General features: G+C 70.4%; 100 protein-coding genes and 6 pseudogenes (2 of these 106 cut by a window edge). 47 read left to right on the top strand and 59 right to left on the bottom strand.

The genetic code is table 11. The features are described from left to right. From ABD352_RS11195 to ABD352_RS11185, 3 genes are all read left to right on the top strand, one after another. Positions 1 to 372 carry the 3' portion of a TetR/AcrR family transcriptional regulator gene (locus ABD352_RS11195; protein WP_344612214.1) on the top strand. It extends 213 nt beyond the left edge of the window, so 372 of the gene's 585 nt are visible here — the last part of the coding sequence; the start codon falls outside the window, past its left edge; its stop codon occupies positions 370 to 372. An 82-nt stretch (positions 373 to 454) separates the two neighbouring features. After that, a complete protein-coding gene (locus tag ABD352_RS11190; RefSeq protein ID WP_344612213.1) occupies positions 455 to 1,753 on the top strand; it encodes a carbohydrate binding domain-containing protein in 1,299 nt (432 codons plus the stop codon). A gap of 167 nt (positions 1,754 to 1,920) precedes the next feature. Further along, the gene (locus ABD352_RS11185; RefSeq protein ID WP_344612212.1) at positions 1,921 to 2,712 is read left to right on the top strand and encodes an alpha/beta fold hydrolase; all 792 of its coding nucleotides are present in this window, start codon (positions 1,921 to 1,923) and stop codon (positions 2,710 to 2,712) included. Here the strand turns inward: ABD352_RS11185 and ABD352_RS11180 are convergent. From ABD352_RS11180 to ABD352_RS11165, 4 genes are all read right to left on the bottom strand, one after another. Further along, positions 2,676 to 4,766, bottom strand: a complete 2,091-nt coding sequence (locus tag ABD352_RS11180) for an iron ABC transporter permease (protein ID WP_344612211.1) — start codon at positions 4,764 to 4,766, stop codon at positions 2,676 to 2,678. The genes ABD352_RS11185 and ABD352_RS11180 overlap by 37 nt on opposite strands. After that, the gene (locus ABD352_RS11175) at positions 4,763 to 5,827 is read right to left on the bottom strand and encodes an iron-siderophore ABC transporter substrate-binding protein (protein WP_344612210.1); all 1,065 of its coding nucleotides are present in this window, start codon (positions 5,825 to 5,827) and stop codon (positions 4,763 to 4,765) included. The genes ABD352_RS11180 and ABD352_RS11175 overlap by 4 nt, the downstream gene beginning before the upstream one ends. Beyond that, a complete protein-coding gene (locus ABD352_RS11170) occupies positions 5,824 to 6,744 on the bottom strand; it encodes an ABC transporter ATP-binding protein (protein WP_344612209.1) in 921 nt (306 codons plus the stop codon). Before ABD352_RS11170 ends, ABD352_RS11175 begins: the two co-directional genes overlap by 4 nt. 141 nt (positions 6,745 to 6,885) lie before the next feature. Then, entirely contained in the window at positions 6,886 to 7,767 is an 882-nt protein-coding gene (locus tag ABD352_RS11165) for a helix-turn-helix domain-containing protein (protein WP_344612208.1), read from the bottom strand. 110 nt (positions 7,768 to 7,877) lie between these two features. On the opposite strand from ABD352_RS11165, the gene ABD352_RS11160 reads away from it, so the two are divergent. The 4 genes from ABD352_RS11160 to ABD352_RS11145 all read left to right on the top strand — a co-directional run bounded on the left by ABD352_RS11160 (position 7,878) and on the right by ABD352_RS11145 (position 10,916). After that, positions 7,878 to 8,636: an IclR family transcriptional regulator gene (locus ABD352_RS11160; protein WP_344612207.1), complete on the top strand. Its 759-nt coding sequence runs from the start codon at positions 7,878 to 7,880 to the stop codon at positions 8,634 to 8,636. Between the two features lie 197 nt (positions 8,637 to 8,833). Continuing rightward, positions 8,834 to 9,517: an MOSC domain-containing protein gene (locus ABD352_RS11155; protein ID WP_344612206.1), complete on the top strand. Its 684-nt coding sequence runs from the start codon at positions 8,834 to 8,836 to the stop codon at positions 9,515 to 9,517. Continuing rightward, positions 9,514 to 9,717 carry a ferredoxin gene (locus ABD352_RS11150; RefSeq protein WP_344612205.1) on the top strand — a complete coding sequence of 68 codons (204 nt, stop codon included), beginning with the start codon at positions 9,514 to 9,516 and terminating at the stop codon, positions 9,715 to 9,717. The genes ABD352_RS11155 and ABD352_RS11150 overlap by 4 nt, the downstream gene beginning before the upstream one ends. After that, positions 9,714 to 10,916 (top strand): NAD(P)/FAD-dependent oxidoreductase, encoded by a 1,203-nt coding sequence (locus ABD352_RS11145; RefSeq protein ID WP_344612204.1) that lies wholly within the window; start codon positions 9,714 to 9,716, stop codon positions 10,914 to 10,916. Before ABD352_RS11150 ends, ABD352_RS11145 begins: the two co-directional genes overlap by 4 nt. Positions 10,917 to 10,983: 67 nt before the next feature. Here ABD352_RS11145 and ABD352_RS11140 read toward each other — a convergent pair whose 3' ends face one another. The 6 genes from ABD352_RS11140 to ABD352_RS11115 form a co-directional block, all read right to left on the bottom strand. Then, positions 10,984 to 12,000 (bottom strand): nucleoside hydrolase, encoded by a 1,017-nt coding sequence (locus ABD352_RS11140; RefSeq protein WP_344612203.1) that lies wholly within the window; start codon positions 11,998 to 12,000, stop codon positions 10,984 to 10,986. Next, positions 12,000 to 12,854 carry a carbohydrate ABC transporter permease gene (locus ABD352_RS11135; protein WP_344612202.1) on the bottom strand — a complete coding sequence of 285 codons (855 nt, stop codon included), beginning with the start codon at positions 12,852 to 12,854 and terminating at the stop codon, positions 12,000 to 12,002. The genes ABD352_RS11140 and ABD352_RS11135 overlap by 1 nt, the downstream gene beginning before the upstream one ends. Before the next feature lie 3 nt (positions 12,855 to 12,857). Next, positions 12,858 to 13,661 (bottom strand): carbohydrate ABC transporter permease, encoded by an 804-nt coding sequence (locus tag ABD352_RS11130; RefSeq protein WP_344612201.1) that lies wholly within the window; start codon positions 13,659 to 13,661, stop codon positions 12,858 to 12,860. Positions 13,662 to 13,860: 199 nt separating this feature from the next. Continuing rightward, positions 13,861 to 16,236 (bottom strand): extracellular solute-binding protein, encoded by a 2,376-nt coding sequence (locus ABD352_RS11125; protein ID WP_344612200.1) that lies wholly within the window; start codon positions 16,234 to 16,236, stop codon positions 13,861 to 13,863. Next, positions 16,233 to 17,204: a ribokinase gene (locus tag ABD352_RS11120; RefSeq protein WP_344612199.1), complete on the bottom strand. Its 972-nt coding sequence runs from the start codon at positions 17,202 to 17,204 to the stop codon at positions 16,233 to 16,235. The genes ABD352_RS11125 and ABD352_RS11120 overlap by 4 nt, the downstream gene beginning before the upstream one ends. A 123-nt stretch (positions 17,205 to 17,327) precedes the next feature. Next, positions 17,328 to 17,852 (bottom strand): LOG family protein, encoded by a 525-nt coding sequence (locus tag ABD352_RS11115; protein ID WP_344612198.1) that lies wholly within the window; start codon positions 17,850 to 17,852, stop codon positions 17,328 to 17,330. Between the two features lie 128 nt (positions 17,853 to 17,980). On the opposite strand from ABD352_RS11115, the gene ABD352_RS11110 reads away from it, so the two are divergent. Genes ABD352_RS11110 through ABD352_RS11090 form a run of 5 tightly spaced genes read left to right on the top strand, consistent with a single transcriptional unit; the run spans position 17,981 to position 22,740 of the window. After that, positions 17,981 to 18,907, top strand: coding sequence for a nitronate monooxygenase (locus ABD352_RS11110; RefSeq protein ID WP_344612197.1), 927 nt, complete (start codon positions 17,981 to 17,983; stop codon positions 18,905 to 18,907). A gap of 33 nt (positions 18,908 to 18,940) precedes the next feature. Further along, entirely contained in the window at positions 18,941 to 19,360 is a 420-nt protein-coding gene (locus ABD352_RS11105; RefSeq protein WP_344612196.1) for a Fe(II)-2OG oxygenase family protein, read from the top strand. A 26-nt stretch (positions 19,361 to 19,386) separates the two neighbouring features. Continuing rightward, positions 19,387 to 20,649, top strand: coding sequence for a Zn-dependent hydrolase (locus ABD352_RS11100; RefSeq protein WP_344612195.1), 1,263 nt, complete (start codon positions 19,387 to 19,389; stop codon positions 20,647 to 20,649). After that, positions 20,646 to 21,500, top strand: a complete 855-nt coding sequence (locus ABD352_RS11095; protein ID WP_344612194.1) for an iron-sulfur cluster-binding protein — start codon at positions 20,646 to 20,648, stop codon at positions 21,498 to 21,500. The genes ABD352_RS11100 and ABD352_RS11095 overlap by 4 nt, the downstream gene beginning before the upstream one ends. Next, positions 21,487 to 22,740 carry a dihydroorotase gene (locus ABD352_RS11090; protein ID WP_344612193.1) on the top strand — a complete coding sequence of 418 codons (1,254 nt, stop codon included), beginning with the start codon at positions 21,487 to 21,489 and terminating at the stop codon, positions 22,738 to 22,740. The genes ABD352_RS11095 and ABD352_RS11090 overlap by 14 nt, the downstream gene beginning before the upstream one ends. A gap of 10 nt (positions 22,741 to 22,750) precedes the next feature. On the opposite strand, the gene ABD352_RS11085 is transcribed toward ABD352_RS11090, so the two are convergent. From ABD352_RS11085 to ABD352_RS11075, 3 genes are read right to left on the bottom strand one after another with little or no spacing between them, the layout of a single operon-like run. After that, positions 22,751 to 23,794, bottom strand: coding sequence for a phosphotransferase family protein (locus tag ABD352_RS11085; protein WP_344612192.1), 1,044 nt, complete (start codon positions 23,792 to 23,794; stop codon positions 22,751 to 22,753). Beyond that, the gene (locus ABD352_RS11080) at positions 23,787 to 24,974 is read right to left on the bottom strand and encodes an acyl-CoA dehydrogenase family protein (RefSeq protein WP_344612191.1); all 1,188 of its coding nucleotides are present in this window, start codon (positions 24,972 to 24,974) and stop codon (positions 23,787 to 23,789) included. The genes ABD352_RS11085 and ABD352_RS11080 overlap by 8 nt, the downstream gene beginning before the upstream one ends. 13 nt (positions 24,975 to 24,987) lie before the next feature. Next, positions 24,988 to 25,728, bottom strand: coding sequence for an SDR family NAD(P)-dependent oxidoreductase (locus ABD352_RS11075; RefSeq protein WP_344612190.1), 741 nt, complete (start codon positions 25,726 to 25,728; stop codon positions 24,988 to 24,990). A 61-nt stretch (positions 25,729 to 25,789) separates the two neighbouring features. Between ABD352_RS11075 and ABD352_RS11070 the strand changes: the two genes are divergently transcribed. Further along, positions 25,790 to 26,383 (top strand): TetR/AcrR family transcriptional regulator, encoded by a 594-nt coding sequence (locus ABD352_RS11070; RefSeq protein ID WP_344612189.1) that lies wholly within the window; start codon positions 25,790 to 25,792, stop codon positions 26,381 to 26,383. 83 nt (positions 26,384 to 26,466) lie between these two features. Here the strand turns inward: ABD352_RS11070 and ABD352_RS11065 are convergent, their stop codons facing one another. From ABD352_RS11065 to ABD352_RS11055, 3 genes are all read right to left on the bottom strand, one after another. After that, positions 26,467 to 27,069, bottom strand: a complete 603-nt coding sequence (locus ABD352_RS11065) for a GNAT family N-acetyltransferase (RefSeq protein ID WP_344612188.1) — start codon at positions 27,067 to 27,069, stop codon at positions 26,467 to 26,469. Positions 27,070 to 27,261: 192 nt separating this feature from the next. Beyond that, positions 27,262 to 27,621: a hypothetical protein gene (locus ABD352_RS11060; RefSeq protein ID WP_344612187.1), complete on the bottom strand. Its 360-nt coding sequence runs from the start codon at positions 27,619 to 27,621 to the stop codon at positions 27,262 to 27,264. A 70-nt stretch (positions 27,622 to 27,691) separates the two neighbouring features. After that, entirely contained in the window at positions 27,692 to 29,080 is a 1,389-nt protein-coding gene (locus ABD352_RS11055; protein WP_344612186.1) for an aminotransferase class I/II-fold pyridoxal phosphate-dependent enzyme, read from the bottom strand. A 234-nt stretch (positions 29,081 to 29,314) separates the two neighbouring features. On the opposite strand from ABD352_RS11055, the gene ABD352_RS11050 reads away from it, so the two are divergent. From ABD352_RS11050 to ABD352_RS11020, 7 genes are all read left to right on the top strand, one after another. Continuing rightward, entirely contained in the window at positions 29,315 to 30,985 is a 1,671-nt protein-coding gene (locus ABD352_RS11050) for an ABC transporter family substrate-binding protein (protein WP_344612185.1), read from the top strand. Between the two features lie 23 nt (positions 30,986 to 31,008). After that, a complete protein-coding gene (locus ABD352_RS11045) occupies positions 31,009 to 32,493 on the top strand; it encodes an ABC transporter substrate-binding protein (RefSeq protein ID WP_344612184.1) in 1,485 nt (494 codons plus the stop codon). 51 nt (positions 32,494 to 32,544) lie between these two features. Next, positions 32,545 to 33,531, top strand: a complete 987-nt coding sequence (locus ABD352_RS11040; protein ID WP_344612183.1) for an ABC transporter permease — start codon at positions 32,545 to 32,547, stop codon at positions 33,529 to 33,531. Then, positions 33,518 to 35,266, top strand: coding sequence for a dipeptide/oligopeptide/nickel ABC transporter permease/ATP-binding protein (locus ABD352_RS11035; RefSeq protein ID WP_344612182.1), 1,749 nt, complete (start codon positions 33,518 to 33,520; stop codon positions 35,264 to 35,266). The genes ABD352_RS11040 and ABD352_RS11035 overlap by 14 nt, the downstream gene beginning before the upstream one ends. Then, positions 35,263 to 36,132 (top strand): ATP-binding cassette domain-containing protein, encoded by an 870-nt coding sequence (locus ABD352_RS11030; RefSeq protein ID WP_344612181.1) that lies wholly within the window; start codon positions 35,263 to 35,265, stop codon positions 36,130 to 36,132. Before ABD352_RS11035 ends, ABD352_RS11030 begins: the two co-directional genes overlap by 4 nt. Before the next feature lie 73 nt (positions 36,133 to 36,205). After that, positions 36,206 to 37,687 carry an ABC transporter substrate-binding protein gene (locus ABD352_RS11025; RefSeq protein ID WP_344612180.1) on the top strand — a complete coding sequence of 494 codons (1,482 nt, stop codon included), beginning with the start codon at positions 36,206 to 36,208 and terminating at the stop codon, positions 37,685 to 37,687. Positions 37,688 to 37,859: 172 nt separating this feature from the next. Beyond that, positions 37,860 to 38,351, top strand: a complete 492-nt coding sequence (locus ABD352_RS11020; protein WP_344612179.1) for a hypothetical protein — start codon at positions 37,860 to 37,862, stop codon at positions 38,349 to 38,351. Between the two features lie 132 nt (positions 38,352 to 38,483). On the opposite strand, the gene ABD352_RS11015 is transcribed toward ABD352_RS11020, so the two are convergent. From ABD352_RS11015 to ABD352_RS10995, 5 genes are all read right to left on the bottom strand, one after another. Then, entirely contained in the window at positions 38,484 to 38,795 is a 312-nt protein-coding gene (locus ABD352_RS11015) for a group I truncated hemoglobin (protein WP_344612178.1), read from the bottom strand. Beyond that, on the bottom strand, positions 38,773 to 41,943 hold the full coding sequence (locus tag ABD352_RS11010; RefSeq protein WP_344612177.1) for a tetratricopeptide repeat protein: 3,171 nt from the start codon (positions 41,941 to 41,943) through the stop codon (positions 38,773 to 38,775). Before ABD352_RS11010 ends, ABD352_RS11015 begins: the two co-directional genes overlap by 23 nt. 286 nt (positions 41,944 to 42,229) lie before the next feature. Next, positions 42,230 to 42,739 carry an SHOCT domain-containing protein gene (locus tag ABD352_RS11005; RefSeq protein WP_344612176.1) on the bottom strand — a complete coding sequence of 170 codons (510 nt, stop codon included), beginning with the start codon at positions 42,737 to 42,739 and terminating at the stop codon, positions 42,230 to 42,232. Positions 42,740 to 42,866: 127 nt separating this feature from the next. Next, entirely contained in the window at positions 42,867 to 43,502 is a 636-nt protein-coding gene (locus tag ABD352_RS11000; RefSeq protein ID WP_344612175.1) for a LuxR C-terminal-related transcriptional regulator, read from the bottom strand. Continuing rightward, entirely contained in the window at positions 43,454 to 44,761 is a 1,308-nt protein-coding gene (locus tag ABD352_RS10995) for a sensor histidine kinase (protein ID WP_344612174.1), read from the bottom strand. The genes ABD352_RS11000 and ABD352_RS10995 overlap by 49 nt, the downstream gene beginning before the upstream one ends. Before the next feature lie 109 nt (positions 44,762 to 44,870). Here ABD352_RS10995 and ABD352_RS10990 point away from each other — a divergent pair, with 109 nt between their 5' ends. After that, the gene (locus tag ABD352_RS10990; protein WP_344612173.1) at positions 44,871 to 45,902 is read left to right on the top strand and encodes a fatty acid desaturase family protein; all 1,032 of its coding nucleotides are present in this window, start codon (positions 44,871 to 44,873) and stop codon (positions 45,900 to 45,902) included. 47 nt (positions 45,903 to 45,949) lie between these two features. On the opposite strand, the gene ABD352_RS10985 is transcribed toward ABD352_RS10990, so the two are convergent. The 7 genes from ABD352_RS10985 to ABD352_RS10955 form a co-directional block, all read right to left on the bottom strand. Then, positions 45,950 to 46,642 (bottom strand): hypothetical protein, encoded by a 693-nt coding sequence (locus tag ABD352_RS10985; protein ID WP_344612172.1) that lies wholly within the window; start codon positions 46,640 to 46,642, stop codon positions 45,950 to 45,952. Positions 46,643 to 46,662: 20 nt separating this feature from the next. Next, on the bottom strand, positions 46,663 to 48,027 hold the full coding sequence (locus tag ABD352_RS10980; protein ID WP_344612171.1) for an MFS transporter: 1,365 nt from the start codon (positions 48,025 to 48,027) through the stop codon (positions 46,663 to 46,665). Positions 48,028 to 48,035: 8 nt separating this feature from the next. Continuing rightward, positions 48,036 to 49,451: an FAD-dependent oxidoreductase gene (locus ABD352_RS10975; protein WP_344612170.1), complete on the bottom strand. Its 1,416-nt coding sequence runs from the start codon at positions 49,449 to 49,451 to the stop codon at positions 48,036 to 48,038. 90 nt (positions 49,452 to 49,541) lie between these two features. Next, positions 49,542 to 50,024: a GNAT family N-acetyltransferase gene (locus ABD352_RS10970; RefSeq protein ID WP_425553526.1), complete on the bottom strand. Its 483-nt coding sequence runs from the start codon at positions 50,022 to 50,024 to the stop codon at positions 49,542 to 49,544. A gap of 20 nt (positions 50,025 to 50,044) precedes the next feature. After that, positions 50,045 to 50,377, bottom strand: coding sequence for an ArsR/SmtB family transcription factor (locus ABD352_RS10965; protein ID WP_344612168.1), 333 nt, complete (start codon positions 50,375 to 50,377; stop codon positions 50,045 to 50,047). A gap of 27 nt (positions 50,378 to 50,404) precedes the next feature. Further along, positions 50,405 to 51,658, bottom strand: a complete 1,254-nt coding sequence (locus tag ABD352_RS10960) for a M28 family metallopeptidase (protein ID WP_344612167.1) — start codon at positions 51,656 to 51,658, stop codon at positions 50,405 to 50,407. After that, positions 51,655 to 51,909, bottom strand: coding sequence for a hypothetical protein (locus ABD352_RS10955; RefSeq protein WP_344612166.1), 255 nt, complete (start codon positions 51,907 to 51,909; stop codon positions 51,655 to 51,657). The genes ABD352_RS10960 and ABD352_RS10955 overlap by 4 nt, the downstream gene beginning before the upstream one ends. A 315-nt stretch (positions 51,910 to 52,224) precedes the next feature. Between ABD352_RS10955 and ABD352_RS10950 the strand changes: the two genes are divergently transcribed. The 6 genes from ABD352_RS10950 to ABD352_RS10925 all read left to right on the top strand — a co-directional run bounded on the left by ABD352_RS10950 (position 52,225) and on the right by ABD352_RS10925 (position 55,764). Then, on the top strand, positions 52,225 to 52,599 hold the full coding sequence (locus ABD352_RS10950; RefSeq protein WP_344612165.1) for an ArsR/SmtB family transcription factor: 375 nt from the start codon (positions 52,225 to 52,227) through the stop codon (positions 52,597 to 52,599). A gap of 232 nt (positions 52,600 to 52,831) precedes the next feature. Further along, entirely contained in the window at positions 52,832 to 53,533 is a 702-nt protein-coding gene (locus tag ABD352_RS10945) for an arsenate reductase/protein-tyrosine-phosphatase family protein (protein ID WP_344612164.1), read from the top strand. A 16-nt stretch (positions 53,534 to 53,549) separates the two neighbouring features. Further along, positions 53,550 to 54,212 carry an arsenate reductase ArsC gene (locus tag ABD352_RS10940; RefSeq protein WP_344612163.1) on the top strand — a complete coding sequence of 221 codons (663 nt, stop codon included), beginning with the start codon at positions 53,550 to 53,552 and terminating at the stop codon, positions 54,210 to 54,212. Positions 54,213 to 54,246: 34 nt separating this feature from the next. Then, positions 54,247 to 54,987, top strand: a complete 741-nt coding sequence (locus ABD352_RS10935; RefSeq protein ID WP_344612162.1) for an MIP/aquaporin family protein — start codon at positions 54,247 to 54,249, stop codon at positions 54,985 to 54,987. Then, positions 54,987 to 55,397, top strand: a complete 411-nt coding sequence (locus ABD352_RS10930) for an arsenate reductase ArsC (RefSeq protein WP_344612161.1) — start codon at positions 54,987 to 54,989, stop codon at positions 55,395 to 55,397. The genes ABD352_RS10935 and ABD352_RS10930 overlap by 1 nt, the downstream gene beginning before the upstream one ends. 52 nt (positions 55,398 to 55,449) lie before the next feature. Then, positions 55,450 to 55,764, top strand: coding sequence for a hypothetical protein (locus ABD352_RS10925; protein WP_344612401.1), 315 nt, complete (start codon positions 55,450 to 55,452; stop codon positions 55,762 to 55,764). A 404-nt stretch (positions 55,765 to 56,168) separates the two neighbouring features. Here the strand turns inward: ABD352_RS10925 and ABD352_RS10920 are convergent, their stop codons facing one another. Further along, a complete protein-coding gene (locus ABD352_RS10920; protein WP_344612160.1) occupies positions 56,169 to 57,302 on the bottom strand; it encodes an FAD-dependent oxidoreductase in 1,134 nt (377 codons plus the stop codon). Positions 57,303 to 57,384: 82 nt separating this feature from the next. Between ABD352_RS10920 and ABD352_RS10915 the strand changes: the two genes are divergently transcribed. Next, complete coding sequence (locus ABD352_RS10915) at positions 57,385 to 58,050, top strand: TetR/AcrR family transcriptional regulator (RefSeq protein ID WP_344612159.1); 666 nt, start codon at positions 57,385 to 57,387, stop codon at positions 58,048 to 58,050. 527 nt (positions 58,051 to 58,577) lie between these two features. On the opposite strand, the gene ABD352_RS10910 is transcribed toward ABD352_RS10915, so the two are convergent. The 4 genes from ABD352_RS10910 to ABD352_RS10900 form a co-directional block, all read right to left on the bottom strand. Next, positions 58,578 to 58,991, bottom strand: a complete 414-nt coding sequence (locus ABD352_RS10910) for an SHOCT domain-containing protein (RefSeq protein WP_344612158.1) — start codon at positions 58,989 to 58,991, stop codon at positions 58,578 to 58,580. Between the two features lie 244 nt (positions 58,992 to 59,235). Beyond that, a complete protein-coding gene (locus tag ABD352_RS10905; protein WP_344612157.1) occupies positions 59,236 to 59,928 on the bottom strand; it encodes a ZIP family metal transporter in 693 nt (230 codons plus the stop codon). Positions 59,929 to 60,035: 107 nt separating this feature from the next. Beyond that, positions 60,036 to 60,128 (bottom strand): DUF7144 family membrane protein, encoded by a 93-nt coding sequence (locus tag ABD352_RS57590; protein WP_425553522.1) that lies wholly within the window; start codon positions 60,126 to 60,128, stop codon positions 60,036 to 60,038. Between the two features lie 188 nt (positions 60,129 to 60,316). Then, positions 60,317 to 60,823, bottom strand: a complete 507-nt coding sequence (locus tag ABD352_RS10900; protein ID WP_344612156.1) for a DUF1269 domain-containing protein — start codon at positions 60,821 to 60,823, stop codon at positions 60,317 to 60,319. A 379-nt stretch (positions 60,824 to 61,202) separates the two neighbouring features. On the opposite strand from ABD352_RS10900, the gene ABD352_RS10895 reads away from it, so the two are divergent. Together ABD352_RS10895 and ABD352_RS10890 are read left to right on the top strand one after the other, a co-directional pair. Next, positions 61,203 to 61,817: an HdeD family acid-resistance protein gene (locus ABD352_RS10895; protein ID WP_344612155.1), complete on the top strand. Its 615-nt coding sequence runs from the start codon at positions 61,203 to 61,205 to the stop codon at positions 61,815 to 61,817. Positions 61,818 to 62,088: 271 nt separating this feature from the next. Further along, positions 62,089 to 64,512, top strand: coding sequence for a phosphoketolase family protein (locus ABD352_RS10890; protein ID WP_344612154.1), 2,424 nt, complete (start codon positions 62,089 to 62,091; stop codon positions 64,510 to 64,512). A gap of 60 nt (positions 64,513 to 64,572) precedes the next feature. Here ABD352_RS10890 and ABD352_RS10885 read toward each other — a convergent pair whose 3' ends face one another. Next, complete coding sequence (locus ABD352_RS10885) at positions 64,573 to 64,782, bottom strand: cation-transporting P-type ATPase (protein WP_344612153.1); 210 nt, start codon at positions 64,780 to 64,782, stop codon at positions 64,573 to 64,575. A 99-nt stretch (positions 64,783 to 64,881) separates the two neighbouring features. On the opposite strand from ABD352_RS10885, the gene ABD352_RS10880 reads away from it, so the two are divergent. Then, complete coding sequence (locus ABD352_RS10880; RefSeq protein WP_344612152.1) at positions 64,882 to 68,136, top strand: HAD family hydrolase; 3,255 nt, start codon at positions 64,882 to 64,884, stop codon at positions 68,134 to 68,136. A gap of 117 nt (positions 68,137 to 68,253) precedes the next feature. On the opposite strand, the gene ABD352_RS10875 is transcribed toward ABD352_RS10880, so the two are convergent. Next, positions 68,254 to 68,685 (bottom strand): DUF7144 family membrane protein, encoded by a 432-nt coding sequence (locus tag ABD352_RS10875; RefSeq protein WP_425553521.1) that lies wholly within the window; start codon positions 68,683 to 68,685, stop codon positions 68,254 to 68,256. Positions 68,686 to 68,899: 214 nt separating this feature from the next. After that, entirely contained in the window at positions 68,900 to 70,228 is a 1,329-nt protein-coding gene (locus tag ABD352_RS10870) for an MFS transporter (protein WP_344612150.1), read from the bottom strand. Positions 70,229 to 70,685: 457 nt separating this feature from the next. Here ABD352_RS10870 and ABD352_RS10865 point away from each other — a divergent pair, with 457 nt between their 5' ends. The 6 genes from ABD352_RS10865 to ABD352_RS10840 all read left to right on the top strand — a co-directional run bounded on the left by ABD352_RS10865 (position 70,686) and on the right by ABD352_RS10840 (position 74,750). Beyond that, the gene (locus ABD352_RS10865) at positions 70,686 to 71,966 is read left to right on the top strand and encodes a diacylglycerol/lipid kinase family protein (RefSeq protein WP_344612149.1); all 1,281 of its coding nucleotides are present in this window, start codon (positions 70,686 to 70,688) and stop codon (positions 71,964 to 71,966) included. Further along, positions 71,963 to 72,769 (top strand): metallophosphoesterase family protein, encoded by an 807-nt coding sequence (locus ABD352_RS10860; RefSeq protein ID WP_344612148.1) that lies wholly within the window; start codon positions 71,963 to 71,965, stop codon positions 72,767 to 72,769. Before ABD352_RS10865 ends, ABD352_RS10860 begins: the two co-directional genes overlap by 4 nt. 143 nt (positions 72,770 to 72,912) lie before the next feature. After that, positions 72,913 to 73,113 carry a hypothetical protein gene (locus ABD352_RS10855; RefSeq protein ID WP_344612147.1) on the top strand — a complete coding sequence of 67 codons (201 nt, stop codon included), beginning with the start codon at positions 72,913 to 72,915 and terminating at the stop codon, positions 73,111 to 73,113. After that, the gene (locus tag ABD352_RS10850; protein ID WP_344612146.1) at positions 73,097 to 73,696 is read left to right on the top strand and encodes a cation transporting ATPase C-terminal domain-containing protein; all 600 of its coding nucleotides are present in this window, start codon (positions 73,097 to 73,099) and stop codon (positions 73,694 to 73,696) included. The genes ABD352_RS10855 and ABD352_RS10850 overlap by 17 nt, the downstream gene beginning before the upstream one ends. Positions 73,697 to 73,707: 11 nt before the next feature. Further along, complete coding sequence (locus tag ABD352_RS10845) at positions 73,708 to 74,022, top strand: hypothetical protein (protein ID WP_344612145.1); 315 nt, start codon at positions 73,708 to 73,710, stop codon at positions 74,020 to 74,022. Between the two features lie 5 nt (positions 74,023 to 74,027). Beyond that, positions 74,028 to 74,750, top strand: a complete 723-nt coding sequence (locus tag ABD352_RS10840) for a VIT1/CCC1 transporter family protein (protein WP_344612144.1) — start codon at positions 74,028 to 74,030, stop codon at positions 74,748 to 74,750. Positions 74,751 to 74,926: 176 nt separating this feature from the next. Here ABD352_RS10840 and ABD352_RS10835 read toward each other — a convergent pair whose 3' ends face one another. The 8 genes and pseudogenes from ABD352_RS10835 to ABD352_RS10800 form a co-directional block, all read right to left on the bottom strand. Next, positions 74,927 to 75,259, bottom strand: coding sequence for a hypothetical protein (locus ABD352_RS10835; RefSeq protein ID WP_344612143.1), 333 nt, complete (start codon positions 75,257 to 75,259; stop codon positions 74,927 to 74,929). A gap of 10 nt (positions 75,260 to 75,269) precedes the next feature. Then, positions 75,270 to 79,100 carry a tetratricopeptide repeat protein gene (locus ABD352_RS10830; RefSeq protein ID WP_344612142.1) on the bottom strand — a complete coding sequence of 1,277 codons (3,831 nt, stop codon included), beginning with the start codon at positions 79,098 to 79,100 and terminating at the stop codon, positions 75,270 to 75,272. A 4-nt stretch (positions 79,101 to 79,104) separates the two neighbouring features. After that, entirely contained in the window at positions 79,105 to 79,545 is a 441-nt protein-coding gene (locus ABD352_RS10825; protein WP_344612141.1) for a hypothetical protein, read from the bottom strand. Positions 79,546 to 79,799: 254 nt separating this feature from the next. Then, positions 79,800 to 80,372, bottom strand: a complete 573-nt coding sequence (locus tag ABD352_RS10820) for a replication-relaxation family protein (RefSeq protein WP_344612400.1) — start codon at positions 80,370 to 80,372, stop codon at positions 79,800 to 79,802. 35 nt (positions 80,373 to 80,407) lie between these two features. Then, positions 80,408 to 80,965 (bottom strand): annotated as a pseudogene (locus ABD352_RS57585) (replication-relaxation family protein); the annotation flags it as partial. A 52-nt stretch (positions 80,966 to 81,017) separates the two neighbouring features. Next, a pseudogene (locus tag ABD352_RS57580) lies at positions 81,018 to 81,746 on the bottom strand (GP88 family protein). Positions 81,747 to 81,829: 83 nt separating this feature from the next. After that, entirely contained in the window at positions 81,830 to 82,006 is a 177-nt protein-coding gene (locus ABD352_RS10805; protein ID WP_344612138.1) for a hypothetical protein, read from the bottom strand. Between the two features lie 357 nt (positions 82,007 to 82,363). Then, positions 82,364 to 84,466 carry a helicase HerA domain-containing protein gene (locus ABD352_RS10800; protein WP_425553525.1) on the bottom strand — a complete coding sequence of 701 codons (2,103 nt, stop codon included), beginning with the start codon at positions 84,464 to 84,466 and terminating at the stop codon, positions 82,364 to 82,366. Between ABD352_RS10800 and ABD352_RS10795 the strand changes: the two genes are divergently transcribed. Continuing rightward, entirely contained in the window at positions 84,465 to 84,650 is a 186-nt protein-coding gene (locus ABD352_RS10795; protein WP_344612136.1) for a hypothetical protein, read from the top strand. The genes ABD352_RS10800 and ABD352_RS10795 overlap by 2 nt on opposite strands. Here the strand turns inward: ABD352_RS10795 and ABD352_RS57575 are convergent. Both ABD352_RS57575 and ABD352_RS10790 read right to left on the bottom strand, forming a co-directional pair. Continuing rightward, positions 84,629 to 85,342 carry an IS3 family transposase gene (locus tag ABD352_RS57575; protein ID WP_425553520.1) on the bottom strand — a complete coding sequence of 238 codons (714 nt, stop codon included), beginning with the start codon at positions 85,340 to 85,342 and terminating at the stop codon, positions 84,629 to 84,631. The two genes, ABD352_RS10795 and ABD352_RS57575, sit on opposite strands and share 22 nt — an antisense overlap. 501 nt (positions 85,343 to 85,843) lie before the next feature. Further along, positions 85,844 to 87,164: pseudogene (locus ABD352_RS10790) on the bottom strand (IS4 family transposase); the annotation flags it as partial. Between the two features lie 330 nt (positions 87,165 to 87,494). On the opposite strand from ABD352_RS10790, the gene ABD352_RS10785 reads away from it, so the two are divergent. Continuing rightward, positions 87,495 to 89,855 carry a TOTE conflict system archaeo-eukaryotic primase domain-containing protein gene (locus ABD352_RS10785; protein WP_344612135.1) on the top strand — a complete coding sequence of 787 codons (2,361 nt, stop codon included), beginning with the start codon at positions 87,495 to 87,497 and terminating at the stop codon, positions 89,853 to 89,855. A 38-nt stretch (positions 89,856 to 89,893) separates the two neighbouring features. Then, positions 89,894 to 90,226, top strand: a complete 333-nt coding sequence (locus ABD352_RS10780; RefSeq protein ID WP_344612134.1) for a Uma2 family endonuclease — start codon at positions 89,894 to 89,896, stop codon at positions 90,224 to 90,226. A gap of 51 nt (positions 90,227 to 90,277) precedes the next feature. Here ABD352_RS10780 and ABD352_RS10775 read toward each other — a convergent pair whose 3' ends face one another. From ABD352_RS10775 to ABD352_RS10745, 7 genes and pseudogenes are all read right to left on the bottom strand, one after another. After that, a complete protein-coding gene (locus ABD352_RS10775; RefSeq protein WP_344612133.1) occupies positions 90,278 to 91,585 on the bottom strand; it encodes a helicase-associated domain-containing protein in 1,308 nt (435 codons plus the stop codon). Continuing rightward, entirely contained in the window at positions 91,578 to 92,723 is a 1,146-nt protein-coding gene (locus ABD352_RS10770; RefSeq protein WP_344612132.1) for a hypothetical protein, read from the bottom strand. The genes ABD352_RS10775 and ABD352_RS10770 overlap by 8 nt, the downstream gene beginning before the upstream one ends. A gap of 5 nt (positions 92,724 to 92,728) precedes the next feature. Then, on the bottom strand, positions 92,729 to 93,040 hold the full coding sequence (locus ABD352_RS10765) for a hypothetical protein (RefSeq protein WP_344612131.1): 312 nt from the start codon (positions 93,038 to 93,040) through the stop codon (positions 92,729 to 92,731). Between the two features lie 262 nt (positions 93,041 to 93,302). Continuing rightward, complete coding sequence (locus tag ABD352_RS10760; protein WP_344612130.1) at positions 93,303 to 93,875, bottom strand: hypothetical protein; 573 nt, start codon at positions 93,873 to 93,875, stop codon at positions 93,303 to 93,305. 45 nt (positions 93,876 to 93,920) lie between these two features. Next, positions 93,921 to 94,445 (bottom strand): DEAD/DEAH box helicase family protein, encoded by a 525-nt coding sequence (locus tag ABD352_RS10755; protein ID WP_344612129.1) that lies wholly within the window; start codon positions 94,443 to 94,445, stop codon positions 93,921 to 93,923. A 10-nt stretch (positions 94,446 to 94,455) separates the two neighbouring features. Further along, a pseudogene (locus ABD352_RS10750) lies at positions 94,456 to 95,094 on the bottom strand (transposase family protein). Beyond that, positions 95,084 to 96,076 (bottom strand): annotated as a pseudogene (locus tag ABD352_RS10745) (ISAs1 family transposase); the annotation flags it as partial. The pseudogenes ABD352_RS10745 and ABD352_RS10750, both read right to left, overlap by 11 nt. 1,546 nt (positions 96,077 to 97,622) lie before the next feature. Here ABD352_RS10745 and ABD352_RS10740 point away from each other — a divergent pair. Next, entirely contained in the window at positions 97,623 to 98,042 is a 420-nt protein-coding gene (locus ABD352_RS10740; RefSeq protein WP_344612128.1) for a hypothetical protein, read from the top strand. Here the strand turns inward: ABD352_RS10740 and ABD352_RS10735 are convergent. Then, positions 98,017 to 102,507, bottom strand: a complete 4,491-nt coding sequence (locus tag ABD352_RS10735; RefSeq protein ID WP_344612127.1) for a hypothetical protein — start codon at positions 102,505 to 102,507, stop codon at positions 98,017 to 98,019. The two genes, ABD352_RS10740 and ABD352_RS10735, sit on opposite strands and share 26 nt — an antisense overlap. Positions 102,508 to 102,697: 190 nt before the next feature. On the opposite strand from ABD352_RS10735, the gene ABD352_RS10730 reads away from it, so the two are divergent. From ABD352_RS10730 to ABD352_RS10710, 5 genes are all read left to right on the top strand, one after another. Beyond that, on the top strand, positions 102,698 to 102,910 hold the full coding sequence (locus ABD352_RS10730; RefSeq protein WP_344612126.1) for a hypothetical protein: 213 nt from the start codon (positions 102,698 to 102,700) through the stop codon (positions 102,908 to 102,910). Positions 102,911 to 103,034: 124 nt separating this feature from the next. Continuing rightward, entirely contained in the window at positions 103,035 to 103,265 is a 231-nt protein-coding gene (locus tag ABD352_RS10725) for a hypothetical protein (protein ID WP_344612125.1), read from the top strand. A gap of 121 nt (positions 103,266 to 103,386) precedes the next feature. After that, entirely contained in the window at positions 103,387 to 103,644 is a 258-nt protein-coding gene (locus ABD352_RS10720; protein ID WP_344612124.1) for a hypothetical protein, read from the top strand. Positions 103,645 to 104,400: 756 nt separating this feature from the next. Continuing rightward, the gene (locus ABD352_RS10715; protein ID WP_344612123.1) at positions 104,401 to 106,668 is read left to right on the top strand and encodes a hypothetical protein; all 2,268 of its coding nucleotides are present in this window, start codon (positions 104,401 to 104,403) and stop codon (positions 106,666 to 106,668) included. Further along, positions 106,665 to 108,662 (top strand): SNF2-related protein, encoded by a 1,998-nt coding sequence (locus tag ABD352_RS10710; protein WP_344612122.1) that lies wholly within the window; start codon positions 106,665 to 106,667, stop codon positions 108,660 to 108,662. The genes ABD352_RS10715 and ABD352_RS10710 overlap by 4 nt, the downstream gene beginning before the upstream one ends. A 340-nt stretch (positions 108,663 to 109,002) precedes the next feature. Here ABD352_RS10710 and ABD352_RS10705 read toward each other — a convergent pair whose 3' ends face one another. Further along, positions 109,003 to 111,474 carry a GIY-YIG nuclease family protein gene (locus ABD352_RS10705; protein ID WP_344612121.1) on the bottom strand — a complete coding sequence of 824 codons (2,472 nt, stop codon included), beginning with the start codon at positions 111,472 to 111,474 and terminating at the stop codon, positions 109,003 to 109,005. A gap of 371 nt (positions 111,475 to 111,845) precedes the next feature. On the opposite strand from ABD352_RS10705, the pseudogene ABD352_RS10700 reads away from it, so the two are divergent. Further along, positions 111,846 to 112,320 (top strand): annotated as a pseudogene (locus ABD352_RS10700) (transposase); the annotation flags it as partial. Positions 112,321 to 112,689: 369 nt separating this feature from the next. On the opposite strand, the gene ABD352_RS10695 reads toward ABD352_RS10700, so the two are convergent. The 4 genes from ABD352_RS10695 to ABD352_RS10680 form a co-directional block, all read right to left on the bottom strand. Then, entirely contained in the window at positions 112,690 to 113,139 is a 450-nt protein-coding gene (locus ABD352_RS10695) for a hypothetical protein (protein WP_344612120.1), read from the bottom strand. A gap of 121 nt (positions 113,140 to 113,260) precedes the next feature. After that, entirely contained in the window at positions 113,261 to 113,788 is a 528-nt protein-coding gene (locus ABD352_RS10690) for a hypothetical protein (RefSeq protein WP_344612119.1), read from the bottom strand. A gap of 187 nt (positions 113,789 to 113,975) precedes the next feature. Beyond that, positions 113,976 to 114,527, bottom strand: a complete 552-nt coding sequence (locus ABD352_RS10685; RefSeq protein WP_344612118.1) for a hypothetical protein — start codon at positions 114,525 to 114,527, stop codon at positions 113,976 to 113,978. A gap of 122 nt (positions 114,528 to 114,649) precedes the next feature. After that, positions 114,650 to 115,034, bottom strand: the 3' end of a protein-coding gene (locus ABD352_RS10680) for a tyrosine-type recombinase/integrase (protein WP_344612117.1). Its footprint extends 656 nt past the window's final position; 385 of the gene's 1,041 nt are visible here — the last part of the coding sequence; its start codon lies beyond the right edge, outside the window; the stop codon is at positions 114,650 to 114,652.

Below are 115,034 nucleotides of genomic sequence, written 5' to 3'. Positions count from 1 at the left end.
GACGCGCGTGCCGCCAGCCGGCACGACGACGCCTGGGCCGGCGTCGAGCTGCTGCTGCGGGCGCTGCTCACCCGGCAGCTGGCCGAGCCGACCTTCGCCGAGGTCATCTCCACCGGGCCGGACCTGGACGCCGGTCCGGGCACCACCGCTCACCGCGACGAGTTCGGGCGGCTGGCCCGGACCGTGCTCGGGCGCGCCAGGCGCGGCGGGGAGCTGCGACCCGGTCTCACCGACGAGGACCTGCACCACCTGGTCTGCGGCATCGTCTTCGCGCTGCGCATCGGCGACGAGCCGGGCGGGCGGGTCGATCGGTACCTGCGGGTGCTCCTCGACGGCATCCGCGCCACGACGCCGGCGCGGCCCGGCCGGTAGCCGCAGCCCTCTGCGGCCAATAGCCTTCAGAAACAGTTAACAAACCTTGACATTCGGGGGAGGAAGCCACTTTCATCAATGCATGCGTAGGTGGAGAGGTCTGGCGATCGGCGCCGCGTGCGTGACGGCCGCCGTGGCGGCGATTTCCGCGGTGGTGCTGCCGGCCAGCGCCGCCACGAACCCGATCGGTGATCCGGGGTTCGAGTCCGGGCTGTCCGGGTGGTCGTGCGGCGGCACGACGAGCGCCGCGACGGGCACCGTCCATTCGGGGACGTACGCGCTGAAGGCGACGCCCAGCGCCAGTGACACGGCCCAGTGCACCCAGTCCGTACCGGTCTCGCCGAACACGACGTACACGCTGACGGCGTGGGTGAACGGCAGCTACGTGTACGTCGGGGCCTCCGGCGCGAGCATCTGGACCCCGTCCACCGGTGGGGCGTTCCAGCAGCTCACGACGTCGTTCACGACTTCATCCACGACCACGAGCGTGACGGTGTTCGTGCACGGGTGGTACGGGCAGCCGACGTACTACGCCGACGACTTCGTCCTGACGGCCGGCTCGGGCGGCGGCGGCACGACGGCGCCGCCCACTCCCACGACGCCGCCGCCGACCTCCGCTCCGGCCAGCCCGACGCCGACCGGCAGCCCGACGCCGACGAAGAGCCCGTCGCCGACGAAGAGCCCGACGCCGTCGCCGACCGGTGGCACGGGCCCCGGTGCGAGCCTCGCGGCCTGCTCGTTCTGGTCAACCGTCACCCCGCCGGCCCGGGTCATCGGGCCGAGCCACAACTCGACGAGCCAGGGGCCGCTGATCAGCCTGAGCGGCCGGCTTCCCGCACCGTCCACGGTGACCGGTGCGCTCAGCGGCTCGAGCGTGACGATCACGTTCAGCCGGGTGACGGGCGCCGCGGCGTACCGGGTGTGGCGCAACAGCCAGTCGGTCGGCTGGGTCGACGACTGGGGCCAGGCCACGCTGTCCGTGACCGACACCGCGCCGTGCCGCAACGCGCACTACACGATCGCGGCACTGCGCTCCGACGGGAGCGACGCCTCCACCGGTGCGCTGTCGCAGCCGTACATCCTCGCCGACAGCGGTGCCGTCCAGCCGTACGCCATTCCCGCCGGAACCCAGTTCGAGTACGAGATCACGTCGTACAACGACCTCGGCCAGACGGCGAGCGGCATCAACACGGCGCTGGGCATCTGCGCGGTCGACACCCGGTACATCCCGTGGGGAACCCGCTTCAAGGTGGACGGGTACGGGTACTGCTACGCGGCCGACATCGGCACCTGGATCCAGGGCCAGATCGTGGACGTGTGGCTCCCCGGCGCCGAGGCCGACAGCTGGGGCGTGCAGAAGCGAACGATCACCATCCAGTAGCTCAGAGGATGACTTCACTCCCAGGGTCCCGGCGCCACAACGGCGCCGCCCGCCCGGGAAGGTACAACACCTGGCACCGGCGTCCGTGCGCCGGCGTTAGGCTGTGCTCGCGGACGCGACGGCAAGGTCGAGGCGACCGGGCTCGCTGGAATGGTGACGGGAGATGGATGCCCTACTTCCGGATCGGCGGCGTCGACCTGTATTCGGAAGTCGCCGGCGAAGGCGACCCGGTCCTCCTGCTGCACGGCGGCTTCTGCTCGCTCGAGTTCATGCGGGCGCAGTCCGATGCGCTCGTGCCCGACTATCGCGTGTTCGCCTTCGAGCGTCCGGGGCATGGCCGGTCGGCCGACATCGCCGGGGAGTACACGTACGCGCGGGGCGTCGCCGATACCCTGGCCTATCTCGATGCCGCCGGCCTGGAGTCGGCGCACGTCGTCGGCTTCAGCGACGGCGCGATCATCGGACTGCTGCTCGCGCTCGACCAGCCGGCGCGGGTGCGCTCGCTGGTCGCCATCAGCGCCAACCTCGATCCGTCGGCGTTCACGGCCGAGGCCGGCGCCGGTCCGGTGCTTGACGCGTTGCCGGAGCCGCCGGAGCCGGAGCCGGACGTCGAGCGGATGCACTACGAGCGCCTGTCGCCGGACGGCCCGGGGCATGCGGACGTCGTGCTGGCCAAGCTGATGCGTCTCTGGACGAGCGAGCCGCGCATCGACCCGGCCGACCTGGCCCGGATCGCGGCGCCGGTGCTGGTGATGTCGGCCGACCGCGACACGATCCGGCCCGACCACAGCCTCCTCATCGCCGCGTCCATCCCCGGCGCGCAGCTGTGCATCGTGCCGGGGACCACCCATCTGCTCGTCGCCGAGCGCCCCGATCTCGTCAGCGCGCTCATCCGGGACTTCCTGCGGCAGGCCGCGGCCGGTCAGCCGCGGGAGCGGCGCAGGAGCCAGACGAAGTAGGGGGCGCCGACCAGGGCCATCATGAGTCCGGCGGGGATCTGTGCGGGGGCGATGAGGGTGCGGCCGAGGATGTCGGCGACGCAGACGAGCAGGCCGCCGAGGAGCATGGCGACCGGGATGATGCGCCCGTGGCGGACGCCGACGAGGGCACGGGCGATGTGCGGGGCGACGAGTCCGACGAAGCCGACGACGCCGATCGGGATGACGCTCACGGCCCCGGCGACCGCCGCGATCGCGAGCAGCGTCAGTCGGGTGCGTTCCCGGCGGACGCCGAAGATGCGTGGGGTGTCCTCGTCGATCGCCAGGAGGTCGAGCCGGCGGCGCATCCCGAGCACTGCCGGGGTGGCGACCAGCAGTACGACGGCGACCGGCAGCACGTCGGCGAAGGTCCGGCCGTAGGTCGTGCCCGAGAGCCAGGTGAGGATGCGCGGCGTGTCCCACGGGTCGGCGCGTAGCAGCAGGAAGGTGCTGACGTCGCTCAGCGCGTATCCGCAGCCGATGCCGATGAGCAGGAAACGGTCGGGGAGCAGGCCTCCGCGCCAGGCCAGCAGGGCGATGAGCGCGAAGGTGCCGAGCCCGGTCCCGACGGCGGCGGCGATGAGCGCCGGACGTCCGCCGGCCAGGCCCGACGTCACGACGATGACCGCGCCGAGGCCGGCGCCGGCCGTGATGCCGAGCAGGCCCGGCTCGGCCAGCGGGTTGCGCACGGTGCCTTGCACGACGGTTCCGGCAAGGGCGAGCGCCGCGCCGGCGGCGACGGCCGCCGCGACCCGCGCGGCCCGGTCGTCGAGGGCCCGGCGGATCAGGTCCGGCGCGGTGCCCTGCAGCCAGAGCGCGAGGTCGCCGGTGCGTAGCCACAGGCTCCCGGCAAGCAGGCCGACCACGACGGCCGCGACGAGCAGCACCGCCGCGACGGCCACGACGAGGAGGAAGCGGCGGCGTGAGCGGGTCGCGACGCGGGCCTGTGGTGCCTCGCGCGCCGCGCCCGTGTCGCGCAGCCGGAGCGCGAGGACCACGATGACGGCGGCGCCGAGCAGCGAGGTCGGGATGCCGGTGGGAATCGAGGCGGCCGCCTGGGCGCCGAGCGCCGCCCGGAGGACGGCATCGGCGAGGAGCACGAGGAGTGCGCCGACGAGCCCGCAGGCCGGGATGAGGAAGCCGTGCCGCCGCAGCACGCCGACGCGGTTCGCGGCAAGGCGCACAGCGACGGGCGCGGCGAGGCCGATGAAGGCGATCGGGCCGGCGAGTGTCACCGAGATACTCGTCAGCAGGACGGCGCAGAGCACCGCGACGAGCCGGGTCGAACGGATGGGCACGCCGAGCGAGGCGGCCGCGTCGTCGCCCAGGCCGAGCACGTCGAGTCGCCGGGACAACAGCAGGGCGGCGCCGAGCACGACGATGATGACCGGGGCGGCGCGGCCGGCCGCGTCGAGGTTCAGCTGCGCGAGCGAACCGCTGCCCCAGGCGTACAGCCCGGTGGTGCTCTCCTTGAACAGGATCAGCAGCATCGCGGTCGCCGCGTCGAGAGCGAGCGCGACCGCCGAGCCGGCCAGGATCAGCCGGGTCGAGCCGATGCCCGCGGCGCTGCCGGCGAGGGCGAGCACGAGTCCCGCCGCGAGCAGGCCGCCGCCGAACGCGACGGCGCCCGAGGCCCACAGTGGCACCGCGAGACCCCATGCGGCGACCACGCACAGCGCGAAGTAGGAGCCGGCGGTGACCGCGAGGGTGTCCGGCGCGGCCAGCGCGTTGCGGGTGACCGACTGCAGCAGCGACCCGGCGGCGCCGAGCGCGACGCCGACCGCGATCCCGGCGAGCATGCGCGGCAGGCGGGAGCCGGTCAGCACGTCCCGGATCGGCACGCCTCCGACGTCCTCGCGCGCCCCGAGGAGGTAGCGCAGCAGGTCCCCGAACCCGACCCCGGAGGTGCCCTGCGTGACATGCCACAGCCCGGCCACGACGACCAGGACGAGCAGGACGGCCAGCACTGCCGCCCCGCTCGCGCCGCGACCGAGCCCGACGCGGGCCAGTGGCCGCGGCGCGGGCGTGTCGCTCACTGCTTGGTCAGGATGTTCACGTAGGCGTCGATCGCCTGCTCGTTCGACAGCGGTCCGCCGGCCCCCCAGACGCCCGCGGGGAAGGCGTACGCGCGGCCCTCCTTCACGGCCGGCAGCGCGGTCCAGATCGGGCTCTTGCGCAGCTCGCCGACGTAGCTGTCCGCAGTGTCGTCGTTGGAGTAGAACAGCGTCGCCCCGCCGACGGCGGTCAGTCCCTCGATGTCGGTCTGCGCGAGACCGTAGGAGGGGTCGACGCCCCCGTTGCCGTAGGCCTTGTCGATCTCGTCCGTCCAGGCCGGCTTCAGGCCGAGCTGTTCGCCGAGCTCGGTGAACAGGGCGCCCTTGCCGTACGGGCGGATGACGACGTTGCCGCCCTCGATCCAGCCGTCGAAGAACAGGAAGTCCGTCGCCTTCACGTTGGCGGCCGTGAGCTTCTGCCGGCCCTCGGTGAGGTGCTGGTCGAACTGCCGCAGCACCGACTCGGCACGCTCGGTCCGGCCGACCGCCGTCGCGATCATCGAGAAGACCTTCTTCATGTTCTGCACCTGGCCGGAGACGTCGGCCCCGAGCGTGGCGAGCACGGGGACGCCGCGCTGCTGCAGCTTGGTGAGCACCTCGTCGTCGGCCTTGAACGCCTCCACGATGATGAGGTCGGGGTTCGTCGCGTACAGCGCGTCGAGGTCGGGCTCACCGCGCTGGCCGACGTCGACGACCCCGGCGGGAAGCTTCTCCGCCTTCACGTAGGTGCCGTAGCCCTTCGGGTCGGCGACCGCGACCGGGTTGAGGCACAACGTGAGCAGGTCCTCGGTCTGCTGCCATTCCAGGACGGCGACCCGCTGCGCCGGCTTGGCGAGCTCCACCTTGCGGCCGACGCCATCCGTCAGCGACACCGGGCCGGTCGCGGTCTTCGTGGTGTCGTCGGCACAGCTCTGCGACGCGGGCGCGGTCGCGCTGGGCCCGGCGCCGGCGGAGTCGATGTTCGTGGTACCGCAGGCCGTGACCGTCACGGCGACGGCGGTGAGCGTCGCGGCGGTGGCCGCGAGGCGGGTGACAAGGATCATGCGAGGTTCTCTCCTGAGCGGATCGTGGATGTGGCCGAAGCGACGTTGCGGTTGCGGGCGGGATGCCGCCCGACGGGGTCGATGCGGAGGCGCCCGGTGCGCGGGTCGACGCCGACCTCGACGCGGAGGTCGTAGACCTCGCCGATGTGCTCGGCGGTCAGCACCTCGAGCGGGTCGCCCGCGGCGTGGACGTGGCCGGCGTGCATGAGCAGCAGCGTGTCCGCGACGCGTGCGGCGTGGTCGAGGTCGTGCAGCACGATGCCGACGGCGACGCCGTGCTCGTCGGCGAGGTCGCGGACCAGGTCGAGCGTCTCGATCTGGTACCGCAGGTCCAGATGGTTGGTCGGCTCGTCCAGGAGTACGACGCCGGTCTCCTGGGCCAGGCAGGCGGCGAGCCACACGCGCTGCATCTCGCCGCCGGAGAGTTCGCCGACCGCGCGGTCCGCCATGCCCCGCACGCCGGTGAGCTCCATAGCCCGGTTGATCGCGTGCCGGTCCGCCGCGGAGGGCCCCGCGAAGCCGCGCCGGTGTGGGTGGCGCCCGAATGCGACGACCTCGCGCACCGTCAGCCCGTGCGGGGCCGGCCGCGACTGCGAGAACAGCGTGACCTCCCGCGCGAACTGCCGGGCGCTCAGCAGTGACACCGCGCGCTCCGGCTGCCCGTCGTGGCCGCCGAGCACCACCCGGCCGTCATCCACGCGATGCAGCCGGGCCAGGGCGCGCAGCAGCGTCGACTTCCCGCTGCCGTTCGGCCCGACCAGTGCCGTCACGCGGCCGGGTGCCAATGTCACCGAGACGCCGTGGACGACCGCCGTCTTTCCGTAGCGCAGCAGCAGCCGCTCGCCACGCAGGGTGGTCGCCTGCTCCGGCCCGGCGGCCGCACGCTGATCGGTGAGCGGCACAAGTGGCGTGGGCATCGGTCGGCTCCGGATCACAGGGGGCAACGGGCGCGCGGCACCTTACGGAAGGTCGGGGCGCGCGGGGCCGTCGTGGTTCCAGGCTGGTTGAGCGACCGGGCTAAGTAAGGGTTGCCTTGCCTAAGTAACCCTAGGCGATGATCAAGCTGTCGGCAATCCGGGATCCGGGACAGGTGATACGGGATTCCGGACATCGGGCGTGGCACCATGCGCGAGCGCGCCGGGAGTCACCTTCATCACGCGCCGGAAGGCGGCGATGAACGTGCTCGGCTGGGCGTAGCCGAGCCGTTCGGACACCCCCCGCACATCGGCGCCCTCTGACAACCGCGTCAGCGCCTCATGGACCCGCAGCGCCTGTCGCCACTGCGCGAACGACAGCCCCGTCGCGCCGCGGAATGCCCGGGTGATCGTCCGGTCGCTCACGCCCAGGAGGGCCGCCCACTCCTGCAGGCCACGATCGTCGGCGGGATCCTCGAGCAGGGCCTCGGCGATCGCGTCGATCCTCGGGTCCCCGGGCAACTCCAGCGCGAACTGCCGCTCCTCCGGCTCGAGCACGTCGAACACGACCGCCTCGGTCCGGGCTCTCGCCCCGGCATCGAGATCCTTGCGCGCCAGGCGCAACAACAGCGACTCCAGCAACGTGGTCATCGCGATCGACGTCGGTCCCGCGAACGCGATCGGCGTGAGGTCGGGAGCGAAGAAGGCATCAAAGAGGTCGGCCTTGGCCGTCAGCCGACCCCCGTGGACCACTCCGGCGGGCATCCACAGGCCGAACCCCGCGGGCACGGTGAAGATCCGGTTGCCGACACGGGAGGTCAACGTCCCGCCGCGCACCCACACCAGTTCGTGCATGGGATGCGAATGCGGTGACCACTCCGTCGAGGCCCCGGTCGCTTCGGACTCGGCGACGATCACGGACGGCGCCGGGCCGCCCTCCGGTACCGGCACGGCCCTGCGGACCACCGTGCCCGGTTCGCGCCGCCAGGTGCCAAGACCGATGTCATCGTGGGACGGCGAAACCATGCCGGCGAGGGTACGGCGATCGACGGTACGAAAGAATCGGCCGGTCGACCGCCGCCGGGCCCGGGCGCCCCCTGGCGACTGACGGGTGACTCGGTTCATACAGTGGAGGGATGCAACCCGTCGTCCGTGCCCTCAACGTCCTGCAGGCGCTGTCCAACAGGCCTGACGGAATGACGCTCCAGGAACTCCACCTGGAGCTCGGGGTCCCTCTGGGGAGCATGCACCGCATCCTGGGGGTACTGCGCGAGCAGCGGTTCGTCAGCCGGTCGCCGATCGACCTCCGCTATTTCCTCGGGCCGGCCGTGCGCGATCTGACCGAGAAGAACGTGAGCGAAACCGGCGGGATGCAGTCGCTCACCACCGTCGTGCGCGAGCTGTCGCAGGCGACGGGGGAGACGGTCTTCCTGACCGAGCTCCACGGCAGCGAGGCGATCTGTGTCTCCCTGGTGGAGGGCGTCTACCCGCTGCGGCTCTTCGTCCGTCTGGGGCAGGTCATGCCGATGAACGCCGCCGCGGCGGCGCGGATCCTCCTCGCGTACCTGTCGCCCGAGGTCGCTGCCGAACTGCTCGGGTCGCACGGACTCGACGAGTTCACGCCGTCGAGCCCGCACACCGTCGAGTCCGTCGTCGCGCGCTTTCCGGACATCCGGGAGCGGGGCTACGACATTGCCGCCAACGAACTGGATGAAGGCGTCTGGGCGGTGGCCGCCCCGATCTTCACGTCGACCGGCCGGGTTACGGCCAGCGTGACCCTCGCCGGTTCGGCGAGCCGGTTCGCCACCGCGGACAGCCGGGACGCCACCATTCGGAGTGTGACGGACGCGGCCGCCCGGATGTCGACACTCCTGGGCTGGAGTCCCGGGGTCTGATCCTCCCGGAACGCGCCTCGCTTCCACGCATGCACGCCGGTTGCCGCCGGCGGCTGTTGTGCTGCCCAGTGCGGTACGACACAGCCAGGATTTGCGGGGATAAAGGCCGCGAACAGGGCAGAAGCGGCGGTACGCCACTGGCGTAGTCGTCTTCAGATGTGGAAACATTCCTTCCGCGAGATGGAAGGAGTGCCATGGTGGCTGACGGTCTTTCGCTGACCGGGCGGATCGAATGGCTCTGTGTCGGCGCCGCGTCGATCCTGCTCAGCGGCGACGAGGAGATCCGCACCGGCTATCTGAAGACCCCCGTCGGCGAGGTCTGGGTCTCCCGGAGCGGACTCTCCGGGGACGAGCAGGTCTACGCGACCCACGGCGGTCCGGACCGTGTCGTGCTGAGCTACTCGACGGTCAACTACGAGTTCTGGAGACAGAGCCTCGGACTGGACTTCCCGGAGTACGCGGCCCTCGGCGAGAACTTCACCACCACCGGCCTGACCGAGTTCGAGGTGCACGTGGGAGACGTCTTCGCCGTCGGCGGGGCCGTCATCCAGGCGGCCCAGCCGCGTTCTCCCTGCCACAAGGTGGCGGCGCGGTACCGCAGGCCCAAGTTCACCATCGAGGTCGCCCGGAGCCACCGCACGGGAATCCTGTACCGGGTGCTCCAGGAGGGCGTCGTGTCCACCGGCGACACGATGCAACTCGTCGCCCGTGAGGGGCACGGCTACTCGATCGCTGACGCGAACCAGATCCTCCTCGACCGCAAGGACATCGAAGGCGCCCGGTCCCTTCTCGACGTCGACTCGCTCGCGGAGGCCAAGAAGGCCGAACTCCGGGAGCGGATAGCGAAAAGCGCCCTGACCGACCTGAAGGAGACCCCGTGATCCGAGTACATGTCGACCTCGGCCTTTGCCAGGGCTTCGCCAACTGCGTGATGGTGGCGCCGGACCACATCGACCTCGACGACAACAACAAGGCGGTGGCGGTCAGCGATCGCTTCCCCGACTCCGACCTGCCGGATCTGACGGAGGCCGCCGAATCCTGCCCGGCTCTGGCGATCCGCCTCGAACGGGTCGAGCAGTGACGAGCACGACGGTCATCGTCGGTGGCTCCCTGGCCGGGCTGCGCACCGCGCAACAACTCCGCGCCAAGGGCTACGACGGAACGCTGACGCTGATCGGGGCGGAGCGGCATCTGCCGTACGACCGCCCGCCCCTGTCGAAGCAGGTGCTGCTGGGCGAGTGGCCCGAGCGGCAGACCTACCTCGTCACCGCGCAACAGCTCGCCGAGCTGCGCGTCGACGTCCGCCTCGGTGTGGCCGCCACGGGCCTGGACCGCGGGCGGCGGCTCGTCACGCTCGCCGACGGCAGCCGGATGGCCTACGAGCATCTCGTCATCGCCACCGGGTCGCGACCGCGCGCGATCCCGAAGCCGGCCGGCGCACCCCACGTCCATACGCTGCGCACGCTCGACGATGCCCGGCTGGTCGCCGCGAAGCTGGCGCCGGGCCGGCGTCTGGTCATCATCGGCGCGGGCTTCATCGGCTGCGAGGTCGCCTCCTCCGCCGTGGCCAGAGGCGTCGTCGTGACCCTCGTGTCCCGTGAGCCCGTCCTGATGCCGCAGTTCGGTCCGCGCGTCTCCGACTACCTGATGGCGCTGCACCGCGGTGCCGGTGTGGACCTGGCGCTCGGCGTGGACGTCGAGTCGATCGGGCAGGCCGCCGGCGAGGTCGCCTCGATCGAGCTCACCGACGGGCGGGTGCTCCACGGCGACCTGGTCGTCGTCGGTATCGGCGCGGTCCCGAATGTGGAGTGGCTGGCGGGCACGCAGCTCGCCGGGCCCGACGGTGTCCGGGTGTCGCGGCACGGCCAGACGGTCGATGCCGCGATCTTCGCGCTCGGTGACGTGTCGGCCTGGCCCTGCGCCGGAGGTTCGGGCTTCCGGCGCTCGGAGCACTGGTCGCACGCGGTCGAGCAGGCGAAGATCGTTGCCCGGGCGATCGTCGAGGGGACGTCCTTCGACCCCGGACCGGCTGTGTCCTATGCCTGGTCGGACCAGTACGGCAGGAAGTTCCAGACCGTCGGGCAGGTCTCCGCCGCGCTGCGCCAGGTCGTGTCGGCGAACTGGGCCACGGCGGACCGTCAGCGCCACTGCCTCTACCTCGACCACCAGGGCCTGGTGACCGGCGGTCTCTTCATCGACAGCGCCCGGGCCGCCGGGCAGCTGCGACGTGCTCTGCAGGGGCAGGCAGGGCCGGTACGCCCTGACTCGCTCGGTGCGTAGCCACGTCGGGCGTTGTGACCGGCAGCAGCAGCGCCGGTCACAACGCCCGATGTGTTCGGGGGACAGCTCACCTCGTCCAGCTGCCGTATGCGGAGAACATCGTCCGTAGCAGCCGATCGTTGTCGACGGTCTTCACCACCCGGACCGGCTTGGCCCGGGAGATGTCCAGCCCGACGTGCAGCCGCAGGCTTTCCTTCGTCCAGCCGATGGGGCGTCCCCGGGTGAGCGTGCCCTGCGTCTCCACGTCGACCATCATCTCCTCGACGGTGACGATGCCCGGATCGATGAGCAGGGCGACCGCGAGCGGGTCGTGCAGCAGGCACCCGTCGATGTTGCGCCACGCGGCGGCCAGATCGATCCAGGGGCGGGTCGTCTCCACCACGTACCGGGTCAACGGCGAGCGGTCCGGGTCCACGAGGTCCAGGTCCTGGTGCCGGAGCAGGGTCTGCGAGGTCGCATCCAGCGGCAGGAGCGTGATCGGGCACCCGGAGGTCAGCACGATCCGGGCGGCGTCCGGGTCGATGCCGAAGTTGAGTTCCTGCAGGAACCCGGGCACGTCGAAGGCGCCCCCCATGATGACGATCTCCCGGACGAGCTCCGGCAGGCCGGGGTCGAGCTGCAGCGCCTGCGCGATGTTGGTCAGCGGGCCGATCGCCACGATGGTCGTCTCGCCCGGATGGGCGCGCACGTGCCGGACGATCTCCGCCGCGGCCCCCAGCGCGGCCTGTGCGTCGTACGCGCCGGGTGGGGGCACGGCGGACCAGGCCGCGCGTACCGCGTCGCTGTGCGAGGTCCGGTCCTGCCGGCTCCGCCACGGTTCGCTCGGCTCCAGCAGCGCGGTGCCGGCCCCGGCGTACACCGGAATGTCGAGTCCGACGAGGTCGACGAAGGTGCGGGCGACGGCGTAGCCCTGATCCCGGTGGGTGTTGCCGGACACGACGGTGACCATGTCGAGGTCGATGGCCTCGGAGGCGACGGCGAGCGCCAGGGCGAGGCCGTCGTCGATGTCGGCGCCCGGGATTCCGTTGCCGGGGTCGCAGTCGATGATGATTCGGCGCCGGTTCGGCAGCGAGGCGGTTTCCATCACTCTTTCTCACCAGTGGATGCGAGGGACGATGTGAACTGGCGCTGCGCGAAGAGCAGGACCACCAGCGGGACGAGCGCGGTCAGCGTGGCGGCGGCGAACATCTGGCCGTAGTCCACGCCCGATTCCTGGGCGAAGTCGGCGATGGCCACGGGCGCGACGCGTACGTCCGGCGCCGGGGCGATGAGCAGCGGCCACAGGAAGGACTGCCATTGGAAGACGAACAGGATCAGGCCGGCCCCGATCATCGACGGCCGGGACAGCGGCAGGTAGATCCGGCGGTAGATGCCGAACCATCCCAGCCCGTCCATCCGGGCGGCCTCGCTGAGCGAGATCGGGATGCCGAGGAAGAACTGGCGCAGCAGGAAGATGGCCAGCCCGTTGCCCACGGCCGGCAGGATCAGCCCGATGAGGGTGTTCTGCAGGTCCGCGTGCCGGAACGTGGTGGCGAGCGGGATGGCGATCGCCTCGAACGGCACGAGGAAGCTGACGACCATGACGCTGAACAGCACGGTCCGGCCGGGGAACGGGATCATGGCCAGGGCGAACGCGGCCAGTGAGGACACGGCCAGCCCGAGCGCCACGCTGACGGCGGTGACGATGACGGAGTTCAGCAGTGCGAGGGTGAAGCTGCTCTCGAGCACCGCGCGGTAGTTGTCCAGCGAGACCGTGGTGGGCACCACCGTCCGGATGGAGACGGGCGAGAGATAGCGGAATATCTCGTCGCCCGGCCGCAGGGAGGAGATGACGGCCCACAGCAGCGGCGCGACCGCCAGGACGGCCGCGGGAATGACGATCAGGAGCGTGCGGCGCCCGGTTCGTCGTTCGTGATACCTGGGGACGGTGTCGGCCATGGCTCAGTCCTTCCCCGGGAGCATCCGGAACTGCACGGCAACCACCGCGATGACGATGCCGACCAGGACGACGGTCGCCGCGGCCGAGCTGCCGGTGTCGGAGAGCGTGTAGGCGCGTTCGAAGATGAAGTTCATGATGAGGTTGGTGGAGCCCTCGGGGCCGCCCTGCGTCAGGATGCGCACCGGGGCGAACACCAGGAAGTTCGCGACCGTGTCGGCGACGAGGACGAACAGCAACGGCCGCCGGATGCCGGGCAGCGTGATGTGGAGGAACTGCTTCCATCCGGTGGCCCCGTCGAGGTCCGACGCCTCGTAGAGGCTTCGGGGGATCTCGTGGATGCCGGCGACCAGGAAGGTCATCCAGTAGCCGACGCCGACCCAGCTGCACAGAATGATGATCGACATGAGCGCGGTGGCGGGGCTGACCAGCCATGGTACGGACGGGATGCCGAGCGCGCCGAGGAGGCCGTTGAGCGGACCGTCAGGGCGGAACAGCACACCCCAGACGATGGCCGACACGGTCTGGGGGACGGCGATGGGCAGCAGGATGAGGGTCCGCCAGATGCCGACCAGTGGCACGCGCCGGGTGAGCGCGACGGCCAGGAACAGCGCCAGCGCGATCTGGAGCGGGTTGATGACGAGCGCGAACAGCAAGGTCGTCTTCAGCGAGCCGAGGAACTGGGGGTCGGTGAAGAGATAGGTGAAGTTCGCCATCGACAGTTCGCCGAGCCGGTTCGTGAACGACGAGACGACCGCGTCGAAGGAAGGAACGAGCCGCAGGAAGACCAGGCCGGCGAGGGCGGGCAAGAGGAACAGCGCGGCGGTGGCGACGGCGCGTAGGCGGGCCCGGGATCGCGCTCGACCACGAGAGGCGGAGGGGGATCCGCTGGGTCCGGAACGGCCCGTGGTCGGGCCGGGGCGTGGGTTTGCTTGGGTCACCATGATGTCTTTCCGATGAGGGTCCCGGCCCCGGGCCGCGCACGCGCGCAGGCCCGGGGCCGGCGCGCTACTTGTACTGCGACAGCTGCCGCTTGAGGGTGTCCTGCGCGGCGGCGAGGATCTTCCCGGGGTCACCGCCGTTGCGGATGTCGGCGAACGCCTTGTTCACGATCGTCTCGAAGTCGATGTACCCGACCGACGAAGGCCGGCGGATCGCGTGCTCATCGGTGTCGGTGGTGAGCAGGGTGCCGTACTGCCCGGTCTGCTTGGAAGCGACGCCGTCGATGTAGTGGATGTACTTCGGGTACGCCTTCTGGTTGACCGGCGGGAGGTTGAACTTCGTCGACGTCGAGGTGGCGCCGTCGGCGGACAGGGACAGGTAGCGGGCGAGTTCCTGGGCTGCGGCCTGGTGTTCGCTGAAGTTGCTGACGGCGACCGCCCACGAGTCCGTCGGGGTGACGACCTTGCCACCGGCGGCGTACGGCAACGGGGCCATGCCCCACTTGTCGGCGAGGCCGCTCTTCTGCAGGTCGGTGATGCGGGCCGGGCCGGCGACGTAGAACGCCACCGATCCGTTCTTGAACAGGTCGGGCATCTGCGCGGACGCCACGCCGCGCGGGGAGAGGCCGGAGGAGTACAGGTCGGCGTACCACGTGCCGAAGGCGCGCCACTGCTCGGTGTCGATCGCCGGGGTGAGGTTGCGGTCGCCCTCCAGCCCGGCGCCACCGCCCATCGACATGATCACGGGCTGGAGCGCGTAGTACGCGTCGACCTGCTCGAAGGCGAAGCCGTACTGCGCCCCGGCGGACTTGGCCTTCGCGGCGGCGGTCAGCGTCTGGTCCCAGGTCCAGCGGCTGGCGTTGTCCGCTCCGGGCTCGGCGATGCCGGCCTGGGCCAGCAGGCTCTTGTTGTAGAAGAGGAAGTTGTCGCTGGTCCACAGTGGATAGCCGTACTGCTTGCCGTCCCAGGTGACCGAGGAGATGCCGCCGGCGGTCAGGGAGTCCTTCATGTCGGCCTGGTCGGCGGACACGTCCTTGAGGAAGCCCTTGGTGGCCAGGCTCGGCAGGCGGGGCGGGTCGACCGCGATGACGTCGATGGAGGTGTCCTTCGAGCCGAGTCGCGCCTGGGTCTGCGCGGCGATCTCGGTGAAGGGCAGGATCTGGATTTCGACCTTGATGTTCGGGTGTTCCTCGTGGAAGGCCGCCACCGCTTCGTCGAAGACGCCCTTGTGCGGCGCGACGAAGGTGATGGTGGCATCGGCGTTGGGGTCGTCGCTGGGGGAGGCGCCGCAGGCGCTCAACGCCAGTGCGGCAGCCGCCAGCGAGGCGCTGGCGATCAGGCCGACGCTTTTCGTCATGGTAAGGTCCTCTGTTGATGGTGGCCTCCAGGTGCCGCCCTTGTCTGCCAACTCAGTCGGCACCTGGTGGTTCTCTCTGATCTGGGTCGTGCAGCCGCAGGAGCGGCGACGGATGAGCTCGACATCGCACATGACGTGCCTCGACCTCTCCGTGGTCTGGGCGCGCGCCAGACTGACTGCCTGTCGTGCGATCTCGGCCAGCGGCTGACCAACGGTGGTCAGCGGCGGCACGCTGTACATGGACTGCTCGGTCCCGTCGAACGTGATGATGGCCAGGTCCCGCGGCACTTCGACGCCGGTGTCGGCCGCGGCGGCCAGGACGCCGAAGGCCTGCATCTCGTCGGTGACCAGCACCGCGTCGGCCGTGCCACGCGCGAACAACTTGATGGCGGCTTCATAGCCGCCCGCTCTGGAGAACGGCGCCTCGACGAACAGGCTCTCGTCGTTGGGCAGGCCCTGTGCCTTCAGGGCCTTGCGCCAGCCGCCGATCCGTTCGACCGAGGTGAACAGGTGTGACGGTCCGGCGATGATGGCGATCCGGCGGTGGCCGTGCGCGATGAGATGGTCGGTGGCCATGGCGGCGCCGTCGAAGTTGTCGACCACGACCGAGGCGATGCCGGAGAACCTGTCCCGCCGGTCGAGCGCGACCACGGGTATGCCGGCTCGGATCGCCTCCTGCACCGGGGCGTGGTGGCCCACCCCCACGTAGAGCAGGCCGTCGACCTGTCGCTCGACGAAGCTCGTGATCAGGCGGGCCTCCCGGACCGCACTCTCGGCCGAGTTGCCCACGAGGAGCACCCGCCCCTCCTGGAACACCTCGTCTTCGATCGCTTTGGCGAGGGCGGAGAAGAAGGAGTTGGAAACGTCCGGAACGACCAGGCCGAGCACTCCCGATCGCCCGCCGGCCAGCGCCTGCGCGATGGCGTTGGGCCGGTAGCCGGTCCGTTCGATGGCGTCGAGGACCCGTTGGCGGGTGGCCGGCGCGACCGAGCGGGGCCCGTTGTTGATGACGTAGCTGACGACGGCGGCCGAGGTCCGGGCCTCCCTGGCGACGTCCTGCCGGGTCACCCTGCGGGGGCCCGTCATCGCGACGCCGCTTCGCGCCGCAGCACGTCATCGACCTGCGAGCGGGTCGGGAAGGCCGAGGCGGCGCCGGTCCGGCCCACCGCGACGGAGGCCGCCGCCAACCCCCGCCGGGTCGCCTCCGCCAGCGTTTCCCCGTGCGCCAGGCCGGCGGCGAGGGTGCCGGTGAAGCAGTCGCCGGCGCCCGTGGTGTCGGTGACGATCGCGGGAAACGCGGCCTCGTGGCGTGCCCCCTGCCGGTCGGCGAGGACCACGCCGTCGGCGCCGAGCGTGATGACGACCGAGCGGACTCCGGCGGCAACGAGCCGTCGGGCTATCGGCAGGGCGTCCTCGATGCCGCCGATCGGTGCCGGGTCGCCGCCGAGCAGGCCGATCAGCTGGGTGGCTTCGTGCTCGTTCACGACGAGTGGGTCGGCCCGGCACAGGGTGTCCGGGTTGACCGGCAGGACCGGTGCGAGGTTCAGCACGAACCGGGCACCCGCCTTCTCCGCCGACTCCGCGGTCCAGTCGAGGACCGGGGCGGGGAGCTCGCCCTGGATCACGACGACCGCCGGTGGTGTCTCGCGGTCCCGGAGGTTCGCGTCGATCATGTCCTGGTCGATCCGGTCGACGGGCCCGGGTTCGACGATGATGAGGTTTTCGCCCCGCTCCTCGACCACCACGGTGGCCCGTCCGGTCGTCCGGCCCGCGACGGCGCCGACCTGTGCGACCGAGACGCCGTGCGCGAGCAGTGCGGACCGGACGATGCCGGCGCTGTCGTCGTCGCCGACGACGCCGAGCAGTTCGCAGGGCACTCCCATGCGGGCGATGGCGACCGCTTGGTTGGCCCCCTTGCCTCCGAGCCCGTCCAGGGCGCGCTGCGCGATGACGGTCTCGCCCGGTCGGGGTAGGTGGGACACCAGGAGCGACCGGTCGTGGTGAATCGAGCCGACGACCAGGGCGAATGGTGCTCTCCGCGCCGAATCGATCATTTGGCTCTCCTTCCGGCCCGGGTGAGGTTTCGCAATCTACGCGCGTTGAAACAGGGCGTCAACGGGTTCTGGAATCGATGTTTCCATCACGCGGTACGGCTACCCGGCGGTCGGGGGCGCCGGTCAGGCGAGCGCCACGACGTCGCGAGCGGCGGTGACCTCCGCGACGAGTTCGTGCCGCGGTGTCCGGAGGAACCCCTGCTCGATCATCTGGTCGAGCTGCCGGAGGAACGGGTCGAAGAAGTTTCGCGCGTTGAGCACCGCGCACCGTACGGTGCTGAACCCGAGGCGCCGCAGGTTCACGGCCTCGGCGAGTTCCTCGAGGGTGCCGGGGCCGCCGGGCAGGGCGACGACGACGTCCGCCAGTTCGAGGATCCGGGCCCGGCGGTCGGGGCGGCTCGCCGCGATCTCCACCCGGGTCAGCCCCGGATGGGGAGCCTCGTCTCCCTCGCGCCGCGGGGGCAGGATGCCGGTGACCGACGCGCCGCGAGTGAGTGCCGTTGCGGCGGCGAGCCCCATGATGCCGGCCGAGCCGCCGCCGTAGACGAAGTCGCAGCCGAGGTCGGCCAACCCGGCGATCAGCGACACCACGCCGTCGTGCAGGTCCTCGTTCCCGTTCGCTGAGCCGCCGTAGAAGCCGACACGCATGGTTCCTCCTCTGGTCGTCGCCGTGCTTGACATGCCGAGGGAATCGGCCAATACTCCCAAGCCTGATTTGGAAGTCATGTTTCCGTGAGACGGAAACGAGCAACAGGCTACCGACCGAGGGAGTTGGAGTGCAGCCAGTACCCCCGGAGCCCGTCGACCTGTCCGTGCGCATCCGGGACCTCACCTTGGCCAGCCCGGTGATGCCCGCATCGGGATGCTTCGGCCCCGAACTGGGCCGGATGCTCCCTATGCGGGAGATCGCCGCGGCCGTCACCAAGACGGTCTTCCTCCAGCAACGTGCCGGCAACCCGGCTCACCGGCTCACCGAGATCCCGGCCGGCGTCGTCAACAGCGTCGGGATTCCCAGCCGCGGCCCGCGCGGTTTCCTGGCCCACCAGTACCCCGCCTACCAGGCGCTCCCCGCTCCAACGATGGTCAGCATCGGCGGGCACTCGCCGGCGGAGTACGAGCAGATCGCGGCCCAACTCGGTGACGCCGGCGCCGGATACGAGATCAACGTCTCGTGCCCCAACCTCGACACCGACGGCCGCGACATCGGATCCGACCCGGCCACCCTGTTCGACACGGTGTCCAGGGTGCGGGCGATCACCGGCAAGCCGCTCATCGCGAAGTTGCCCGTGATGGTGGCGTCCATCGCCGAGTGCGCCCTGGCGGCCCAGGAGGCCGGCGCCGACGCGGTGTGCATCGCCAACTCCGTCCCGTCATTGCCGCTCGAACCGGGCAGCCTCAAACCGGCGCTCGGCAACTACGTCGGCGGCCTGACCGGCCCACACATCCGCCCCATCGTCCTGCGGCTGGTCTGGCTCGCGGCCAAGGCCGTCAACCTGCCGGTCATCGCCTGCGGCGGGATCAGCAGCGCCGACCACGCCCTGGAGTACTTCTCCGTCGGAGCGTCGGCCGTGCAGGTCGGCACCGCGAACTTCAGCCGTCCCTTCGCGATGGTCGACATCGTTCGCGGACTGCACTCCCGCTGCCAGGCGGCGGGTGTCCCCACGATCGCTGCCCTGCTCCACCGCGACGTCACGCCCGCCTAGCCAGCAGTACCCCTTCAGGAACGAGGTCACCCGATGCCCGAACTCGCCGGCCTTTCCGCCCTCACTGCCCCCCTGACCCGGTCCGACGGCGCCGAGCGGTGGCTCGACCTGGGCTTGGACCCCCAGCTGTCCAACCAACTCGGCGCCGCGATCGCCGCCATCCTCAGCACCCGCGGCGTGACCGTCGTGCTCAGCATGGAGGGGGAGGAGGAGGCGGTCCTGGCGCACGTGGTCGCGTCCGCGATGCGCGCCCGGCGCGTCACCGTCGTACAGGAACGCGGGCTCCTCTTCACCTCCGCCGAACTGCCGCCGGAGTCGACCGTGGCGCTCGTCGCCACCCAGCTCGCCAACTCCCGGCCCCTGCTGCCGGTGGCGACGATGATGCGGGACCGGGGGCACCGGTTCGACTGCGCGATCACCCTGGACCCGCCGCAGCTGCACACCGGTCTGTAGCCGGCCCACCACCGCAGGAGCATTCCATGCCCACCCATGCCACCTTCCGCACCCTGCAGGCCACCTGGCTGGAGAACGCGCTGCGGCAGTACGCCGCCCTGTCCGAGCCCGGTCCGGGTGTCTCCCGACTCGCCTACACCCGCCTCGAACGCCAGGCACACGAGCTCTTCGCCGCGCAGCTGGCCGATCTCGGGATTCCGTCCCACACCGACGCCGCCGGCAACACCATCGGCGAGCTGCCGCCCAATGCCGGGCCCCGGCCGGGCGCGATCGGCACCGGCTCGCACCTCGACAGCGTCCCGCACGGCGGCGCGTACGACGGCGTGGTCGGCGTTGTCGGCGCCCTGGCGGTGGCCGCCGCCGCCGGCGCCCACGACCGCCCCCGCCACCACCCGTGGCGGTTCGTCGCCTTCGCCGCCGAGGAAGGCGCCCGGTTCGGCCAGGCCTGTAACGGCAGCCGGATGGTCGCCGGCCTCACCGGCGCGCCAGATCTCCGCCAGCTGACGGACAGCACCGGCACCACGATGGCGGCCGCCATGGCCGAGTGCGGGCTCGCGCCGCACGATGTCGAGGCGGCCCGGTGGGACCCGCGGGACTGGAGCGCCTTCGTGGAGCTGCACATCGAGCAGGGCACCGTGCTGCAGGACCGCGGCGTGCCGATCGGGCTGGTCGACACCGTCTCCGGCTCGACCCGCCTCCGCGTGTCGCTGACCGGCGTGGCCTCCCACACCGGCGGCACGCCGATGGACGGCCGCCATGACGCACTCGCCACCGCCGCGGAATGCGTGCTCGGCTGTGAACGGCTGGCCCTGGCCGCGGCCGAGGTCAATACCCGGATCACCGTCGGCTCCCTGACTGTCGAGCCGGGCGCCATCACCATCATCCCCGGCCGGGTGGTCTTCACCGTCGACGTCCGCGAGACCGACCACGGCCGCCAGCGCACGGCGACGGACGCGGTCAGCCGGCACTGCCGGGCGGTCGCCGCCCGGCGCGGCGTCGACATCGAGATCGAGGAACTGGCCGACACCCCACCGGTGGGCCTCTCGAGCGAGGTGCGGTCGGCGGCCGGCGACGCGGCGGCGACCCTGGGACTCGCCACCGCCGTGATCCCCAGTGGCGCCAGCCACGACACCCAGCAGGTCAGCCGGCTCACGGCGGCCGGGATCGTGTTTGTGCCGAGCCGTGGCGGACTCTCGCATTCCCCGGACGAGTTCAGCACCGCCGAGCAGATTGCCGACGGCACCGCCGTGCTCCTGGAGACCATGTACCGGCTGGACGCCCGGCGATGACCGCCATGCCTCCGGCGACCCTGCTGGACGTGCTGCCCGCCCGCCACAGGCCAGAGCCGACGTGCGAGCCGGCGATCATCGTCAGCCACGCAAGACTGTCCCCGGCCATCTTCCGGCTGGTGCTGCACGCGCCCCACATCACCGCGAGCGCCCAGGCCGGGCAGTTCGTGATGCTCAGCGTCCCGGAGGTGGCGGGGCGGGTCATCCAACTGCCCCGGCCGATGGCCATTCACCGCCGCCACCGGGATGCCGGCGACATCGAGGTCATCTACAACGTCCAGGGTCCGGGCACTGATGCTCTGAGCCGGGCCCGGGAGGGCGGCACGCTGCTGGTCACCGGTCCGCTCGGCCGCGGCTTCGACATCCCCGGCACCGCCACGTCACTGCTGCTGATCGGCCGGGGGATCGGGATCTGCTCCTTCATGACCCTCGTCGAGGACGCCGCCGGCGCCGCCATCGCCAGCACGGCGGTGTTGAGCGCCCGGACCGGCGACCGGGTCATCGGGCGGTCCGACTGCGACCAGCTGGGCGCGAAGGCCATACCCGTGACGGACAGTGACGGTTCGAGCTCGGTCGAGGCGGTCGACCGGACGCTCACCGGGGAGTTCGCCGGCCGGCCGCCGGGGCTGATCGTGGTGTGCGGCTCCCAACGCCTGACCGAACTCGCCATGGACCTGTCGGCACGGTGGCAGGTGCCGCTGCAGGTTTCGCTGGAGGCGCACATGGCCTGCGGCCTCGGCTACTGCCACGGCTGTGCGATCCCGTACACCGGCGACTCGTTCCGGGAGGGTCCGCTGGTCTGCCATGACGGGCCGGTCTTCGCGGTCCGGAGTACCCATGCCGCGGTTTGACGCCGTCCGGATCGCCCCGGACGGGCCACTCGTCAACGTCACCATCGCCGCGGGCGAGATCCGCTCGATCGAGCCCGCGGGCACCGAGCCGCCGGAAACCGTACGGATGCTCCTGCCCGCCCTCGTCGACCTGCACACGCACCTGCGGGACCCCGGCCACACCGAGGCCGAGGATCTGGTTTCGGGAACGGCGGCCGCGGCGGCGGGCGGCTACTCGGACGTGTTCGCCATGGCCAACACCTCGCCACCCACCGACCGGGTGGCACGGGTCGCCGATCTGCTGCGCCGCGCGCCGCATCGGACCACCCGCATCCACCCGGTCTCCGCGGTGACGATCGACCTCGACGGCCGCCGCCTCGTCGACGTGCCGGCGCTCGCCGCCGCCGGGGTCCGGATCTTCTCCGATGACGGCCGTTGCGTGACCGACCCGGTATTCGTCCGCGCGATGCTGGAAGCCTCCAGGGATCTCGGCGTGGTCCTCGCGCAGCACGCGCAGGACCCGGCGACGGTGGGGCCCGGCGTCATCAACGCGCGGGTGGCGAGCCGGGCCGGCGCGGCACCGTGGCCCCCGGCCGGCGAGGAACGCATCATCGACCGGGACCTCGCGATCGCCGCCGACACGGGCGGCCATCTCCACATCTGTCATGTGTCCACCGCGAGATCGGTCGAGCTGATCCGGCAGGCGAAGCGGTCAGGAATCTCGGTCACCTGTGAGGTCACCCCGCACCACCTGGTCCTCGACGACGAGGTGGCGCTGCGCGCGGGCGCCGCGCTGAAGGTCAATCCGCCGCTGCGGTCGGCCGACGACACCACGGCGCTGCGCGACGCGCTCATCGACGGGACCATCGACATCGTGGCCACCGACCACGCGCCGCACCCGGCCGCGACGAAGGCCCGGGGCTGGGCCGGCTCCGCCTTCGGGCTGACCGGGCTGGAGACGGCACTCGCCGTCGTCGCGGAGGTACTGCGCTCGCCGCAGTCCGACGAGGTCGACTGGGAGCGGCTCGTCGAGGTCCTCTCGCTCGTGCCGGCCCGCATCGGCGGCATCGGACACCACGCGGGCCGGCCGGTGCGGGTGGGCGAGCCGGCGAACCTGTGCCTGGTCGAGACCGGGACGCGGGCCCCGATCAGGATCGATGGACACCGCAGCCGGTCCCGGAACAGTCCGTTCGACGGCTGGGCCGCCCGGGAACGCGTGGTCTGCACCGTTGTCGACGGCCGGGTCGTGCGGCCTTCATGACCAGCACGGCTCAGACGCCTGACTCGTCCAGCCGGCGCAGGCCGCGGGCCACGAGCACCGGTACCGCGTCGCCGACGTTGTCGTAGCCGGCGGTGACCGTCTTCCCGCCGAGGTACCGTGCGTGCACGCCCTCCAGGATCACCGCGAGCTTCATCGCGGCGAGCGCCATGTGGAACGGCAGCGTCGTCAGATCGCGCCCGGTCCGGCGGGCGTACCGCTCGGCCAGCTCGTGGGTCCGCGGGAAGCCCTCGTGCGCCGTCACGCCCGCGGCCACCGGGATCCGGCCGCGTTCGTCGTCGCCTGGGTCATGCCAGTAGGACAGCGCCACACCGAGGTCGGCGAGCGGATCGCCCAGGGTGCACAGTTCCCAGTCCAGCACGGCGGTGATCCGCGCCGATCCGGTCAGGTCGACGACCGTGTTGTCGAGCCGGTAGTCACCGTGCACCAGCGCCGAACCGGCCTGCGCCGGCAGCCGCTCGGCGAGCCGGGCCAGCAGGCGGTCCATGTCCGGCAGGTCCCGGGTCCGCGACTTCTCCCATTGCCCGCCCCAGCGCCGCAGCTGGCGTGCCGCGTACCCGTCCGGCCGCCCGTAGTCGGCCAGCCCCACCGCCGCCGGTTCGATCGCGTGCAGGTCGGCGAGCGTGGTGATCAGCCGGTCGGCCAGCTCGGACCGCAGCGCAGGGGACAGCTCCGCGGTGTCCGCGGCGGTGCGCAGCACCCGCCCCCGCGCCTCGGTCATGACGTAGAACGGGCAGCCGAGGACCTCCTCGTCGGTGCACAGCGCCAGCGTCCGCGGCACCGGCACGGCCGTGCCGCCCAGCGCGGTGAGGACGCGGTGCTCGCGGCGCATGTCGTGCGCGCTCGGCAGCACCTCGCCCAGCGGTGGCCGGCGCAGGATCACCGCCTCGCCGCCGGTGGGCACGATCCGGTACGTGATGTTCGACAGCCCGCCGGAGATGAGCTCGGCGTCCCAGCCGCCGGTGAAGCGCTCCGGCAGGTGGTCGCGCAGCCACGGCCCGATCCTGTCGGACGGCAGTCCTGGAAGCTCAGGCATCGGCGGCCACCCGGTTCCCGGCGCGCCGCACGACCCGGCGGGCGATGGACATCCGGTGCACCTCGGAGGCGCCGTCGTAGATGCGGAACGCGCGGATGTCGGCGTAGATGCGCCCGATGACGAGCTCGTCCGACGTGCCCATCCCGCCGGCCAGCTGCACCGCGCGGTCGACCACCCGGCACGTCGCCTCGCTGATGAAGACCTTGGCCCGCGACGACTCCTCGGTGCCGCGGGCGCCCTCGGCGACCTGCCAGCACGCGTGCCACAACAGGGCCCGCGCCGCGGCGAGGTCGATCTCGTTATCGGCGATCAGCTGCTGTGCCATCCCGTGACTCGCCAGCGGGGCGCCGAACAGCTCCCGGCCGAGTGCCCGGTCCAGGGCGATCCCGTGCGCCCGGCGGGCGGCGCCGAGCCAGCGCATGCAGTGGGTCAGCCGGGCCGGGGCGAGGCGGACCTGGGCGTACCGGAAACCCTGTCCCGGCTCGCCGAGCACCGCTTCGTCCGCAACGAACGCGTCCTCGAACGTCACCCGGCAATGGCCGCCGGGCATGGTGGCGTCCAGGGTCCGCGCGTGGGCGCCCACCGTCATGCCCGGGTTGTCCGCGTCGACGAGGAACATGCTCGCGCCTTCGCGATCGTCGTGCCGGGCCATGACGATGGCGAAGGCCGCGCCGTCCGCGCCGGTGATCAGGTGCTTGTCACCGGTGATGCGCCAGCCGCCGGGCGCGCGGGTGGCGGTGGTGCGCAGCGCGGCCGGATCCGAGCCCGCGCCCGGCGGCGGCTCGGTCATCGCGAAGCACGACCGGACGTCGCCGGCGGCCAGCGGCCGCAGGTACGCGTCCCGCTGCTCGCCGGTGGCCACCGCGTCGAGCAGGTGGATGTTGCCCTCGTCGGGTGCCGAGCAGTTCAGCGCCAGCGGGCCGAGCAGGCTGGTGCCGGCCTCCTCGAGCAGCACCGCGGCTTCGTCGAAGCGGAACCCGCCGCCGCCCAGCCCGATGCTCACCTGCGGCGCCCACACGCCGGCCTTGCGCGCGGCCCGCTGCAACTCGGCGCGCAGCGCGTCGGTGACCCCGCCGGCGAACGCGTCCTGCTCGCGGGGGATCACCTCGTCGCGGACGAACGCGGCGATCCGGTCCCGCCACTCGGCGGTCCGCTCGCTCAGCGAGAAGTCGAAGCTCATGGCCCCTCCCGTCTCAGGCCCGCCACAGCTGCGGCCCGGGCCTGGTCATCACGATGTTGGGAACGACCGCGGTGCGCGACAGGCGGCACACGCCGGCCACCAGCTCGGCGACGTCCTCGGCCCGGATCATCGCGGCCGGGTCGAGGCGGTCGTGCATCCAGGCCGTCATGTCGGTTTCCACGTACCCGGGCGAGACCGCCGTCGCGGTCACCCCCTGAGCGCCCTCGCTCACCGTGATCGACTCGCAGAGCGAGATCAGGGCGGCCTTGCTGGCACTGTAGGCGGCCAGCCCCGGCTCCGCCGTGACACCGGTGATCGACGCGATCGCCACCACCCTGGCGCCATGCTCCGACCGGGCCGCGGCGGTACGCAGGGCCGGCAGGAGCCGTTGCACGAGCAGGAACGCGGATCGCACGTTGACCGCGAACTGCCGGTCCCAGCGCCGGACGGGATAGTCGTCCAGTGAGCCCACGGACCCGGTCCCCGCGCACAGCGCGAGGACATCCAGCGCGTCGTACCGGCTCAGGTGCTCGCCGGCGACGGCCTCGGCCTGTGCCTCGTCACTCACGTCCGCCGGCACCGCGGTCACCTCGGCGCCAAGGGCCCGCAGCTGCGCCGCCGCCTCGTGCAGCGGCTCGGGCCGCCGGGCGGCCAGGGTGAGCGCGAAGCCCTCGGCGGCGAGCCGGCGCGCCACCGCGAGCCCGATCCCGCGCGAGGCCCCCGTCACCAGCGCCGTCCGCTTGCTAACCATCATTAGCGCAGTTTAGGTATGCTGGTACGATCGATGTCAAGGAACAGTGACAAGAAGGCTAACGATGATTAGCGAGCCAGGCCTGGAGGTGGCCGAGATCCGCCGTGCCGCTCTGCGCCTCTTCGCCGAGCGCGGCTACCGCGCCACCACCATGGCCGACGTCGGCGCCGCGGTCGGCGTCCGCGGGCCGAGTCTCTACCGGCACGTGAAGTCCAAACAGGACCTTCTGGTCGCCGTCATGATCGAGACCATGGAGGCGCTGCTGGACGCGCAGCGCGCCGCCGTCGGCGCCGGAGGTGATCCGGTCCTGCGGCTACGCCGGATGGTCGAGGCCCACGTCCGCTACCACGCCGGCCACCGTGACCAGGCCTTCGTCGGAAACCGCGAGATCGGCAACCTGGACCCGCCGGCCCGCGACCGGATCCTGGCCATGCGGGCGACGTACGAGCGCACCCTGCGCGGCGTGATCGAGGAGGGGCGTAGCGCGGGCGTCTTCGCTGTCGAGCACCCGCGGCTGGCGTCGTACTCGATCCTCGACATGGGCATCGGTGTGGCGGCATGGTTCCGCCCGGACGGCCCGCACAGCGCGGAGCAGATCGCCTACACGTACGCGGACCAGGCCGTCCGCATGCTCTCGCCGGTGCCGTCGGAACCATGATCCCGGGTGAGATGCCGGACCGTCCTGCGGGAGACAGCGGTACATCGAGGCTATCTTCCGCGAGCACAACACCATCGTGGACATCAGCCTGCCGGCGCTCGTCCGCCCGTACGCCCCGACGCGATCTGAGCTTCCACCCGCTCCAGCTCGGGGTCACGCAGACCGACCGTGTCAGTGGCCCAGAACGCCTCGGGATAGATCAGCCGGCCGACCATCCACGGCTGGTACGACGAAAGCAGCGCCACCTGGAACCCCGGGTCCGGGATGCGCGTCGAGGGCCGGTCGAACCCAAGGGCGGAGGCGGAGCTGAACCCGCGGCGTCCGTAGTAGTTCGGGCTGCCCTCGAGGAAAACGGCTGGCGCGCCACGATCTCCGGCGGTCTGCAGCGCCGCCGCGACCAACGCGGTGCCGACGCCGTGGCGCTGGAGGTCGGGACGTACCGACAGCGGGGAGAGCACCACCACCTCGACCAGCTCGCGTCGAGCGTCCACCCAGCCGCGTGCGAGACCAACGTGCCCGACCAGCTCATCGTCGACAACAGCGACCAAACTCGCCCGAGCTGCTCCGCTGGTCTGCAGAGCTCGCATCATCTGCACAACGCGCCCGTCCCGTGGCTCGCCGAATGCCGCCGAGACGACCTCCTCGGCAGCCAGCTCTTCGGCCGGCAGCACATTACGGATCTCCATGGCGCGACCTTAGTGTCAGTGGTCGGCCGGCGCACCGCAGTTCTCCAACGCCGCCGCCAGCATCCGCCGCGCACCCTCCGGCACGATCTCGTCGATCGGCGACCCGCTCGACGCCGCCACAGCGGCAGCCCCTGCCGACCCGAGCATTGCTCCCGAGCGCCCCGGGCGAGGATCGCAACCGGCCCTGCTGGTTCAGAACAGGGGCGTGAACACGGCCCGGTAGCCCTCGCCGTTGGGCTTGGTGCACTCCAGCACCCAGTACTCGCCGGGTCGCACGACGCCGCCGATGTGGCTGTCGACGCGCCCGCCGGAGTTGGCCTCGCCGACACACTGCGTGGGCGGGTGCTGTGGCCCGACGAACATGCGCACGCGGCTCGTCGCCCCGCCGACGTAGTACACGCTCACGTACCCGTAGCCATCCGCGCGGTACACCTGGTTGAACCCGGGCGTGAACCGCGGAGCCCCGGCATTTGCCGTGAACCACGCAAGGCGCCGCTCCAGCTCGGCGACCTGCGCCTCCAGCTGCGCCACTCGATCTTCGCTTTCCGGCATCGCGTAACAGTAGACCGCCGCCTTCGCGCCCGACCGGCCACCCGGCCCGGCGGATGCGGGACGCGCTGCCCTAGACCCGGTCCCGATCAGGTTCCTCGATGGCTTTCAGGGGGAGGTGGCAGGCCCGGGCGATCATCTGGGCCATCGCCTGCATGCCGTTGGGCAATGCCGTGCCGTTGATGTGTACGTGGTGCTGCCGGCTGGACCTGGCCTCGAAGAAGCTGCCGGGATGCACCACCACGCCGTACCGGCTGAGCCGGGTGCAGACCGAGTGCTCGTCTGGTACCGGTAGCCAGATGTGCGGTCCCTCGGTGGGGGTGAGCACGAATCCGGCGTCCATCAGGGCCGCGCTGAACTCGGCGTGCCGGCGCCGGCATTCCGCGATGAACTGGTCCGTGCGCCGGACGGCGTCGGCGTCGGTCAGCTGGTACGCGAGCGCGAGCTGGAGGATGCGGCTGACCCAGCGGGACGAGTAGGTCAGCCGCATCCACATCAGGTCGATGTACTCGGCGGCGCCGCCGCTCACGGCGACGCGCAGGTCGGCTCCGAAGAAGAAGTTGTAGCCCTGCATGTGGACCACCCGGTCGGGCAGGTGGGCGGTGAGGGACCGCTGCGGCGAGCGCATCAGCGGGGTCTGTGACACCTCGATGATGGGGAATGCCTCGTCGCGCAGGAGCGCGGCAGCGGCCTCGATCCAGGCATCGTTGACCGAGCGGCCGGACGGGACGTTGCCGTTCGGCTGGTAGATCATCGCGCTCGGCTTGCTGATCAGCGCGAGTCGCAGCTGCTCCAGGTCCGGGCCGTCGTGACCGTAGTCGACGGGAATGGCGGACGCGCCGATCGACTCCAGGATGTCCAGCACTCGGGCCTGGCTGGGCGACTCGATGATGACCCGGTCGCCGGGGCGGGCGATCGAGGTCAGCGCCAGTTCGAGGGCGTCGATGATGCCATGGGTGGCGAGGAACCGGTCGACCGGGAAGGGCCAGTGCGGCTGGACGGCGGCGATGAGCTCCGGGGTGGCCGGCGCGGCGAACGCGTTGTGGAGCGCGCTGTTGCTGATCGCGTATGCGAGCGCGGGTGCCAGGTCCGGCGGTGGCAGCTGCCCGGCCAGCAGGTTCCCCAGATCGATGGGCATCGTGGACGAGGTGCGGACCATGCTGTCGAAGCGGCGGGCCCGGGGCGGCTGCGGCGGCCCGAGCACCACGGTGCCGCCGCGGCGGCGGGTCTCGATGACGGACCGGGCGGACAGTGAGCTCCACGCCTGCGCGATGGCGGACTTGCTCATGCCGAGCTCCATCGCGAGGTCCCGGACTGTCGGCAACTGGGACTGAGCCGGCAAATCACCCGAACCGACCAGATCGAGGATCGCGCGGGACAGCGCATTGCTGGTCCGCAGCGTCAGACGCGACTGGATGAGCCGCATGCACTGCTGGCTGTCCAGCGGCTCGGTCGCAGTCACGTTCTTCGTCCTCCGGCTTCGCGGCACCTGGCCGACGGTGCATGACTGTAGTGCCTGGGCCGGTCAACCATGGTCCCAATTATGTCCATGGACATAATAATATTGACCCGGACATAACCCGAGCTTAATTTCCTAGACGTTGGCCTCGGCCTTTACCGGCCGGCCGCGACGACCAGCCACCCTGGCGCTCCAGCCGAGCCACATCCCTCCCATGAACCAGAGGACGTGCCTGACGTGAAATCCACTCGCCAGTTCGTGGCCGTGGCCGCGCTCGCCGCCGTGGTCGTCTCCGGCTGCTCGAAGATCAGCAACGATGTGAGTACCGACGCCTCGTCGATCGCGGTCGCCGACGGTGGGAAGCTGACCCTCGCGGCCAGCAGCCCGATGGTGGACTGGAACCCGCTGTCCGCCGCCGGAGACACGACCGGCCAGCGCCAGCAGCAGTGGCCCTTCTATCCGCACCCGTTCCTGACCAACCCGGACACCACCGTGGTGCCGAACAAGGCGCTGCTGGAGTCCGCCGAGGTGGTCAGCACCAGCCCGATGAAGGTCGAGTACAAGCTCCAGCAGAAAGCGGTCTGGTCGGACGGTACCCCGATCACCGGCAAGGACTTCGAGTACACCCAGGCGGTGCAGGACCCGAAGAAGTGCGCGGCCTGCAAGGCCGCGTTCACCGAGGGCTACTCGAAGATCACGAGCATCGAGACGAGCGGCGACGGCAAGACGGTCACGATGACCTACGCCGAGCCGTTCGCCGCCTGGCAGACGCTGTTCAACTACATCCTGCCGGCGCACGTCGCCGAGTCGTACGGCGACCTCGCGACCTCCTTCAACACCGGCTTCACCAAGAACCCCCCGAAGGTGTCCGGTGGCCCGTACGTCCTGAAGGACTACCAGGACGGCGTGTCCATGACGATGGTCAAGAACCCCAAGTGGTACGGGGAGCCCGCGCACCTGGACACCATCACCACCCGGTACATCTCCAGCCAGGGCGCGCAGATCACCGCGTTGCAGAACGGCGAGGTCGACTTCGTCTACCAGAACCCGACCCTGGACACGGTCAACCAGGTGAAGGCCATGAACGGCATGAAGGTCCTGCTCGGCTCCACCCTGACCTATTACCACCTGGGCATGAAGACGACCGGTGACGTGATGGCCGATCCGGCGCTGCGCCGGGCCATCGCCACCGCGGTCAACCTGGACGACATGCGCAAGCGCACCGTCGGCCAGTACGCGCCGGACCTGGTCACGATGAAGAGCAGCGCGTACGTGCCGGGGCAGAAGGTCGGCGACGTCCCCGCGTACCACGACAACACCGACGAGCTCAACATCGGCAAGGGCGACACCAAGGCCGCCCTGGAGATCCTGCAGAACGCCGGCTACAAGGTGACCGACGGCAAGCTGATCCTGCCGGACGGCAAGCCGCTGCGGGACCTGAAGCTGCTCACCCTGTCCACCGACGTGCTGCGCATGGAACTGGCCCAGATCGCCCAGTCGCAGCTCAAGCAGCTCGGCATCACCATCGTCATCGACCCGGCCGACAGCGCCCGGTACTCGCCGGCGCTGCGCCAGGGCAGCTTCGACCTGATGGCCACCGGTACCGCCCTGGACCTGGGTGCGTTGTCGTTGCAGCAGTGGTACGGCACCGGGGCCGCCCGCTCCTTCGGGTACTCGTCCGCGGAGGCGGACAAGCTGTTCGCCGAGGCGGCCGCCGAACTGGACCCGGCCAAGCAGGTCGCGCTGATGAACCAGATCGACAAGGTGCTGCTGGCCGACGGCGTGGTGATGCCCCTGTTCGCCAGCCCGCAGATGGCCGTCTACCGGGACAAGTACACCAACATCTTCATCAACCCCAGTAAGTACGGCACCACGATGAACGTCGAGCAGTGGGGCCTGCGCAAGTGACTGCTACCTCGGGGAGGGAACGCATGACCATCGACTTCGTGGTGGCCACGCCGCACGATGCGGTCGAGTTCAACGACGTCTACCGCAACACCACGGCCAGCGCCGGGTACATCGCCTGCAACAACATCTACAACCGGGTCGTGTTGAACGAGTGGTTCGACATCACGCCGTACCCGGACCTGGCCACCCACTGGGAGCAGCTGGACGGATCGCGCCGGTGGCGGTTCCACCTCAACCAGGCGGCCCGCTGGCAGGACGGCACCCCGTTGACCGCGCACGATGTGGTGTACACGCACCTGCACGCGATGGAGATGGGCTACACCGGCGGGCGGTTCCTCAAAGACGTGGAAACGATCGTCGCGGTCAACGACCACACGGTCGACTACATCCTGCACACGCCGAACGCCGGCTTCCTGGTCCTGCTGGGCAACTTCATCTTCACCCACATCCTGCCCAGGCACCTGTTCGAGGGCACCGACTGGGCGACGAACCCGCACACGCTCAAGCCGGTAGGTTCCGGCCCGTTCCGGCTGGCGGAGTGGATTCCGGGCGAGCACATCGTCATGGAGGCCGTCAAGAACCACTGGGGTGCCCAGCCGGAGATCGACCGGCTGATCCTGAGGATCGTCCCGGACCGGGACGAGTGCGTCCGGATGGTGGCCCGGGGCGAGGCGCACTTCTTCCCGCAGGACACGCTCACCAAGGACCGGTTGTACCTGCTGGACGGCGCGACCGCCGACGTCGAACTGATGACGGACGAGGGCCCCGGCATGGCGCTGCTGGACTTCAACCATCGCCGGGACCTGTTCGCCGACAAACGGGTCCGCGACGCGGTCGCGCACGCCGTCAACCGTGACGAGATCGCGCAGCTCGGTGACCCGGGCGTCTCCCAGGCGTGGGACCACTACCTGTTGGGCTCGGTCGGCTGGGCGTTCAACCCGGACGCGAAGGCGCCCGGCCACGACGCCGCCCAGGCGCGGGCCCTGCTCGACGAGGCGGGCGTCGCCGCGGGCCCCGACGGGGTACGGGCCAGGCTGTCGCTGTACTACATGGACAGCTTCTACGGCCACAAGCCGCTGGCCGCCATGATCGCGCGTCAGCTCGGCGAGATCGGCTTCGAGGTCAGCGTCGAGGGACTGTCCTCTGTGGACTGGGCGGCCCGGATCGGCAGGGAGCACGACTTCGACCTGATGATCGTGGGCGGCTCGATGGCGCCGGACCCGGAGATCACCGCACCGAAGTACTCCACAGGCGGGCAGGGCAACCTGGCCGGGCACCACAACCCGGACGTGGACGCCGCCTACCTCGCCGCCCGTACCGCCGGCACGCTCGCTGAGCGGGGTGCGCACTACAAGCGGCTGCAGGAGATCTGGGCCCGGGACACCGAATGGGTGCCGCTGTTCTGGTACGGCACCTACTTCGCTCGGAGCAAGGACTTCTTCGGCTGGGCTGACCAGCTGGGTTACTCGGTGCCGTGGTGGCACTGGGGCCGGATCCGTCCAGTGTAGGGAGAGGGTCATCCCAATGCAGACCTTCGCGAGGGAGGCGGGAGCGGTGTCATGCTCCGGCTGATCCTGCGGCGGCTGGCCAGCGCCGTTCTGGTGCTGCTCCTCGCCTCCGTCGTGATCTTTACGGTGATCTCGGTCTCGGGAGATCCGTTGGGCGAACTGCGGGACCGGCAGCCGCCGGTCCCGCCCTCGGTCATCGCCGCCGAGGAGGCCCGGCTGGGCCTGAACGCGTCCCTGCCGATGCGGTACCTGACCTGGCTGGGCGGCGTGCTGCACGGCGACTTCGGCCCGTCCACCAACGCCAACCGCGACATCGGCGCGGAACTGGCCGGCCGGGTCGGAGTCACCCTGCGCCTGGTGGTCCTGGCCATCGTCATCTCGCTCATCCTGTCCCTGGTCGCCGGTACCGTGGCCGCCTTGTACCAGCGGCGCTGGCCGGACCTGGTCCTGACCCCGGCCGCGTTCGTCCTGCTGGCCCTGCCGTCCTTCTGGCTCGCGGTGCTGCTCAAGCAGTGGGGCATATGGTTCAACAACTCGACCGGGTACCAGGTCTTCTACACCGTCGGCGAGGCGTCCGTACCCCGGCCGCAGGGGTTCGGGCCGATGCTCGCTGACCTCTCCGGGCACCTGGTGCTCCCCACGATCGTGCTGACCCTGGTGCACTTCGCGACGTGGAGCCGCTACCAGCGGGCCGCGATCGCCGAGGGGCTGGCCGGTGACCACGTCCGGTTCGCGGTGCTCAAGGGCCTGTCCAAGCGTCGCATCGTCACCTCGTACGTGGTGCGTCCCGCGCTGATCCCGATCGTCACCATCGTGGCGCTCGACCTGCCGGTGGTGTTCTCCGGGGCGGTCATCACCGAGACGGTCTTCCAGTGGCGCGGGATGGGCGGGTTCCTGCTGGAATCCATCGCCAACCGCGATACCAACGCCGTGCTGGCCTGGCTGCTCGTCGCCGCGACCGCGGTGGTCGTCTTCAACCTGCTCGCCGACATCCTGTACGGCCTGGTGGATCCGAGGGTGCGCTATGCCCGATCGTGAACTGGCCGCCGGCGCGGGCACGTCGAAGCTGGCGGTCACCTTCGGCCGGTTCGTCCGGCACAAGGTGGGCATGACCGCCCTCGTGGTGCTGGTCCTGGTCATCCTGGCCGCGATCATCGTCCCCGCACTGTGGACCTACGGGTACTCCGACATCACGCCCGACCTGTCGCAGTCGCCGTCCGCGGAGCATCCGATGGGTACCGACACCCTGGGGCGGGATCTGCTGGCGCTGGTGCTGCGTGGCATGCAGCAGTCCCTGCTGATCGCCTTCTCGGTCACCATCATTGCCTGCCTCATCGGCGTCGTGCTGGGTGTGGTGTCCGGCTACTTCGGCCGATACGTGGACGCCGCCGTGATGCGCCTCGTCGACCTGGTGCTGACCCTGCCCACCCTCGCGCTGGCCGCGTTCCTGGGCTCGGTCGTCGCCGGTCGGGGGGTGTCCTGGCTGGGACTGGCCCTGGTACTGGGCTCGCTGATGTGGACCTCGGTGGCCCGGCTGGTCCGCGGGGTGGTGCTCAGCCTGCGCGAACTGGCCTTCGTCGACGCGGCCCGGGTGATGGGGGCCAGCCCGGCGCGCATCATGTTCCGCCACCTCGTCCCCAGCGTGTCCGACCACATCGTGGTGGCCGGAACCCTGATGTTCGGGGTGGCCATCCTGGCCGAGAGCAGCCTGTCGTTCCTGGGCTTCGGGGTACAGCCGCCGGACACCTCGCTGGGCCTGCTGGTCGCCAACGCGCAGTCCGCCGTGCTGACCCGCCCGTGGCTGTTCTACTTCCCGGGCCTGCTGATCATCACGATCGTGCTGTCGGTGAACTACGTCGGCGAAGGGTTGCGGGATGCCTTCAACCCGAAATCCTCACCCACCAACCCGCTGGCCACACCGCGCCGCCGCCGCCGCCGGACGGCGCCGGCCCAGCGCCGCGCAGCCGCCCCGGCCCCGTCGGGCGCGCTGCTGACCCTGACCGATCTGTCGGTCCGCTTCGGCGAGCACCTGGCGGTGGACTCGGTCACCCTGGAGATCCAACCGGGCGAGGTCCTCGCCCTCGTCGGCGAGTCCGGCTCGGGCAAGTCGCTCACCGGGCTTTCGGTGCTGGGACTGCTGCCCAACTCCGCGATCGGCGACGGGTCGGTCCGCTTCGCCGGTGACGAACTGTCCGACCTCACCTTCAACCAGTGGCGGGCGTACCGGGGCCGGCGGATCGCGATGATCCTGCAGGATCCGTCCACCACGCTCAACCCGGTGCTCACCATCGGCGCCCAGTTCCTGGACTCGATGCGGCTGTCGGGCAACGTCACCCGGGCGGCCGCGCGCCGGCGCGCGATCGAACTGATGGAGAGCGTCGCCATCAAGGACGCGTCCGCGCGCCTCGACCAGTACCCGCACCAACTCTCCGGCGGGATGCGCCAGCGCATCGCGATCGCCCTGGCGATGGTGCACGACCCCGAGCTGATCATCGCGGACGAGCCCACCACCGCCCTGGACGTCACCGTGCAGTCCCAGGTGATGGCGACCCTGGCCCTGGCCCGGGAACGCACCGGCGCCGCGATGCTGTTCATCACCCACGACCTGGCCCTGGTGGCCGGGATCGCGGACCGGGTGGCCGTCATGTACCAGGGCCGGATCGTCGAGGAGCAGGACGTGTTCGCCATCTTCGACGCACCGCGGGCGGACTACACGCGCAGGCTGCTGTCGTTGGCTCCACGCATCGGGGGAGGGGCGGTGGAACCGCGATGACCGAACTGCTGCGGGTCACCGAACTGGTGAAGCACTTCCGGGCGCCCCGCTCCGCCCGCCGCCACGGCCGGGCCATCGTGCATGCGCTGTGCTCGGTGTCGCTGTCCGTGGGTACCGGCGAGACACTGGGCATCGTCGGCGAGTCCGGCTCCGGCAAGACCACCCTGCTGCGCACCACCCTCGGGCTGCAGAAGCCCAGTGCCGGCCGGGTCGAGTTCCTGGGCAGGGACGTCTTCGCGCAGAAGGGCCGGGCGGCCCGCGCGCTGCGCCGGGACATCTCGGTCGTGTTCCAGGACCCGTACACCTCGCTGGATCCGCGGATGACGGTGGCGGACATCCTCGACGAGCCGGCCCGGATCCACGGACTTCGCACCGGTACCAAGGCCTTGGCGCTGCTGGACCAGGTCCGGCTGCCGGCGGCCAGCCTGCGCCGGTTCCCGCACGAGTTCTCCGGCGGCCAGCGGCAACGTATCGCCATCGCGCGGGCGCTGGCGCTGGACCCGAAGCTGATCGTCCTCGACGAGCCGGTGTCCGCGCTGGACGTCTCGGTGCAGGCGGAAATCCTCGGCCTGCTCAAGGAGCTGCAGCGCGACCGCAGCGTCTCGTACCTGTTCGTGGCGCACGACCTGGCCGTCGTCGCGGACCTGTCGCACCGGGTCGGCGTCATGTACGGCGGCCAGCTGGTGGAGCTGGGCCCGACACGCCACGTCATCAGCGAGGCCCGCCACCCGTACACCCGGGAACTGCTGGCCGCCGTGCCGGTGCCCGACCCACGCCTCGAACGAGCCAAGCCACGGCAGCCCCGGCGCCAGTGGCCGAACGACACCGAGGGCCTGCCGCCCTGCCCGCACGGCGACTCCCTCTAGCAATGCCTGCCCGTGCGCGCCGTTGCACAAGGTGCGCGCCGACGGGCGGCGTAACCCGACAGGAAAGGCGTTCATGTCCATCGACTTTGTGGTTGCCACGCCGCACGACGCGATCGAATTCAATGACGTCTATCGCAACGTGACCGGCAGCGCCGGCTATCTCGCCTGCAACAACATCTACAACCGCGTGGTCCTGAACGAGTGGTACGACATCAATCCGTTCCCCGACCTGGCCACCCATTGGGAGCAGCTGGACGGGTCGCGGCGCTGGCGGTTCCACCTCAACCAGGCGGCGCGCTGGCAGGACGGTACCCCGCTGACCGCGCACGACATCGTCTATACCCATCTGCACGCCAAGAAGATGGGCTACCAGGGTGCGATGTTCCTCAAGGACGTCGAGACGATCGTCGCGGTCAACGACCACACCGTCGACTATGTTCTGCACACCCCGAACTCCGGGTTTCTGGTCCTGCTGGGCAACTTCATCTTCGCGCACGTCCTGCCCCGGCACCTGTACGAGGGCACCGACTGGGCCACCAACCCGCACAACCTCAGCCCGGTCGGTTCCGGGCCGTTCCGGCTGGCCGAGTGGATTCCGGGCGAACACATCATCATGGAGGCCGTCAAGAACCACTGGGGCCCGCAGCCCGAGATCGACCGGCTGATCCTGAAGATCGTCCCGGACCGCGACGAGTGCGTCCGGATGGTCGCCCGGGGCGAGGCGCACATCGTTCCGCAGGACACGCTCACGAAGGATCGCCTGCACCTGGTCCAGGGCGCGCCCGGCGTGGAGATCATGACCCGGGAAGGCCCCGGCATGGCGCTGCTGGACTTCAACCACGGCCGGGAACTGTGGCAGGACAAGCGGGTCCGCGACGCGGTCGCGCACGCCGTCAACCGTGACGAGATCGCCCAGCTCGGCGACCCCGGTGTCTCCCAGGCCTGGGACCACTACCTGCTCGGCAACTCCTGGGCGTTCAACCCGGACGCGAAGGCGCCCGGCCACGACGTCGGGCGGGCGCGGGCCCTGCTCGACGAGGCCGGCGTCACCGCCGACGCGAACGGGGTCCGTGGCCGGCTGACCGTCTACTACATGGACATGTTCCACGGGCACCAGCCGCTGGCCGAGATCGTCGCCCGGCAGCTGGGCGAGGTCGGATTCGAGGTCACCTTCGCCGGTCTGCCCTCCGTGGACTGGGCCCGTGAGGTACGCACGCGGCACGACTTCGACCTGATCATCGTGGGCGGCTCGATGGCGCCGGACCCGGAGATCACCGCGACCAAGTACTCGACGGGCGGGCAGAACAACATGGGCCTGCACCGCAACCCCGACGTGGACGCCGCCTACCTGGCCGCCCGCCGGGCCGGTGCCCAGGCTGAGCGCCGCGAGCACTACCAGCAGTTGCAGGCCGTCTGGGCGCGGGACACCGAATGGGTGCCGCTCTTCTGGTACGGCATGTACTACCCGCGGAGCGAGAAGTTCTTCGGCTGGGCCGACCAGCTCGGCTACTCCGTACCGTGGTGGCACTGGGGCCGGATGCGTCCGGTCGCCTGACCGGTCACAGGTACCCCACATCGCCGGCGGCTACGGACCCGCAGCCGCCGGCGGGAGTTCCGGCGTTGTGGACTGACGCCGTCATAATGGGGCCGTGATCCCACCGCCGCCGGCGCCTGACGCTGTGTTGTTCCGTAGCTCCGTGGGCCGGGCCGTCGCGTTCTCTGCTGTCATGGCCGTCCTCGCGTGGCTGTGTGCCGCCGGGTTCTACGTGGGTCTGACGGCGCTGCTCGGCGGGCCGGTCGGCCGCATCGTCCAGTTTGTCGTCCTTCCGCAGTTCACGACGCCATTGCTCGCCGTCCTCGGCGCGTCGCTCTGGATGCTGATTCGCAGCCCGTACTGGGTCCGGCTGTCCGCCGCCGGCGTGGAGGTCGGCACGACCCGCGCCCGGGCGGTCCTGATTCCGTGGTCGGGCGTGGAGTCGGCGACGCTCCGTGGCTGGTCGGTCTTCGCCAACCTCGACGTTGTCCCGCACCCGGTGGCGATGATCGCGTTGCAGGACGCGAAGGGCGATCTGCCTCGGATGCGCACGCGCGGCGGGCGGCGGGGCTATCGCGTGCAGGTCGGGCTCTTCCCGGGCGGCTCAGCGGCGGTGACGGCCGCACTGCGCGCCCGGGGCATTCCGGAGGCCCGCCTGCCCGCGCCCACCGCCGGCCCCCGCTGACTCCTTACGTCTGAGGAACCTGCTCCTGCGCGAGCAGGGCTGTACCACTCGATAGCAGCCGATCGTCCTCGATCTCGCCAAACACGCCCAAGTCCGCTCGCGAGCGTCATCGTCGCCACCGTGCCCATGCGGCTACGAAGCGACGACTGAATCTGTCTTCGTGACGATCTGCCCACGCAGCGGGGCCAGCGCCGCGCCGATCTGGGCCACCTGCTCGTCGGCCACGCCGAGGTCGGTCAGCGTGCCGGCCAGGTGGGCCACGACCGCGTCGAAGTCGGCGTCGGTGATGTCCAGCCCGGCGTGCGCGGCGGCCATGTCGCGGCCGGCGAAGATCTGCGGGCCGCCGAGCGCCGCGGCGATGAACGCCCGCTGGTGCGTCTTGAGCCGCTGGATGTCGACGTCGGTGTCACGGAGCTGATCTTCAAGCTCCCCGCAGCGCCGCACTGACCCGCTCGGCGTCGGGCAGGCCCAGATCGGTGTAGACGGTCAGGGCGTGCCGCCACGCGCGCCGGGCGCCGGCCCGGTCGCCGGCCGCAGCGTGGAGGCCTGCCAGGCCCTCGTGGGCGACGGCCTCCTGGAGCCGCTCGCCGGTCTCCGCGGCGAGGGCGAGGGCCTCGCTGTACCGGTCCCGCGCCGCGTCCGGCTCGCCCGCGGCGGCCAGTGCGGCGCCCAGCCCGTTGAGCGTGTCGATCTCGCGGGCGCGCGCCCCGATCTCGCGGAACAGGCTCAGGGCGCGATGGTGGTGCACGATCGCCTCCCCGGACCGGCCGAGGACGAGCAGCGCGCGGGCCAGGTTGTGCAGTGCGTCCGCCTGTCCGGCGGGGTAGCCGATGTCGGCACAGATCGCGTAGGCCTGCTCGTGACACTCGACGGCCCGATCGGCGGCGCCGGTCTCCTGGCGGAGCAGGCCCAGCGTGTCCAGCGCGTAGGCCTCGCCGTGCCGGGCGCCGAGCTCGCGCAGCAGCATGAGGGCCTGGTCGAGGCTCTCGGCCGCGGCCTCGAGGTCGCCGAACTGCCGGTTGCCGGTGCTGATGTGGACGAGCTGGATCGCCTCGCCGAGCCGGTGGCCGGCCGCCCGGAACGTGTCGAGGGCGGCGTAGTGGTACTCGCGGGCGCTCTCGTAGTCGCCGAGGCGCCATGCGGCGATGCCGATCAGCTCCTGGCTGCGCCCCTCGCCGGCGGCGTCACCGGCCGCCCGGAACCGTTCCAGCGCCTGGTGGTGCAGCTCGACGGCGTCGGCGAAGCGGCCGAGCCGCAGGTAGGTGACGCCGAGATGGTTCAGCGCGGTGGCCTCGGCGGTGGGGTCGCCGTGCTGCCGGGCGGCCTCGCGGGCCCGGGAGTGCAGGTCCTGCGCCTCGGTGTAGTAGCCCAGGTCGAGGTACCGCTGCAGGGTCCGGGCGATGGCGATCGTCTCGGCGGGCCGGCCGCGCCCGGCGAGCGCGACGGCGTTGGCGCGTTCGCGGTCCAGCCAGGCCCGGGCGGCGGCCACCCGGTCGAACAAGCCGGTCGGGGCGGCGTCCGACTCGCCGGGCAGGACGGTCGCGATGGCGGCCGTGGCCGTGTCCACGTAGTACTCGATGAGGCGGCCGAGGGCCGCGATCCGCACGGGGTCGGGGTCCTCCTCGCGGCCGCGCTCGGCGGCGTACGCGTGCAGCACGTCGTGCATCGTGAAGCGGCCGGTTTCCGGCTCGGCGAGCAGGTGCGCGCCCGTGAGCTCGGCCAGCAGCGGCGCGACCTCGGCCTGGCTGTGCCCCGCGAGCCGGGCCGCGCCAGCCGCCCCGAGGTCGGGGCCGGGATGCTGGCCGAGGAGGCGCAGCAGCCGGGCGGCGGCCGGCGTCAGCTGCCGGTAGGAGCAGTCGAGGACGGCGCGCACGTCGGTGCCGGGCTCGTCGCCGTGCAGCGCATCGAGGCGGTCGGCCAGCTCGGCCGCGAGACTCGCGAGCGGCAGGCCCGGCCTGGTCGCCGCCCGGGCGGCGGCGACGGCGAGGGCGAGCGGCAGCCGGGCGCACCGCTCGACGATCGCGTCGACCGCTTCGGCCTCCGCCCGGATCCGCTCCGCGCCCAACCGGCGGGTCAGCAGCGCGCGGGCCTCGTCGGCGGGGAGCAGATCCAGCAGTACCGGTTGCGCGCCCTCGGTCGCGACCAGCCCGGTGAGGTGGTGGCGGCTGGTGACGAGGGCCACGCAGCCGGGCGCGGCCGGCAGCAGCGGGCGGACCTGGTCGGCGTCACGGGCATTGTCGAGCAGCACGAGCATCCGCCGGCCGGAGAGCAGCGTCCGGTACTGCGCGGCGCGCCCCTCGAGATCGCCCGGCACCCGCCCCGGCGGCAGCCCCAGCGCGGTCAGGAAGCCGTGCAGCGCCCCGGCGGCGGTGACCGCGTCGCCGGTGGGGTGGAAGCCGCGGAGGTTGACGTAGAGCTGCCCGTCCGGGAACCGGGCCCGGACCCGGTGCCCCCAGTGCACGGCGAGCGTCGTCTTGCCCACGCCGGCGGTACCCGACACGACGATGACGGCCGCCGACCCGAGCCGGTCGAGCGCCGCGACGGCGGCCCCGCGCCCGGCGAACGCCTGCAGGTCGGCCGGCAGCTGGGCCGGTGCCGGCCGGGTGGGCGCGGCGACCGGCGCGGGTGCCTGCGGTATCACTGCGGGCTCCTGCCGCAGCACCCGCCGGTGCGCGGCCATCAGGTCGGGGCCCGGCTCGACGCCGAGCTCGCCGACGAGCCGCTGCCGGATGTGCCCGTAGACCGCGAGCGCGTCGGCTTGGCGCCCCTCGGCCGCCAGCACCGCGATGAGCTGCGCGTGCAGCGGCTCGTGGAGCGGGTGCGCGGCGGCGAGGTCGCGCAGGGCGGGCAGGCAGCGGTGAGCCTGCCCGGCGGCGAGGGCGAACTCGGCGTGGCGCAGCGCCATCCGTACCCGCTCCTCCACGACGGTGGTGACGAGCGGGTGGTCGCGTAGCTGCGGCACATCCTCCAGCGGCGCGCCCCGCCACAGCCGGGCGGCCCGCTCCAGCAGATCGAGCGCCTGCTCGGGCGGAGCCGCGGCGGCCGCCAGGACATCCCGCCGGAACGCGCCGAGGTCGAGCCGGTCGTCGGCGACCTCGAGCCGGTACCCGCCCGGCGTCCGGTGGATGACCGGGTCCCCGTCGCGCCCGCCCGGGCGCAGCGCCGAGCGCAGCCGTGACACGTGCGTGTAGAGCGCGCCCGCGGCGTCCGCCGGCCGGCCGCCGTCGTGCAGCAGCTCGAGCAGGTCCGCCAGCGGTACCGCCGCATTGGCCGACAGCGCGAGCCGCCCGAACACCGCCCGCCGGGCCCCGCGTCCGACCGGCACCGCCTCGCCGCCGCGCTGCACGACCAGCGGCCCGAGCACCCCGATCCGCACCGGCGCGTCGCCGTCGACGCCGGGCTCCTCGACGCCCAGCCCCAGCACCTCCGCGAGTGCCTCGGCCGACCCGCGGTGCGGCCGGCGGGTGCGCCCCTGCTCGAGGTCGCGGATCGCCGCCACGCTGAGCCCTACCCGCTCGGCCAGCTCCCGCTGACTGAGGCCGGCCGCCACGCGGTGCCGCCGCAGCAGCGCACCGAACTCCTCGCCACCCATACGAGCAGGGTACGGGTTTCACTTGCAAGATCACGGAAAGGTTCGTCCGTAATGATCGATCAGCGCCATTTTGGACGGGTGCCGCGGCCGATCACGGGGCGGCCGCGGTACCCGCCCGCTCACCGCCGCCGGCGTCCTGCGCGACCCCGCCGAGGCGGCTGTCGCGGGCCAGGCACCGGTACCACGACCGCTTCGCTGCTCAAACCAGCCACGATCTTGCCAACGCCCAATGCAACGAAGCCGTTCGGGCCGCTGAGGTGTACGGAACAGTGCGGGTCGGGCGCGCCTACATCTCGGCCAGAATCTTCGCCTTCGCCTGTTCGTACTCGGCTGGCGACAGTGCACCGGAGTCTCGCAGAGACTGCAGCATGGTCAACCTGACCAGCGGGTCCGTCGTCGGGGCGGGCTGCGCGGTGCCCGGCACGGCCTTGAACAATTGCCCGTCGTTGAACGTGACCGGCGCGCCGAACGGCGATGCCGCCGGACCAACGTTGCCAAAGGGGTGCGGGTGCGGCGGCGGGACGGGCGCCGCCGGCTGCTGGAACCGTAGCCGGCCCAGGATGAAGCTCGCGAGGCTGCCGATGATGGCGAGGGGCAGGATGAACGCCCATTTGCCGGTCCCCGGTGGGCACTGCCGGGCAGAGACGTAGTTGCCCCCGGACGCGCAGGAGCCGCCCCGGACCAGCTGGAAGAGCGCGAAGAGCGCGATGCCCAGGCATACGACGCCGAGCAGGAAGCCGATCGTGGCACGGACTCGATACATCACGGCGTGACCGTACAGGCCAAGGCGTTCCATCGGCGTCGTTGCGTACGGAATGCGACCCATCGGCTGCCCGCGTGGGTCTCGGCCCCCACGATGCGCCGGCAGTGCTGGTGCCGCGTCCCGCCGCTCCGCGCTTGCCGGCTCGCCGACCGTACGCGCCTCAGGCGTTGAGGTAGGCGAGGACGGCGCGGACCCGGCGGTTGTCGTCGTCGGAGGGTGGCAGATCGAGTTTGTTGAGGATGCTGTTGATGTGTTTGCTGACGGCCTTCTCGGTGATGCCGAGCTTGGCCGCGATCGCGGAGTTGGAACGACCTTCGGCCATTTCGCCGAGCACCTCGCGCTCCCGGGCGGTGAGCACCGCCAAGGGCTCGCGACGGGCGAGCAGCTGGGAGATCACCTCCGGATCCATGGCCGTGCCACCACCGGCCACGCGGTGCACGGCGTCGACGAACTCGCCGATGTGGGACACCCGGTCCTTGAGCAGATAGCCGACACCGCCGTGCGGGGTGGCGAGCAGCTCGCGCGCGTAGAGCGGCTCCACGTGTTGGGAGAGCATCAGCATCGGCAGCCCGGGAATGCGGGTACGGGCCGCGATCGCGGCCTGCAGTCCCTCGTCGGTGAAGGTCGGCGGCAGTCGCACGTCGATGACCGCGACGTCGGGCTCGTGTTTGATGAGGGCGGGCAGCAGGGCCGGCCCGTTGTCGATGGATGCGACGACGTCGAAGTCGAACGCCTGCAGCAGCCGGGTCAGCCCGTCCCGGAGGAGGGCGTGGTCTTCGGCAATGACAACGCGCACGGCAACTCCATGGTGATGACGGTGGGCCCTGACGGCGGACTCGACAACGCCATGGTGCCGTCGAACGCGGCAAGGCGGCGCTCGATGCCGCGCAGTCCGGAGCCGGCCGTGGGGTCGGCGCCTCCGTTGCCGTCGTCAGTGACCACGATGGTCAGGACCCCGCTCGTGTGGCGCAGGGTCACCGATCCGCGGTGGGCGTGGCTGTGCCGGACCAGGTTGGTCAGCGTCTCGGCGATGGCGAAGTACGCCGCGGACTCGACCGGCGTGTCGGGCCGGCCCGGCAGGTCGACCTCGACCGAGATCTCCACGGGCAGGCCGATCGCCAGCGCGCGGACGGCCCCGCTGAGCCCCCGCTCGGCCAACACGGGCGGATGGATGCCGCGGACAAGATGCCGCAGCTCGACCAGTGCCGCACCACTGGATTCGCGGGCCTCTGCGAGCAGCTTGCGAGCGCCGGCCGGGTTGCGGTCGAGCAGTTCGTCGGCCAAGCCGATCACCATGCTCAGCGAGACCAGGCGGGCCTGGACGCCGTCGTGCAGGTCCCGTTCGATGCGGCGTAGCTCCGCCGCCTGAGCATCCACCGTGTCCGCCCGCGTCACCGTCAGCTGCGTGACGCGTAGCCGGAGTTCGGCCGTCTTTGTCGGTGCGAGGAACAGGTGGGCGAAATGGGCATCGACGCGACGCAGCCAGGGCGCCAGCGACAGGCCGGCGGCCAGGAAGAACGCGCCTTGCGGCACGCAGAGCAGGCCCGCGCCGGGTGACTCGACGGACCAGATCGCGCCGTAGCCGTACCACCCGGTGCCGAGCCAGATCCACAGCGGTGTCAACGTCAGACCGGCGATCCCGTAGAGCGGCAGGAGAACGGCGATCACCCCGAGCCCGCAACCAACGACCGCGCCCGGCGCGAGCCATGCGATGTCGCGCCATGTGGCCGGGTCCGTCACTGTCCACCGGAAGCGCTGCCAGCCACCGGGCGCGGCCCGCTCCGGCTCTGGATGGTACGGGCGCGTCACGAGCACGCCGGTCCTCGAGGCCCGCCGACGCTCCAGGTCGGCGCGCATCCGGACCAGACTCATCGTCCACGGGACAAGCGCCAGGCCCAGGAACGGCACTGGGCTGAGCGCCAGCGCCACAACGGAAACGACCAGCAGCGGCAGGTTGGTGAAAGCCAGTCCCACGGCCGCCAGGCCGGACAGGACGCCGCGAGTACCGCGGCCGGCCCATCGGGCCGTCAGCCCGCCTGCTCCGGTCACGCCCACGGTGCACATTGTGCCAGCCGGGTTCGTGGCTGAGCGGTGGTGCTAGCACCCCCAAGGCGGGGAACCTGGCGCTCCTGACGGGCCGCCCATCGGCCGGTGTACTGAGGGCATGACGATCACGACGACACCGCCGCGAGCGCCGGCGGGTAGTGACTTCGCCGTCCTGGCCCGCCGGATCAACGCAGAAGGGCTGATGGAACGCCGGCCCGCCTACTACGCTGCCCGGCTGAGCGTCGTCGCGCTCATGCTGCTCGGCGGGTGGACCGCGTTCGTGCTGATCGGCTCGTCGTGGTGGCAACTGGTGACCGCAGTCTTCCTCGCCGTCACCTTCGCCCAGGTCGCACTCGTAGCCCATGACCTGGCGCACCGCCAGGTGTTCCGTACCCGGCGGCCCAGCGAGTTCGCCGGGCTGCTGGCCGGCAACGTCGGCATCGGCATGAGCTACGGCTGGTGGATGGACAAGCACACCCGCCACCACAACAACCCCAACCACGACGACCTCGACCCGGACGTCGCCCCCGAGGTCCTCATCTGGGCGACCGAATCGGCCGCCGGCCGGCGCGGACTGGCCGGCTTCATCACCCGGCACCAGGCTGCCCTGTTCTTCCCGCTCCTCACGCTGCTCGCCATCGACCTGAAGGTTTCCAGCGTCAAGGCACTGCGCAACGGCGTGACGAAGCGCCGCGGCCTGGAGAGCGCGCTGCTCGTCCTGCACGCCGTGTGCTACCTGGCGGCGCTGCTGATCGTCCTGTCCCCGCTGCAGGCCGTCGCCTTCCTCGTCGTGCATCAGGCAATGTTCGGCGTGTACCTGGGCATGACGTTCGCGCCGAACCACAAGGGCATGCCGCACCCGTCCGGCGACGAGGACTTCCTGCGCAAGCAGGTGCTCACCTCCCGCAACGTCCGCGGCGGCTGGCTGACCGACGCAGCGCTCGGCGGCCTCAACTACCAGATCGAGCACCACCTGTTCCCCGGCATGCCGTCACCCAACCTGCGCCGGGCGCAACCCATCGTCCAGGCGTACTGCGAAGACATCGGCGTCCCGTACGAACAAACCAGCCTCGTCACCTCCTACCGGCAGGCCCTGCAATACCTGCACGAGGTCGGAGCACCGGCCCGCGCGGAACACGCAACCCGCTGATCTGACCGGCAACCAGCACCGCGACGGCGACCGGTCAAAGTTCCGCGTCAGATGCGCAGCCGGGGTGACGCGGCGGCGAGCGCGGAGCCGAGGGCGACGGCCTCGGCGAGGGTCGCGGCCGAGTGGACCCGCTCGTCGTCCCAGCTGGCGCAGACCTCGAACGCGGCGCCCTCCTGCGCGATCCGAACCTTCCCGGCCGACGGGTCGTACGCGTCGAGCCAGCAGGTCACGGCCCGGCGGTGCGATGAGGTGCTCGGCCGGAGCCGGCCGAGCACCTCATCGGCGTGGACGGCCTCCAGCAGCCGCATCGGCGGCGTCACCGGGCCCCACGTGGCCAGGTCCAGGGTGCTGGCCCAGGCCGCCTGCGCCGGGTTGCCGTCCTCGTACGCCTGGGCGAGCGGCTCGGCCTCCAGGAACCCGAACCGGGTGACGAGGTCCCGCAGGGTCACACCGCCACGCCACGCGGCGACGGCGGTGACGACGTCGGTGAGGTCGCCGGTCGCCCCGGTCGCCCAGGCGTGCGAGGCGCATGCGGCGGTGACGACGAACGCCCGCCGGCCGACCCCGAGGCTGCACGACACCCAGCCCCGGTCGACCGGCAGCCACGCGTTGCAGAAGGCGGTCGGCCCGTCCGGCACGACGACCCGACCGATGTCGAGCGACAGGCCGCGGGCCCGGCCCTGCAACGCAGGCCCGAGCCCGCCCGCCACCACCACGTCAGGATATTGCGACAAATCCATCGATGACGACCTCGACACTCCTAGTCAACGACTCTCCCGTTGGTCCACCGCGCCGCAGCGGTCGACGGGGGCACGGTAACAGGAACGGGCCCGGGATCGGCAACGCATTTGAATGTATTGATGGAGCTGACCGTGGGTCTGGTGGTGCTGGGGGCGGGCGTGGTGGCGCGGGCGAGGATGCCGATCGCGGCGAGGGCGCAGGCGACGCCGACGGCCGAGAGCGTGCCCGCGTACCCGGTGACGGTCGTGAGCGCGGCGCCGGCGAGCGGGGCGGCGGCCTTGGCGAGGGTGACGGGGGTGTTGAGGGTGCCGGCGATGGTGGCGTAGGCGGCGGTGCCGTACCGGTCGGCGAGCAGCGCGGGCGAAGCCAGGGACGCGACGCCGAACCCGACCCCGAAGGCGACGACGCCGGCGACCGCGCCGGCCCGGCTGTCAGCCAGCAGCGGCAGGGCGCCTGCGGCGATGGCCTGCGTGGTGAACGCCGCGGCGACCATGGTCGGCAGCGACCACCGGCGGCGGGCGCTGGTGAGCAGCAGCCGCCCGGTCACAGACAGCACGCCGAGCAGCCCGGCGACGGTGGCGGCGAAGGTGGCCGGGTGACCGCGGCTGATCAGGAACCCGACGAGGTGGACGGTCATCACGCTCATTGCCGCGCCGTGCGCGACGAACGCGATGGCCAGGCACCAGAACCGGCCGTCGCGGTGGGCAGCCCGGACCGCCGCGGCCCGCTCCGCGGCGCTCGTGCGCGGTGGGCCGCCGTGCCTGGTCGCCGGCGCTCGCACGACGATGGCGTGCAGCGGCACCGCGACCACCGCGTACAGCGCGGCGAGGCCGAGCAGCGTCGTGCGCCACCCGTAACGGTGCTCGAGGAGGCCGGTGAGGGGCATGAAGATGGTGGAAGCGAATCCGGCCACGACGATCATCGCCAGGATCGCGCGGGGCCGCCGATCCGTGTCGAACCAGGAGACGATGACCGCGGTCGCGGCGTCGTAGAGGGCCATGGCCATCGCCACGCCGAGCGCGGCGAATACGGCGTAGAGCTGCCAGACCGCCTCGATCCGGGACCACGCCACGAGCAGCAGCGCGCCGGCGAGGGATCCGGTGGTCATGAGGCCGCGGCCGCCGTGCCGGTCCAGCCACCGTCCGATGGGGATCGCGGCGGCGGCCCAGGCGAGGATCGCGGTGGTGAGCGCGCCGGTGACCGCCGCCGGGCTGGTGTGCAGGTCCGCGGCCATGGGGTGCAGCAGGACGGCGAAGGCGTAGTAGAGGCAGCCGTACCCGACGGTCTGGGTGACGGCGAACGCGGCGACGATCCGCCACCCGTGCAAGACCGGCCGGCGGCCGCGAACCTTCGGGGTCGCGGCCGCCGGCGCCGTGGTGTCCATCCGGGTGGTCAGCCGCAGCAGGCGTCGCCGGACTGCTGCTGCCCGCCCGGACCGACGACCGGGAGCAGGGTCAGCGGTGTGGCGAGCAGCCCGCCGCTGACCCCGGTGGCCAGGCCGCGCCCGGCCGGGGTGGCAACGGGCGTGGGGCCGCAGCAGCCGCCGCCGGTGATCGCGGCGGAGTCGAGGGGGACGTCGCTGCTGCAGACGCCGGTCTCGGGCAGGTCGAGGTGGACGTCGCGGGCGGCTTCCCAGTCGCCGGCGAGGGCGGCGACGACGGAGCGGGCCTGTTCGTAGCCGGTGGCGAGCAGGAACGTCGGCGCCCGCCCGTAGGACTTGACGCCAACGGCGTAGTAGCCCGCCTCGGGGTGGGTGAGCTCGTCGACGCCGTGCGGCGGGACGGTGCCGCACGAGTGCTCGTTCGGGTCGATCAGCGGCGCCAGGGCGCGCGCGGCGCCGAGGATCGGGTCCAGGTCCAGGCGCAGCTCACCGGTCATGCCGTGGTCGGGCCGGAAGCCGGTCGCCGACACAATGCGGTCCGCGGTGATCTCCCGGCTGCCGTCCGAGGCGGTCACCAAGCCGTCGGCGGTGACGGTGAGCGCCTGGACGGAGAAGCCCGGGATGAGCTCGATGGTGCCGGCCTCGACGTGTTCGCGCAGCCGGGTGCCGATCGCGCCGCGGGCGGGCAGCGCGTCGGCGGTCTCTCCGCCGTAGGTGCGGGCCGCGCTGGAAGAGCGGATTGCCCACACCACCGAGGTCTCGGGTGCCTGGCCGGCGAGTTCGGCCAAGAACAACAGCGTGTTCGCGGCCGAGTGGCCGGCCCCGACGACGAGCGTCCGCCGGCCGGCGAACCGGTCACGATCGGCACCGAGCACATCGGGCAGCGCCTGCTCGATGAACCCGGCGACGGCCTCCTCGCCGCGGGCGGGGATACCAGAGGCACCGAGGACGTTCGGCGTCGTCCAGGTGCCGGACGCGTCGATCACCGCCCGGGCCGGGACGTCGTCGCCGTCGAGCCGCACGAGGAACGGTGCGGCGTCGCGGCCGGCGGTGCGCAGCCGGTCGACGCCGAGGCGGGTGACGGCGCGGACCCGGGCGCCGTAGCGGATGTGCGGCTTCAGGGCGGGCGCGTCGGCGAGGGCCTGCAGGTAGTCGTCGGCGAGCTGTGCCCCGGTCGGAAGTACCTCGGGGTCGGGCTCGACCCACCCGGCGCCGACCAGCAGCCGCCGTGCGGCGGCGTCGATGTTGTACCGCCACGGCGAGAACAGCCGGACGTGGCCCCACTCCCGGACGGCGGCGGCGGGCCGGTCGCCGGCCTCGAGGACGGTGAACGCGATGCCGCGCTCGGCGAGGTGCGCGGCCGCGGCGAGGCCGACCGGCCCGGCACCGATGACGACGACCGGCAGGCCGTCGAGCTGGCTGGTCATATCAGAAGATCCCTTCGATTGTTTTGAGAAATGTCGAATCAGCAGAGCGGACTGCGCCCGCATCGCGGATGGTCGCGGGGTGAGGTGGTGCTAGCTGATGTGCGTGCTGCGGCGTTCGATGAAGACCACGTCGCGCCATCGGTTGCCCCGGCTGGCGTGGCGGCCGACGCGTTCGCGGACGCCGACGGTGCGGAACCCGGCGGCGTGGTGCAGGGCGAGGCTGGCAGTGTTCTCCGGGAAGACGCCGGACTGGATGGTCCAGATGCCGGCGGCCTCCGTAGAGGCGATGAGCGCGTCGAGCAGCGCCCGCCCGACGCCGCTGCCCTGTGCGGCTGGGTCGACGTAGACGGAGTGTTCGACCACGCCTGCGTACACCGCGCGCGCCGAGACCCGTGATACGGCCACCCAGCCGAGTACCGTCCCGGCCTCGTCGACGGCGACGAGGCGGTGCTCGGGCAGCTTCGCCGCATCGAACGCCGCCCAGTCCGGGGCCGCGTGCTCGAAGCTGGCGTTGCCGCCGTCCATCCCGGCCTGGTAGATCGCCAGCACCCGGGCCGCGTCGCCGTCGAGCATCGGGCGGATCGTCACGACGTTCACGCACAGTCTCCGGTCGGGGTCGGGGCCGGGCGGCCCATGACGACGTCGGCGGCGGACGGGAAGCAGCCGATGCACGCCTCGTTGATCCGGTAGTGCCGCGCCGTGCCGACGGGCTCGACGAGGACGAACCGGACCTCGGTGAGGACCTTCAGATGCTGTGACACCGTCGACTGCGCCAGCCCCACCGCCGTGACCAGTTCGCCGACGCTCATCGGCCGGCCCTGCCGCGCCAGGTACTCCACGATCTGCACCCGCGACGGATCGGCGAGGGCCCGGAACCACGACGCGTACGTCTCCGCGACCGCCCGGTCGAGCAGCTCGGTCACCATCCACCAACTTCATCGTTTATCGCCGATCTACGATGAAACGGTACCCGGGTCGGCCGTGACGAGCAACCCGGTCGCGACGACGAGCCGGGCGACCGCGGTCAGGGTGGCCGTCTCGACGCGGTCCGGGGTGTCGGCCGGGCTGTGGTAGCCGGCCATCCCGGCGCCGATCCCGACCGAGGGCAGACCCGCGGCGGCGTAGCGGCGGTTGTCCGAGGCGACCGGTCCGGCGACCAAGGGCAGGCCGGTGTGCCGACCGGCCTGGTCGAGCGCGGCGAGCAGGCCGTGTGCCGCCCCGCCGGCCTCGACGGCGGCCGCCTGGTGGAGGTGGCCGGCGCCGTCGACGTTGATGACGAGCGGAGTCGCGCCGGCGGCGCGCAGCTGGGCGGCGTGGTGGGCGGAGCCGAGCGCGCCGGCCTCCTCGCCGTCCAGCAATGCCACCGCCAGCCCCACCGTGTCCGGCAGGAGCGCGGCGAGGACCCGCCCGGCTTCGAGGACGACGGCGACGCCGCTCCCGTTGTCCGCCGCGGCGGGCTGGCGCAGGCCGGGGTGGTCGCCGACGCCGTCGTAGTGCGCGGTCAGCAGTACTTCCGGCCCGTCCGTGGCGGGGCGCCAGCGACCGTGCACGTTCGCGGCGGGCAGGTCGAGCCGCCGGATCGGCGTGTTCCCGGCGAACGTGCCGGTGCCTCTGCTCGCGGCGTGCAGGACGGCGGCGTGGGTGGCGGTGTCGAGGGTGAGGATCGGCAGCGGCCCCGGGTTGGGCCCGGCGAGCATCGTGTAGTGCCAACCGTCCGCGTCGACCCCGCGGCCCAGCAGCAGGCCGAGCGCGCCGTGCGCGTGGCCGTAGGCGTCGAACAGCGTCATCCCGTCCGGCACGGCCAGCCATCGACCAACCGGGTCACCGGTCCCGGCGACCCCGAGTGCCCCGCGGCGGATCAGCGGCTCGTCCCCGGCTGCCAGGTGCACGGCCATCTGGCGGCCGTACTCCAGCCGCATTTCGGCGGTGCCATCGGACCAGTGCACGCTCGGCGCGGTGTAGACCTCGGGGACGTGCAGCACCGTGAAGGACTCCAGGGTCACTTCGGCGCCTACGTCGGCGAGGTGCTGGCCAAGCCAGGCGCGGGCGGCGGCCCCGCCGGCGCTGCCGACCCGCCGCCCCGTGAACGCCACCCCGGCGAGCGTCGCGACAGTGGCGGCCATCCGCTCGCCTGACACCTGCTCCAGTGCCACCCGGAGCCGGTCGGCGACGAGCGCGGCGGCCGCCGGTCGGACCGGGGTGCTCATCCGCAGCAGCCCTGTCCGGCGGCGACCGCGTCGGCCTTCGCCGCACTGCCGCAGCAGGTGCCCTCCGCGGTCGCCTCGGCCGAGGTACCGCAGCACGGCGCGCCGGCAGCGGCCGGCTCGGGCAGGGTGAGCGTGGCGGCAGGCGGGTTGCCGCAGCAGCCGCCCGTCCCGGCGACGGTCAGCGCAGCGGCCGGGTCGCCGGTGAACCCGCCGGTCGACCCGGTCGCGGCGGTGCTGGTGGTCTCGCTCATAGTCGGTCCTTTCAGGTGGTTGGGCGTGGCTTGTCGAGGTCAATCAACTTCGGCCGCAGCCGGGCCGGGGCAAGATTGGTCACCGGGGACCGGCGAGCGCCGCGAGATGAGTGCGGGTGCGCTCGATCCGGGCAACGACCCGCTGGTCCGGCGTGGAAACCGAAGCGCAGCCGTCACAGAACCGGACCCCGGCCCGGAGTCGGGCACGGCGCAGCGTGCGGAACATGACGACCTCCAGATCACGGCGCCGAGACTGTCTCGACGTCCGTCTAATCAACAGTTGCACGCTGATTTGAGATCTGTCAACCTAGAGATATGTCGAAACAGCCGCCGGTGCTCACGCTCACCGACCTCAACGCTGGTGAGCCGTGCTGCACCCCGCTCGCGCAGCAGCGCCTGCCCGCGGAGACCGCCACGGTTCTCGCCCCGGCGTTCAAGGCGCTCGGCGATCCGGTCCGGCTGCAGCTCATGTCGATGATCGCCTCCGCCGAGGACGGCGAGATCTGCGTCTGCGACCTCACCCCGGCGTTCGACCTGTCTGGGCCGACCATCTCGCACCACCTGCGCACCCTGCGCGAGGCCGGCCTGGTCGACGCGGACCGGCGCGGCACGTGGGTGTACTACCGCGCCCGGGTGGGAGTGCTGCGCCAGCTGGCCGCGCTGCTTTCGGTCGCGGAGCCGGCCGCCTGACCGCCGGCCGCCTGACCGCCGGCCGCCTGACCGCCGGCCGCCTGACCGTGAAAGGTCAGCGGCCGGGCATCGGCAGGGGGCAGCCGGTGGGCCGCACCGTCGGCGGTGCGGCGACTCCATCACATGATCACCGGAGCGTGGCCGACCGGCGATTTTCCGTCACCATCCGCCGGGGCCTGCCGCGCCCAGGCTGCCTTGACAACCCGACAATCACTCAATCAATATTGAGTCAATGAACGCCGAGCTTTCATCCTTGCAGGTGCGGGCCCGGGTGCACGCCGCGCTCGGCGAACCCGCCCGCCTCGCCATCGTCGACACGCTCGTGCTGGGCGACGCCTCCCCGGGCGAGGTCGGCCAGCAGCTGGGCCTGCCGACGAACCTCGTCGCGCACCACGTCAAAGTGCTGCAGGACGCCGGCCTCGTCACCCGGACCCGGTCCGAGGGCGATCGCCGCCGTACGTACCTGCGCCTTGTTCCCGAGGTCCTCGCCTCCCTCGCCCCGCCCGCCCTCGGCGCCGCCCAGCGGGTGGTGTTCGTATGTACACACAACTCAGCGCGATCGCAACTGGCCGCCGCGCTGTGGCGCGACCGGGTCGGCGGTGCGGTCGCCTCGGCCGGTACCCACCCGGCGCAGCGGGTGCATCCGCGGGCGGTGAAGGTCGCGCACCGGCACGGCCTCGCCCTCAACCCGACCGGCACCGCATACGTCGCCGACGTCGTCCACGACGGCGACCTCGTCATCGCGGTCTGCGACAACGCCCACGAGGACCTCGCCGGCCCGGACGCGCCCGTGCATCCGCGGCTGCACTGGTCGGTGCCGGACCCGGTCCGGGTCGACACCGACGCCGCGTTCGAGGCCGCCTACACCGACCTCGCCGACCGGATCACCCGCCTGGCGCCCGCGGTCACCCCCGCTCGCCGCCGGCCCGAGTAGGTTCTGGAGCCTCGCCATGACCGACGCACTCGCGCGCTTCTACCACCCCGATCTCTCCGTCGACCAGCAGCTCGCGCTGCGCACCGCGGCCCAGCGGCTGGCGCGGGAGTTCGACGGCACCTACGGCGCCGAGACCATCGAACGGTTCCTGCACACCAGCTACGAGCAGTTCGCATCGCTGTCCAGCGTGCCGAACTTCCTGCCGCTGCTCGCCGAACGCTTCGCCCGGCAGCGGCTGCACGCCCTCGCCCGCGTCGAAGGCCACCACCACGACGGCAAGCCCGTCGTGCTGTTCCTGTGCACGCACAACGCCGGCCGCTCCCAGATGGCGCTCGGGTTCTTCACCCACCTCGCCGGCGACCACGCGGTGGCCTGGTCCGGCGGGTCCGAACCCGGCCGGGAGATCAACCCGGCCGCGGTCACGGTGATGGCCGAACGCGGCATCGACATCACCGACGAGTACCCGAAGCCGTGGACCGACGAGATCGTCCGCGCCGCCACCGTCGTGGTCACCATGGGCTGCGGCGACGCCTGCCCGGTCTTCCCCGGCACCCGCTACGAGAACTGGAACGTCGACGACCCCGCCGGCCTCGACGTCACCGCCATCCGCCCGATCCGCGACGAGCTCGAACGCCGCGTCCGGCTACTCCTCGATCAGCTCGCCATAGCTGCCAACTGACCCACCCGACCCCCGAGACAGGACTTCCACGCTCGTGAACCCCACCCTGTGGCGGCGACTCCTCGCCGAGTTCGCCGGCACCGCCATGCTGGTCACCGCCGTTGTCGGCTCCGGCATCATGGCCACCCGGCTCAGCGACGACATCGGACTGCAGCTGCTCGAGAACTCCGTCGCCACCGCCTTCGCCCTCGGCGCGCTCATCCTCACCTTCGGCCCGGTCTCCGGCGCCCACTTCAACCCCGTCGTCTCGGCCGCGGACTGGTTCCTCGGCCGCCGCACCGGCACCGGGCTGCCCGCCCGGGACCTCGGTGGCTACGTCGTCGCCCAGACCGCCGGAGCGATCGCCGGGGCCGTGCTGGCGGACCTGATGTTCAAGCTGCCCGCGGTCGACTTCTCGGACAAGCACCGCACCGGATCCGACCTGTGGCTCGGCGAGGTCGTCGCCACCGCCGGCCTGCTGCTGCTCATCTTCGCCCTGGCCCGATCCGGCCGCGCGGCCGTGGCCCCGGCGGCGGTCGGCGCGTACATCGGCGCCGCGTACTGGTTCACCTCGTCGACGTCGTTCGCGAACCCTGCCGTGACGATCGGCCGCGCGTTCACCGACACGTTCGCCGGGATCGCGCCGTCCTCGGTGCCCGGGTTCATCGTCGCCCAGATCGCCGGCCTCGCCGTCGGCGTCGGGCTCCTGCTCGCGCTCTATCCGTCCGTCGGCAGCGCCGCCGGTGACGTCATCGTCCACCGATCCGAACCCAGCCAGCTCGAGGAGCACCACTGATGGGCACCAGACCCGCCGTCCTGTTCGTGTGCGTGCACAACGCCGGCCGCTCCCAGATGGCCGCCGGCTGGCTGCGCCACCTCGCCGGCGACACCGTCGAAGTCCGTTCCGCAGGCTCCGAACCCGCGGACCAGATCAACCCGGTCGCCGTGGAGGCGATGCGCGAGGTCGGCATCGACATCACCGCCAACACGCCGCGCAAGCTCGACTGGGACACCGCCGAGTCCTCCGACGTGCTCATCACCATGGGCTGCGGCGACGTCTGCCCCGTCTTCCCCGGCAAGCGCTACCTCGACTGGCAACTCGACGACCCCGCCGGCCAGGGCATCGAGGCCGTCCGTCCGATCCGCGACGAGATCCGCCGCCGGGTCGAGCAACTCATCACCGAGCTGCCCGTCACCACCGGCTGACGACCCGTCCACGCGCTCCGCCGCCGGGCCAGGTCCTCCCCGGCGGCGGTCCCTGCCTGCCTTCCGTCACCGTTGCCACGACGGCGACGACCACAAGGCGTACTACCCCGGCGCCACCCCCGTCCGTATCCGCATCACCGGCGACCGCACCACCGGCCGGCTCCTCGGCGCGCAAGTCCTCGGCCACCGTGGCGCCGAGATCGCCGAACGCATCGACATCTACGCCACCGCCATCAGCCACGGCGCCTCCGTCGCCGACATCATCGACCTCGACCTCTCCAACACCCCGCCCCTTGGCAGCCCGTGGGACGCGGTCCAGGCCGCCGCCACCGCCTGGTACCGAACCGTCGCCGACCCGGCAACCTGATACCTCGCAGCGCGTCAGCAACCGGCTCCGCGACGCGATGATGCCCGTCGGCTAGCTCGCGCGGAGGCGCGGCCGTCATGGCGGACATCGCGGTCGCGGCCTATCGTCGCTGCCCACCCGCGTCGCAGAGGTTGTCCGTCACACTGCCTCATGGTCAGGCATCAATGAGTTGTGGCGATCGTCCTATCCGGCGATCGGAGCGCTGGTGGCCGTCCTTCCAGAACATGACGAACCTGATCTGCTGACCCACTGGATGAGCCAAGCAGAGTCGGCCGGGCGGCCGCGTCGTCGGCGGCCCGATGTGGTCGGCGGGTTGCAATTCGCGTTCTACGGTCGGGTGTCGACGGCCGGCGTCCAGGAAACCGATTCGTCATGACGGTGGCAACGGGACGTGGCCAAGGACCTTAGTCGGATTGCTCGTCGGTGCCGTTGAACAGGCTGACGAGTCCGTGCGGCGCGCCGTCGCCGAAGATCAGGTCGATGGTCTCGTGCGCCGCGACGGCTTCGGCGTGGGCGCGGCGGAACATCACGTCCTCGTACGCCGTGATAGCGCCCTCGATGTCGCCAGGGTTCGCGGCGATGGCTTCGCCGAGTTCGGCTCCGTCGAGCATGGCGATGTTGGCACCCTCGCCGCCCGGGACGGTGACGTGGGCGGCGTCGCCAAGGAGCGTCACGCCCGGCACGCGGGTCCACCGGTGCTCGTCGGGGAGCTGGTAGATCCTGCGCAGGATCGGTGGGGCGTCGGCGTCGGTGATGAGGCCGGTGAGTTCGGGTGCCCATCCCTCGAATTCGGCGACGATCCGCTTCGTGGCATCGGGGTCGATAAAGTCGATGTCGGCGAACCATTCGATCGGGTGGTTCAGGATGACGTACGTGTGGATGGTGTTTCCCGCTTCCCGGTGGGCGAGGAATCCCTTGCCGGGGATGAGGGCGTACATGGCGCCGTTGCCGACCGCTTTGGCGGCGGCGGGGTGGTGTTCGTCGACGTCGTGCAGGTAGGTGTCGATATAGCTCATGCCCGCGTACGTCGGCTTTTCGTCCGACAGCAGCGCTCGCACCTTGGACCAGGTGCCCTCGGCGCCGACGAGGATGTCGGTGGTGGCCGTCGAGCGGTCGGCGAAGGTGAGTTCGTGCCGGCCCTTGTCGAGGGGCGTGGTGGAGACGAGCTTCTTGCCCCACTGAACGGTGTCGGCGGGCAGGGACTCCAGCAGGATGCGCCGGATGTCCCCGCGCAGCGCTTCGGGGCGGGTCATCGAGCCGTCGTCGGGAACGTCGGCGAGTACGGTGCCGTGTTGGTCGAGGACCCGCTGCGCGCCGCCGCCCCGGTGGATGATCTCGCGGTACTTGCTCGTGAGCCCGGCCATTTGCAGGGCGAGTTGGCCGTTGTGCTCGTGCAGGTCGAGCTGGCCGCCCTGGGTGCGGGCGTCGGCGGAGGCGTCCGCGTCGTAGACGGTGACCGGGATGCCGTGCCGGTGCAGGACGCGGGCGAGCGTGAGGCCGCCGAGGCCGGCGCCGACGACCGTGACTGGTGTGGTCATGAGAGTCCCTTCAAAGAAGTTTGGACCGGTGGTCCAACGCGGAGTTTGGACCGCCGGTCCAAACTGTGTCAAGATTGAGCCCATGAGCAGTTCCGCGCAGCGAAACCCAAGACGCAGCGATGCGCTGTCGCGAGAACGCATCGTCGAGGCGACCGTCGAAGTGCTCGACACGGCCGGAGAGGCCGGCTTGACGGTCCGGGCGCTGACGGCCCATCTGTCGACCGGCCGGGGTGCGATCTATCACCACGTCGCCGACAAGGACGAGCTGCTCGCCGCGGCCGCCGACAGCATCATCGGGCGGGCGGTGGCGGGAACCGAGGGAGACGAGGACCCGAAGCGGGCGATCCGCGGCCTGGCTCTTGGGATCTTCGACGTGATCGACGCACACCCATGGGTTGGCGGCCAGCTCTCCCGCGAAGCTTTGCAACCCGCCGTTCTGCGCATCTGGAAGGGCGTCGGGCTGCAGCTTCAGCGCCTCGGCGTCACCGGACCGGCTCGATCAGACGCCGGGTCGGCACTGGTCAATTACGTTCTCGGCGCGGCAGCGCAGCACGCTGCCGGAAGTCGGCGAGCGTCCAATGCCAAGGACCGGAAGTCTTACCTGGAAAGCCTGGCGGCGCAGTGGGTGCGGCACGACCCCGACCCGATCGTGCAGGAGGCGGCCTCGCTGCTGAACGAGCACGACGACCGTCAGCAGTTTCTTGCCGGTGTCGACATCTTCCTGGCTGGCATCGCGGCCGTCAGGTAGCCGCCGCGAGGTCGCGGACGAAGTCGTGTGCCAGGGATCCGATATCGAGCAAGGCCAGGTCGCGGCCAGTCATGATCCGAAGAAGACCAGTCCGATGAGCTGCGCCGGATTGCCGAGCGCCATCGCCCGGCCCGCATCGCACCTCGCGATCAGCGCGGAGATGGGCGCTGGCAAGTGGCGGTGAACGATCACCGCAGCCCAGACCGTCCAGACATCGCTCTACCGCGCGGCGCAGGTCGTGAAGCTCGCCGGGGCGACGCGCTCCGCGGTGCGTCATTGGTGCGGCGATGTCGGGCGGAAGAGGCGGTGACGGTTCGACCGGTCGAGGGCTTCACGGACGACGTTCGGCAAGAGAGCCGGCGACAATCGTTTCTGCGTTGCAGTTTGGGCAGGCACCGCTTGGGCGGTTGGTCCCCTCTCTGTCAGGCGAGACGACCTGTGCACGGAGGTGCCAGCTGCAGCGTCGCCGCGACGATCACCGTGACCAGGAGTGACAGCAAACGCTCAGACGGGCTTCAGGGGCGGCATCAGCCGCGTGCGCGCGCGTCAGCCCCGTTCGACGCCAGCACCGAGGCCTTGGCGCGGTCGTACTCCGGTCGGCTCAGGACGCCGCGCTGTTGCAAATCGGCGAGCTTGGCGAGCTCGTCGGCCGTGCTCGGCGCTCCAGCAACGTCGCGGACGTATTCGCGGATCTGGGCATTCTGGCGCTCTGCACGCACCGCGGCGCGTTCGTTCATCGACCGCCCCCGCGCGACGAGGTAGACCAGGGCGCCGAGCCACGGAAAGACGATGAGGAACACCGTCCACGCGGCCTTGCCCCAGCCGTTCAAGGCCGGATCACGGAAGAGGTCGTTCAGAATGCTGATCATCAGCCAGATCCACGCGAACACCAGCATGAACCACACCGTGTACAGCAATATGTCGCCGAACGACACGGTCATCACCTTCCTCCCGGCTGCGCAACCCCGCAAACATCGGGGCCAAGCGTGCCGGCCCGGCAGATCCTGACGGATTGAGTGTCGACCGCCGGTAGCCGTAAGTCATCCTTCTCAGAAGATGAAACGGGGCAAGCCCTCTGCTCGACGCCACCTGCCGCCGTCACCGTCACCCTCGATCCACGGCACGGAGGCCGCGCCACGCGGAATTGCACGCGAAGTTGCCGCCAGCCGTCGTCGCCGGGAGCGTTCAGTCCAGCGTCGTGAGGAAGGCGGCGATCGCGAATCCCAGCGCCGTAAGCAGCGCGATCCGGCGACCGCCCCGGCTGAAGGCCTCGGGCATCATCGAGTCCGCGAGCATAGTCAGCACAGAGCCGGCGGCGAGCGCCTGCACGTAGCGTCCGTCCACGTTGGAAAGGTGCGACGCGAGGGCGTAGCCGAGGGCGGCGGCCAGCCCGGAGCAGACGACGATGGCCGCCCAGAGTCGACAGATCCAGGCAGCGGAGTGGGTCCTGCGCAGGTCCGCGGTCGCCGAGAGACTCTCGGGCACGTTCGATATGAACACGGCCATGAGGAAGCCGATACTGACGGTCCCGCCGACGGCCACGCCGACACCGAGAACGATGGACTCCGGGACACCGTCGAGCAGTGCTCCGAGGGCGATCGACAGGCCCGCTCCGGCCCCGGTCGCCGATCGACGTTCCAGCACGCTGTCCAGGCCGTAGAAGACCAGGGCGCCGATGCCGAAGCTGACCCAGATCAGCCAGTCGGCGACGCGGCCAGTGGGTATGAGTTCATAGGCCAGCGCGGCCACCAGTGCCCCGGCGCCGAATCCCATGACGTCGCCCACGACCTGCGGCGGCACCCTGGCCGTCAGTGCGACAACGGCTCCGATCAGCAACGACGCGGCCGCGAGCATTGCCCACGCCCCAGCCCCGATCATAGAATCAGTCTAAAAGCCGGATTTTTGACCAGTCGGAAGTGTGTGACCCAAGACGCGCGTCCACGGGGACGTGGTGGTCGACGGTGATCTGTCTGCGGTGCCGGCTATCACGCCGGGACCTTCCGTCCGTGCGCGGCGAGCGCCCAGATCACGAACCCGTCCAGCGCGATGATCAGTAGCGACCAGAGCGGGGCGCTCACGGCGCCGTTCAACAGGTCGCGCCGCGCGGAGCCCGATCGGCGCCCACAACGTCGGATGCAGGGCGCCGCCGCTCCTCGACCGAGACCCAGCGGATGAGAGGACCGTCGACGGCGGTGAGGGGCACCGCACCCGTCACGGTCGTCGGCGGTCCGCCGTTCACCCGGCTACCGATACATGCGTTCGTTCATTACGCGGGTGTCAGATGCAAGGCCTGGATGGCGTCGCGCAGGCGCTGCTCCGCCTCCATGCTCAGAGAACTGCGTAGCAGTTTGCCGCCGAACTGGTACGGCGCCATCTCCGCCACGACCTTGTCCACGGTAACCTGGTCGACGAGCAGGAACAGTGCCGCAGTGCCGGGCTGCATCGCCGCGCCGACGTCTTTCATGAACTTGTCGTCCACCCCGACGTCGGTGGCCTTTCCAGCCAGCGCGCCGGCGCCCGCTCCAACTGCCATGCCGAGGAAGGGCGCGAAGAACAGCAGCCCGATGAGGCCACCCCACAAGGCCCCACCGGCAGCTCCGACAGCGGTCGCGCTTGCCCCCTGATGCAGCCGGATCTTGCCGTCGGGACCAACGTCCACCACAGCGGCGTCGCGCACGGTGATGAGTCCCTGCCGCTGCAGGTCGATGATCTTCTCCCGGGCGGCGTTTGCCGTGTCCAGGTCGCGGTATCCGATCGCAATCAGATCGCTCATGATGCGTCCTCTCAGATCGCCGGTTGACGGCACGTCCTTCGGTGCCGATCAGCTGAGGATTTTGGGTCTGCCTCGTTCGAACTCGGTGCCACTGATGACGCCGTGCCGGTGTAGTTCGGCGAGTTTGGTGAGCTCCTCGCCGGTTCCTCCGCCGCCCGTTTGTCTCTGACGTAGGCGCGGACCCGCTGTCCGTGCGGGCGTGACCGCCTAGCTGCAACGGTCATCACTTCGTCGTCGAACCGCCTCGCTCGGAAGGAGTGACGATCGTTGTATCGGCCGTCCACCCGGCCTCAGGCGGCCACCCGCGCTGGATGAGGGCGCCTCACGGTGCGGGGAGAACCGTGGTTTGCGAGATGCTGGCTGCAGCTGGGGGTGGACCATGACCGCGGTTCCGGGCCATCACGGCGATCCGCACCATGCGGCTGGAAGTCCGGCCCGTGCGACGGATCCGCACGGCGCGGCCGTGTCGGTCTGGCACATCCTCGCACTCGGACTGATCACCGTCCTGTTCGGCGTCGCGGTGCTTGTGTGGCCAGCTGCTACCTTGCGGCTGCTGGGCATCCTGGCCGGCATTTGGTTGATCGCGACCGGAGTGCTCCGCATCGTCCGCGCGTTCCGGCGTGACCACGGTGTCCACGGCATGGCCGATCAACTGCTGTCCGGTGCCCTCGGCCTCGTCCTCATCCTCGGTGGCGTCGCGTGTATCCGTAACATCGTGACGGGCGTCATTGCGCTGGCGGTGCTCCTCGGCCTGGCGTGGATGCTGAGCGGCTTCGCTGAGTTCCTGTTCGGTCTGTTCTCCAAAGGCAGCACTCGGGTGTGGCTGCTTGTGCTGGGCGTGGCCTCAGTCGTCGTCGGGCTGCTGTTCCTCACCTGGCCCGACATCACGCCTCGCGGCGTAGTGCTGCTCACCGGCATTACCGCGCTGATCCTCGGCACCGGCGAGATCACCTTCGCGCTGCAGCAACGCCACCGACCCACTCAGAGCGGCTGAGCTCCGGCTGCTGACCCTTGCGAAATGCGTGCTCATCCTCAGGGTGAACGGCGGAGGTATGCCCTCCGTCGCAGGTACCGTCTGCGGGGGATGGGGCGGAAAATCTGTGTAGTGCGCGAGTAATCGTTCCGTTGTCGCGCTGTCCCGACCGGGTGCGATCATGCACGGGGCCGTGCTTGGCTCCGGGCTGGCTGGATGGGCTCGCGCGCTAACGTGATGTGGGTACGGACGTTCCTCGCGCCGCCGCCGGTCGCGGAGGAAGTAGGCGGTCATGCTCAAGTTCGATGTGCAGGTTTCCAGCGCGGTTCGTACCACCGAGGAGCGTGAAGCCGCAGCGGTCGGGCCGCTCTCGGCGACATTGCTCGACCAGATGCAGCGGTACTGGCAGGCCGCCAACTTCCTGACCGTCGCGCAGATCTACTTACGCGGGAATCCGCTGCTGCGCGAGCCGTTGCGACCGCAGCACATCAAGCCTCGACTGCTCGGCCACTGGGGCACGTCGCCCGGTCTCAGCTTGATCTACGTACACCTGAACCGGCTGATCAGGGAGCGCGATACCAACGTCATCTACCTGGCCGGCCCGGGCCACGGCGGACCCGCACTGGTCGGCAATGCGTACCTCGAAGGTACCTACTCGGAGGTCTACCCGGAGGTGACGCAGGACGCGGCGGGCCTGCGGCTGTTGTGCCGTCGCTTCTCGACCCCGGGCGGCATCCCCAGCCACGTCAGCGTGCAGACCCCGGGCTCGATTCACGAGGGAGGTGAACTGGGCTACGTGTTGTCCCACGCCTTCGGCGCGGCCTTCGACGCGCCGGACCTGATCGTCGCCGCGGTGGTCGGCGACGGCGAGGCGGAGTCGGGGCCGCTGGCCGGAGCCTGGCGGAGTACCGCCTTCCTCAATCCGGCCCGCGACGGTGCGGTGCTGCCGATCCTGCACCTCAACGGGTACAAGATCAGCGGCCCCGCCGTGATTGCCCGCGACAGCGACGACGACATCGCGGCGTTCCTTCAGGGCAACGGCTACGACGCCCATTTCGTCGAAGGCGACGATCCGCCGCACGTGCACCAAGCGTTCGCGGCGACGCTCGACTGGTGCTACGAACGCATCCGCGGCATCCAGCAGGACGCCCGGGCCGGCGGCCTGGTCGGACGACCACGCTGGCCGGCCATCGTGTTGCGCACGCCCAAGGGCTGGACGGGCCCGAAGGAGGTGGACGGGCAACCCGCGGAGGGTACCTTCCGGTCGCACCAGGTGCCGATGGCGGACATCCGGACGAACGCGGAGCATCTGGCGCTGTTGGAATCCTGGATGCGCTCCTACGAGCCGGAGACGCTGTTCGACGCCGACGGCAGGTTCATGCCCGACCTCGCCGCCCTCGCGCCGCGGGGTGATCGCCGGATGAGCGCCAACCCGAGTGCGAACGGCGGCACGGTGCTGGTCGATCTGGACATCCCGGATTTCCGCGACTACGCGGTCGACGTCGATCGGCCGGCCGTGGTACGGCAGGAGTCGACCCGGCAGCTGGGCAAGCTGTTGCGCGATGTGTTCGTCCGCAACGCCAAGTCGGCGAACTTCCGGTTGTTCTGCCCGGACGAGACGAAGTCCAACCGGCTCGGCAACGTCTTCGAGGTGGAGAACCGCTGCTTCGTCGGCCCCAATCTGGACGTCGACGATCACCTGTCGGCGGACGGTCGCGTCATGGAGGTGCTGAGCGAGCATCTGTGCGAAGGCTGGCTGGAGGGTTACACGCTGACCGGCCGGCATGGGCTTTTCGCCACCTACGAAGCGTTCGCGATGGTCTCGGCGTCGATGACGGTGCAGCACACCAAGTGGTTGCAGGAGGCGAGAAATCTCCCGTGGCGGGCGCCGGTCGCCTCGCTGAACATCCTGCTCACCTCGACGTGTTGGCGCAACGACCACAACGGCTTCAGCCACCAGGGTCCCGGCTTGATCGACGTGATGCTGTCCAAGCGGGGCACCGTGACCCGCATCTACCTGCCGCCCGACGCCAACTGCCTGCTCTCGGTCGCCGATCACTGCCTGCGCAGCCGCGACTACGTGAACCTGATCGTGATCGACAAACAGCCACAGCTGCAGTTCCTGGACATGGAAACGGCGATCGCGCATTGCGCGGATGGCGCGTCGATCTGGCATCGGGCCAGCACCGACGACGGCCGGGAGCCGGACGTGGTGCTCGGCTCGGCGGGTGACATCCCCACCATGGAGACGGTCGCGGCGGCGTGGTACCTCCGTCAGTTCGTACCGGATCTGGGCGTGCGGGTCGTGAACGTGGTGGACCTGATGCGGCTCTTCCCGGCCAGGCACCACCCGCACGGCATGACCGAGGCCCAGTTCGTCGACCTGTTCACTGCGGACAAGCCCGTTATCTTCGCCTTCCACGGATACCAGCGGGCGATTCACGAGATCGTGCACGGGCATCCGGATGTCGATCGTATCCACGTGCGCGGCTTCAACGAGCAGGGCACGACCACCACACCGTTCCAGATGGCCGTGATGAACGAGATGAGCCGGTTCCACCTGGCGGCCGAAGCGATCCGGCACGTGCCGCGGCTGCGCGACCGCGCACCCGCACTGCTGGCCGAGTGCGACGCACGGATCGCCGAGGCCAATGCGTACGCACGTGAGCACTTCGAAGACCAACCCGAGATCCGTGACTGGGTGTGGAGCGACTAAAACCCGCAACTTGAGCGCCGACGAGCGTGGCGCTCAGACAGCGCTTCGCCCTTCCGCTCGTTACGAGGCCAGGGCCCCGGTCGTCGCGGCACGGTGACGCAACGGTCCTTCCGCGACGAGCCGGTTCGGGCCGTACGTGGCACGCCGGGACGATACCTCGGCGGGCGACAAGCCGGATAGCGGTTCGACATGCTCCACGGCGAGTGCGTCGTCGACCGACAGCGCGTGAAAGAGTGTGGTTTCGGCCCCCGTGGTCGACAACGTGGCCATGAGCAGAATGTGCCTGGACTACCCATTTGTCGGCGATCGACGCCGCGCTTTCGCCATGCGCTCGATCACCTTCGTTCCGGCACGTGCCAGGGCGGCGGCATGCCTACCATTGAGGTGGTCATCACCGGTGCAGGTGGCAGTCCGCGCCGGGCGGAAAGCAGCGGGAAGATCGTCATGTCGTCTTCAGTCGTCCTCACCGACTTCGACGCGGTGCTGCTCGACCTCGAGGGAGTCCTGACCGCCACCCGCCCGGTGCAGGCAGCGGCCTGGAAGCGCACGTTCGAGGACTTCCTGGGCGCGTGGGAGGCCGAGCACGGCACCCACACCGCCCGGTTCGACGAGCGGACCGACTACGCCACGTACGTCGACAGCAAGCCCAGCCAGGACGGTGTACGGGACTTCCTGGCCTCTCGCGGGATCGAACTTCCGGAGGGCTCACCCGACTCCCGGCCCGGGGCGGAGTCGGTGTGGGGGCTCGGCAACCGACAGCAGTTGCTGGTCGACGATGAACTCGAACGGACCGGTGCCGAGGCATTCCCGGGATCGGTCGCCTGGGTCAGGGAGCTGCGCGAGGCGGGGCTGCGGACCGCGGTCGTGTCGACCAGCCGCAACTGCGCGTCGATCCTGGAGTACGCGGGCATCGCCAATCTGTTCGACACCCGGGTGGACGGTGCGACGGCACAGGACCTTCGTCTGGCGGCCGAGCCGGCGCCCGACGCGTTCCTGGAAGCTGCCCGCCGGCTCAGTGTCCCGCCCGACCGGGCGGTGGTCGTCGAGGACACCGTCACGGGGGTGCAGGCCGGCCGGGCCGGCGCGTTCGGACTGGTCGTGGGCGTTGACCGGGACGGGCACGCGGAGGAACTGGCCGCCCGCGGAGCCGACCTCGTCGTCGCCGACCTCGGCGAACTGCTGGCCGCGTCCACCGAGGAGGTCCACCGGGCCGGCCCGCGAGGCCACCGGCTCCTGGCCGCGGCCAAACGGATCATCGCGGAGACCGGTGACCGCACGGCGGATCCCTGGCGTCTTCGCGAACGTGCCTACAACCCCGGATATGTCGAGCAGACCGAGACGCTGTTCGCGGTGTCCAACGGATATCTGGGCATCCGGGCCTCCTTCGAGGAGGGGGAGCCGTTGTACCGGCCGGGGACTTTGCTCAACGGGTTTCACGAGACCTGGCCCATCGTGTACCCGGAACAAGCCCACGGCTTCGCCACCACCGGCCAGACCATCGTGCGGGTGCCGGACGGCACCACGATCCGGCTGTTCATCGACGACGACCCGGTGACGTGTGAGACGACGGAGGTCCGGCACTTCGACCGCGCCCTCAACATGCGGCGGGGCGTCCTGGACCGCTCGGTGGTCTACCAGTTGCCGGACGGCCGGCGGTTCCGGGTGGACACCAGGAGATTCGCGTCCCTGGCCCATCGGCACATGGCGTGCCTTCGCTACGAGGTGACGGCGCTGGACGCTCCCGGCCGTCTGGTGATCTCGTCGGAACTGCTCACCCCGCGTGCGACGGCAGAGGGACCGGCACTCGACCCGCGGCAGAGCCGGGCACTCACCGAAGGGACCCTGGAGCCCGGCCTCGAACGTGTCGAGAACGTCCGGGTGATCCGCACCTACCGGACGGCGCGCAGCGGGCTGGTGGTCGCCGCCGGGATGGACCACGAGTTCGACGAGCAGACCGTCACACACGTCCGTACCAAGCTCGACGGCCACCGCGCCGACGTCGCCTTCGAGGCCGATGCACGGCCCGGGCAGACCGTCACGCTCACCAAGTGGCTGGCCTACCACTACGGCGCCGAGGATGCGGCGGACCTGGCCGACCGCGCCGGGGTGACGTTGTACCGAGCCCGCGACATCGGCTACGCGACCGCGCTCGCCGACCACGAGCGTGTGGTCACACAGTTCTGGCAGCGCAGCGAGGTGGTCTGGGAGGGAGCACCCGCCGCCCAGCAGGCGCTGCAATTCAGCCTGTTCAGCATCCTGCAGGCGTCGCTGCGCAGCGAGGGGCACGGGGTGCCTGCGAAGGGTTTGACCGGCACCGGCTATGAAGGGCACTACTTCTGGGACACCGAGGCGTACGTGCTGCCGTTCCTGACACATACGTCACCGAACGTGGCACGCAGTCTGCTCATGCATCGCATCCGCATGCTGCCCGCGGCCCGCCGCCGTGCCGGCGAGGTCGGCTGCGCAGGGGCGTTGTTCCCGTGGCGCACCATCAACGGCGAAGAGGCGTCGGCGTACTACGCCGCGGGGACGGCCCAGTACCACATCGACGCCGACATCGCCTATGCCCTCGACCAGTACGTCAAGGTCACCGGCGACGCCGACCTGCTGTTCAGACACGGCGCCGAACTGCTGGTCGAGACGGCCCGCATGTGGGCCGGCCTCGGCTTCTTCTCCCAGCGCCACGGCGGCAGGTTCGTCATCCACAAGGTGACCGGGCCCGACGAGTACACCACGGTCGTCGACAACAACCTGTTCACCAACCTCATGGCGGCCGAGAACCTGACCCTGGCAGCCGACGCCGTGGACCGCGTACGAGTGCAGTCCCCACCTGACTTCCGCAGACTGGTCGAACGCACCGGCCTGCGCGACGAGGAACTGGCCACCTGGCGACGTGCGGCCGAGCGGATGTACCTGCCGTACGACGAGGCCGCCGGCGTTCACCTTCAGGATGACAGCTTCCTCGACCAGGCGCCGTGGGACTTCGCCGCAACGCCGCCGGAGCGCTATCCGCTGCTGCTGCACTACCACCCACTGGTCATCTACCGGCACCAGGTGATCAAGCAGACCGACGTCGTGCTCGCCACGGTGCTGCTACCCGACCGCTTCACCGCGCACCAGCGGCGACGGATCTTCGACTACTATGATCCACTCACCACGGGGGACTCCTCACTGTCCGAGTGCATCCAGGCGATCGCCGCGGCGGACGTGGGCAAGTACCGCAGCGCCGAGGAGTATCTCGTCGACGCCGCCGCGGTCGACATGGCCGACACCGCCGGCAATCTCCGCGACGGCGTCCACGTCGCGTCGGCCGGTGGCACCTGGATGGCGGTCGTGTACGGTTTCGCCGGATACCGCTGGCGCTCGCCGCACGGCCCGGAGTTCTCCCCAATGCTTCCCACCCGGGCCCGACGCCTGCGCTTCCCGCTCCTCGTCCACGGGTCGGTGCTCGATGTCGACATCGAAGAGCACCGCGTCACGTACTCCGTGAGAAGTGGAGACCCGGTGATCGCGCAACATTACGGCAAGGAGTTCACCGCCGTCGCCGGGTCGCCGGTGTCCTTCGCGGGTGACTACCACACCCATGACGCCGCGCCCGGCCCTGCGCCGTCGGACACCGCGTGAACCGGTCTGCCCGCACTGCGGACCGGTCACGCGGTAGCGCTCGACGCGGCGACGGCCCTTACGGTGCCCGACCAGGGCGGATCAATATCGTCGGCGCCGATGCGACAGGGCCGGCCATCACGCTTTGACCTTCCAGCCGTGTACGGCCAGTGCCCAGATCACGAATATGTCCAGCGCGATGATCAGCAGCGACCACAGCGGGTAGTAGGGAAGGAACAGGAAGTTCGCGATGGCGCTCAGTCCGGCTAGGACGATGCCCAGGGCCAAGGCCCACAGCCGTCCGGAGAACACCGCGAAGCCGGCCAGGAGTACCACGAGGCCCACGATGAGGTGAATCCATCCCCAGCCGGTCACGTCGAACGCGTACAAGTAGTCCGCCGTGACCACGAAGAACTTGTTCTCGACGATCGCGGCCAGGCCCGCGGCCATGTGGAACACGCCGACGATGATCATCATTATCCCTGCGAAGACGGTGAAGCCGCTGGCCCACCTGGGGGAGGAGTCCCCCCGGCCAGCCCCCGTCTCCTGTTGTGCCCTTTGTTCAGCCATGCTCGGCACCCCCTCCGCTCAGCGGGCGCCGTTCAACAGGCCACGCCGCGCTTAACCCTGGTCAGCGTCCGCAACGCCGGATGGGGGACGCCACCCGGGAAGGATGGCACCGGGCCTACCCCCGTAGAGCGCGTCCAATCCTTCTGGACTGCCCTTCGGAACGACCTCCATCCAGGTTGGACGGGACCGCGCAGTAAGCGAGCGGAAGCCGCCGTCAGTCGACGGCCGGGGCGCACTCGGTGGCGCCGGCTCGGTGTGCCGCCTCCTTGTCCGTCAGGTAGGTGTGCCGCGCCGAGAGCATGATCAGCCCGTTGGCCAGCAGCGGAACGAGCATGATCAAGAAGGCGTCGCGCAGGCTGGTCGTCCGGCTCGTCGCGCCCCGGCCCGCCAGCGTGTCCGCGACGAGGCCGAAGCACACGGGGCCGAGCGCCTGCGCGGTGAGGCTCAGGACCGTCCGTGCGCTCTCCGCGCGCCCCCACAGCCAGGGCGTGACGATGTCGAGCCGGGCCGCGTCCAACGGCGGGTTCGCCGCGCCCAGCATCGCCGCGCCCAGGATGAGCAACGGCAGGGCGAACGCCGCCGACGCGCTCGCCAGGCCGGGCGCGAACAGCAGCGCCGTCGCCGTGTACGCCACGGCCGGAACCATGATCCTGGCGTTCGGGTGGCCGCTGTGCAGCAGCCGGTCGGCCAGCCGCCCGCCGAGCACCGTGCCGGCGAGTGCGCCCGCACCCACCGCCACGACGAGACCGGTCAGCTCGCGCATGTTGACGCCGGACCAGCTCTGCACAAAGACCACGCTGAAGGTGCGCAGGCCGGCGAAGAAGAAGTATCCGGCCGACGACGCGGCGATGAGGATCCGGATCGTCGGGATGCGCAGGATGTAGGCGATTGCCCCGCCGAGCGACCGCCAGGCCTGCCGCAGGACGTTGGCACCCCCGGTGTCATGTGGTACTGCCAGGGGATTGCCGCGCATCCGGACGGGGGCAGCCAGCGGGATCTCGCGCGCGCCGGGAGGCAGCCGGCTCGCCCCGCCGCGGGCGGGTTCGGGCAACCACCGGTACAAGGCGACGGCCAGCCCGAGGCCGAGGAGGCCGAGCAGCCAGAATCCATACCGCCAGGACACCGCCGCGCCGATGTTGCCACCGACGATCAGCCCGATGCCCGCGCCGATCATCTCGCCGCTCAGGATCCAGCCGTACACCTTCGCCCGTTCGTCGGCCGGAATGAGATCGCCAGTCAGGGAGGCGAGCAGCGGCCCGCCCGCCGCGATCGCACCGCCCAACGCGAGCCGGGAGAGCAGCAGCCACAGGTATGACTGGGCCGCCCCGCCGACGAGGAGGGCCACGCTCCATAGGATGATCGTGTAGATCAGCAGCCGTACCCGGGTGACGTGGTCGGCGAGCGCCCCCATCGGGATCGCGGCGAGCGCGCCGACCCCGGACGACATGGTCGCCAGCAGGCCGAGCTGCGTGTGGCTGATGCGGAAGGCGTCCTCGAGCTCCCGGGCCAGCGCGCCAAGCATGCCGAGATCCGCGGAGCCCATGGCGAACACGCCAGAGAACAACAGGATTACCCGGGTCCGCGCCGGCCCGCCGAAGAGTGCTTCAAACAGTCTGAGCGGCATTGATCGGACCGCTACCCGCACCGACGGGTACCTAACGGAGCGGCGATGAGCGGACAGCCGGGCGTGACGCTGGGCGACGGGGTAGGTGGTCGAACCGTCCCTGTCAGTGCTGGGGCCGCTCGGCGCCGGTGACGGGCCGCACCTCTTCCCAGCGGGCGGTGAGGGCGTACAGGATCACGCTGGCCGCGGATCATCCCCCGCCGCGGGTGAACGGCGGCGAGCCGGCGGTGGTGCCAGCCGCGGCCGGGGTTGCCCGTGGGCCTCATCCCCGCGGGACCTACCGGACCGGCCGCGAGGGCGAGAGACACTGGCTGGGGAAGGCGGTACGCGAATGGACCAGTGTCGTTCGACGACCGGCGACCGTGCCGCGAGGTGGTTGGCGCGAGCGGCGTTTGCCGCGGCCGCGGCGGTCGTCGGGCTGCTCGTCGGCGTCGCGGGACTGCGAGGGATCGGGCTGCTCGCGGTCGGAGCCGTCGGCGCGGCGACCGGCGTCGCCGGTCTGTGGTGGTTCCTCGCCCGCCGCGGCCTGCGGCGCCTCGCCGCGGCCGCCGTCACGATCGCCGCGCCGGTGACGGTGGTGACGCTGTACGTCCGGGCCGGGCTGCTGTGGCTGGTGCTGACCTGCGGTGCGCTGAGCATCGCGGCGGCGGCGGCGGGCGGGGCTGCGCTGCGGCGGACCGGCCGGGCCGAGGACGCCCGTGGGTCCGAGGTCTCGCCACCGCGACACCCGTTCCTCATCATGAACCCCCGATCGGGAGGCGGGAAGGTGCAGCGATGCGACCTGGCGCGCAAGGCCCGCGCGCTCGGCGCCGAGGTCGTGCTGCTGGACGAGGCGGGTACCGCCGACGTCGCCGGGCTCGCCCGCCGGGCCGTGCGCGCCGGCGCCGACCTGCTCGGTGTGGCCGGAGGCGACGGCACCCAGGCCGCGGTCGCCGCGGTCGCCGTGGACAACGACCTGCCGTTCCTGGTGATCCCCGCCGGCACGCGCAACCACTTCGCGATGGACCTCGGGCTGGACCGCGCCGACCCGGCGAGCTGCCTGGACGCGCTCACCAACGGCGTCGAGATCCGCACCGACGTCGGGCTCGTCGATGACCGGATGTTCGTCAACAACGCCTCGTTCGGCGTGTACGCCGCGCTCGTGCAGAGCCCGGCCTACCGCGACGACAAGGCGGGCACCGCGTTGGAGCTGCTGCCCGACCTGCTGACCGCCGGACACGACCCGCCCCTGCGGCTGCGCGCCGGGCAGACGCTCGTGTCCGGGCCGCAGGCGATTCTGGTGAGCAACAACCCGTACGCGGTCAACGACGTCATCGGCACGGGCCGGCGCGAACGCCTCACCGACGGTGTGCTCGGCGTGCTCGCCGTCAGCGCGAACAGCGCCACCGACGCGGTCCGGCTCATGCGCGGCGGCCGCTCGAAGGGGCTTACCCGTTGCACAACCGACGATGCCGTCGTTGACGCGGACACGCCGTGGATCCCGGCCGGTGTCGATGGCGAGCCGGCCCGGCTGTCCACGCCGGTCCGATGCCGCATCCAGCCCGGCGCGCTGCGGGTCCGGGTGCCGCGCAACCGGCCGGGCCGCCGGCCGCGCCCCCCGCTGGACTGGCGCCGGCTCGGCCGGCTCGCCTTCCCCGCCGGCCGGGGCCGGCCGTGAACGCCGGCCCGACGCGGCCGCCGCTGGTCATCGCGCACGTGTCGGATCTGCACATTGGGGCAAACCCGCCCCAAGTTGTGCAGGCGCTGGTGGACGACGTCTCGGCCACCGCTCCCGCGCTGCTGGTCGTCACCGGCGACTGCACGATGCGCGCGCGGACCAGCCAGTTCTCGCAAGCCCGCGCCGTCCTCGAGCGGCTTCCGGCGCCACGTCTTGTGGTGACCGGGAACCACGACATCCCGCTACTCGCGCTCGGCCGCCTCGTCGCACCGTATGCCCGCTACCGCACGTGGATCGATGCGGAGCTCGACCCACGGCTCGACCTGCCCGGCGTGAGGGCGCTCGGGCTGCAGACGATGCCCCGCTGGCGCTGGAAGAGCGGGCGGGTGAGCGGCGAGCAGTCCGCACTGGTCGAGGCTTTCCTCGGGTCGGCGCCGGCTGGCGCGCTCCGCCTGCTGGCGCTCCATCATCCGCCGTCGGCCGCCGGCCTGGCCAGGATGCTCGGCCGCGCGGCGCTGATGCGTGCGGCCGCCGCCGCGCGCGTCGACATCGTCCTGGCCGGGCACACGCACGTACCGGCCATGCGCGCGATCGACCTGCCGTCCGGACACCGGCTGGCCGAGGTGGTGGCCGGGACCGCGACGAGCACACGGCTGAGGGGGGTGCCCCGCTCGTGGAACGTCATCCGCGTCGATGCCGCCCACATCCGCGTGGAGCAGCGGTACGAGATCGCCGGGGAGTGGCGGACCGGTCGCGTCGTCAGCGTCGAGCGCGGCGCAGGACGGCCTTGCGCGCCTTGGTGAGCACGATCACCGATGCTGCGGCGACGACGCACACAAGCCACTGGCCGAGGTCGAGGCTCACTTGCCCAGTCCGGAAGAGTTCGAGCGACTGTCTCGCCGGGCGCGGCATCGCTGTCAAGATCGTTACCGGGGACAACGCGACCGTGGCCGTGAAGGTGTGCCAGGACCTGGGCCTGCCGGTGGCCGGTGCGCTCACCGGCACGGGCATTGACCGCCTCGATGATGCCGCGTTTGCCGCCGCGATTCCGGCGACGACCGTGTTCGCCCGGGTCAGCCCCGGAGCACAAGTCGCGTCTGGTCCGCCTGCAGCGGGCGGCGATCGGCGGGGTGGCGTTCCTCGGTGACGGTGTCAACGACGCCCTCGCCCTGCACGCGGCCGACGTGGGCATCTCGGTCGACTCGGCCACCGGCGTGGCCAAGGACGCCGCCGACGTGATCCTGCTGGAGAAGGACCTCGACGTGCTGGCCGATGGCGTGGTCGAGGGCCGGCGGATGTTCGCCAACACCATCAAGTACGTGCTGATGGGCACGTCCAGCAACTTCAGCAACATGTTCAGCGCGGCGGGTGCGTCGCTGTTCTTGCCGTTCCTGCCGATGCTGCCGTCCCAGATCCTGCTCAACAACCTGCTCTACGACACCAGCCAGCTGGCCAACCCTACGGGCAATGTCGACGAGGAGCAGTTGCGCCGGCCGTCGCACTGGGACATCCGGTTCATTCGCCGGTTCATGCTGTACTTCGGCCCGATCAGCTCGGTGTTCGACTTCGCCACCTTCGCCGTCTTGCTGTGGGTCTTCCACGCCGGCCCGGATCTGTTCATGCCGGTTGGTTCGTCGAGTCCCTGGCGACGCAGACGCTGGTCATTTTCGCGATCCGTACCCGGCGTATCCCGTTCCTGCGCAGTCAGCCCAGCCAGGCGCTGGCCCTGACCGCCCTCGCCGTGGGTGCCCTACTGCTGGGCAGCCCACTCGGGTCCACCCTCGGGTTCCAGCCGCTGCCTGGCGGCCTCTTCAACGTCCTGGTCGGCATGATCGTCTGCTATCTCGCCCTCACCGAGGCGGGCAAGCGGATGTTCTACGGCGCACCGCCGCGCCCGCCCACGGCCGCAGCCGTACGGCCCGCCGCCACCACCGCCGCCGCGCGGCCTACTTCAGCACTGGCCACCACCCTCCGCACGGATGAGCGTCGGATGACCTTCAACCGTACCTGGCCGGGACCATCAACCCGGCGTGACTCCCGGCGATGGCTAGGCTGAGACGCGTGGAAGGACCTGTCCTTACCGGGCATCCCGGCGAACCGCATCGTGGCGGGCTGGCCGGGCGGCTGAACTGGTTGCGTGCGGGCGTGCTCGGCGCCAATGACGGCATCGTGTCCACGGCGGGGTTGGTGGTCGGTGTGGCTGGCGCGACGACCGCGACCGCGGCGATTCTCACCGCTGGGGTGGCTGGTCTGGTGGCCGGGGCGGTGTCGATGGCGCTGGGCGAGTATGTGTCAGTCAGCAGCCAACGTGACACCGAGCGGGCGTTGCTGGGTAAAGAGCGGGCGGAGTTGGTGGCCGACCCGCAGGCCGAGCTCGACGAGCTCACCGGGATCTACGTCGGGAAGGGTCTGTCGGAGGCGACCGCGCGGCAAGTGGCGGTCGAGCTGACCGCGAACGACGCGTTTGCCGCCCACGCCGAGGCCGAACTCGGCATCGACCCGGGGGAGCTGTCGGATCCGTGGCAGGCGGCCGGGGCTTCGGCGCTGGCGTTCACGCTCGGCTCGGTGCTGCCGCTGGTGGCGATCTTGCTGCCGCCCGCCGGCGTCCGGGTCCCTGTGGCGTTTGCGGTGGTGTTGGCGGCGTTGGCGTTGACCGGGGCGGTCAGCGCCTATTTGGGCTCCGCGAGCCTGACCCGGGCGGTGGTACGCCTGCTGGTCGGTGGTGCGCTGGCGATGGCGGTCACCTTCGGCATCGGGCATCTGGTCGGCGCGGCCGTCGGGTGACCTGCATGGGATGTAGCCCCTTACCGCCGTCGATTGATCGGTATCCGGGGCTCCCCGCGGCTTGGCGGACGCCTCCGACGACGGCACCGCGGTCACGGTACGCCGGACCACCGCCTGCTGACGCTCATCGGCTGCCGGGCGCGGCGGGGTTGTCGCGGAAAGCGTAGTGGGCCGCTTCAGTCGCTGTTTGAACCAGCCCCGACCAGGGCGGTGATGTTGCGCCGTCCCCGTGGATCGTCCTGAATCAGCTCGCCAGTGGCCTTCTTGTGCTTGGTCCAGTTCGTAGAGTCGCCACAGTCGGCGATCGCGACCTGGGTTGGCGTGTCGGCAGGTGATATGCCGGTGACCCGAGCGTTCGTGGCTGGGGCGCCGCGCGTGACCACGCCGGTCTGTTGATATGTAAAGATCACGTCCACGATCCGGGCCAGAGCCTTGTCAGCGGCATACTGCCGGAGCTCGGGCGAAGGTGAGTTCGCTTGTTTGGCAAGGTTGAGGCCCGAATCCCACAACCTTGGTCGGTTATCCGGCGTTCGCCGCTTGTGCGATGTGCCGACGCAGATCGGCCGCCTCGTCGGTGCGGCCGAGTCGGGTGAGCACGTCGGCGAGGGTTCGGTACGACGAAAACAACAGGCCGCCGAATGCCTGCGGAAATTGTTTTGCCAGCGGCCCGAGGAGGCCAACCGCCTCGGTGACCGCTTCCAGAGCCTGGGGCAGGTTGGTATCCACCTTCACGCAGACCAGTGCGTAAGAGCTCAGCGCCTTCGCGAGACCGGGCAGGTGGGTGGTCGGATCGCTCACGGCGAGTCGCCGGAGGAGGGCGACGGCCTCCTCGGCCGCAGTCAGGGCTGGCTTCCGCCGACCAAGGTCGGACAGCATCATGCCGAGGCCGTTCAGCGAAACGGCGAGAAGGGGCTCGTAGGCGTCGGGGCTCGCCGCGGCAAGGCGCCGGAAGGTGTCAACCGCTTCTTGCGTCGGGCCTATCGCCCGCTTCGGCTGGCCGAGCCGCGCCAAAAATATGCCCAGGCTGCACAGGGACCGGGCCAGACCGGGCTCGTAGGCGTCCGGGTTCGCCGCGGCCAACTGGCGATAGACGGCGGCGGCCTCCCCGGTGGTGGTCAGGGCCTCGTCCATGCGACCCAGCGAGGACAGGCGAATGCCGAGGTTGCTCAACGACCCCGCGACCCGCTCCATATAGGCGTCCGGGTTCGCCGCGGCCGCCTGCCGGAATATGGCGGTGGCTTCTTCGGCGAGTGCCAAGGCACGCTCCTGCTGTCCGAGGTGCGCCAGGACGCCGCTGAGGCTGTCTAATGACGCGGCCAGATCGGTGCGGTGGGCGTTCGGGATCTCCGCGGCAAGGCGCCGTTGGATGCCCACCGCTTCTTCCGCCGAGACCAAGGCATGCTCCCAACGCCCCAACTGGGACAGCACCAGGGAGAGGTTGTTGAGTGATGCCGCGAGGTCGGGCAGGTAGGCGTCCGGGATCTGTGCGGCCAAACGCCGGCGGATAGCTGCCGCCTCTTCCGCGGGGGCCAGCGCCTGCTGCTGCCGGCCGAGTTCGGATAGTCGGACGACGAGGGCCTGCAACGATCCAGCGAGAGCGGGCTCGAACGCGTCTGGGTTCACCCCGGCCAGCCGCCGGTAGATGGCGACGGCCTCCTCCACCGGGGCCAGCGCCTGATCCCGGCGGCCCAACTCGGACAGATGCCTGCTGATGTTCGTCAATGAGTGGGCGAGACCGGGCTCGTGAGCGTCCGGGGTTTGCGCGGCCAGCCGCCGGTAGATGGCGACGGCCTCCTCGGCCGTCGCCAGGGCCTGATCTTGGCGGCCGAGCGCGGAGAGGACGAAGCCGAGGCTATTCAGCGCCCTGGCGAGATCGGAAGCGTAGGCGTCCGGTATGGCGGCCGCCAGACGTCGGAAGATGGCGACTGCTTCCTCGGCCGGGGCCAGGGACTGTTCTCGGCGGCCCAACTCGAACCGGCTGCCGCCTAGCATGGCCAGGGACTTGGCGAGGTTGGGGAGATGGACGTCCGAATTGGACGCGGCCAGCTGCCGGTATAAGGCGACAGCCTCCTCGGCTGGGACTAGCGCCTGCTCGCGACGGCCTACCGCGGAGAGGCGGACTCCGAGGTTGGCCAGAGCCCCGGCGAGGCCCGACAGGAAGACTTCAGGGTTGGCGGCGGCAAGCCGCCGGTGGATCGGCGTCGCCTCCTCGGCCGCGTCGAGGGCCTGCTCATGGCGACCGGTTATGGACAGGCTTCCGCTCATACTGGTCAACGCCATAGCGAGGTCGGGCAGGTAGGTGTCCGGCTTGGCCGCGGCCAGCCGCCGATAGATGGCGACTGCTTCCTCCGCCGCGGCCAGCGACTCCGTCCGGCGACCTAGGTCGGCCAGATGGATGCTGAGGTTGTTCACCGCGAGAGCCAGTTCGGGAAGGAAGAGATCCGGGCGATCCGGGTTCTCGGCGACGAGCGTCCGGGAGATCTCGACCGCCTCCTCGACCGCCGTGAGGGCCTGGTCCAGTCGGCCCAGGTCGGCCAGATGGTGGCCCAGGTTGATCATCAGTGAACCGATGAGGTAGGGGCCGATCGCGGTCTGCCGCTGCACGATGCCGATGGCCTCCTCGGCCAGCGCCAGCGCCTCCTTCCGGCGACCCGTTCCCGCCAGGTTGGAGACGAGATCGTTCATCGCCCAGGCAAGAACATTGCTGTAGGAATCGGGGTCCGCCGCAGCCAGCCGCCGGTAGATGGCGACCGCCCGCTCCCCGATGCCCAGAGCCTCCGTCGTGCGGCCAGCATTGTTGAGCCGCCGGGCAAGGGCGAGGTAGAGATCGGCCTGCTCGGCAGCGTCCGAGGCTCGGGCCAGGCGGTGGCTGATGAGCCGGGCGGTGACGGTGGCAGCGGCGATGTCGAGGTCGACGTGCCGGCCCGAAGGCAGGGCAGCATCCAGTGCTTCGAGAGTGTCGATGTCGATGTGGCGGCCGGCGGCCAGGGTGTTCAGAGCGGCGCCACCGGCCGCCACAGCCAGATCGGGTCGCTGGCGCAGCAGTGGGTAGAGATGGTCGCGTCCGAGGTGTTCCCATCGGTGAGCGGCCGCCGCGAGATAGGTCATGGCCCTGGCCGGGGAGCCAGATGTCAACATGGAGGCGGCGATCACCGGCGCCCAGTCGTGTGCCGGGTAGCCGAGATCGTGCCCAGGCACGGCGAGGGCGAGGAAGTCCTCGACGAGCCGGTCCGGGCATAGCGGTTCCAGCACGGTGCGCTCGACGTGATCGGCGGGCGGATAGCATACGGCGTGGTCGGCGACGACCTGCTCGGGGTCCGTTCCGATCTTCAGCCGTTCGAGCACGGCGACCCCGGCAGGACGAGCCATGGCGCCGGTGAGCGCGGCGGTGAAGACGGCCTGCTTCATCACCGCGGGCGCAGTCGGGTAGCCGTCCCGATGGAGCCGGGCCCAGTGCAGCTGTTCCCGATTCAGCAGGTACCGGGTCAGCGCGTGTGCTCCCTGAGGTGGGCGTTCGCCATGTGCGGCGGCATCGACGGCGACCAGCGCGGCCATGTGCAGAGCGAGGGTGAGCCCGAACTCCGACTCCGGATCGTCGATGCGCGCGGGCGCGGGCAGCGCGTCGGGATCGATTCCTCCGTAGACGGCCGCGAACCTGCTCCGGGCCGTGGTGAACATCGCAGCACGGCCGTCGTCGGGCGGCAGGTCCGGCAGGTGCTGGTCGGTGGTGTCGGCCTGATGCGTGTCGAGAATCCCCATGATCGCGGGCCAGGCGTCGAGGCCGCGGGCGACCATCAAAATACGGGTGGGCACGCCGAACCGGTGCAGCAGTGCGTTCTTGAACAGCCAGGTGAGGTTGCTCAGCAGCCACCGGTCGGCGTAGTCCACGATTACCAGCAGCCCGGCCTGCCCGGCCAGGCTCATGTCCTGGCTCCCCGGCTCGGGCCGGTCGGCGTCGGGCCCGTGGAACGCGGCAACCACTCGCCAGCCCTCGGCTAGGGATTCGGCGGCGAGCTCGGCGGCGAGGCGGGTCTTGCCCTGGCCGCCCGGACCGTGCAGCCACCGCACGCCGAGCCGCGGGCCACCGTCACGCCACCGCCGCAGTGCGGCAAGGTCGGTGTCGCGGCCGGTGAAGGGGACGACCGCGCGGCGCGCGTTGAGCATCCGGCTGGGCAGCTGGGACAGCCACGCCGGGTCGGCGGCGGGCTCCGGCTGCCAGTTGGCCAGCAGGTAGAGCGGCTGTCCGTTGCCGAACACGTGAATGTCGGCGTGCTGGACCCCGTAGGCGAACCCGTTGACGGCGATGACGTCTTGCCGGTAATGCCTCTCGCCGGAGTCGGCCGGTGACATCGAGTTACAGTTCGGGCGATTCGTAGTGAGTGACATTTCCGCCTTGCGCCGCATAGACAGCCGAGCCGTCGCGGGCAATGTTGGTCTGCACCCAGTACTGACCCGCTTCGGGCAGCGCCGCACGAACCTCCTCGATCATGCCGCGCAGCGCGTCGGCCGCGGACTCGTCCTCGCGCAGCAGCCGAAGGAACCGCCGACGCCACGGCGGCACGAGCTCGTCCCCTACGTCGGCCCGTTCGTCCTCGGCGGCCGTCTCGATCAGCTCGGCATCGTTGTCCAGTTGAGTCTCCAGCCCCTCAGGCTGGACGCCAGCCCGCGCGAACATCTGCTTGATCCGTTTTTTGACCAGGTCGATCGCGCCGCCGGCGATCGCGCCAACGACGGCTATGCCGCCTTCGCGGGCAAGGTCTTCGATGCCTTCGACGGTCGTGGGAAGGTTGGTCACCCTGCCAGCCTACGAAAACCGAGGGCCGCGGAAACCGGCCGATCGGAGCGAGACTGTGGCGGGACGGGCCACCGCTGCCGCCTCCATCTGGATCCACGTCACCCGCGGCGAGCACCCCTTCGCCCCTAACCGTCGCAGCCCCGCAACCATCCCCGGCGCTCCCAGGACTCCGGCCTCGACATCGACCGCGCCTGGTGGCCCGCCCGCACCGACGAGCCTGGCCACCACTACACCGCGCTACGCCAAGCCCTCCGCTAGCTCGCCGACGAACTCGCCCAACATCGACCTCGCCGACTAGCGGACTCAACTTCGCCAACTATCGCGCTCACAGTCCCCATGTGGTGCAGGGGATGCTGGTCGGCTGCCGGCGGTCCGGGGTTGAGCGGGCCGGGCTGGCCGTGGCTGACCGGCAGATCGGCCAGGGCGAGGCGGTGCCGGCCGTTGCCGACCAGCCGCCAGACCGCATCGGCGGGGTCGATGCCGGACTCGGGTGAGGTGGTGGCGACGACGAGGCTTGGTTCGGGGCGTTCGGCCAGCCGCCGGTGCAGGTTCTGCTCGCGGGTGCGGTTGGGCAGGGCGAACAGGATCGGGTAGCTCGGGCCGCCTTCGGCGCGTAGCCGCCGGTGGGAGCTGAGCTTGTCGGCGAGTTTGCCGATGGGTTCGGTGCCCCGGTCCAGTTCGAGGAAGTAGCCGACCTGGCGTGTGCCGTCGGTCCAGACGCCGTGCCCGTCGGGGTGGATGCGCTGGCCGAACATGTTGGCGGTGGTGCGTTCGGACCACCAGCGCAGCAGTGCGGTGGTGGTGTCGGCGCGGCTGTGAGCCAGCAGGCGGTGCCGAACCAGTTGGTGTCGATGAGGTGGTCGAGGGCGGGGTTCGCGTAGATGCGGTCCTGCCGTTCCCGGGGTGCTTTCGGGGCGGGTGGTGTGTCCCCGGTCGACAGGGCGGTCAGGCGCGCGGAGAGGCCACCTGCGACCCAGCAGACGACGTTGGGCGATCCGGGCTGGTTGCGGCGGATGAACCGGTCGAGATAGCCGATCGAGCGAAGAACGCCGAGTCGGTGTCGGCAGGTGATGGGGTTGGTGAACAGGATGGTGGCGAGTTGGTCGGTGGTGAGCATGGTGTGTTCATGCAGGAGGGCGGCGATGGTGTAGTCGCGGGGGCGAAGGCGGTGGGAGATGTCGATGAGGGTGGAACCGGGTGAGGTGGTGACGGAGTCGGGGTAGGTAGCAGCACGATGGGCTGCGTCCCCGGTCGGGAGACTTCCCCTGTAGGGAAGTGTCGGGTTGGGTCGGTTCTGGGCACGTGGGCTCCTAGCTGCGGTGTTGGGTGGCCTGGGTCGGCCTGGGGTCGGCCTGATGAGGTGGGGTCCCGGCCGGGTCGTGGGTCGACCCGGTGACCGGGTCCAGGCCGGGCCGGACAAGATCGATCAGCCCGGTCTTGAGGCCGGGCTGCGTGTCGGCGTACGTTGAGGTTCAGCGCTCTCGAACCGCTTCCCCCGTGGCGATTCGAGGGCGCGTTGCTGTGCCGGCTGCACGCCGTCGCAGGCGGATGTCCTCGTCGGCCTGCCATTGGCTGAAGCGGCGCCGGTTGAGGGTACGGACGAATCGTGGGATGCGGTTGGCGGGGATGCCGACCAGCCGCGGGCCGATCACCGCCAGCAGGTCGGAGGCCCCCTGGGAGGAGAAGCTGGCCGCGGCGAACGCCTCCTCGGTGGGGAACACGTCGGCCACCCGGTCGACCGCCGGGTCGAGCAGGTGGTCCTCGGTGCCGCCGTAGGAGTGAGACCCAGAGGAAGTTGGCGGGCGGCTCGGGTTCGACCAGCCGCCGGAAGCGCGAGACTTTCTTGGTGTCGGCGTAGAAGGTCTGGTCGGGCCGGGCACGGCAGATGCGCTGCCACGCCTGCAGGTGGCCGTCGCTGAAGAAGCTCCCGGAGTCGTGGATGCGGATCCACGCCCCGCGGTGGCGGCGGGCGCCGAGCTCGGCGGTCATGGCGACCTCCCACCCGGCCAGGTCGTCGAGCACGAAGGTGAGGTTGGCGTGGTGCCGGCGGCCGGGCAGGTGTTGTAGGTGCGGCCGTCGGGCAACCGGCCGGCCCAGGCGGGCAGGGTCCAGTTCCACACGCCGATGGCTTTGAGTTCGCGGTTCTGGGTGAGCAGCCGTTTCGGCCGCGAGAAGGGTTGTGTATCAACGGATGCAGGCATGGGTGTCCCCCGGGTGAGAAGGGGCAGGGGGAGGCAGCACGGCCGGTACGTCAGTTCGAGCGCCGGTGCCGCGCCGGACGGCGTCAGCCCGGGCCGGGCGGCAGGGCGGCGTGGATGCGCTGGCACATGCGGGCCAGCTCGGCCTGGGCGAGGACGTCAGCGCGAAGGTCGAGGGCCTGCAGATGGCCTGGCCGGGCGCGTCGCGGCGGCAGCAGGTGCAGCGGGTAGGCGTCGTGGACGGCCAGCAGCCAGTCGGGCATTGGCTGGCCGGCCGACAGGATCAGGCTCCACGCCGGCCCGTGCAGCCGGATGACAGCGAGGGCGCCGCTGGGGGTCCGGAGCGACCCGCACGAGCTCGGGGTCGCCGCCCGCGGCGATCTGCGGCGCGACGGTGAGGATGTCGTGCAGCTGCGGGCGCAGGTTGAGGTAGGAGGGATGGCGTTGGATGATGCGGACCGCTCCGCCGAGCAGCCTCGCGGTGTAGAGCTGGTTAGCGATCTGGTCGGCGAGCCGCCGACGGTGCTGCGGGTCGGGCTGATCGGTGGTGTTGGGCGTGCTCACAGGGGTTCTCCCGATGCGTGTTGGGCAGCACGGCACAGCGCCGCGTGGCTGTTGGGTCACGCGGCGCTGTCGGCTGCTGGTGTTGGGTCCGGTTGGGTGGTGGCGTCGTCCGGCGCCTTGACACCGGCGAGGCGGGCGATGGCGGCGGGACCGTTGTCCGGGTCGGCGACGTTGGCCAGTGCGGCCTGCCGGACTGCGGTCGTCTCGTCGACGACGGGCTTGGCAGGCTGGGTCAGCAGCGTGAACGAGGGTGTCTCGCGGCCGTCGACGACGAGCCGGCGGGCGGCCTGGAACGCGTCCAAATGGCTGAGGTCGTGCTCGGACAGCTCGGGCATGGTGTGCCGGGCGAGTTGGTGCGCGTCCTCCGGTGCGCAGCTGAAATAGACCTTGTTGCGGGCGTTGGAGCTCAGGGCCAGCTGCGTGTCCCGCGGCATCTGGGTGAGGTTCTGGTGCGCCAGGACGAGCCCGAAGCGGTAGCCGCGGGCTTCGGCGAGCATGTCGCCGACGCTGCCGGGCAGGTTCAGGAAGTTGTGCGACTCGTCGATGTAGGCCACCGCGTCGCGGCGGTCCTGCTCCGCGATGCGGGTGCGGGCGGTGGCCGCCTGCCACGCCGAGGCCAGGATGAACGACCCCATCAGCCGCGAAGTCTCTTCGCCGATCTGGCCTTTGGGCAGGCGGGCCAGCAGACTGCCGCCGTCGATCACGCGGCGCATGTCAACGGTGGAGCGGGGGGCGCCGATGGTCTGTCCGACGAACGGACGGGTGAGGAAGCTGCGCAGCCGGGCCAGGACCGGGCCGATGACCTGTGAGCGCACCGGCGGCGGGGTGCTCTCGAACCACTGCCAGAACCCGAGCAGCCCTTCCGGATCGTCCAGGTCGGCGGTGAACGCCGCGCGGAACTGCTTGTCCTGCAACAGCGAGGGAACCAGCGTGAGCGTGGCGTTCCCGGGGGCCCGCAGCTCGTCGGCGAGCTGCCGGGTCGACCACACGACCAGCTGCCCGTGCGGGACGGTCGTGGTCGGACCGTCGAACAACTCCTTGAAGCTGCCCGAGATCCAGGGGGTCAGCCGGGCGGCGAGGGTGGGTGCGGCGTCGCTGCCGTCGGCCGCAAGCGCCGTTGACACGTCGCGCAGCAGCGGCGCCTGCCGTTGCCAGGTGTCGGGATCGTTGGAGATCCCGGCGGTGGCGTACGCGGCGATGATCGCCTTGTCGAGCGCCGCGCGTTCAGCCGGAGGGGGTTGCTCGCCCGGCAGCATTGCGATGAGCGTGTGCAGGAACAGCGCCCGGCGGGTCAGTGCGTCGTCGCGGCGGTCGCCGGGCGGGATGTCGAGCGGGTTGAGGCGGACGCCGCCGGCGCCGAGGTGGATGGTGATGCCGCCGACGGCACCGGCCAGCCGGTGGTACTCGTTGTCCGGGTCGATGACCGAGACGTGCACGCCGTCGGCCAGCGACCTGAGTACCCCCAGTTTGACGAAGTAGGACTTGCCTGCCCCGCTGCGGGCGAGAACGACGCTGTTGGCGTTGTGCTGGTTCCACCGGTCCCACCACACGATCCCGGCCGAATCGGGGTTGACGCCGTAGAGCATGCCACCGGCCGGGGCTGGCTCGCCGGGCAGCGGGGCGGGCAGGTCAGGCGACGCGAGCGGGAACATGGTGGCGATGGCCTCGGTGTCCATGACCCGGCGCATGCCGAGGTTGTCGGTGGCCAGCGGGAGGGTGGAGATCCAGCCCTGCAGCTGTCGCCAGGTCGCCGGCTGGGTGTCCAGTAGCACCGAGGCGGCGACGGCCCGCACGTGGGCGATCGACTCCTGCAACTCCTCCACGGTCGTCGCGTGCACGCACAGGTACAGCCCGACGCGGAACAGCTTGGAGTGGCCGCGGGCGATCCGGTCTGCCAGTTCGGCGGCGGCCTCGGCGGCGGGATCGAGCAGCCGCCCTTTCTCGGTGTCGGTGCGCCGGTTGGACTCCAGCCGGGCCCGCTGCTTGCGCAGCCGGGCTGCGGCCACCTGCGGGGTGAGCGGGTCGACGTGGACCACGACGTCGAGGCGGCCGGGCCAGCCCAGCAGCGGATCCAACCAGGCCGCCCCGACTTCGGCGGGGTAGCCGGTCACGATCAGCACAGCGGCGTAGCCGTCGCCGACCTGCAGGTAGCGCGACATGTTCAGCACGCCGGCCGACCTGCACGACATCGTGCCGCTGCCCGCAACCGACGGCCGCGACACCTTCACCTATGCGACAGCCCGCGACACGACGGCGTCAGACCGCGACAGCGACGCTGACACCCCGCGACAGACCACCAGCACCACATTGGTGATCTTCGGTCATTCGGGCCGGCGGCCGTGACACCCCGCGACAGCAGCGACAGCGATCTTGGTAGGGGGCGTCGGAGCCAGCGCCGGCGCCGTGTCACCCGCGACACGATGCCCGGGGGCCGCGACACAGACCTGCCGCCCGGCGACAGGGCCGACAGGCCGAGTCTCCCGGCAAGTGAGCCAAGTTACGCTGCCGTGCCCCTGGGTCACCGCACCGCTGCAGTGCACCGACTGGACGCCCGACGGCAACCAGGTCATCCACCTCGCGCTGACCCCAGCCCGACACCGCACCGATGACTCCCGAACAGCGCAAGAGGTCGTCGCCGTCCCTACGTAGATGATCTTGGACCTATCTCCGGCGTCAGCGCACCACTCAGCCCCGGCTGGCTGAACCCCCAGCCGACGGCCGATCAGGTCCGGCGCTTTGGCCGCGGCCGGGTCTGGGACGGTGGTGCGGTGCCGGCGGCGCAGCCGTAGCCCCTGCAGTCCGGCACCGCGCATGAGCCGGGCGATGCGTTTGTGGTTGACCCGCTCGCCGCGCTCGCGCAGCTCCGCGGTGATCCGTGGCGCGCCGTAGGTGCCGTCGGAGGCGGCGTGCACCGCCCGGATACGTTCGGCCAGCTGCTGGTCGGCGGTGAGGCGTTCGGCCCGGGCCGGCTCGGTGGCCTGCCAGTGGTAGAAGCTGGACCGGGCTATGTCCAGGACCTGGCACAACCGCTTCACGCCATAACGGCGCTGGTGCTCGGCGACGAACCGGGGAGCGGTTCACCAGCGCGTCTCCCCGGCGAAATACCGGGCGGCCTTGCGCAGGATGTCGCGCTCCTCTTCCAGTTCCCGGACCCGCCGGCGCAGCTCGGCGTTCTCCGCCTCCACCGAGCCAGCCGACCCGGCGGCTGCGGGGCGGTAACGCCGCGGCGCTGGTCGTCGAGCCGGATCCAGCTGCGCAACGTCTCGCGGTTGATCCCGACGCCTTGAACTGCGGTGGGTAGTGCTTCATCACCATCGTGTTCCAGGACTCCTATCCACCCGGACCATCACGGCCCAGGTCTCAAGTGTCCAAGACCAGGGGGTAAGTCCCCTGGCTGGTTCGCCGGGTTGTTTGAGGCGGTAGTGGCAGTGCCGGACGCGTTTGATGGCGCGGGGGCAGGTCTGTTCACGGCGTGGTGGGATGCGGAGTCCGGCGATGGTGTTGAGGTGGTCGGGGAGTCTGTCGGTCCAGTCCTGAGGGGGAATGGCGGCGGTTCCGGTGGCGGTGCGGCGGATCAGGCGCAGGGTTTGGGTGAAGGAGATTCGGTCTGGGTCGAGGTCGGCGGCGGCGGAGGCTTGGGCGATCAGGGCGGTGATCGCGTGGTGGACGATGAGGTAGGCCCAGATTTCCTGGTGGACGAGGTCGGGGAGCCGGGAGCGCAGGATGCGGCCGGGGCCGCGGAGGTGGGTTTTGAGCTGGTCGTGGCTGGTTTCTTGTTCCCAGCGCTGGTGGTAGGCGGCGGCGAGTTCGTCGGCGCGGGCGTCGGCGGGGTCGAGGATGGTGGTGGTCAGGGCGATCAGTTCGTGGTGGCCGTTGCCGGTGCGGTCGGGGATGTCGTATTCGATGACCCGGACCAGGTGCGCGATCGGTTCGCCGGTTTGGTTGAAGGCGTGTGGGATGGTGTCGAGGTTGTGCAGATCGGTGGCGGCGCGGGCGGCGGCCAGGAGTCGTTCCCGGCGTGGGATGAACCGGATCTCGGGTTTGATCAGCACGCTGAGGTAGGTGCCGTCGGGCAGGACTTTGATGACGGGCGGGTCCAGATTCGTCGGTGCCCGCCACGCCAATTGCGCGCCGGTGGCCTGAGCGTTCGCCCAGGCCTGCCAGGAGTAGAAAACCGCGGTCGGCGGTCAGCAGTTCGTCACCGCGCAGCCGCGAATACAACCTGGCCGCGAGGGTCTTCTCCGCCTCGTTGTGCCCGCCGATGGCTGCAGCGACGAACGCGTGGGTGCCGCACTCGGCCAGGGCGACGACCCGCGCCTTCGGGAATGACGACTGCCGCTCACCGTTGCTGCCATAGCCGAACTCGGCGCCGTTCGCGGGTGTGTCCGGCACGTCGACCTCGAACCCGTCGATGGCCAGGAGCCGCCACGAGCGCAGGAACGAGCCCCGCGCCGCACCCAGCGCCGACGCTGCAGCGGCCGGGCCAGCCCGGCCCGCGACCGGCCCGCACGTGCGCTCGAACAACTCCGCGAACACGTCACGGCCCAGCCGTTTACGGGCCTGCGTGACCGCGCTGGAGGTCGGCACCGCCCAGCCCGCGTTCCACACCCCGAACCCGTCGAGGGACCCGGTCACCTTGGCGGCGACCTCTTCGTAGGCATCGTCGGGAAACAGGGCCAGGGCGAGGGTCAGATACGCGGTCACATGCGCCGGGAGCTTGCCATCCGCCCGTTGCTCCCGCACCCCGCACACCGCGACCGCGTCATCTACCGCATCCCGCGGCACCTGCGAGATCAACACACCCAATGTGACCTGGTCAGGACGCACCACCGGCCGGTCCACCACATCCGAGGTCATGACCCGCGATCCAAACCGGCATCGCCGTCAATGTCACCCCAACACGCCGGAACACCACCAAGATCAAATTAAGCTACGCGGCATTGTGGCTCGGGCTCCAGCTCACCTATCGCCCAGGCTCAGAAACACTGATCGCCGAGGTAGCATCCCCGGCGATCGATGGTGTGAATAATGTGTGTCGAAGGGGGGACCCCAGCCCACGCTTTGTGGCAACCTGCACAACGCAGGTGTCCATACGAGAATCTTATAGCGTTGACCGCTGCCGCTTCAATGTGTCCTGTCGCCGCGGCCACGTGATGGTGTTTTTCGGCCTTGTGGGACGATTCGGCGGTGGGCTCGCTCGACGTTTCGGTGGATGGCGAGATCGGCCGGCTGCGCCGGGAGCTGGAGCGGTTGGGTGCCGAGAATGCCCGGCTGGCTCGTCTGCTGCAGTTACGTGGTTTGGATACTGCACCGGCGCCGGAGCAGCTCGCGGCGCCGGTGGCTGCGCCGGGTCTGGTGACGATGTCGTCACCGGTCAGGGACAAGCTTGCAATGTTCGCCGACCGGTTTCACGCTCGCACGGACGTGTACGCGCTGCGGTGGGAGAACGGCAGAACCGGCGCGCACGGGTGGATGCCTGCGGTGGCCGGCGGGTGGCGCAAAGGCATGGATCGCCGTTCCGCGGCGTACTTGTCGCTGACGAATGAGGTGCTGGCGGACCATCTGGTCGGCAAATTGTTCCTCGGGCTGTATCCGCTGTGGCGCGACAACACGTGCCGATTCCTGGCGGCCGACTTCGACGGGCCTACGGCGATGCTCGATGCGCTCGCGTATGTGAAGGCGGCTCGCGGCGCGGGCGTTCCGGCCGCGTTGGAGATGTCGCAGTCCGGGCGGGGCGCGCACACGTGGATCTTCTTCGCCGAGGCGGTCGCGGCCACGGTGGCCCGGTCGGTGGGCACGGTGCTGATCCACGAGGCGATGGTGCTGCGCGGCTCGATGGACCTGACGTCGTACGACCGGCTGTTCCCAAACCAGGACGTGCTACCGGACGGCGGCTTCGGGAACTTGATCGCGGCGCCGCTGCACGGTGGTCGCCGCCGCGACGGCCTCACCGCGTTCCTCGATCCGGGCACCCTCGAGCCGTACGATGATCAGTGGGCGTTCCTGTCGACCCTGGACCGGCTCAGCCCCGGTGACGCGGCCCGGATCGCGAAGGGCGCCACCCGGGCGGTGGTCGGCAACGCCGTGACGGCCGTGCACCGGTCCGAGGCGACACGGGTGCAACCCCGGTTGCCCGTCGTGGTGGCAGCCGAGCTCAGTGCCGGCTTGAGCCTGGACGCTTCGCAGCTCACGCCGGCCGCGCTGGCGACGTTCAAGCACGCGGCGTCGATGGCCAATCCGAAGTTCTACGAACTGCAGCGGCTGCGGAAGTCCACCTGGGACACACCCCGGTTCGTCCGCGGCTACGACCTCACCCTCGACGACCGCCTCGTCCTGCCGCGCGGGCTGCGCCACACGATCAGCCGCATGATCGAGCAGGCCGGATCCCGGCTCGCCCTGACCGATGCCCGCAACGCCGGCCGCGAGATCGAGGTCGCCTTCGCCGCGGAACTCAACGCCACGCAGACCTCGGCCGTCAGCGCCCTGCTCGCACACGACGACGGCGTACTGGTCGCGCCGCCGGGATCGGGCAAGACCGTGATGGCCTGCGCGGTGATCGCCGAACGCGCCACATCCACGATCGTGCTGGTCGACCGCAAGGCCCTCGCCGAGCAGTGGCGGGCCCAGATCGAACGGCTGCTTGGCGTGCGCCCCGGTCAACTGGGCGGCGGGCGGACCAAGCTCAGCGGTGTCGTCGACGTCGTGATGCTGCCATCGCTGGCCCGCCGCGCTGACGTCGCGGAGCTGACCAGCGGCTACGGTCACGTTGTCGTGGACGAGTGCCACCACCTGGCGGCGGCTGCTTATGACCACTCCGTGAAGCGGATCGGCGCACAGTTCTGGCTCGGGCTCACCGCCACGCCCGACCGCCGCGACAAACTGGGCGAGCTCGTCATGTGGCAACTCGGACCCATACGGCACAGCATCAAGCCCGGCCAGCCCGGAACGCTTGAGGAAGCCCTTGCCGATGTCGGCGGACCGCAGCGCCTGCTCCATGTGCACGAGACCGGATTCCGCCACGACCACCAGGAGCCGTCCGCTGCCGCTGTCCTCGCCGCCGCGCACCGGGCCCTCGTCGCCGACCCGGATCGCAACGCCCAGATCGTCCGCGACCTCACCGCGGCCCTCGACCGGGGCCGGAACTGTCTCGTGCTGACCCGCCGCGTCGCGCACGTCGACGTCCTGACCTCGATGCTCGCCGAGCGTGGCCATCAGGCGCTGGTGCTGCAGGGCGGCATGTCCACCACTGACCGGAGGGCTGCAGTGCGCCGCTTGGCCGAGGCGAAGGCCGGTGACGGCGTCCTGGTCATCGGCACGACACCGTTCATCGGCGAAGGCTTTGACGCGCCGGCCCTGGACACGCTGTTCCTCGCCGCGCCGATCTCCTTCGACGGCCTCCTCGTCCAATGCGCCGGCCGGGTCATCCGGTCCGCCCCGGGCAAGGACACCGCCGAAGTGCACGACTACCACGACCCGGCCGTTCCGATCCTCGCCGTATCGCTGCAGCGCCGGATGCCGGGCTACCGTGCGCTCGGCTTCCGCCCTTGAGCGGCTCGCCAACTGGGTCACCCCGTAAACTCTCTTGCATGAGCGCAGACGCAGTCGGCCGGCACATGCCGGCCATCGCCACGCTCGATGACCTCGCGGCGATGATGGCCGCGGACCCGCACGGGCACCGTTACGAGCTGAGCCCGGAGGGGGTTCTGGAGATCGTGTCGCGTGGCTCAGAAGCGGTCGACAAGGCGGCCAAGCCGCTGGAGTACGCCGGCGCGGGCATCCCCCAGTATTGGACGGTCGACCGGGACGCCGGCCAGACCGTCACGATGTACCGGCTGGTCGGCGACCGCTACGAGATGCGGGCGGCCACCCCGCTCGCGTGGGTGCTCAACACCTCGGTCACCGACCACCTGAGCATCTGACGCTGCCTGCAATTATCACCCGACCTGGTGTGCTCCTGGTCGTGGCGCGAGTCAGCCTGCCGGGGAGGTGAGGGTGTGGCCGAGCGTCCGCAGGGCGTTTCGGAACTGCGACTCGTGTTCAACCGGCACCGCGAGGTGGCGATCGCCCACGAGGGTGCACAGGGTGCGTAGTTTCCGGTCGCGGGCGATGAGGGTGGCGAGCGGCGGGTCGGCGCATTCGATGAGGCGGACGACGCCTCGGTCGCGGATGCTGGTGGCGCGGGCGGTCACGTCGTTGACCAGCGTGGTCAAGGTCGTCGGCAGGTCGTGTGTGGCTCGCTCGGTGAGGAATCCGACAAACTGGTCGAGGGTGTGGCCGGCTGCGATCGCCGCGAGCAGTGTGCCGGCGCGGACCGTCCAGACGCGGTCGTTGGTGTGTTCGGCGTGGGCGTCGAGGATGAGCCGGTCGGCGCAGGTGGGGTCGCCGACGGCGACGATGTCCAGGTTGGGCAGGACCTTGAGGGTCCGCTGCGGCGTCGTGGTGTCGACCGGCGGTTGGTAGTCGCTGGTCAGGCCGAGAGCGTAGCTGCCGAGGGGGTTGAGGCGGACGGCGAGCAGGCCGTCGTAGCGGCTGAGTCGGTCGAGGTCGTCGCCGCCCCAGTTGTGGTGGTAGTCGGTGCGTGTACCGTCCGGATCGGTGTACTCGACGTCGATGAGGCCGAGGGTCGCGGCGTACTCGAACAGCACGGCCATGGTGTAGCGGCCTTCGAGGATCGGCCAGTCGGCGTGCCCGCTGTAGCCGAGGCTGCCGTACTGGGGGTCGATGAGGTACAGCTTCCACAAGGCGCGTTCGCTGCGGGCGACGATCGGGCAGGTCTCCCGGCGGCGGCGCATGGTGGTGAACAGTTCGTCGATGGTGACCCACTCGTCGGACGGACACGCGGCCAGGGCGGTGGCGACGGCCTTGCGACGGGTCTTGACCGAGGTGAGGACGTTCGCAGCGCGCTGGCCTTTGATCTCCTCGACCCGGTTGAACTCGTCCAGCAGGGTGGTGGTGACCCAGGACCGCCATAGCTGCCGGATCGTGGTCGCGGCCGGCTTGGCCAGGGCGCCGCGTCCACGGTCAGTGAGCTGCAGCCTCCCGCCGGCAAGTTCGGCGAGTCCGCCGGCCTGAACGAGCAGCGGCCACGCGAACGCCGCGATGGGCTCGCCCGGGTAGAAGTCCCCGCCGTCGAGGACGTCGGCGACTGCGGCGACGGTCGCTGCCGCCGGACGGCGAGTGGCTTCGCTGCACCGCAGCCGTCCGGCTGCGACGAGCTGCAGCACGGCGCGGAGGTTGACCTGGGCAGCTGCCGCGGTGGGCCGGATGGTGTCAGCCATCGAGCCCGGCCAGGTCCAAGCGTTCAAGCAGGCTGGGCTTACGGGCGTGGGTCGCCCGGAGTTCGGTCAGGCGACGGTGGAACGGGGCAGGGTCGCAGTCGCGTTCGGCGACGTCGCGGAGGTCGACGAGCAGCTGCACGGCGGTGTCGTACTCGCGTGGCTTCTTTGTGGCGATGAGGGCGTCGACCTGTTGCCAGGCAGATCCCTGGTCGGCGGCGAGTGCGTCGAGGCGGCGTTGCCGTTCGGCCGCCGCGGACCGTTCCCGCCGGAGCCGGTCGCGTTCCTGGCGTTCGGCGAGCTGGCGTTCACGTTCGGCGCGCCGGTCGGCGGCGGCGGTGAGCAGTTGCCCGGCGGTGCGTGCGGGCGTCGATGGGTGCGGTGGATGCTCCACGCGGTACCGGTGCAGCAGTTGCCCGCGGAGGTGCCCGTCCGTGCCAGTGATGAGTGCGGCAAGGATCGCGTCTTTGTCGCCTGCTGGGAGCCCGGTGACCCACTGCCGCAGTTGCGCGTCGGTTGGCTGGCTCGCGCTGGCCGCGGCTGAGCCGTCGGCCGCGGCGGCGAGGAGGTCCGGGTCGATGCAGAGGAACTCGGCGGCGGCGGTCAGCGCGGCGCTCAGCGTGGCCAGACCAGCTGGGACGGCAGGTTCCGGCTCGTCGTCGCCGCGCTCTCCCGATTGGACGCAGCGCAACCAGCCCAGGTAGAGCAGGCGGAGGTCGCCGGCCGCGAGGTCGGCCCGCACGGGGATGATAGAGCCGAGGATGCCGTGCCCGTCGATGTCCCATTCATCGGTACCGTCGTCATCTTCGCGGTTGAGGCAGATGATGACGTGCTTGCCGTTCGTCCAGGCAGATGCGCTGTCCCCGGCGCAGTATTCGGCGGCGGTCGCCGGGTCGAGGGCGGCCTTCGGTAGCCGCAGCAGGAGCCGCCGGGTGCCCCAGTTCGCCAGGTACAGGTGGGCGTCGAAGTACCGCTCCATCAGCGTGCGTGGGTCGCCTTTGAAGTCACCCCACTCGTAGGTGTTGACGAAGCTGGTGGCGGTGATCTCTGCCCTGGTCGACAGCGACCGCAGCTCGCTTCGCTGCCGGGCCGTCAGGGCCTGGTCGACCACGGTGAACTCGTAGTACTGATACTCGCTCACCGGCGCTACCGTCCGGCCCAGTACCGGTAGGCGTCGATCCACACCGCCCCGTCCGGTGGCGGGGTGGGCAGCGGCAGGTCGAGCAGGTCGATGCGTTGCCGTTCGCGGCCCCGGGAGCAGATCGCCACGATCGTGTCGTCGGTCAGGTCAATCTTGCGTACGGTGACCTCCACGTCGAAAACGGTGGTGATGAACGGCACCGCCAGATGGTCCTCGAGCATGGTGAACAGGCCGGTGAGCTCTTCGTCGTCGCCGTACGCGTCGACGGTGGCCTCTTCGATCATCGCTTTGAGCGTCGCGTTGCGCTTCGCTGCCATCGGCGGAGGATAACTGAACCGCCCAAGCGGATCGCTTCCGGTACACGGTGAGCGTTTGGCCGGTTCGTCGGCCCCCACCGCGGCGCATTGCTAACAGGATCCCGGCTGTGCTCGTGGCGCTGTCGCGCCACCGATCGCAGGTCTTGATTCGGCCGCAGCCGACGAACCCTCCCACAGTCGGGCAGATGTGGCGTACTTTCTGGCCGCCAACGGCGTCTTGGACTTCGACCGCCGCGCCATTTGGCGCCGGTGAACGACTGCCCTACACGCTTTCAACGACCGGAAGGATCGCCGCACGCACCGTTCCGGTATGCGTTGCACTCTCGAGCCATGCACGGTCCTCGTCAGTCTGTGGCGATCTGAAGTACACCAGTGTTGCGTCGCGGAGGAGGGACTCGTCAAACTCGAGACCGGTACGTGAAGCGACGACGACCGGGTAGCCCTCACTAACCTCGTCGATGCCGAACGACTTCGGCAAGTCCCGCAGCGTCCACACTGATGCGTGGATTCCACGAGCGGCGAGGGAACCACGCACGTACTCGACCTCGGCGAGCAACTGGCCTGTCACCACGATGACCGGGCCGGTCCGGCGGCGCTGTTGGACGAGTCCGCCTACCGCATCAAGCCGCGGATCCGGACCCAGAGCCTCGAGGGAGTCGACGAGATTCCACACCATTCCGATGTCCTGAACGCTGGGCCGGTCCGCCGCCTCATCGGCGCTGATTAGATGCATCAACGCTGAATGGAGACGCGGGCGACTCAGCGCGACTTCTTGCGACTCCAGCACCGCCGCGGCCCGCTCCAGGACCGTGCGTTCAAGGGCTCCGATGGTCACTGAGTAGGTTCCGGCTCAACGTCTCTCCCGCCGACGCGCAGGACATCATCCAGGGTGACCTGGACCAGGGTTGGTGTCGAGCCAGGCAGGAAACTTTGGACTGTCTTTGTGATCCAGGATGATTACCTGTTGAGCACGACGAATGACGTCGACTTCCTCCGACCGGGCTGCGGCGTTCGGCAACCCGTCAAAGAACATGAGGGCAAGATTGAGTCTGCGCAGAGCCGCACCAACCGGACCGCGACGAATTGCCGACCTCGCGGCGAGCAAGATGCCGTGACCAGGCAGGTCAGATGTTTCACTGGCGAGCTCCAACGCAAGGTCGGCAGTGAGGTGGTGAATGACCTCCGTACCAGGTTGTTGCTCCAGCACGTTGCTCCACTGATCGAGCAATGCGTTCAGCGGTGACACGATCAGCACCAAACCGTCCGCAGCCTTGCGCGTCACTAGCTGCGCCAGGGTCCGGACCACGCCGGTGCCCACCGGGGCACGCAGTACGATCTGGCGAGCGTCGCGGACGCCGTCGAGCCGCTCGGCTAGGAGAGCCTGAGCAGGAGAGCGATCAGTCACTGACGTGATCTCAACGAGATTGCGGTAGGTAACGGTATTCGAAGTGGGTGAGGTGCAGGGCTGCGGCGATGATGTCGCCGAGGGCGCGGGGGCTGGCGGTGGTGTGGCGGAGTGTCCGCCAGCGGCCGGTGAGGATGGCGAAGCCGCGTTCGCTGAGCCAGCGCATGGAGCGCAGCAGCAGGTTGTGGGCACGGTTGTCGACGGCGAGTGGACGGTCGCCGGTGGGTTGCTTGTAAGGAGTGTGGATGCCCAGGCCGGTGCCGTCGTAGCCGGCGTCGGCCAAGGTCGGCAGGTCCAATGTGGACGCGGCCTAGTACAGCGCGCCGGTGATGTCGAGGTGTTGTGCGCAGGTCAGGTCGTGCAGGTGCCCGGGCATCGCGGCGGAGGTCCAGATCGGCAGACCGTCCGGGCGCATGATCGCTTGGATGTTGGCGCCGAAGGTGCGGTGTTTGCCGGAGTACCAGGCGTCGATGGATGTGCCTTTGACGCTGGTGGTGGTCTCGGTGAGGCGGTCGGCGTCGAAGAGTTTGTCGGTTGGCTCGGGCGATGTTGGTGTCGCCGTTGGTGCGGTGGTAGCCGATTGCAGTGTTGCGCAGGGTGGCGATGACGGCGGGTCCGGTGCCGGTCCGGGCTTGGTGGAGGTCTTCACGGAACGTCACGTCGCGGATGTGGTGGAGGCGGTTCTCGATGTGCCAGGCGCGGCGGATCCAGTCCTGCAGGTCGGCGGGCTGGGCGTCGGCGGCGGGCAGGGACACGGTCAGGTAGGCGGTTTCCCGGCTGGTCCGGCCGTTGACGATGCGGGTGCGGGTGATCCGGACGGCCTGTTCGGCGTGCGGGAACGCGATCCCGCCTGGCGTGTGCAGGGTGATCGCTTTGACGGTGCGGGTCTCGCGGCGGCCGTGGCCGCGGTCGCGGGTGCGGTCCCCGGCCGGGACGTGGGTCCACGGCAGGCGCTTGAGCTGCGCGTGCAGGGTCGGCTGGTTGGCCTTGACCTGGACGAGCAGGTGGGCGTTGCGGGCGGCGACCTGCCGGGCGTGCCCGGTCTGGGTGTGCAGGGCATCGGCGACGAAGATGACGTCGGTCAGGTCGCCGAGCACAGCTGCGACGGCGTCGAGCAGTGGGGTGAATGCCGGGATTTCGTTGCTCTTCGCCGCGATGGTGAGCTGTGCCAGGACGATGCCGGTGGCGGTGTCGAGGGCGGAGAGCAGGTGGACCTGGCCGCCGTCGGGGCGGCGGGCACCGCGCAGGGTTTTGCCGTCGATGGCGATGACGGTGCGGTATCGGCGCGGTCGGGTCGGCGCCGGTCGGGTGCGGGTGCGCAGCCAGCCGGCCAGAACCTGGGCGAGCGGTCCGGCGTCAAGGCGGGTCAGTAGCCGCCACACCGTGGTGTCCGCGGGGATTCGCCGGCCGAACCCAAGCCTGGTTCGGGCCTGCTCGTCGAGATCGCGCAGCCAGTCGCTGATCGCGGCGAACGACGACGCCCCGGCGAAGACCGCGCAGACCGCGACGGTGAGCAGACCGGCGAGGGGATACCGGATCCCACGCGGGTCACGCGGATCCGGGACCGCGGCCAGGGCGTGCAGCAGCCCGCCGTGTTCACCATCGGTGACCGGGGCGGGTGCGGAATCCATGCCTGGTGCGGTGACAGTCAGTGCGGGGATGAGGGATGATGCCATCTGCGGGTGAGATCCTTGCGGTGGTCACGGGGCGTCGAGAACTCCATGATCACCGATGTGATCTCACCCGCTTTCGTCCGGCCCCCACGTGGTTCCCACACCGCACAAACCCCAGCCCAGCGCCTTGCCACTCGACTACGCAATCGCCCTGTCCATCAGGACCACGGAATTGCCGCCGAGCGAGCTGGCGCCTACCTCATCGGGGGTGGCTGGATAGTCATGAGGCCAGCTGGGCCACCAACCTCACTCACGGCAGCGATTGCGCGTGCATGGCGCCCTTGGGGCTTGACGACGTCTCGACGGGCCAACTCCGCGGCCGGATGAGATCGATAAGTTCCAGACCGGTCGACGGCAGCTTGGCGGCCCGGCCGCCGGAACCGGCTAGACATCACGCGGCCGAGCCAAGGTCCCTGCTGATGCCGTCGACGACCCTGGTCACGGCTAGGTGTTGCAGTTCGGCCACACGGTCCGACATGGGCTGACACATTCCCGGCGCGGGCCTGCTCGCGGCAACGTCTAGGGCATGATCGCTGAAGGGATCGTCCGTCTCGCGGCAGTTCGAGGCTGCTACCGGGGACGGCGGCCGATCCCGGAGCGGCGACTCGTCCTGCCGAGCCACCGGGCCCGGCAGTCGCCCGGCCGCCGTCCGCGTGACGGCCGCGATCTGACCCGCGCGGGACCACCTCCCCGGCGCCCGCGCGGGCTCTGACCCTTCCGCACCGCGACCGCCCCAGCCGGTCGCGGGCGCGCGCGTGCCCGCACGCGCCGAGCGCGGCCAGCACGCCAGCGCGCCTGAGCATCCTTGGAGGAACCGGCGGTGAGCACGGCACGACACGGCGAGCGGCCGCAGGCGGCGAATACGCCGTACCGGCCCACCGCGGCGGCCGCGGCCCCGCCGGAGCTGGCGCGGCGGCACCCGCCGGCGGCCCAGAACTCGATGGTCAGGAACCACCGAGGCGCCCTACCGTGTGTCGATGTATTGGAAGCAGGTGCCGGCTGACACCGGCACGCGGTTGGGCGAGATCGCCGAGCTGTTGAGGGACTGCAGGTCGGCATTCCACGCGATTTCCGAACCGAGCCACTGGCAGCCCGGTGCCGGTTCTGTTGCGGCCGCCGACCTTCAGAGCCTGCCGTGTCCCGACCCGCGGGTGCCTGAGGCCGGTTCAGCCTCCGGCTTCGGGCTCGTGTCCGAAGTCGTGGCCTCCTACACCATCACTGCGGCGGGCCTGCTGGGCGAGATCGCCGCCGCCTTCGACCGCGGCGAGGTGTTCTACTTGCCGTCGATTGCATTTCGCGGGGTCCTGGAGCACTGCGCCCGCGCCATGTGGGTGCTCGGCGACGACCCGGCCGAGCCGTCGGAGGCACGGCTGGCCCGTGCGTACCACGAGGCGCTGGTCAGCGCGGACCAGGCGAACATGCAGGCCAAACGGCTCGGCACGGGAACGAGGCGCAGCAGCGCAAGGTCACCGAGCTGCGGCAACTCCGGCAGCAGATCATTGCGGTGTTCCCGCAGACCACCCTGGAGGACCTCTCGAAGAACACGAGGCAGCGCCAGATCGGCGGCCACGGGCTGCTGGGCCCGGAAGGCTGTGTGGAGTGGATGTTCGAGTTGCTGGAGCGCCGCGCCGGATCGAACATCACCACGCGCGAGTCGCTCGGCATCTACGGGCTGCTGTCGAACTTCACCCACCCGACGCTGCACGTCACGCGCGAAATGCGCGAGTTCGTCCAGGACGGCGACCACATCGTGTCCGTGCACGAAGTCGACCTGCAGTTCGTAGAACGGCAGGCGCGGCTCGCGGTATCGGTGTTCTACAACACGATGGCGTACGTCAGTTCATACTTCGGCTGGCCCCGCGCCCCGCACGACGAGCTGACCAGGCGAATCGATGCAGTCATGCCGGGGATGTTCCAGACGTAGCCGGTCGTCCGGGTGCCGGTCGGCGCTGCAGCGCGGCGCGGAGGTCGACGCGCCCGCTCAGCGCGTCGACGATGCCCTGCGCAAGGCGTGCGGCGGCGTCGTCGACGCCCGCGGCGGCCGCTACGACTTGCTCTAGTTCGTCGCTGCGGTGGAAATGGTACGGCTCGAGCGGCTTGCGGACCCATCGGGCGAGCACCGCGAGGCAGGCGTGCGGATGCTGAGCGGCGAGCGCCGCGAGGCGGGCGAGGACGGGGACCTCGAGCGAGAACGTGTCGACCATGTCGACCGTGATCATCAGCTGCTGCAACGCCCAGGCATCGGGGAACGCGCCGGACAGGAACCAGTCGCCGAAATGGGCGAGTTCGCCCGGATCGCTCCCGTGCCGCGCAGCGTCAAGGCGTTCATGCCAGAGGTCCATCAGGCGTTGGGCGCGGCCCTGGTCGGGCGGGGCCTTCAACAGGTTCGTGCCGATCGACTCGAAGATGGTCGCGCTGGCAGCCGGCGGACACGTGTCATAGAAGCGCTGGAGCAGGCGGTTCTCGTCGTCCAGACTCAGCAGGCCGAACCAGAACCGTTTTCCGAGATGGTGCGCGAGAAGGCGACCACGTTCCACGTCGATCTCGTCGGTCGCCGCGGGGTTGAGCAGGGTGATCGCGTGGCTGTACTGGGCGCGCAGCAGCGGCCACGCGTATTCGCCGATCGGCGAGTGGAGGTACGCGTCCCAAGCGGCCGACCATACGTCCAGCCTCGCTGGATCGCGCGGCAGCATATTCTCAAGGTGCCGAGCGGTCCACTCGGCGTCCAGCTGGGCGAGCCCGTACAGCAGCTCGCCATAGACGGCGCGTATCGCCAGCGCTTCATCTCCTGCGGGGTCGACGTGGCCGCCGAGCAGAGCCAGCGAGGAGGCCAGATCGTCGGCACGGCCGCGGTGCTGGGCCACGAGACCCTGCATCAGTGCGGCTCTGATCGCCGCCGTCCGCACGGTCTGGCCGGCATACGCGTCGTACCACCCACCGGTCCAAAGGCCCTGGTCGTCGTCGACGGCCGGGTCAGGGTCGGAACATCCCGCTGCGATCAGCTGCCAGATTGCCGCCTCGTGGCCGGCCGGCAGGTCCGCGTGGGGACCGGCGAGCGCCGCCGAGCCGAGGACCCTCAGCACGTTACGCAGCGGCACGCGCCAGTTGCGCGTCCTGCCCGGGTCGGCCTCTTCGGCGAGCTCTGTCGCCGCCCGCTCGTGGACTCGAGCGCACAGGGCGAGCAGCGGCTCCCACGCCGAGTCCGGGATGGCGGACGCAGCCTCGACCAATCCGTCCAGATAGGCTCCAACGACCTCCGGTGCAGCGTCGATGAAGTAGACCGCATCGATGGCGAAGACGGCCGGACGTTGCGCGACGGCCGTCGAGATTTCGTCAGTCGAAACCGACGTCCTGTCGTCGGCGGCGGTCTCCGCAACCTGCTGAGGCGTCAAGGTGCCGAGGTCGAGTTCGTCCGGTGGCGCAGCTGCCGATTCGCGGAAGTATTGAATCGAATCACGGGCTGTCCAGTCCGGTGCGCCGAACTTGGCTACCAGGCGGTTTCTGCGCGTCAGCAGACGCCCGGTCAGCCAGGGTGTGGCGGCGTCGAGGAGGTCCCGTCGCCACCGGTCGATGTCCTCGGCCAGTCCCGCCGCGGTGATGCGCCCCTGCTCGAAGCGCCGTTGCATGTACCGCGGCGTTGTAGGGTCGGGGCCGTCCTGGATGTGCTGCAGCATGGTGTGTCGTTGCTGGCGGGTGACCCAGCCGGCGCCGGCGGCGATGAGGCGGACGACCTCGCGCCGGGCGTCGACGCTGAGCAGGGCACGGTCGGTGAGCAGGCGGCCGACGACGTCCGGGGCGTTGTGGCCGTGGACGGTGGCAAGGTGCAATGTGAGCCGACGGAACCGCGTTTGCGGACGCCGATCGAGATCGGCGGTCACGTCGGCAAGTGTGACCGTCCCGGAACTCAGCAAGGTTCCGGCGACCGCCAGGACGGCGTCCACGAGCGCGTTACGCGGATCGTTGGTTCCCATCCGGAAGTTGTGTTCCATCGCCGTCCGCCACAACCTAGAGCCGTGTCCGGACCCGGCGGTCGGATCGCCCTCTGCGTCGCGTTCCAACACGTCCAGCAGGAGTTGCAGGGCCGGCATCCCGACTGCCGATCCAATGGCGGGCATCGACTCCCGGAGAACGGCGGCGTACTCGTGCCGGCCCAGCGCGTGCCGCGGGATCTCCGCTAACAGAAGGCGGGCGAGTTGCAACGCGCGCTTAGGAGAGCCGCCCGCGGCCAGGTGCGCCGCAAGCTTTCCGAAGTCCTGTGCCTGGATGGTGCCGTACTTGCCGGGAATCATGGCCATGAGGCGGTCGGCGAGGGGCACGGCGAGAGTCGTTGGTGCGGCAAGGGCCACCCGGCCGAGGTCCCACACCACCATGTTGTTGTCGGTGAACGGCACGCCGAGGGCAGCTGCCACGGCCCCTTCGGGATCCTCGGGTGCCACGCGCGCCAAGTACAACGAAGCCGACCAGCCGGACCACTTGACCTGGTCGCCGTTCCCGGTAGGTACCGGTTCTGCTGGTGTGCCAAAGAATCCGGCCTGATCCAGAGACCGGAGCCACCGCACGCCAGCCTGCCCGAAAAACCGGTTCAGGATCGCGGCATGCAGATTGTCCCTGCCGGGGCCGCCGGGACCCGCTCGCCGCAGGGCTTCTTGGAGGGCCTGCACACCGTCATCGAGCCGGTTCTGGTCGGCCAGCGCCTCAACGAGCATGACCACGACCGAAGGGTTCGGTCGCGCCCCGTCGGCGGCGACTTCGGCCTGGAGCAGTTCGACCGCGGTTTCCGCCTCACCAACGTCGAGGAGTTGTTCGGCAACGTGCGAGCGGTCGTAGGACAGAAACCCGCACGGCCCCGATCGCAACGTGTCGAGCGCACCAGCGTGGTCGCCCTGGGCGAGCAGGAGCAGCACGAGCTCCGCGCGTCCGACCGGATCGCCACGCTCCGCTGCCAGACGATGCATGGCCGCGGCGTGCGGGCGCGATTCCGGGTGACGGTCTACATAGTCGCGAAGCTGGACCCGGTCGAACGCTAGGCCATGCTCGGCCCACGACCGCCATGCCACCTCCGGCACGGGGCCGTCCATCGAACGCTGCGCGTACTCGACGAGGTAGTCGGCGGCGACATGCCCGACCGTGGTGCCCATCTCACCGGGCACCGGCACGAGCGCGGATGCTGCACCCTTGAGCAGGCCGGTCGCATAGGCCATCGCCTGTTCGAGCCAGTCCGGCCGGGCATCGGCCCGGTCTCGCCCGCTGAGGTAGCCCGGCGCGGCGCTGCGCAGCACCGGGTCGGGCAATGGCATGCGAATGCCGACGAGCCGGGAGTGGACGGCGACGCTGATCAGCGCAGACCCGTAGGAGTTGCCCGGCTGCCGCCAGCGCAGCAGGAGGTCTGGCGCCGCCGCGAGGGTCTGCGCGAACCCGGTGTCGCCGGCACGGAGCGCTTGCTGTACCCGAAGATCCTCCCGGGCGAGGAGTTCGGCACGTTGCCGTTCAGCTGGCGTCAGGTGCTCATCGACCGTTATCCGCGTGGCGAGCCTGAGGACGTCCTGCGCCTCACGGAAGGCGTCATTGCCATCGACGCGGGATGATGCGGTGAAACGGTGGCAGTCGGTCGCCCACATGGTCGCCGCGAGGACGCAACTGGCTTGCTGCAGGCGGCGTACCGTCCCGGCCGTCAGCGGCTGCTCGATCCCAAGGAACCGGTGAAGCTCGTCGAGCCACACGATCGTGCGATCGGGCGTGTTGGCGGCCAGCCATTCGAGGTCGGCGACGGTGTCGGTTAGGACGACTTGCCAGTCCGGCAGTGTCTCGCGGATCGCCTCGATGAGCGACCGGGTCTTGCCGGCGGACGAACCACCGACCAGCAGCGTGAAGCTGCCCGGCCGGAGGTTTGCTCGAAGGTCGGTGTCGACGTCGCGGCGCACGTACTGCGGCATCCCGGGCGGCGCGCCCTCAACCATGATGGGCGGGTGCGTACCGAGGGCCTGCGGGTCGGCCGTCGCCGCCAGCACCGAGACCAAGGGGACCGGCTCAGCCCGTGCGATCTGCGCGTTCGACGCGTCCGCCGCCGTGGAGCGTCGGCCGCGGCGCTGGTCGCGTTCGCGTTTCGCCGCAAGCCGCATCGCTTCCCATTGCCCCTGTGTCCGAGGCTGGTAGTCGGGGCCTACGCGGCCGAGCAGATAATCGACCATCGCCCAGAGCGGTGCCGCTGTACCCGGTGCGGACTTGCCCCCGATCCAGTCGCTCATCGACGAGTCGGTCAGCGCCACCGCGGGTTTCCGAGCGGCTGCGGCCGGCACGATCACGCTCCACTTCGGCGACCCTGCCGCGGCGTGCAGGCGCCGGAGCTCGGCGGCGAGGCTCGCCGCGGCGCCGTCGCCCGTGGAGGTCATGGCCCTATCCAACACCACCGGGATCGGGACGGGGCAGATGCTCTCCGGAACCTCACCGGAATCTCCGGAGAACGTGGTTTGGCCTGCTGAAATTCCGACTTCTGAGGTCGCCGGACGTCGCCGGAACGGGCGCTGGGCGCGACAACTGGAACCGGGCCGGCGACTGGCGCAGGCCCACCCGGAGGTGACGATGGAGTTGCTCAACGAAGTCGCGGGCTACTGCGTGAGTGGCGGCAAGGTCGGAGCCCTGCTTGTGGGCGGCTACGGCTGCACGACGATGTACGCCGCCGTCGCGGCGATCCGCTCCAAGTCCGCAGCCCGTCGGCACGCGGCAGAGCGCGTCCTCGCGATGCTGACGCGGCGCCGCTCGTGCCGCGGCGCTTGCTGCTCGACGACCCAGTGATCCACGCGCGTTCCCGCCGCCGGCCGGCTCGGCGGCGGGGCGCACCACGGGCCAGCAGGAGCGAGGCGCCAAGGGCGTGCCGATGCCCGAAATCAACTACCGGGACAGGGACACGTACCGGACGTTGGCCGCCGACCGGAAAATCTCACACCGGATGCGGCTCATCCACCGCGACGACCGCACCGAACCCGGCCTGTGGCTCGCCGATGCGGTCGCCTGGTCGGCACGGTGGGCGCTCGCCGCGGACGAACCGCAATGGTTCAATCGGGTCGTCGACGCCACCACCGTCTACGAAGCCGCCACCGGACAACTGCTGGTCCTGAACAGCGACCGGGGCCGCTCCACCGAATGGTGATCGCGGCCCCACGGGCAGGCCCGGTTTGGCGCGAACGCCGCCGCCGTACCCATGCCGCCGCCGCGCCTCAACGCTACCCGGCTGGTCCCGCCGGTGACCAGTACCCCGAATGGGCGGACTGATGGCCCCCGTCCTCGACCAGGCCACCCAGGCCCGCACACCGACGGTCGCCGTTCCAGCCGACCTCGCCGTCCAACTCCTCGGGCAGGCGCGGCAGATCGCCGCTGACATCGCCGACATCCGCAGCACGCTGCAGGACACCGCCGCGAACACTCAGCCGGAGCACCCTGCGCCGACCGGGCGGGGGCTGGCCCCCGCCGAAGGGCTGCCCGACGGCGCGCTTCCCATAGCGGAAACCCGGCACGCGGACCTCGACTGATCGCGGCTCACCATGCACGAAAAGCGTTACCGTGCAAGGATTCCGCGCGGTCCCGGCGGGTGCGCGGCGTCGGCGACACGCTGACGCACGGACCGACACGTAGTGCAGCACCCGGATAGCCGCCGACGGTCAAGGGCATGACACGGCCAACAAACACCTCCTCGTCCTCGACGCCATCCGACATTCCGCACGCCGCCGCGCACCCACGTCCCACGGTGCCGGTGGTCCGGGCGACGTGGTTGATTGGGGTGAGTTCGTCCGGGGTGAGGGCGCGTCGGGTGCTGGGCAGCCGGCGGGGGGTTTGCTGATGCGGTGCGCGGGGCTGTCCGCGGCGTCGAGGTGGCGGTCGCCTGGACCGAGCGCCGCTCCCGCGGCGCCTTGGGGCCTTCGAAGGCGGAAATCTCGCACTACGGCATGGCAGCGGCGATCTCCCAGCCAGCCAGCCGGAACGGATGGACCGTTCGACCGGCCCCGATTCGGGGATGTTCGACAGACAAGTCAGTGAGTACCCTTACGCTCGCTGCCACCTCGGATGGGTGGCCGCTCCATGGGGTCGAGAGTCCAACTACCTCGCACGGTCTGTTCTCTGACACGCGCCTGGTGAGCTCTGGTGATCGGCATTTGTGGGGGCGGCGTTCGCGTCGTCGAAGACCACAAACGATGACGACGCATTCCACCGGGCACGACGCGGAATAAGACGCGTCATCGCCGATTCCGTCGTGCGCGGTGCGCGGGTGTGTCAGTAGGGAAACTGACGTGGTTCGCAAGCCCAAATTCCGGTTCCTGAACGAGAACCATCCCGATCTGATCGCCAGTCCGGTGCCCGTCGACCGGGTGTTCAACCTCCTCCCACCGACCTTCGATCCGCTGGTGGATCTGCCGCCCCTTGACGACGGTGAGCCGCCGACGGCGGTCGGCGCTGCGGTCATCGAGTGGTGGGCCGACGAGTACAAGTGCGATCGAAGCGAAGTGCCGACTGGCGTCGTCCGCGCGATCGAGGCAGTCTCTGCCACACCACGCAACGCCGAGGCGATCCGCAAGGCGCGCTGGCGCCGCAACCACGCCGGTACCTTCGCTGTGGCCGAGCTCGAGGTCTTGGTCCCGGTGGTGCGCGGCGCCACCGTACAGCCGCGGATGGCCGCCTCCGCCCAGCGGATCATGCGCGAGACGTACCAGGAATCGCTGATCTACGAGGTCGGCAACGAACTGCTGATCGCCGCTCGGTCGGCCCGGCATCTCTACGACATCACCGCGGCCCAGCAGGAGGTCCGCCGGCCACACGCCTATGTCTCCGGGCCGGAGATGGAGTTTGTCGACTCGCTTGCGCTCGAAGGCATCCGGGAGGAGATCCGCGGCTTCGCCTTCGACGTCAGGACGGACGACGGTCAGCGCGGCCACATCGTCGAGACGAACGACGGCTGGACCCGGATCAACGTCGCGCAGGCCACCATGGGCATGCTGATGGGCACGGGGGCAACCAACCTGTCGACGCTGCACTGGGAGGACCCCGACGGCGAACTGACCGTGCGGCCGTTCACACCTGATGCCATCCGCCGGGTGCACGCCGCCCTGCAGTTCTCCGACGCGAAGTTTCAGGTATGGCCGGACGGGCGGACGGCGAACGCGATCGAGCGCTGGCTGGCGCAGGCGTCGCCGGCGGCTCTGGCCGTCATTCGCATGATGACGGCGCGCATGGATATCGGCATCGCGGTGCGGCCCTACCGCGGCAACAGCGTGCACGACGTCGTCTACGCCGACATGGCCCGCTTCCACGTCCGGGGTCACTCGCCCACGCTGTGGGGCAAGGCCGACGACGAGGCATTCAAAGCCCGCACGGTCATCAACGACCTGGTTCGGCACCAGTATGTCGAACCCGATGAGCGCGCCGTGTTCTTCGGCGAGGTGGCGCTGCCGTGGGCGGACGACCCCGATCGCCGGCCGTTCCGCAACCGGGTCGTCGCGACTACCGCCGTCATGATCGCCAGCACCATCGAAGATCCCGCCTGTCCCGCCCGATACGCCCAGGTCCGCGCGACGCTCAAGCGCCTGCAGATCCCGAACAGCCCGCTCCAGGCTGCCGTCAGCACCGCCGCCCTGGCGGGGCTCGTCGCCGGGCTCGACGGGGATGGCGAAATGGGCCAGTTCACCGCGGTGGTCTCGCGCTCCTTCCGCAAGCCGGAGCTGCGCTCGATCGCCCAGCACCGCGGAAACTGGACCGAGATGTTCGACCGGGACCTGGGCCGGATAGCCGACGCGGCCCGCAATGAGCTGGCCGCACAAGCCGGCACCGAATCGGCCCGGGAACTCGGCGCCAACCAGCGGGCGCTGGCGGTGCTCGCCCTCGTCGCCCACGCGTCCAACCCTGCACTGCGTGACTACCGAGAGGTTGTGGGGACGCAGCCGAATGGATCACCGAGGACGGTACGCCGACCCTCATCGATGACAATGACCGGCCGCGGCGGCCGCGGCGACGTCCGAACCGTCGATGCGGACGTAGTGCTCTTCAACGCCGCACGGTCACCGGACGGCATCGACGAGCTCGAAGCGATCGTCGCCGCCACGACCATGGGCCTTCCGGTCGTACCGCGGTCTCCATCGACTGGCGAAGAGATGCTCGAGGTGTGGCTGCGGCGTCGCTGGGACCCTGGGCTCAGCGACCCCGGATCGGGATCATCGCTGATCGACGGGCACGACGACGAGCAGGAGCACGACCGTTCCGCACCGACGACCGAGCATCGCCTTTCGAATGTCGGCGAATGGGGGATGGCGGTCACACGCATGGTGGATCGGCTCGAGGCGATGGCCGCGGAGACCGCGGGGATGGCCGAGGTGCCGGCCAACGCCGCGCTGGCCGGAGTGCCCGAGGAGACCTACGACCCTGAGGACGAGAGCCTGCCCCGCATGGTGGACGTCGCCGGGGTCGAGCCGACGAACGAGAAGGCCTCGGACGAGGCGCTGGAAACGTTGCGTCAGTTCTTTCGCCGTGGGCTGCGCGGCTTCGCCAACCGTGGGGGACGGCCATGACGGTGGCTCTGGAGTCGGATGACCGGCCGGCCGGACGGGTTGGCGTCGACCGGCGGGGACGTCCCGTCGTGCACCGGCCCGACGTGTCCGACGGGTCCTGGCAGCGAATCTGTGCGTTGCTGCGGCCCGCCGCCGACGTGATCTCGGGCTCGGCCGTGGTCCTGGACCGTGACCGCATCCGCGCGCTCGACCGGCTCCTCGCCCGGCATCCCGCGACCACGGTCGCGTGGCGCTGGGACGATGCCGCCCGCCGGCTCCAGGACCGAGCAGCCAGGACCGCCGCGTCGCTGGACGACCTGATGAGCCGCACTGTCGAGGAGCAGGCGGCGTGGCCGGTCGACCTGGATCGGGAGCTGATTGCCTGCGGCTACGTGCGGGAGCTCCGGCCGTTCCAGCGCGAGTCGGTCGCGCGCCTGCTCGCGGCCGGCGGGGGCGCAAACTTCTCGGTGCCGGGGTCCGGCAAGACCGCCGTGACATACGCACTCTTTGCCGCGTTGCGAGCGCGGCGCGAGGTGCATGCGATGCTCGTCGTCGCCCCGCCGTCGGCCTTCGAGGCGTGGCGTCAGGAGGCCGAGCAGTGCTTCGCGCCAGGCGCCGTCCCCCGAGTCACGGTCAGGCCGCCCGTGCCTACCCGGCACGACACGGTCGTGGTGCTCAACTACGAGCAGCTCGGCGACCCCGCGGTGCGGACCCGGCTCGACGCCTGGGCCCGCAGCCGCACCGTCCTGACCGTCTTCGACGAGGCCCACCGGGCCAAGGCGGGCGAGGCATCGCACCGCGGCGCCGACGCGGCCGACCTGGCTCGGCGGTCAGGCCGGACCCTGGTGCTGACCGGCACCCCGATGCCCAACAGCCTCAGCGACCTGGCCGCCGTCTTCGATCTCGCGTGGCCCGGGCACGGGCGTCGGCTGGTCGACGGCGACCTCGCCCGGCGGCGGGAGCGGGCCTACGTCCGCGTGACCAAGGACGAGCTCGCCCTCCCGACATTGGAGGTTCGCGTCGAACGCGTGGTGCTCGACGATGCACACCGCCTCCTCTACGACGCCATGTCCAGGCGCGTGACCGACTGGGCCATGTGCGCGGCGCCGAGTGAGGCCGAGGCGGCGGCGGCCGGGCGGGCGGTCATGCATCTGCTCGCCGCCGCCACCAACCCCGCCGCGGTGCTCGCCCGCGGGCTCCCCTGGTCGCTACCGGCGGATCCGCCGAAGGACCCCGTTCTGTCCGCCGTCCTCGACGACCCGCGTGGACATATCCGGCCCGTCAAGATCATCCGAGCTGCGCAGATCGTTGCGGAGAACCGCCTGCTCGGGCGCAAGACCGTGGTCTGGTCGTCATTCGTCGACAATGTGGCTGCGCTCACGGCGGCGCTCGCGGTGCACGAGCCCGCGGTCATCGTCGGAAGCACTGCGCTCGACGACCCGCGCGCCGTAACCGACCGGCGCCGTGAGCTTGCCCGGTTTCGGGCCGACCCGAGCTGCTGGGCTTTGGTCGCCACGCCGCAGACACTGGGCGAGGGCATCTCTCTGCACCGGACATGCGTCGACCAAATCCACGTCGATCGCGGCTATGCCGCCGGCACCTGGCTCCAGGCCATCGACCGAACCCATCGGCTCGGGCTCGCGCCCGACGCGAAGCCCCGGTGCACAGTCCTCGTGGCGGCCGACACGATCGACGAGCGGGTGGCCGAAGTGCTCGAGGCCAAGGTCGCGGCGATGGCCCGGGCGCTGGCCGATCGCGCGCTGCTTCCGATCGCCGATCCCGCGCTGGTGTCCGGCGATCCGGCAGCCGCCGTGCTCGGCGACGTCGATGCGCTGCGGGAGCTGCTCGGCCTCGACCTCGCGCGTCGGCCAGAGGCGCACGTCCGCCCCGGGCCGAGCGAGGCGATAGCTGACGCGGTCGAGGTAGAGAATGTGGTCGCCGCCGGGTCGGTGCACGGTGAGCCGACCGCCGGTGAAGTCCACGTCGTCGAGGTGGAGGTAGCGGAGCTCGGCTAAGACCGAGGTCTCTGGGGCCACCGAAGGCGGCCGTTATGCTAAGAGATCAGTTCAGAATGAGTTGTCGGAGACAGATCACTGAGCAAGCGACGGCCCGGTCCGAGGTCCGGACCCGGCCGGCCCGGATCGTGGTATCGCCGCTGCCGCACCGGAATCAGCGGCTCCAACCGTGACCGCAGCTCAGCCGTGAGCACCGTGTCTGATACCGCATGAGTGTCAATTGTCAACGGCCTCCGGCAACCCGATCTGACGTTGGCGGCGGCCAGAAGAAGACGTCGTGCAACGGTGCAGCTTGACCTGCGGCGTTGTCGGTGGCGTGCTGCGAATCGCCACGTTGGCATCAGTTCGGCCGACGGAGCTGGGGAAGCCAGTCCGCTGGCTCGCTTTCGCGTGTGGCGGCCTGCACCCAGCCGTGTGCGGGATCAAAATTTCGTGGTGCCCAAATGCGCGGAGCGTCTAGGGCGAGTACCTCTTGGACGCCCGCGGCGGCAGCATGACCAACCGGCGGCGCTGCGTCGTTGAGCGACAGTGGGCGGCCGGTCTCCGGGTCGAATCGTGGGCTCCAGGTGCGGTAGACGACTTGGCAGAAGTCGTGGATTTCGAAGACCACATGGGCGTGACCGGAGAACCAGCTAAGCCGGTCTCCCGCCACCAGGCGCTCCCGGCCGATCAGGTGGCCGTTGGGCGCGCTGCAGTCGCGATTGAGGTGCGGCAGCGGGTCTTCCTCCGCCCCCTCGTCGCCGTCGCTCAGGCCGCGGATCATTCCGGGATCGTGGGTGATGTGCAGTTCGAGGAGGTCTCCGTCAGAATGTGCCTGCCATATGTCGCGAACCTTGGCTGACGTTGCCATCGGGCTCGGGTGCGCTGTGACGACGAACCTCTGGCCTGCTTTCAGCGGCAACACAACCCGGTCACCCCCACGCAAGCGGTGGACCACGGGCATGGGTTCCCAACTGCCGATCCCGGTTACCCGTTCCTGGCAGAAGCGGATCGCCACCTCTGCCATCGCCTGGCTGACCCGGAAGAACTCGCGGTCGGGGGCGACCCGCTGGGCGTCCAGCAGCCGGTGGACCGCTTGCTCGACCTCGCGGGCGTGCATGGTCAGAGCGCGGTAGCTAACCTGGAAGGGGAATGGCACCGAGGTTCTGAACAGCTCGTCGGCACGGTCCTCAGAGAGCCGCCGGGAGAAGCCGATCTTCAGCATGTCGGGCATGGCGGGGTTTCGCTGCACGTAGACGAACCCGAACCCGCTTTCCGACTTCGAGGACGCGCCTGACTGGCGCGGCCTTGCCAGCGGCGTCGGCGGATCAGCGGTTTCCAGCATGACTTCCCCTGCGGCGCCCGCCGGCATGGTGACCAGCACCTCGCGGTCAGCTGACCACGGGCCGCGGCGCGCAGCACCGGTAGCTTCCTGCCGCAGCAATTCACCGAGCGCTGAGAACGCTTGGCCGTCGGCATCCACGTCGGAAGGGCTGGAAAGCTCGGCGAGGGCCTTCGAGGCGATCTCGGTCAGCATCTGCGCGAGCTCGTCGCTGGCCGTGACGCGCAGCGTGCCCAGGTGAGTGTCGTCCTCGGTCTCGGATGCCTCGACCAGGTCGATGCAGATGTCGCCCCGCCGGCCAATCAGCAGGAGTTCGCAGGCGTTGGCCGGGCTGGTGAGATCGTATTTGAAGTGCGCGCGCAGACCGGGCGAGCCGCTTCGCGGTCGGCGGCAGATCAGCTCCAGCCGGTTCGGTGAGGAGGGATCCCGGCTCAGGCCCAGAAGTCGGGTGCCCTCGGTCAAGGTGGCGGCGGCCGCCTGTACCTGAGCATCGCCGCGTACCCGGATGCGCCACCAGGGTAGCGGGCCCCACATGCCGTGCGCCACGTCCGAACCGACTGACCAGGACCTGGTCATCGGGGCGTACGACCACCACAGCAGCTCCGCGAGGCACCCGTCCTGAAAGCGCTCCTCGTCGGTGCGGTCGCGCAGCAGGTGACGCTCCAGGGTGCTTAGGCCCTCGACCGCCCGGGCCACCCCTTCCCGGTGTTCCTTGAAGATCTCCAGGATCTTCCGAAGGTTTGGATCCGGCGTCGCTTTCCGGCGCCGCAGGAATCGCAGTGCCTGGACAACATATTCCCGATCCGTCCCCATCGTGAGCAGATGCTGCGCTTTCGTTGCGTCCCCGGGGAACAGGTCCATCCAGCGGTCGAGCGCCTGGTTGCTCTCGGCATCGCCGCGCAGCGCGATCGTGGCGCAGGTCCGCACTAGATCGTCCTGCTCGGTCTCAAGCGTCGTCCAGATGTTCACATACCCATTCAGCGGCCTCGGTGAGCGCGACAGGCAGGTCTCGAGCCAGGCCGGGTCCCGGACATCCCACAGCTGCATGAGATCCCGCTTGACCCGGCTGCGAGAGACCGATCGGAGGCGCCGCGCCGACCACAACTCCAGCAGGAGTCGATAGGTACCTTCCGGACTCCAGGCGCGCAGCCCACAGCCGAGCAACCGCGCCGAATCGCCGATCCCGCTGGAAGCCAACCGCCACCGGACGGTGCCGACCAGGCCGCTCAACCGCTCCGGCTCGGCACCCGGCCCAGTGAGGACACCGCTGTCTGCCAGGAGCCGTACGACATCGGCGGTCGAGCGGCCCGCGGAGATGAGAGCCGCAACACGCGCCACGAGCAGGGCCCGAATCATGTCGGGCTCGCCTAGCTCAGGAACGATCCCCGCCGGATCGAGCACCGTAGGCTCCGCCGCCTGCCCGACCAGCCCCGTACAAACAGTGTCGATCCATTGCTCGCGTTCCTGGGCGGGGTGGTCACTTACCGACATGAATTGAGTCTCCACTGACACCTCGGACACGATGCGGGCAGCCTAGGTTCTCGGCGTAGACGAGATTCCCGCAGCATCGCGCCGTCGCCACGTGGGCCTCATACGCCGGCCAAGCACTACCAGCATGTCGGACACCGCTCACCGGACCGGCGCCGAACTCAAGTGCAGCAAGCCCGTCACGAAGCTGACCGAGCAGAGCGAGTCTTCATTTAACCTCGACTAAGAACCGGCTGGTCGCCGACACACTCTGGAGTCCGGCCAGCCCCAGCGACCGATAGGTTGCCATTGCTCTCGCGGCGCACCCCCGCGCCGCCCTCGGGCGAGTCTGTCAAAGAAGATCGGTGTAACTCCTGATCAAGGAGAGGCACCTGATGGCGATCACGACGGTAGCGGCGGATACTGCCGCACTGCCTGAATCTGACGAGACGATGACCAAGCGACCTCGCAGGTCGAAGACGACGCCGGCGGGTGTGGACGCCGCTGTGGTGGGTCAGTTGGTCGCCCAGGCACGCGAGCAGGGCCTGCAGCTGTCCGGGGAGGGCGGGCTGCTGCAACAGCTGACGAAGATCGTGCTGGAGTCCGCTCGGCTACGACAGGCACGACCCGGCCGGGGCCAACAGCGGCAACAGCGGCAACAGCATGCGGGCCAAGACGGTGCTGACCGATGTCGACCCGGTCGAGGTGGCCGTGCCCCGCGACCGGCAGGGCACCTTCGAGCCGGCCATCGTGCGCAAGCGGCAGCGCAGATTGTCCGGCGTCGAGGACATGGTGTTGTTGCTGTCAGCGAAGGGTCTGACCACCGGCGAGATCAGCGCGCATCTGGCCGAGGTGTACGGCGCGCCGGTTGACGTCCCCGGCCTGCAGCAGGATCTGGTCGAGGCTGTCAACGATGCGGGCGACCAGTTCCCGAGCCACCTCGCGAGCGCCGTCGACGGTACGGAAGATTTCCTCGGCCTCGCGGTGTAACCGGCCGCCGAGCTTCGACACCTGTAGCAAGACCGCGACCGGTGATACGCCGCCACGGTTGCGCGGCACGTGGCTTGGTCTCGGCGATCCGGAACGCGGCGGGGTACTCGCTACCGCAGCCCGCGCACCAGGCGCGGAACAGCGCGCTGGTGGCGGTGAGGACCGGTGACGGCACGACGGTGAAACGGATGCCTTCAATCCTGGTATACAACTGCTGCCAGGGAACCGGACAATGGCACGCCGCGATACTCATGCCCGCTCCCCGCCTGGCGAATGAGGCTCGGGGTCTTGGGCACGCCATTCGCGCGGCTTGGCGCCTGTGGCGTCGGAAACTGCGTCGACGTCGCCGTGGTTGTAGGCGGTGCGTACGCCAGAGATGGACATGCCAGCGGCCGCGGCGAGGTCTCCGAGGGTGTAGGGGCGGGGCTGGACGAACTCCCGCCCATATGCCAATAGCTCGCGGATCTTCTGCTCGGCGGCTTCTTTGGCTCGCCGTGCGTTCGCAAGCGCGCTGACCACCGGATCGATGCCGCCTTCCTCCCATGCGAGGCGGAGTTCCTCGGCAGCACGACATCGATCTTCGATGGCGTGCTGCTCGGCCATGCTGAATCCGGCCTCGTCTTCCTGTGCGAGTTCGGGGCTCGGAGTTGGGTGCAGGATCGCGGCTACGTCGCTGCAGATGTCTCGCCTGCTATTCATGGTTTACAGTCTGCGCCAGGAGTTGCGATGACCGCAATTACTTGTTTTCATCGCACTTCGGGGCTGCTGCCTGCCCGTGCGGTCGGCATCCGCCGCGGCCCGCTGACCTTCAACGCTGCGGTCAGTCCGGATCGGGCGCCGGCTCCGGACCGTCCTCCGGAGCCAGCAGCTGCCGCGTCGCCGCCCCTGCCCGCAGCGCCGTGAGGCGTGGCAGCGACAGTTCGGCACGGACGGCGTCGATGAAGTCGTCGTAGCGTTCGTACAGCGGCTCGCGCGCCCGCGGCCACGCGGCCTGGTCCATCGCCGTCCGCCGCGCCTCGCGCAGCAGCAGGTTGAACTCGTGATCGACCCGGACCGCCGAGATCGCCACTGCATCCGAGCCGTGCAGCCAGAGCGCCGACAGGATGCGGTTCCAGTCCGCGTATGCGGCCTCGACGCCGGAGCGCAGCGCCGCAACGTCGGCGTCCGGTTCCCGTACCGCCAGCAGCCGCAGGGCCTCCCGTAGGCGGTAATGCTCGGCGGCGACATCCTCGTAGCTCTGCACCCGCCGGTCGCGGCGCCAGCGGGCCGACTCGGAGCGGATGTCCCACCAGCGTCCGAAGATCACGCCGGCGACCCCGGCGATGGCGGCGATCAGGGCTGTCGTCACAGGGCACACCTCGCTGTCGTCCGGGTAAGGGTGTCGTACACGACGGTAGGAGGAGCTTGCCGAGCAATGCTGAGAGGGCATCCCCGATGCCGGTGCGGATCGCCGTCTCCGATCCGCTGCCGATGTTCGGCCGCGGAGTAGCGGAGGCAATGCGCGGCCCGGGCTACGATGTCGAGTCGCCCGACGGCTAGCTGTCGTGGACGAACGAGGTCGGTCCGCACATGGTGATGCTGACGCTGCTCAGCCCGGCCGATTGGACCCTCCTCGCCACGTTGCGTGACAGCCGGTCGCATGTCGCGTTGATCGCCGTGATCGAGCAGGGCGACGTACCGACTTCCGTACGGCCCTCGTTTCCGGGGCCGTTGGCGTCATGGCCCGGGAGGCCGACCCCGAAACGGTGTGCAGTGTGGTGTCGGCCGTTGCCGCCGGTCGCAGCCTCTTGCCGGCCGATGTGGTCCGCGCACTCACCGCACCACAGCACCGGCCACCGGCCGAACGCATTCCCATGGACAGGGAGATCGCCTGGGTTCGCATGCTCGCGCAAGGCTTTACGGTTGCCCGGCTGGCCCAGCACGCCGGTTACTCCGAACGGATGATGTTCCGGCTCCTGCGCGCCCTTTACGAGCGGTGGGGCGTAACGAACCGTACCGAGGCCATTGTCCATGCCCGCGGAACCGATGGCTGTGAACCCCAGGAGGATGCGGCCGGGTCGGAAGAGCGAGCTGTCGTTGCAGTTCACCCACCACCGGCCGGTCCGAGAATCGGAGGTGCGCGGCGGCGTGACCGAGCTACGCAGTTATTGCTGAAGCCGGTCAGGAGCTGAACCGAGACAAACACCGACACGGGCAAGCGCAACGGTGTTCAAGCTCGCATGTGACTGCCGTCGTGCGTGTCGCCAGTCTTTGCGAGCGGGTGCGGTTGGCCGGTGAGGGCAGCCAGTGCGGCGGCGACCGCCTGGAGGTCTGCACGGATGTAGGTGGTGGTGGCGGCTCCCGTGCTGTCGGTGTGGCCGGCGTAGGCGCGGGCGATGCCATAGCCGAAGTGGCGTTCGACCCAGGTGAGAGTGGTGTGGCGCAGCCAGTGGGTGGTGATGCCGTGGGTGGCGACCCAGGGCAGGTGCTGGCCGATGCGTCGCCAGAGGTGGTCGTAGCGTCGGCTGGTCAGGGGTGTGCCGGTGCGGTAGCGCAGGAGCGGGTCGGTGGGCAGGACGGCACCGCGGGCCTGGGCGTGTTGGATGAGGCTGTCG

The organism is Dactylosporangium salmoneum (assembly GCF_039532525.1).
GTDB classification, from domain to species: domain Bacteria; phylum Actinomycetota; class Actinomycetes; order Mycobacteriales; family Micromonosporaceae; genus Dactylosporangium; species Dactylosporangium salmoneum.
The sequence above is the reverse complement of the archived record's forward strand: the minus strand, read 5'-3'. Positions and strand labels throughout refer to the sequence as shown.

Bases quoted from the DNA above. Each gene is read 5' to 3' on its own strand.
- ABD352_RS11190 (WP_344612213.1), top strand. From the start codon at position 455: ATGCGTAGGTGGAGAGGTCTGGCGATCGGCGCCGCGTGCGTGACGGCC.
- ABD352_RS11185 (WP_344612212.1), top strand. From the start codon at position 1,921: ATGCCCTACTTCCGGATCGGCGGCGTCGACCTGTATTCGGAAGTCGCC.
- ABD352_RS11175 (WP_344612210.1), bottom strand. From the start codon at position 5,827: ATGATCCTTGTCACCCGCCTCGCGGCCACCGCCGCGACGCTCACCGCC.
- ABD352_RS11170 (WP_344612209.1), bottom strand. From the start codon at position 6,744: ATGCCCACGCCACTTGTGCCGCTCACCGATCAGCGTGCGGCCGCCGGG.
- ABD352_RS11165 (WP_344612208.1), bottom strand. From the start codon at position 7,767: ATGGTTTCGCCGTCCCACGATGACATCGGTCTTGGCACCTGGCGGCGC.
- ABD352_RS11160 (WP_344612207.1), top strand. From the start codon at position 7,878: ATGCAACCCGTCGTCCGTGCCCTCAACGTCCTGCAGGCGCTGTCCAAC.
- ABD352_RS11140 (WP_344612203.1), bottom strand. From the start codon at position 12,000: ATGGAAACCGCCTCGCTGCCGAACCGGCGCCGAATCATCATCGACTGC.
- ABD352_RS11135 (WP_344612202.1), bottom strand. From the start codon at position 12,854: ATGGCCGACACCGTCCCCAGGTATCACGAACGACGAACCGGGCGCCGC.
- ABD352_RS11125 (WP_344612200.1), bottom strand. From the start codon at position 16,236: ATGACGGGCCCCCGCAGGGTGACCCGGCAGGACGTCGCCAGGGAGGCC.
- ABD352_RS11120 (WP_344612199.1), bottom strand. From the start codon at position 17,204: ATGATCGATTCGGCGCGGAGAGCACCATTCGCCCTGGTCGTCGGCTCG.
- ABD352_RS11115 (WP_344612198.1), bottom strand. From the start codon at position 17,852: ATGCGTGTCGGCTTCTACGGCGGCTCAGCGAACGGGAACGAGGACCTG.
- ABD352_RS11105 (WP_344612196.1), top strand. From the start codon at position 18,941: ATGCCCGAACTCGCCGGCCTTTCCGCCCTCACTGCCCCCCTGACCCGG.
- ABD352_RS11100 (WP_344612195.1), top strand. From the start codon at position 19,387: ATGCCCACCCATGCCACCTTCCGCACCCTGCAGGCCACCTGGCTGGAG.
- ABD352_RS11095 (WP_344612194.1), top strand. From the start codon at position 20,646: ATGACCGCCATGCCTCCGGCGACCCTGCTGGACGTGCTGCCCGCCCGC.
- ABD352_RS11090 (WP_344612193.1), top strand. From the start codon at position 21,487: ATGCCGCGGTTTGACGCCGTCCGGATCGCCCCGGACGGGCCACTCGTC.
- ABD352_RS11085 (WP_344612192.1), bottom strand. From the start codon at position 23,794: ATGCCTGAGCTTCCAGGACTGCCGTCCGACAGGATCGGGCCGTGGCTG.
- ABD352_RS11080 (WP_344612191.1), bottom strand. From the start codon at position 24,974: ATGAGCTTCGACTTCTCGCTGAGCGAGCGGACCGCCGAGTGGCGGGAC.
- ABD352_RS11075 (WP_344612190.1), bottom strand. From the start codon at position 25,728: ATGATGGTTAGCAAGCGGACGGCGCTGGTGACGGGGGCCTCGCGCGGG.
- ABD352_RS11070 (WP_344612189.1), top strand. From the start codon at position 25,790: ATGATTAGCGAGCCAGGCCTGGAGGTGGCCGAGATCCGCCGTGCCGCT.
- ABD352_RS11065 (WP_344612188.1), bottom strand. From the start codon at position 27,069: ATGGAGATCCGTAATGTGCTGCCGGCCGAAGAGCTGGCTGCCGAGGAG.
- ABD352_RS11060 (WP_344612187.1), bottom strand. From the start codon at position 27,621: ATGCCGGAAAGCGAAGATCGAGTGGCGCAGCTGGAGGCGCAGGTCGCC.
- ABD352_RS11045 (WP_344612184.1), top strand. From the start codon at position 31,009: ATGACCATCGACTTCGTGGTGGCCACGCCGCACGATGCGGTCGAGTTC.
- ABD352_RS11040 (WP_344612183.1), top strand. From the start codon at position 32,545: ATGCTCCGGCTGATCCTGCGGCGGCTGGCCAGCGCCGTTCTGGTGCTG.
- ABD352_RS11035 (WP_344612182.1), top strand. From the start codon at position 33,518: ATGCCCGATCGTGAACTGGCCGCCGGCGCGGGCACGTCGAAGCTGGCG.
- ABD352_RS11030 (WP_344612181.1), top strand. From the start codon at position 35,263: ATGACCGAACTGCTGCGGGTCACCGAACTGGTGAAGCACTTCCGGGCG.
- ABD352_RS11025 (WP_344612180.1), top strand. From the start codon at position 36,206: ATGTCCATCGACTTTGTGGTTGCCACGCCGCACGACGCGATCGAATTC.
- ABD352_RS11020 (WP_344612179.1), top strand. From the start codon at position 37,860: ATGGCCGTCCTCGCGTGGCTGTGTGCCGCCGGGTTCTACGTGGGTCTG.
- ABD352_RS11010 (WP_344612177.1), bottom strand. From the start codon at position 41,943: ATGGGTGGCGAGGAGTTCGGTGCGCTGCTGCGGCGGCACCGCGTGGCG.
- ABD352_RS11005 (WP_344612176.1), bottom strand. From the start codon at position 42,739: ATGGAACGCCTTGGCCTGTACGGTCACGCCGTGATGTATCGAGTCCGT.
- ABD352_RS10990 (WP_344612173.1), top strand. From the start codon at position 44,871: ATGACGATCACGACGACACCGCCGCGAGCGCCGGCGGGTAGTGACTTC.
- ABD352_RS10985 (WP_344612172.1), bottom strand. From the start codon at position 46,642: ATGGATTTGTCGCAATATCCTGACGTGGTGGTGGCGGGCGGGCTCGGG.
- ABD352_RS10980 (WP_344612171.1), bottom strand. From the start codon at position 48,027: ATGGACACCACGGCGCCGGCGGCCGCGACCCCGAAGGTTCGCGGCCGC.
- ABD352_RS10975 (WP_344612170.1), bottom strand. From the start codon at position 49,451: ATGACCAGCCAGCTCGACGGCCTGCCGGTCGTCGTCATCGGTGCCGGG.
- ABD352_RS10970 (WP_425553526.1), bottom strand. From the start codon at position 50,024: ATGCTCGACGGCGACGCGGCCCGGGTGCTGGCGATCTACCAGGCCGGG.
- ABD352_RS10965 (WP_344612168.1), bottom strand. From the start codon at position 50,377: ATGGTGACCGAGCTGCTCGACCGGGCGGTCGCGGAGACGTACGCGTCG.
- ABD352_RS10960 (WP_344612167.1), bottom strand. From the start codon at position 51,658: ATGAGCACCCCGGTCCGACCGGCGGCCGCCGCGCTCGTCGCCGACCGG.
- ABD352_RS10955 (WP_344612166.1), bottom strand. From the start codon at position 51,909: ATGAGCGAGACCACCAGCACCGCCGCGACCGGGTCGACCGGCGGGTTC.
- ABD352_RS10950 (WP_344612165.1), top strand. From the start codon at position 52,225: ATGTCGAAACAGCCGCCGGTGCTCACGCTCACCGACCTCAACGCTGGT.
- ABD352_RS10945 (WP_344612164.1), top strand. From the start codon at position 52,832: ATGAACGCCGAGCTTTCATCCTTGCAGGTGCGGGCCCGGGTGCACGCC.
- ABD352_RS10940 (WP_344612163.1), top strand. From the start codon at position 53,550: ATGACCGACGCACTCGCGCGCTTCTACCACCCCGATCTCTCCGTCGAC.
- ABD352_RS10930 (WP_344612161.1), top strand. From the start codon at position 54,987: ATGGGCACCAGACCCGCCGTCCTGTTCGTGTGCGTGCACAACGCCGGC.
- ABD352_RS10920 (WP_344612160.1), bottom strand. From the start codon at position 57,302: ATGACCACACCAGTCACGGTCGTCGGCGCCGGCCTCGGCGGCCTCACG.
- ABD352_RS10915 (WP_344612159.1), top strand. From the start codon at position 57,385: ATGAGCAGTTCCGCGCAGCGAAACCCAAGACGCAGCGATGCGCTGTCG.
- ABD352_RS10910 (WP_344612158.1), bottom strand. From the start codon at position 58,991: ATGACCGTGTCGTTCGGCGACATATTGCTGTACACGGTGTGGTTCATG.
- ABD352_RS10905 (WP_344612157.1), bottom strand. From the start codon at position 59,928: ATGATCGGGGCTGGGGCGTGGGCAATGCTCGCGGCCGCGTCGTTGCTG.
- ABD352_RS10900 (WP_344612156.1), bottom strand. From the start codon at position 60,823: ATGAGCGATCTGATTGCGATCGGATACCGCGACCTGGACACGGCAAAC.
- ABD352_RS10895 (WP_344612155.1), top strand. From the start codon at position 61,203: ATGACCGCGGTTCCGGGCCATCACGGCGATCCGCACCATGCGGCTGGA.
- ABD352_RS10890 (WP_344612154.1), top strand. From the start codon at position 62,089: ATGCTCAAGTTCGATGTGCAGGTTTCCAGCGCGGTTCGTACCACCGAG.
- ABD352_RS10885 (WP_344612153.1), bottom strand. From the start codon at position 64,782: ATGGCCACGTTGTCGACCACGGGGGCCGAAACCACACTCTTTCACGCG.
- ABD352_RS10880 (WP_344612152.1), top strand. From the start codon at position 64,882: ATGCCTACCATTGAGGTGGTCATCACCGGTGCAGGTGGCAGTCCGCGC.
- ABD352_RS10875 (WP_425553521.1), bottom strand. From the start codon at position 68,685: ATGGCTGAACAAAGGGCACAACAGGAGACGGGGGCTGGCCGGGGGGAC.
- ABD352_RS10870 (WP_344612150.1), bottom strand. From the start codon at position 70,228: ATGGGCTCCGCGGATCTCGGCATGCTTGGCGCGCTGGCCCGGGAGCTC.
- ABD352_RS10830 (WP_344612142.1), bottom strand. From the start codon at position 79,100: ATGTCACCGGCCGACTCCGGCGAGAGGCATTACCGGCAAGACGTCATC.
- ABD352_RS10805 (WP_344612138.1), bottom strand. From the start codon at position 82,006: ATGCCCGACTGGCTGCTGGCCGTCCACGACGCCTACCCGCTGCACCTG.
- ABD352_RS10795 (WP_344612136.1), top strand. From the start codon at position 84,465: ATGTTCAGCACGCCGGCCGACCTGCACGACATCGTGCCGCTGCCCGCA.
- ABD352_RS10800 (WP_425553525.1), bottom strand. From the start codon at position 84,466: ATGTCGCGCTACCTGCAGGTCGGCGACGGCTACGCCGCTGTGCTGATC.
- ABD352_RS10780 (WP_344612134.1), top strand. From the start codon at position 89,894: ATGAGCGCAGACGCAGTCGGCCGGCACATGCCGGCCATCGCCACGCTC.
- ABD352_RS10775 (WP_344612133.1), bottom strand. From the start codon at position 91,585: ATGGCTGACACCATCCGGCCCACCGCGGCAGCTGCCCAGGTCAACCTC.
- ABD352_RS10765 (WP_344612131.1), bottom strand. From the start codon at position 93,040: ATGGCAGCGAAGCGCAACGCGACGCTCAAAGCGATGATCGAAGAGGCC.
- ABD352_RS10735 (WP_344612127.1), bottom strand. From the start codon at position 102,507: ATGACCTCCACGGGCGACGGCGCCGCGGCGAGCCTCGCCGCCGAGCTC.
- ABD352_RS10730 (WP_344612126.1), top strand. From the start codon at position 102,698: ATGGAGTTGCTCAACGAAGTCGCGGGCTACTGCGTGAGTGGCGGCAAG.
- ABD352_RS10720 (WP_344612124.1), top strand. From the start codon at position 103,387: ATGGCCCCCGTCCTCGACCAGGCCACCCAGGCCCGCACACCGACGGTC.
- ABD352_RS10710 (WP_344612122.1), top strand. From the start codon at position 106,665: ATGACGGTGGCTCTGGAGTCGGATGACCGGCCGGCCGGACGGGTTGGC.
- ABD352_RS10705 (WP_344612121.1), bottom strand. From the start codon at position 111,474: ATGTCGGTAAGTGACCACCCCGCCCAGGAACGCGAGCAATGGATCGAC.
- ABD352_RS10695 (WP_344612120.1), bottom strand. From the start codon at position 113,139: ATGAATAGCAGGCGAGACATCTGCAGCGACGTAGCCGCGATCCTGCAC.